Raw genomic sequence first — 115,343 nt, 5'->3', positions numbered from 1 at the left:
GGCGACCTTCGTCTCCGGCAATTATTTCCGCGTTTTCGGGCTTTCGCCGGCCGCTGGACGCCTCTTCTCCGATGCCGACGACCAGAAGGGCGCGCCCCTTTCTGCCGTCATGAGCTACGACACATGGCAGCAGGATTATGCAGGCAATCCGGGCGTGGCAGGAAGCGCGGTTTACATCAATACCAAGCCGGCCACCATCATTGGCGTAGCTCCGAAGGGTTTCTATGGCGACCGCATCGATACCAATCCGCCGAAGTATTTCCTTCCCATGAATGCGATGGATCCGGTCATCGGCGCGCCGTACTTTAACGATCCTGACACGGAGTGGGCCTACATCATCGGTCGGGTAAAGCCGGGAACATCTCTGGCCGCCCTTCAGGCCAAGACCAGCGCGCTGCTCAAGCAGCAGTTTGCGCCGCTCAAGACATTTACGGATCCGCGCGCCCAGAAGGTTCTTCCCCGCACCCACGTAGTGCTTACACCTGGAGGTGGAGGCATCCAGAACATGCAGGATGACTACAAGGACCACCTGAAGCTGCTGCAATGGATCGCCGCGCTCGTCCTTCTCGTTGCCTGCGCCAATATCGCCAATCTTCTGCTCGTTCGTGGCATGAGCCGCAGGGCTGAGCTGTCCATTCGCTCAGCACTCGGCGCGCAGCGCAGCCGCATTGTGCGCCAGCTGCTGACGGAAAGCGTGCTTCTCTCGAGCATGGGCGGCCTGCTCGGCCTCGCAATTTCCTATCTCGGAGCGCACGCGCTGCTGGCGCTCGCCTTCCCTAACCAGCACAACATGCCGGTCAGTGCAGCGCCTTCGCCTCTTATCATCGGTTTTGCCTTCGTGCTTTCGCTCGTTACCGGCGTTCTCTTTGGACTTGCTCCGGCGGTAATGGCAGCGCGCACGCAGCCCATTGAAGCCCTGCGCTCGAACGCGCGCACAACCGCCCACGGAGCATCCCTCCTCCAGCGCTCGCTCGTCGTCCTGCAGGCAGCGCTTTCGCTCGTGCTTCTCGTTGCCGCGGGTCTTTTCGTTCAGAGCCTCAACAAGGCCCAGAACGTCGACATGAAACTGGATGCAACCAACCGCTACATTGCCCACATCAATCCACAGGCCGCCGGCTACAAGAACACAGAGGTTGAACTCCTTTACCAGACCATCGTAGACCGCTTCCACGCCATTCCTGGCGTTCTCAAAGTCGGCCTCGCCACCTACACGCCAATGGAGGCGAACAACTGGGGATCTGGCGTAAAAATTCAGGGCGAACCGGACATCAATAAAGGCGCTTCTTGGGTGAAAGGCACTCCGGAGTATTTCGATTCTGTCGGCACTCATATCGTCATGGGCCGCGGCTTCACGCAGCAGGACAGGTTGAATGCAGCGCCCGTAGCCGTCGTCAACCAGGAATTCGTCAAGCGGTTCTTCGGCAAACGCAATCCCATCGGCCATCGCTTTGGTTTTTCCGGCCCCGGCAAGGCCGGCATGGATGGAGCGCATGAGATTGTCGGCGTGGTGGAGGATACCACCTACACCAGTGTCTACTGGAAAGACCACGCCATGTACTTTCTGCCCCTCACACAGCCGGCCGGCACCATCAACGACCCCGACTTCGCCCTCGAAAAAGACCAGTCCATGTATGCCGGAGCCATGGTCATCCAGACCGCCCATCCCATCGCCGGTCTTGAAAAGATCGCCGGCGACACCCTGGCGAGCATCAACCCCAACCTCACCATCGTAAAGTTCCAGACATTCCAGCAGCAGATTGACGACCGCTTCATCGAGGAGCGGCTGATCGCGCGCCTCACCTCGCTCTTCGGCCTGCTGGCGCTTCTGCTCGCCGCCATCGGCCTGTATGGCGTCACGGCCTATACCGTAGTCCGCCGCACGCCGGAGATCGGCATCCGCATGGCGCTGGGAGCGGCGCGCAGCCGCGTCATTGGAATGGTCATGCGTGGAGCCATGCTGCAGGCCGCAGCCGGTCTCGCCATCGGCATCCCGGTGGCAATCTTCTGTGTGCGGTACGTCAAGTCGCAGCTCTATGACATCACCCGCGTGAATGTGCCGGTCATGGCCATCGCTATTGGAGTGCTGCTGCTTGCGGCTGCCATTGCCGGCATCATTCCCGCGCGGCGTGCAGCCTCCATCGACCCCGTACAGGCCTTGCGCATTGAATGAGCTGCGCCTTCGTAATGGGGCGACAAGTTCCACTCAGTGGTCAAACGCTCAAACGGCGAAATCGTCATGAATGCCGCCGGCGGCGACTCCCGCAAAATCACCGTTACGCTGAGATTGACTCCTACACTGAATTGTCATCCTGAGCGGAGCGCCGAAGGCGCGCAGTCGAAGAACCTGCTTTTCTTTATCCCTGCATGAATCACGAATAAGGGTAGCCCCACATCGCTTTCGAGATGTGGGCGTCCTGGCTTATTCAACACGATGAAGCGTTCTTCTCCATCGTGTTTTATTGAAGAAATGAAGCATCTCATTCCCAACAGAGCTTAGTTGTTCTGACATGGAAGGCTTGAGCTCATCATTCTCCGGAGCTTCAAACGACCAATACACGAATAGAGGTCGGCCGATGATGTTGTCCCTGGGGACAAATCCCCAGAAACGACTATCGAGACTGCGGTCACGATTGTCTCCCATCACGAAGTAATGCCCTGCAGGAACCACCAGATCACCCTTTTGAATATGCTCAGGAAGAGAGACGGTCCACGTCGCAGTTACATCCGAGCGTTCAGCCGGAGACACTGAAGGAAAATCATCTACATAAGGATCGTAGGCGGCAATCGAAGGGTTTGCAGCATAAGGCTCATTTTGCGCAATGCCATTGAGATACACGATACCGTTACGGAGATGAATACGGTCGCCAGGAATGCCGATCACCCGTTTCACCATAAAAATATGGCTGCCATCCTCCTGCGAAACAGGCTTATAGAACACAACGATGTCGCCGCGATGGACGTCGCGGTAATGGATGAAAGGCATCCAGTGTGAATTTGGCGCGAGTATCTCCCGCTCGACTACTACATGATCGCCCACCTGCAGGGTACTTGCCATAGACGATGAAGGAATCACAAAGTTCTGAAAGATGAAAGTAAGGGCAAAAAGCCCCATAACCAGAACGCCACAGATCGACGCGAAACCTTCCAGGCGGGTCTCATCTGTTTTCGACATGCCCAACATCATACGAAAACATCGTTGACCTTTCTGCGAAAAAATGACCGCTCCGGAAACAATGCCTCGACATTGCTTCCGGAGTGAAGCCAGGATTTAAAACTGCACTACCCTACGAAGTACTCTGCGAAGACTTGTACAGCTGAAAGAACGTATCCCCGCGAAGCACCACAAACTCCGACCCCAGCGAACCCACCAGCGTATTCACATCCGTAGGAGTCATGTTCCAGGACTCGACTCCGCCGGCAACAAAGAGCGGGCTCGTCCCATTCCATGAGCCGCTCACGCTGGCCAGGGCCGACTGGCTGCTTGCGAGATCATTCAACCCCAGCAGAGTCGCCACCGGAACGCCATCGATCATGCTGATCTGGCTCGAAGATTCGTAGTTGTAGACGATTCCCAGCAGGCCGGGAACATACTTCTTGTAAAGGTCAATAATGGTCGAGCTGAACGGAACATCCGTGCTTCCATCGCGGTTATAAGCAAAGAGCACGTTCATCCCTGTCATTTGTATGTATTGGCCCGAGCGCTGCATAAAGCCCGGAAGCGTTGACGACGGCCACACCACCGGATAGGTATAGCCCGCACCCGAAGGCCCCGCCACCAGCAGGTCGTTGGCTGACTGTGTCTGCTGGAAGTAGTGCAGCATTGCCGGCGCAATGTCTGCGAGCAGCACACTGACGCTCCAGTTGAGCGGCGTCTGCCCGCGATTGGTATCGTCCCAGATCTGGCGCATGCGGTGCTGGTTGTACTGGATGTTGTCACCCTCGACCATGGTGAGCGTGAGATAGATCTTGTTTGCGATCTTCGGCGTTGGCTGGCTCTTCTTCGGAGCCTTGACGCTGGCGCTCACTCCGCTCAGAACACTCGCGTTGAAAAAGACGTCCGCGGCAGAAACCGCCGAGCTGTACTGCCCGCACAGCGTCACGCCCGTCATCTCATGCCCGCTTGGGAACCAGCCCATATACGGCGCATCCGGCTGCATCGTTTCAAGCACTTGCGTGAACAATGCCGCTTCGTCCGGAATCTCAGGATCGAGCCAGAAGACCGGAGCATTCACCGCCACAATGTAATCGCGGAAGTTCGGGTTCCCCACCTGCACGCTCGGAGCCGTATTCGTCGCCGTGACGAAGTACTCGTTCCACATTTCCGTCTGCAGCGTCAGCTGCTTCGTCCCTGCCGGCGGAACAAATTTGTAGATGAAGTACTCCGTGCCGTCGGCAAAGCGCCAGCCTGAGGCCAGCTGCGAGCTGTCCGCATCAAAGAGAAACGGCGCTTCCGCCGAGGACCCCGGCTGAAACGACGCAATCGTAGTGCCGTCGGCTATGACCGTCACCTGATCGACCGAAGGCCCCCAGCCGTCGCTGGTATACGCATCCTGATACTGCACATACACCGCTTCCCCGCCTAGAAAACTCGACAGGTCGGCCGTATAAACCGCCTTGTTCGAACCATCCGTCACCGGCTGCGATACCTTCAGCAGAGTCGTCCACTGCACATTGGGCACAGCCACCGAGCTCGTCGGCCCGATCGCTGTCAGCATTCTCTTCGTCAGATTGGGCCAGATATTCTGAAGCGCCCAGTTGTACGCATCAAGCTTGGTCGAAAACTTGCCCGTCAGGTCTTCGATCACCGGCAGATTGAGGCTCTTCGCCAGATCAGCCGTGGCCACTACGCCTCGCTTGAGCCCGGCCAGGTTCGTCGCGAGATTCAGAGTGTCTGGAACATTTGGGTCCCAGACCACCGCGCCTGCAATCTCTGAGCGATACTGGCTCACCAGCCCCATGGGATTCGTTGTCGTCTTGAAGGGAACGCCGATCGTTGTAAGCCATTCCTGGGTCGTCGGGTCCGTTCCCCAGTAGAAATACAGCCGGGGTAGCTTGCGGTTCACAATGCCCTGCAGCGTTACCAGCAGTGTCTGCTGGTCGCCTGTGAGAGACGTAAGATCAGCCGCAACCAGGGATGAAGGACAGGGGAAGGTCGGCAATGCGCGATTGCTCGGCCACGACAACTGGCTCGAAGCCGTTTGTGAGAAAAGCGAAAGATTCAAAGCGCTGGCGCCTGCGGCAGCGCTCGAGTAGGCGATAAACTTCCTGCGATCGATAAGCATGGCACTTCCTTTGCACGTGAGATGGGGGAGTCTGCAAAGTAAGCAAACTGGCTGGAGTGGTAACGATTCCACTCGCACCGAAACAATAGTCACCTGAAAGAAATCCTGTCAAGTCGCAGAAGTTATCTTTTCGTAAATTGCACTGCCAGTGGGCCTGGTCCTCTCGACCAAACTACAACCCATCCAGGACCTGGTCATCCTGAACGCTGCGAAGAACCTGCTTTTCGCATCGGCAACCACAATATCGGGACTGGAGAATAAACATCTATTCTCCGATACCTCCAGGGAACTCCAGAACGGAAGCCTGCGTATTCTTTTAAGGGAAGGTCTGTAACCCTATGATCAAATTTCTTCTCTGGTGCCTTCTGTTCATCTTCTGCTGGCCGCTGGCGCTCCTTGCTTTAATCGCATACCCATTTATCTGGCTGCTGCTGATCCCCTTCCGCATCCTGGGCATTGCCGTCCATGGCGCGCTCGATCTTGTCGCCGCCATTATCTTCCTCCCCGGCCGCCTGCTCCGCGCCATTTAGTTGGTGTAGTCACTTAAACGAATTGTCATCCCGACCGAAGCGTAGCGTAGTGGAGGGACCTGCAGTTTTCTCCCGGCCACACTAATTTCTCATCCGGCTTTAGCCCCGGGATCTACGAAAAATATCTAAACGCAGAAAAGCCCTCGCACATGCGAGGGCTTTTCTGAGCAGCAGTCTTCCGTTTTGTTACGCAGCTTTTCCCGTGGTCCGGCGGTTCTGCAACCCGCGCGCCTGCGTCATCGCCATGTCGGTCAAATAGACCGGAGCAGGCGTGGCAATCGCCACCAGCACCCAGGCCAGGGCTGAAACCAGAAGGCCGACCACCGCAGCTGCCTGCAGTGTTAGAACTACCGACATCTGGCGCAGATGCAGGTTCACCACTGCCCAGTTCCGCAGCGGTTCAATCCGGTGGATCACCGCGAGCGCCAGCAGAAAAGCAAGTGTTGAAACCGTAGCCAGACCGATCAGCGTCACATCCACCGTGCGGTGCAGGCGCTGCCGCGAGCGGCAGTGCTGGCACTCTTCGAGGTGATGCTCATAGTCGATACGCATCTCGGGGGAGATGCCGGAAATGTCATATCTCCAGCTCGAAAGAATGTCGCCAACGACTGGATCCGTGCAGGATGTCATAATGTCTCTTTTCCGCCTCTCTATCGTCTGCCTGGCGAAACGGCCCTTCCCCTCAGGTCCAATTGACCTTGCACACACATCATGAGGAAATGTGGTCGTAGTAACTCTCTTTTAGTATAAACGACTCTGGTTATAGAAAAATAGGCGCTGTTGCCGTCTTTTGTTCCGCCAGCACTAACCTGTTTCCTAACAAGCTCATACGGTCGCGTAGAGCGCGTTCTGCCGCGAGCCGCGCAAGCTCCGGCAGGTTGTTACTCTCTGAGAGATGCGCGAGAACAACATAAGACGCCTGCCCGTCGTAATGCGTTTCAAGGAAACTGGCGGCAGCATCATTTGACAGATGCCCCACCCGCGACATCACCCGCTGCTTCACCGACCACGGATAAGGACCGTCGCGCAACATCTCGAGATCGTGGTTCGACTCGATCATCAGCAGGTCGCACCCCCTGAGCTGCAGGCTCACATTCGCCGGCATATAGCCCAGGTCCGTCGCCACGCCAACCCGCACTCCCTCCGCCTGAAAGACAAACCCCACCGGATCGATGGCATCGTGCGGAATCGTAAAAGCATTGACCGTAATGTCGCCGATCGAGAACTGGCTGCCCGCGCGAAAGTACTCGACCGCAGGCAGAGCGCAGGGATCAGCCTCCTGCTTCTCCTCTGACTTCAGTTCCTCTTCCTCCGCCGCGCACTCGGCCAGTTCCTGCTCGCGATAGAAGGGATTCTCCGCATCCGCTTCAGGCATGGCGCCTTTCGATTCAGCCTCGGCCTTCTTCTTCTCCGCTTCCAGCTTGCGCTGCTCCAGCCATTCGGCATAAGTCAGCCGCTTGCGCGGAGTCATCCAGCGCATCCATGCGCGGTGTGTTGCTTCTGTGAAGTAAACCGGAATGCCCAGCTTCCGCGCGGCTACGGAAAGCCCCTGCACATGGTCCTGGTGCTCATGTGTGACGAGAATGGCGTCGAGCGTATGCGGATCTTGGTTGACTGACTTCATCCGCTTGAAGAGCTCGCGGCAGGAAAGCCCGGCATCCACAAGAATGCGTGTGCGCGAACTCGAGACAACGGCGCTGTTGCCCTTTGACCCGCTGGCGAGCACCGTCATCCGAACCATGCTCTTCAGAATACGCCCGATCCGTGTGGAAGAGGCGGCAGAAACTCAGTCCGGGAATCAGACTTGAACACACCTCCCATTCAGGAAAAAAACAGGGTTCCCATCAGAAAACCCTGTGTGCTCCGTGTCCTCTGTGGTGAGTAATCTTTGTGCGTTCCATAGCGTTCTTAGCGTCTTGGCGGTAGATTTTATTCGTACTTATAAAATCCGCGCCCGCTCTTCCTGCCTAGCCATCCCGCATCCACCATACGAATCAATAAAGGACAAGGCCGGTACCTCGGATCGCCCAATCCATCCTGCAGCACACGCATAATATCGAGGCACACATCGAGCCCGATAAAATCGGCCAGCGTCAGCGGCCCCATCGGATGCGCCATCCCCAGCTTGAAGACTTCGTCCACCGCCTCAGGAGTCGCCACGCCTTCCATCACCGCATACATAGCCTCGTTCAACAGCGGCATCAGCACGCGGTTCGAAACAAATCCGGGAGCATCGTTCACCTCCACCGGCGTCTTGCCCAGCTTTTCCGCAAGCGCCTTCACCATGTCATAGGTCGTCTGCGAAGTCTGGAGGCCGCGGATCACTTCCACCAGCTTCATCACCGGCACAGGATTGAAAAAGTGCATTCCAATGACCTGCTCCGGGCGTTTGGTCTGCGCAGCGAGTTTGGTAATAGAGATAGAAGAGGTATTCGAAGCCAGAATCACATGCTCGGGCAGAATGCGATCGAGATCGGCAAAAATCTGGCTCTTGATCTCAAATTTTTCCGTCGCCGCTTCCACCACAAAATCACATCCACTGAGAGATTCTCGGTCGAGCGTCCCCTGAATGCGCCCCAGCGCCGCTGCAGCTTCCTCGCTTGCTAGCTTCTGTTTCGCAACTTCACGGTCGAGATTTTTCCGGATCGTATCGAGGCCGCGGTCAAGAAAGCGCTGCTCCACTTCGCACAGCCGCACATCGAATCCGCTGCGCGCAAAAACATGCGCAATGCCGTTGCCCATCGTCCCCGCGCCGAGAACGCCTATGGTTTTAATTTCATTCATGCACTCCACTCTAAAAGCTGGTGAAGCGGTCAGCAATAAGACAGAGCTGACCGCTCCTAGCTGACCCTCACCACAATCGCCGTAATATTGTCCCCGCCGCCCCACGCATTCGCTTCATCCACCAGCCGTCGGCATACATCCTGCAGATCAGAAGCGCGGCCCTCTTCCAGAATCTCGGCAATGCGCTCCTCGGGAACTTCCTTCGTCAGCCCATCCGAGCACAGCAGAAACACATCCCCGGAATGCGCCGGCACTTCATCAATGTCCGCATTCACTGACTTGCGCGTCCCCACCGCGCGCGTAATCACATGGCGAAAGGGCGACACTTCCGCCTCCTGGGGTGTCATCTGCCCCAGCCGCACCTGCTCATCGACAAGCGAATGGTCCTGTGTCATGCGCTCGAGCCGTCCCGCGCTGAAGCGATAGCAGCGGCTGTCGCCCACATGCGTCACCCACACGCTCTCGCCGCGCACAAGTAACGACACCAGCGTCGTCCCCATCCCATGCAGAACCGGCTCACGCTCCGCGTGCGCGAAGATGCGCTTATTCGCCTGGGCCACCACTTGCTCAAGCAGCTTGCGCGCATCCTGCGATGCCTGCTCTTTGCTGATGTATTCAAGCGCCGCCGCCACCGCCGTCTGGCTTGCGACTTCACCCGCAGCCGCGCCGCCCATCCCGTCGCACACGACGAAGAATCCAGCATCGGCAGCAAGCCCGTAAGCATCTTCATTTGCCGATCGCACCCGGCCTACATCTGTCAGAGCTGCTGCTTCTACCTGCATGATCGCCGTTAACCACGATACACGATAAGAAAAGGCCGGCATCCCGCCGGCCTTCCTCTAGAAATTGTCATCCCGACCGCTCAACAATAGTTTGTCATCCTGAGCGGAGCGAAGCGAAACGTAGTGAAGCGGAGTCGAAGGACCTGCAGTTTCTCTCTACGACCGCGAAGCCGCGCTCGCCAGCTTCGACTCCGCTTCCTCGATCTTCTCGTTTGCCTCTTCGTACTTCTCGGCGTCCTCGCCGGCCTCGTTCCACATCGTGCGGCCGCGCTCCAGCTGCTCCTGCGCGCGTCCCGTATCGATCTCTTCCGGCTTCAACGCGCTCTCGGCAAGAATCGTCACGCGTTCGGGAAGCACTTCCACAAATCCCCAGTTCACGTTGTAGCGCTGCTCGCCCGCATGGCCGCCGTGGATGCGCACTTCGCCCGCGCCCAGCTCGGCCAGCAGCGGAGCATGCCCGAAGAGCACTTCGAGATAGCCATTGCGCGCCGGCAGCTCCACCGCATCCGCAGTCGAGTCCACCAGAATACGCTCCGGAGTCACAAACCGTACTTGAAGTTGGTTCGCCATCGTTGTCTTACGCCGTCGTCCCTAATATTTCAGCTCACGCTGTCGTCTTCATTTTTTCAGCCGCTTCGAGCACGTCCTCGATCGAGCCTTTGAGATAGAACGCCTGCTCCGGAATATCATCGTGCTTGCCGTCGAGCACTTCCTTGAAGCTGCGCACCGTGTCCTCAATCTTGACGTAGCGGCCCGGGATGCCCGTGAACTGCTCCGCCACATGGAAAGGCTGCGAGAGAAAGCGCTGAATCTTGCGCGCGCGCGTCACCGTGAGCTTGTCTTCTTCTGAAAGCTCATCGATGCCGAGAATCGCAATGATGTCCTGCAGGTCTTTGTAGCGCTGCAGAATGCGCTTCACGCCCTGGGCCACGTCATAATGCTCCTGCCCGACGATGCGCGGCGAAAGAATGCGCGAAGTCGAAGCCAGCGGATCGACCGCGGGATAAATACCCAGCTCCGACAGCGGACGCGAAAGCACCGTCGTTGCATCGAGGTGAGCAAACGTCGTCGCCGGAGCAGGATCTGTCAAATCGTCTGCCGGAACATACACAGCCTGCACTGAAGTGACCGAGCCCTTCTTGGTCGAAGTGATGCGCTCCTGCAGCTCGCCCATCTCCGTCGCCAGATTCGGCTGGTATCCCACTGCCGAAGGCATACGGCCCAGCAGCGTCGATACCTCAGAGCCCGCCTGCGTAAAGCGGAAGATATTGTCGATGAAGAGCAGCGTGTCTGCGCCTTCGTTGTCGCGGAAGTATTCCGCGACTGTGAGTCCGGTCAGCGCCACGCGCAGACGCGCGCCGGGCGGCTCTGTCATCTGTCCGTAGATCAATGCAGCCTTCGACTTCGAAAAGTCCTTCAGGTCGATCACGCCCGCTTCCTGGAACTCCACCCAGAGATCGTTCCCTTCACGCGTACGTTCGCCTACGCCGGCAAAGACCGAGAAGCCGCCGTGCTTCAGCGCGACATTGTTGATCAGCTCCTGGATGATGACCGTCTTGCCCACGCCGGCGCCGCCAAACAGGCCGATCTTGCCGCCCTTCAAGAAGGGCTGGATCAGGTCGATGACCTTCACGCCGGTTTCGAACATCTCTTCGCGCGTCGACTGCTCGTCAAAAGCCGGAGCAGGACGGTGAATCGGCAGAGTCACCTTGGCATTCACCGGCCCAAGCTCGTCCACCGGCTTGCCGATCACGTTCAGCACGCGGCCCAGCGTCTCACGACCGACAGGAACAGTAATCGGACCGCCAAGATCGATGGCCTTCATGCCGCGCACCATGCCTTCGGTCGCTTCCATGGCGACGCAGCGCACGCGGCCCTCGCCCAGGTGCTGCTGCACTTCCAGAACAACGTCGATGGGAACAGGCACAGTGAAGCCGTCGCTCACCACGCGCAGCGCCTGGTAAATCGGCGGCATCTTCGCTTCTTCAAACTGCACGTCCACCGCCGGCCCGGCGATCTTGATGACTTTGCCAATGTTTTCTGCCATAAAAATTCTTTCTCTCTTTAGAGCGCCGCAGCGCCGCTCACAATCTCAATCAGTTCCTTGGTAATGGCCGCCTGGCGCACGCGGTTCATCGCCAGCGTCAGCGAATCAATCAGGTCAGAAGCGTTGTTGGTCGCCGAATCCATCGCCGTCATGCGTGCGGCAAACTCAGCCGCCGTCGACTCGAGCATCGCGTGATAGAGCTGCGTCGCCACGTAGCGCGGCAGAATCGCGTCGAACAGTTCCCGCGGCTTCTGCTCGTAGATATAGTCGACTTCCGCCGTACCGAAGCGCTTCGCCTCATCTTCCGCCTGCTTCGCCGCGCCTTCTGCTTCTGTTTCATTCAGGCTCACGCCGGAAGCAATCGCCGCTTCGCCTGCGCGCTCACGCTCTTCCTGCGTCATCTCGTGCGCCAGCGCAATTTCCCTGCTGCCGATTTCGACAATCGGCAACACCCGCTCCACCACCACGCGCTGCTGGATCACCGACTTGAATTCGTTGTAGACGACATAAGCCGCATCGATCTTCTCGTGCGTGTACGCCGAGGTGATCTCACGCGCCAGCTCGCTCGCCCGCTCAAACGAAAGCTTGTGCAGAATGCCATGGAACCTGTCATCCAGAAGCTCCACCGGAGCCGTCCTTCTGCGCCGCTCGCGTTCCTCAGGATGCTCGTCGCCCTGCTTCTGAGCTTCCAGAAACTGTGCCGCAGGATATCGCCGGCGCAACACGTCGCGTCCCTTGCGTCCGACCGTCGCAATATCAATCTCCAGATCGCTGCGCTCAGCAATAAAGTGGTTCGCCGCTTTCACAATGTTGGCATTGAACGCCCCAGCAAATCCGCCTTCGCCGGAAATGACGATGAGCAGCACCTTCTTCTCCGGACGCGCCACCAGCAGCGGATGCCGCAGCTGCCCCGTTTCCGGATCGAATATCTCGGCGCGGCGCTTGAGCGATTCCAGCACCGTGGTCATCATCATCGCGTAAGGACGCGCCGCCAGCGCCCGCTCCTGCGCGCGCCGCAGCCGGGCCGCGGCCACCATCTTCATGGCCTTGGTGATCTGGCGCGTGTTCTTCACACTGCGAATGCGCCGCCGTAAATCGAGAACGTTTGCCATTCGTCTTTAAAGCTTGTCGTCCTGAGCGATGAAAATTAGTTTGTCATTCTGAGCGAAGCGAAGAACCTGCTTTTCGCCTCGGTTGCCGTTACTCTTTACATCTTTGAAGGGGCACGGCTGAAGCCGTGCCCTTTCAAAAACTCAACCCCGCCATACTACTTCGCAGCCGCCGCAACCTGCGCCGACTGGTGCTCCGCAAAGAAGTTCTGCTTGTACTCGTTAATCGCAGCCTTCAGCTTCCCACGCAGATCATCATCGAGCGCCTTCTTCTCACCAATCTCCTTCAACAGCCCCGTCTGCGCCGTATCCAGATACCTATGGAAGCCATCCTCAAACGCGCGAATGTTTTCTACCTTCACGTCATCGAGCAGGCCCTGCGTTCCTGCAAACAGAATCGCCACCTGGTGCTCGGCTGTCAGCGGCTGGAACTGCGGCTGCTTCAGCAGTTCGGTAAGACGCTGCCCGCGGTTGAGCTGCTGCTGTGTCACCTTATCGAGATCGCTGCCGAACTGTGAGAAGGCGGCCAGCTCGCGATACTGCGCCAGATCGAGCTTCAGCGTCGACCCTACCTGCTTGATCGCCTTCATCGCTGCCGAGAAGCCCACGCGCGAAACCGACAGGCCCACGTTCACCGCCGGACGCACGCCCGAGTTGAACAGGTCCGTCTCGAGAAAAATCTGCCCATCGGTAATCGAAATCACATTCGTCGGAATATACGCGGAAACGTCGCCCGCCTGCGTCTCAATCACCGGAAGCGCAGTCAGCGAGCCGCCGCCCTTCTCCTTGCTCAGCTTCGACGAGCGCTCGAGCAGGCGCGAGTGGAGATAGAACACATCACCTGGATACGCCTCGCGGCCGGGCGGACGCCTGAGCAGCAGAGAAATCTCGCGATAAGCCGCAGCATGCTTTGAGAGATCGTCATAGATCACCAGCGCATGCTTGCCCTTGTCACGGAAGTACTCGCCCATCGCCGTCGCGGCATAAGGCGCAAGATACAGCATCGGAGCAGGCTCGGAAGCCGTCGCCGCCACGATGATCGTGTAATCCATCGCGCCGTTTTCCGTCAGCGTCTGCACCACCTGTGCGACTGACGAGCGCTTCTGCCCGATCGCGCAGTAAATGCAGATCAGGTCGTTCTTCGCATTGTTGATGATCGTGTCGAGTGCAATCGCCGTCTTGCCCGTCTGGCGGTCGCCGATAATCAGCTCGCGCTGTCCGCGGCCAATCGGAATCATGCTGTCGATGGCCTTGAGGCCGGTCATCATCGGCTCGCGCACCGACTGGCGGTCTACTACGCCCGGAGCAAGTCGCTCTACAGGCAGCGTCTCGGTCGTGCTGCTCGGGCCCTTGTCGTCAATCGGCTGGCCCAGAGCATCCACCACGCGGCCAATCATCGCGTCGCCCACCGGCACGCTCAGAATCTTGCCCGTGCGCTTCACCTGGTCGCCTTCGCTGATCTCGGTGTAGTCGCCCATCAGCACGGCGCCCACCTGCTCTTCTTCGAGATTCAGCGCCAGTCCATACACGCCATGCGGAAACTCGATCATCTCGCCATACATCACCTTGTCGAGACCATGGATGCGCGCAATGCCATCGCCCAGCGAGATGACCGTGCCCACCTCATCCACGCGAATCTTCGCGTCGTAATTCTGAATTTGCTCTTTAAGAAGCTGCGTAATTTCGTCTGCTTTAATCTGAGCCATGCTTCACTTTCCCAACAATTCTTTTGCCGCTCTTCACTAAGAAAACCGAATGATTGTCATCCCGACCGATAATTTTCAGGTTGTCATCCTGAGCGGAGCGACCGAAGGGAGCGCAGTCGAAGGACCTGCTTTTCGCTCCGGTAGCCACTACCGCCGGGTGCCCCATCCAAGCCGTCTTTTGGCTTGAGTGGGAAACCACAAACCTCAACTCACCAACTGCTCTTTCAACTTCTCCAGCCGTCCGCGCACCGAACCGTCATACACCGTGCTGCCCACGCGCACAATCACGCCCCCCAGCAGCGATTTGTCTTCGTGATACTGTGCCTGGACCTGAGTTCCCGTCAGTGCCGCAACCTTCTGTTCGATGCCGTGCCGTTCGTCTGCTTCCAGAGGCCGCGCTGTAGTGACGTGAACCTCAGAAATACCGAGCCGCCGGTTCACTTCCCTGCGGTACTCATCCAGAATCTCCGTCAGCACATTCAACCGGTCATGCTGGATCAACACAGCAAAAAAATTCCGCACCTGTACGCTCATCTCCAGGCGTTCATTCAGCTTGTCCAGAATCCCGACCTTCTGCTCCACTGGAAACGACGGATCGAGAAAGACCTCGCGCAGATCATCGGCCTCCCACCAGGCGGCCACAAAGCTGTCCAGCTGTTTCTGGACATCGCCTGCATTCAGATGCGACTCGAACACCACATCCGCAAACGCCCGCGCATAAGGAGCAGCGACCGCAGCCATCAGTTCCGCCCTCCGTTGCCTTGCGTATCAGCCGCGAAATTCTGCACCAGAATCCGGTCTGCATCCGCACCCAGATGGATGCGCTGCAGCGCGCGTTCCACTGCCAGATCAGCGGCAAATTTCTTCAATTCGCGCTGTGCCGCCGCGCCCGCAGCCTCAATCTCCTGCTCGGCAGATTCGATAATGCGCTTGCGCTCTTCTTCAAGAGCCGCCTTGATGCGCTTCTCGTCTTCGAGCGTCTCCTGCTCCGCCTGCTTGCGGATCGCCTCAATCTCCGAATCCAGCTTTGCCAGCCGCGCTTCCACCGCGCTCAGGCGTTTATTGGCGTCTTCGGTGGCCGAACGTGCGTCGGTCAGTTCTTTCTGGATCGTTTCAGAGCGCTTACGGAAAATCTTGGGCAGAGCCTTGATCAAAAACGCTACGATGGCCAGAATGATGATGCCCGAATTGAAGTCCTCAAAAATCTTCGCTGCCGTCTCGGTATCGGTGTGCAGCACTTTGGCAATGGCCTGAACCGTCGAGGAATGCCGATACGCTTCTTCCTGGGCATTCGACTCCGGCGCATCCATTTTTTCGTACTTGGCGGCTCCGTGCAGCGGTTCGGCAGCTTTTTCCGCCTGGCTGAATGCCTGCGGAGCCATCCCCGCAATCAAAACGACTGCGACCAAAAGAACAGAAATCTTGAAACGAGGCTTCAACGGACACTCTCCACCGGAGCCACGCCTGCGGGAAGAATGGCTTGAAGAATTTGCGAGGCCAGCTGCTCGGTCGAGCCCTCAATCTGTTGGCGAGCATCAGCAGCCTGCTGGGCAATGGCAGCCTCAGCCGCGCGTACACGCTCCTGCGCCGTCAGCCGTGCAGAAGCCAGAGCATGGTCGCGCTCCGTATTCCACTGCTGGATGCGCTGCTCGCGATGCCGGAAGATATCGGCCCGAGCCGCTCGCAGTTTCGCTTCGTATTCCTGGGATTTGGCGTCGGCCGCAGCAATGGCAGCGTGGGCTTTTTCCACCGCGCCCTGCGTACGTTCCCGCCGCTCCGCCAGCGTTTTGGTCAGCGGACCGAAAACAAGAATCCGGTAGGCCACCACCAGAATCAAAAAAATGATCATCGTCGGCACAGAGCCGAGCGCCAGATCGCCGAGTTGGTGCAGTATCACGTCCATGCGTACATACGGCGCGCCGCAACCCTATCCACACCATCCCCAGCGCCTTTGCAACCTAGCTTCGGCGCGCTTTCGAGCAGCCAGTTAGCCCTGGGAAGTCTTTTTCTGGAAGGTGTTGCAGAACTAATAGGTGTAACAGAGTGAAAAAACGAGTGTCAACGCAGGGCAGACACTACTTTCTAGATGTACCATATCGCGGATTATTTGTAGAGTGGATATGGCTAGTGAATATTGCCTGGATGCTATAATTTGCCGGCACCACAAAGAGGACTCCAGTGGCTATTCCGAGTCGCACAACTGTCTCAATCGATGGAAATAAATTCAATGCTTACTCTGTAAGTTTTGGCGTCACAACAGACCATGAAGGCAAGGGAATGCCTCTCATGGGCACTGGATTTTGTTCAATCGATATCCACGTGGACGTCAACGACAATGTAAATATGCCGTTCTCGTCGTTGAAGGCTCTCTTCGATCTAGCAAATATTGCTACTACGGCAAAGATCAAGGACATTAAGATCGAATTCTGGCAGGACGATAGCAAAACGAATGCAGTATGCGTCTACTCCTTCCAGGGCTGGATCAGTCATTTCAATATCAGTAGCCAGGGAGAAGCAAATCATGTCCTCGCCCTGAGCCTACAGCCCGCCTTAGGCAAGAATCAGCTCTTTGATATAAATATGGGCAATTGAGAGAGGAACTGCATGCGCTCGCGTCCCTCCTGCCCCCCGCCGGTACTTTGCAGATGCATAGCAGCGCTGTTAGCAGTTCTCATTGTTGCCCCTGCCTTCTCGCAGGCAGGTGAACAAAAGGGCCCAACCAGCTGGGCCTCCATGCCCTACCTGAAGCCTTACCAGCTTCGGAAGCTTATAGCGAATTCACAGCTGGTTGCGAAAACGACAGTTCTTCAGCATTGGCCCCGGAGCATGGATAAAGAAAGCTCTCCCCCGACGGAACACCCAGCGCATACAAATCTAAAAATCGACAAAGTTTTCCGAGGAAGTTTCCATCCGGGACAGACCATCGACCTTTTCTGTATTTGTTCTTCTGAAACTGCTTCCACTGTTCTGACCCCTGGAGAAGAAATCATCATTTTTTCCAACCGTGACCAGAAATCAGGGCTATGGGTCTCCTCGGGTTTTGATTACTCAATATATTTTCTAAATTACAGCGAGTGGCTGGACCATCAGATTTCAGAAAGGACAACTAAACATTGATCCTGCCTTCTTTCGATGTTCTGGCCCGCTCATATCCCACAGACGAAAATCCTGATGCCGTTCGTCTAAAAATCGGCGGTGAACTTGCCACCCTGCCGCCGGGAACTAATACTTGCGCTATTCGATTGAGTAAAGCGCTCAATTATGCCGGTAAAACCCATGAAATCCCAGCGCGTGGTGGTTCTCTTAAGCTATATACCTTAAAAGGCGCCGACCGCCTGAACTATCTTTTGCGGGTCGCAGAGCTAAGCCGGTATTTGCGCCGACAATATGGCCCTCCGACAGTTTCTGTCAGCTACTCACCAACTGAAACCGAATCTATCACTCCATTCCTGGGAAAAAGAGGCATCATTTGTTGGCATGTGACCGGATGGGACGATGCAACCGGACACTACACTCTTTGGGATGGAAAGACGGGCTTATACGAAGGAGGCGAGGATTATTTCTCAACCCAATTCTTTCCAAGACAGGCTCAAGTAACACCCACACGCCGCGACCCCACAGGTATCAGAACCATTCGTGAAACTGGTGTCGACCTATGGCCCTGCTGATCCGAATGCACATCTTTAATGCAAAAAGTGCGCCCAAGTAAATGCCGCACACCCCGCCTACACAAGCTGCACCGGCCCCGGATACCGCGCCACAACCGTATCATCCGTAAGCAGCACGATTCCCTCCACCACAGCCTGTGCAATCATCAGCCGGTCAAACGGGTCTTTATGGATCGGCGGTAGAACAGTCACCACGTGCTCGCTGAATATCGGAAGCTCGCGATACCCGTTATCGATCAGGCTCCGGCGCAGCGCCCGCGCATCCACCTGAAAATCAGGCCGGTTCAGCCCGCTCTTGATGGCAATCTCCCACAAGCTGGCTGCGCTGAAGATCAGCTCATTCTCAGGATCGGCCATTAGCGCCCGGGCTTTTGCAGGCACGCGCTCTGCGCCTTCCGCAGCCCAAAGCAGCAGATGCGTGTCGAGCAGCAGCTTCACTCCCCGCCCTCGAACATCTTCTCAATCTCAGCCGCGCCCATCGTGTTGAAGTCATCCGGCACCTTGATCTGCCCAGCCATGAACCCGAACCGCTTTATCTCTGACGCCTCAGGAACGTCCAGCGCAGTCACCTTCACCATCGGCTTCCCTGCCTTGGCAATCACAAAGGATTCGCCTTGAGCCGCCTTTTCTATCAGCCGGGAAAGATGGGTCTTGGCATCGTGAATGTTATAGATTCGCATGATTAAGTTTAGTCTAATAAACTAAGTCTATCATGCCTTTCATTGAAAGTTAACCGAGCCGCGCCGAAGGCGCGTGTCTCTGGACGGGAAGTCCAAATATCCCTTGACTCGCCCCCTGAGGGGCGTAGACTTGTATTTACCACCTATGACCCGGTTCAGGGTCCAACGGGCTGGGCATCTGGGAATCTCCACCGCTCCCACTTGCCCGGCCCGTTCTTGCTTCTAAAGAAAAACCCTATTCAGACAAATAAGCAAGCGACCAGCGGGAGCGAAGTACAGTGCGTCTACTTACGCTCAGGCAAGGATGGCGCCGGAGGCGCGTCTGCTGCATGCAGTGCTGCTGCAAACTCACGATACCGCCCCAGCAGCGATGCCGGCCCCGTCACCGTCATGCGTACCAGATTGTCGCGGAACTCCCGCTCATGCAGCAGCGCCCCCGCTCCGAGCGCCGCCAGAACATCGCCCCTTGCCTGCGGAACTTCGAAGGTCTGCTCAATCACCGGATCGGACACCAGGGCGGCATCAATGCGCGCAAGCAGCGTATCCAGCCCAAGCCCCATCCTGGCGGAGATCGCAACTGCCCCGCTTGCGGCGAGCAAAGCTCGCTCCTCTTCCGGAAGCAGGTCCATCTTGTTCATGATTTCGATACGCGGCTTGTCGAGAACGCCAAGCTCGCCCAGGACCTTCTCCACTTCAGCCTTCTGCTCATCGCCCGTGGAACTCGAAGCATCCCGCACATGAAGCAGCACCTCTGCCTTCTGAACCTCTTCGAGCGTGGCGCGGAACGACGTGACGAGCGTATGCGGCAGGTTGCGGATGAATCCGACCGTGTCTGAGAGCAGAATTTTTCTTCGCGAAGGCAGCAGGATCGCCTTGAGCTTCGGGTCAAGGGTCGCGAACATGCGCGCAGATTCGAGCACTCCGGCTTTGGTCAGCGTGTTGAAGAGCGTGCTCTTGCCCGCGTTGGTGTAGCCCACCAGCGCCACCGTCGGCACCGGAACCGCCTCACGCCGCTGCCGCTGCTGTCCGCGGACGCGCCGTACTGCTTCGAGATCCTGCTTGAGCTGCACGATGCGCCGCTGAATCTTGCGCCGGTCGGTTTCGAGCTGCGTTTCGCCCGGGCCTCTGGTGCCGATGCCGCCGCCGAGTTGCGACATGGTCCGCCCTCGCCCGGCCAGTCTGGGGAGCATGTATTCCAGCTGCGCCAACTCCACCTGCAGCTGGCCTTCACGGGTTCGCGCATGCCGGGCAAAGATGTCGAGGATCAGCTGCGTCCGGTCAAGGACACGACACGGCAGTGCAGCTTCCAGGTTCCTCAGCTGCGTCGGACTCAGGTCATGGTCAAAGAGAATGACATTCGCGCGCGTCGAAGCAGCAACGCCGGCCAGCTCTTCCACCTTGCCGCTGCCGATCAGCATAGCTGGATCGGCCTTGGGCCGCCGCTGCACGACCTCGCCGGCAACTTCCGCGCCGGCGCTGGTCACCAGCTCACGGAACTCGCCCAGCAGGTCTTCCGTTCCGGAGACAGCATGAGTATGCGGCTCCGTATACGATTCTGCATCCGCCGCATTTGTTGAAAGCTTTTGCGCATCCCTTGCCAGGATGGCGGACGGCGGCAGTTGGGACTTTCGTTGAGTGAACTCTACCGCGACCAGCAGCGCGCGGTCGTCCACGCTTCCCGCAACTGTGCGATGAAGTTCACCCACGATTCCCAGTGTAAGCGCAATTAAGCGCTTTGCTGCTCGACTGCGGGAGCCCCGGCGCTCGAAACTGACGCCTGCGCAGAACTATGCGCCGATGGGCCTTTATGCTCAGTGTGCAGCACAGACCGCGAGCTCACCACTGTGGAAATGGCGTGCTTGAAGATCAGCTGTTCCTGGCTGTTGTTCTCAAGTAGAACCGAGTACTTATCGAAGGAGCGAATCCTGCCGGTAAGCTTCACGCCGCTTACCAGGTAGATTGTGATGGGGGTTTTATCTTTCCGGACCGTATTAAGAAATGTGTCCTGAATGTTCTGTGCCGGCTTGTTATCCATGTGCCGATCTCCTGTGCTGCATCTTGTTAGATTTTTTGTTTCTTTAAAACAAAAGTGAATGCCAATGCCCGAAGGCGATCTTTCTCTTAGCTGTCACAATACGAGGTTAGGAAAAATTGAGCAATATACGTAACTGCCGTGCCCGAACGCCGAGATCGTCCCTACCTCACAAGAGACGATCTATACCTTAGAAAGTCTTAGATGCAAGAACCACCGTAAAGATGTTTGCGGAGGGGCAGACGAACCTGCCATCCCGATAGTGCTACGCCCACTCCTTCCGTTACAGACAGCCGCAGGACAAATTTGTTGTCCACAAATGAATATTTTTCGCGAGGATCTGTTGGCCTCGGTAGCCACCGCAAGGGTGCCCCATGTTCGCGGAGCCGTAGGCGGAGTTAACGTGGGAGGTTCGCAGGACACGCCTTGTATGAAAAGTGACCCCTCTCCCGTGTTTTGTACGGGAAATGTTTGTTTTCAGTGGCTTAAGGCGATTTCTCAATACGGAGATCGTTTATTTTCAGCGAGTTGGGGTGGTGGTCATCCTGCGGAAGAACCCCGGGTTTTTCGTGGCTGTCTGTGCTCAGTGGTGTTTCTTGTGCGGCCGGGCGTGAACCACATGCCGTCTCTCCGCCCTCCTACTTTTTCTGACACGAGCTGGAGGAACAGGAGTTGGAGCTGGCGCAGGAGCGACAGGTGGAGCCTGAACTGCAGGAGCAGGAGGCGGTGGCGGAGGTGGAGGAGCGGGCGGCTCCACCTTGTGCACAAGCGAGCCCTCCAGCCGGTAAGTCAATGTATCGAGATTCGCAGCATGCGCCGACCCGGTCGCCGGATCGATGGCAATCGTGTCGCCGGTCGCCGTCTTGAAGGAGAAGACCGGGACTGTCCCGATCTTGTCGAAGGTCTGCGTGCCCACATGCACCGGCAGGTATCCCTGCAGGTCTCTCTGCCGGAAGGCCGTCTCATAGCGATGCTTCCTCAGGTTCCAGATAAAGACCCGCACCTGGTCGAAGTCATACGGCAGACCGTCCTTGTAGGGACTCAGCACTGCCACATACTCGCGCGCCTTCTGGTCAGGGAACTTTGATTCCGGATCATCGAGCACCGCCAGCTGATAGGCCCCCACCATCCGCTGGCTCTCGGCGTAGCCGGCAATGGCGTCGGGAATATCGATATCGAGACGCCGCGAGAGCATCCAGCCCACGCGGCCCTGGGTATCGCGCACCAGCCACCAGTCCTCCATGGGAGGACCCTCAGGCACCGGCGGAGGAGGCTTTTCTCCCGGCTTCAGTTTGGTTTTGGATTTTGCAACCGGCTTGGGAGCAGCAGGCGCAGCCTGCGGAGGAACGTCCTTGGGCACCGAGGCGCGCACGATCATCTGCAGCTTGTCACCCTCCGGGAGCAGGAAGAAACGGTCGCTCTGCCGCCCGGGCTTCACGTGCAGATAGAGATCGTCATGCAGCGTCGCCGTCGAAATGACTGGATCGTTCGCATGCTGCTTTTGAAGATCGGCAAACTGCTGCCAGGTGTTCTGATCGATGACGCCATGCTCCTCGATCCAGCCGACCTCGTTCTTGTCGGTCTTGACCTTGAGGAAACGGCGCGAGTGCTCGATCACTTCGAGCTTCTGCCCGTTCGTCACGTTGCCGACGCGGTTGGAAACAGCGGCAATGCGGTCGCGCAGAAATGTCTCTTTGGCGACCACGTACACATATTCTTTCTGAGGCTTGGGGCTGAACCGGCCGCAACCGGAAAGAGCCACGAACAATAGAACCAGCGGCAGTAAACGAGCCCACACAGGAGGAGTCTGGCAAGAGTGCATGTGCGATTGGAGGAAGCTGCTTCCCCTCTATTTACTTAGAAGGATAGCATCGAATCCGCTGCAAACTCTCCACAGGCCTATTGCGTGGCCACCACCGCGCTGACCGCAGTAGGGTCGGTTCCCGTGTTCTGGGTGGCAAAGGAATCAAGTTTCCCCGGAGTCGCCGTATCGATGCTGAAGACCTGCATGTCCGGATTGCCCCCGGAACAGGCAACAGCGACATATCCCCCGGTCTTGTCCAGCGTGAGGTCGACCGGAGCCGCGCCCGTTGCGTAAGGCGAGCCACTAAGCGCCGTCAGCGCGCCGTTGGCGGTCATGGCAAAGCCGCTGACCGTGCCGTCAGTGCGGTTGGTGACGTAGACATACCCGCTTGCAGTCACGATGACTTGCGATGGTCCAAGCCCTGTTTTGACCGGAGACGTGCTCAGCTCCGTCAGGGAGCCGTTGGCATTGATTGTCAGCACACGAAGAGCATTGATGCCGGTCTCAGTCACAAACAGATAAGTGCTGTTGGCGTCGCTCGCCAGCCCCAGGTCGGCGTCGACTGAGGACATCGGGGAGAGAATGCCGATTTTGGCGGCGTTGCCCGTAGCTGTATCAAAGCTGATGATGTCCACGCCCGTGGTCTGGAGTGAAACATACGCGTATTTCCCGTTTGGAGTTATATACAGGCGGTCTACGCTTCCCGTATCCAGTCCGAGCTGGCTTCCCACCTGGGTCAGGACTCCTGTAGTTTGATCGATGCTGAAGACCGTGAGAGAAGGAGTGACATCGGCCACCAGCAGCCATTGCCCCGTCGGATCCACTCGCATCGCCAGCGGACTTACATTTTGCAGCACTGGCTGCCCATTGTTCCCAAGCGCAAGCGAGCCATCGCTGCCGATGACATAGACGTAGATGCCTCCCGAAACACTGCCCGAGTAGACAAATGTGTCCTTGGGCGAGATCGCCAGCGAGTTGGGAGGCAGCGCCGCTGCATACGGAGAATTGCTGAGAGCTCCCAGCGCGCTGTTGGCAATCGTGTAGCCGGCAATGGAGCTGACACTGGTCGAAGAATTGGAAACGTACAGGTAATTCCCGCTGGTGGTCGTCCCCGTGGTGCCGGTGCTGCCAGTGGTGCCGCCACTGCCGCTGTTCTCATCGGGGAAAAATTTTCCGCCGCATGCGGCAAGGAGCAACAAGCCGGCAAGAGGCAGAAAGTAAAAATGCCGCGCCAGATATTTCAATTTCATGATTCTCGACAACTACTTAGACGACTCATAGACGTTTTGCGTCGAAGGCGCGTATCGCAGGTAGCCTGCCCTGAGCGAAACCGAAGGGCGCAGTCCCAGCTATACTGCGCTCACACTATGCGTCATTCATTCCGTCCTGTCTTGGTGATATCACTGCTTGCCGTGTTTTGTCGCGTTACCTTCTCTGAAGAACCGCACTTCTGCAAAGAATGCGTGCATGCCGATGAGGCCTTTCTTGCCTCCGATGTACTGCAGGGACGCGGCAGCGCCACCCGCGATGAACACATCGCCGCCACCTACGCCGCGGCGCTTTTCGAGAGCTTCGGCCTCGAACCGGGTGGAGACAATGGCAGCTTTCTTGAAAAAGCTCCTCTCCCCACTCCTCTTCCCGACCGCATCCAGAAATATCTTTCGCGCTACCAGTCCAGAACGCGCACCGAAACCTGGAACGTCGTCGGCATCCTGCGCGGCTCCGACACAAAGACGCAGCAAGGGGCCATTCTGCTCACGGCGCATCTCGACCATCTGGGCATCGGCCCGGACGTGAACGGCGACACCATTTACAACGGCGCCGATGACGACGCCTCCGGAACGACGGCAGTGATCGAGCTTGCGCGCGCCCTGACCCACGGCAAGCGCCCGAAACGGACAGTCCTCTTCGTTCTCTTCGGCTCGGAAGAGCTCGGCGGCTTCGGCAACCGCTACTTCCTCGATCACTCGCCGGTGCCGCTCGACCACATTGTCGCCAATCTTGAATTTGAAATGATCGGGCGCCCGGACCCGGCCGTGCCTGCGGGAAACTTCTGGCTCACCGGATTCGAGCGCAGCAACCTCGGGCCCGAGCTGGCAAAACACGGCGCGCATATCGTAGCTGACCCGCATCCGGACCAGAAGTTCTTCCAGCGCTCGGACAATTTCGCGCTGGCGAAACGAGGCGTCATTGCTCAGACCATCTCGAGCTATAACCTGCACAAGGACTACCACCGCCCCAGTGATGAAATCGGCAAACTCGACTTCCCCTACATGACGACCGTGATCTCATCCATGGTCAAGCCCGTCCTGTGGCTGGCAAATACAGACTGGAAGCCTTCGTGGAACCCGAATGGAAGACCGTAAATGAATCGGATAGGTTGTGCCTGCTATATAAAATTGTCATCCCGAATGGCAAATTTCAGATTGTCATATTGTCATTCTGAGCGAAGCGTGCGAAGCACGCGCAGTCGAAGAACCTGCAGTTTCGCTTCGGTTGCCACAAACATGGGTGCCCCATCCTGTCGCGTCCTTTGCGACAGGGTGGGAGACCACGAACATTGGCGGCTAAAAAACAAAGCCCATCTTCGCCAGACGATAGACCAGAATAACCCCCAAAAATATCTACTGAAGCTGAAACGTCCCGTGCAGCGGCGTCTCTGCTGACGAAGGCCCGGCTGCAATCCTGTACTCGCCGGGGAGCAACTGCCAGTCGTTCTTCTGCTCGTCATAGATGGAGAGGATCAGCGGATCGACCGTCACCGTTACTGTCTTCGACTCGCCCGGCTCGAGCGACACGCGCTGCCAGCCGACGAGCCGCTTGTAGGCCTCGCCCGCTGCATCAGGAAGCGCGGCATAGACCTGGGCAATCTCGGTGCCTGCGCGCTTGCCCGTATTCCTCACGGTGAAGGTCACGGTCTTCTGCGCGCTGTCGGTCTTCAGTCCGGAATAGGAATACGTTGTGTAGGACAGGCCATAGCCGAAGGGAAAGAGCGGCTGCTTGTGCTCGGCCTCGTACCACTTGTAGCCGACCTTCGCGCCTTCGTCATAAGTGACGCTGTACCTCGACTGCACGTGCGCCGGGCCGTTCACCGCGCCGGTTCCCTGCCCCTCGTCTTCCTTATTCAGAACAGGGATGGTCGCGTGCGGAAGGTCCTGCTCGCTCTTCGGGAAGGAGATGGCCAGCTTCGCGCTGGGGTTCACATCACCGACGAGGATATTGGCCAGCGCACGATGGCCGCTGCTGCCGGCAAACCACGCCTCCACAACGCCGCCGACTTTATCGATCCACGGCATTGTCACCACCGTGCCTGTCTCGAGCACAACGATCGTGTGTGGATTCGCCGCTGCCACGCGGTCGATCAGAGCATCCTGGTTGTCGGGCAGCGAAAGGTTCGGCACATCCATGCCTTCGGAGAGCCACTGGTAAGCAAAGACAATCGCGACGTCAGAGTTCTTCGCCAGCGCGGCAGCGGCGTCGAGGTCCTGTCCGGAGTTGTATTCGACCTTCGCATTCGGCAGCTTTGCCCGGAGCGCCTTCAGCGGCGAGGTCGGAAACCAGATGTGGTCCTGCCAGTGGGTTGCTCCCTTGCCCGGAGGCATGATGGCGTTGCCGCCCGGGGGATCGACCTGCGCCGAGCCGCCGCCTGAGATCATGCCCACATCGGCATGCCCGCCAATCAATGCCACGCTGCGCAGCTTTGCCGGATTGAGCGGCAGAATCGACTTCTCGTTCTTGAGCAGAACGATGCTTTGCTCTTCGACATGCTGCGCCGTCTCGAATCCAGCCTGAACGTCGACTACGCCCTTCTCGACCGGATCATCGACGATGCCCGAGGCGAACTCAGAGCGCAGAACGCGCCGCGCGTGGTCGTCGATCTCGGACATGGGCACGCGCCCGGCCTTCACTGCTTCCTTCAGCTTGGGGCCCATGAAATCGGCCATGGGCTGCTCGTTATCGAGACCGGCTGCCGATGCTTTTTCTGTACTGTGCGTGCCGCCCCAATCTGAAAGCACAAAGCCCTTGAAGTTCCACTCGTGCTTGAGCACATCGGTCAGCAGGTATTTGTTCTCGCAGGCGTAATCGCCATTGATGCGGTTATAGGAGCACATCACCGCTGCTGCATTGGAAATCTGCAGGCCGATTTTGAAGGCGAGCAGATCGCTCTCCTGCATGGCCTTTTTTGAAATCCTGGTGTCTACAATGTTGCGGCCCGTTTCCTGGTCGTTCATGGCGTAGTGCTTGATGTCGCCGACAACGTGCTGCGCCTGCTCGCACTTCATCAGGTTGCCGACCATCGTTCCGGCGAGCAGCGGGTCTTCGCCCATGTACTCAAAGGTGCGTCCGTTGCGCGGCTCGCGCGCCAGATCGACACCGCCGCCCAGCGTCATGTTGAAGCCCTGCGCCCGCAGCTCGCGCCCGATGACTGCGCCGTAATCACAGGCTGCGTCCGTGCTCCAGCTGGAGGCCGCTGCCAGGTTCGATGGCAGCGCTGTCGAGTAGCGGCCGTTCTCGCCGCTCGAGCGCACGCCGTAGGCCGCGTCGGAAATATAAATCGGCGGAATGCCCAGCCGTTCGATGCCGACGACGTAGCCGGCGCCGCCGTTCGAGAGATGGGTCAGCGGCATCTGCCAGTTCCCGGCGTGCGCCATGCCGTTGCCGTGGAGCAGGTCGATCTTCTCGTCGAGCGTCAGCTGCTTCAGCACCAGCTCGGCGCGCTCGTCCGGGGAGAGGCTCCTGTCCATCCAGGGACGATCAGCGGAATGGCCGGCAGCATGGTTGGAATGGTTCTGCGCAGCCACGATCAACGGCATGACTGCCGCAGCGGCCACCGGCAGGCACTTTTTTAACGTACGAATCAGCATGGGTTTTCCTTCAGGGAATCAATTCCGAAGCGATGCTATCGGGGCGAAAATACAGTCGTCAAGCTTAAACGTTTTAGTTCGCTATCAGACAGCTGACAATTCACAAATCAACAAAAGACAATCGTTTGCTCCAGCACCGCTACTTTCCAACCAGCATAATAGCGTCCAGCTCAAAGGAGAAATCCTGTAGAACTCGAAAAGATTCGCGCACTTCCGCCGGGGCTGCATTCCAGAGGGACCGGATCGCCTCTGCGCGCTCATCCGGCGTACCGATGCGCGCGATCCATGAAGTAAATTCGATGAGCACGCGCCATCTCATCCTGACTGACGAATCGAGCCCGGCAGTTTTCAGCAGTGCCAGCCATTCCTGCTCCGGGTAGTCACGCACGTGCGATGGATCGCGCAGCACTTCGATTGCCTGCAGATAGGTATCGAACAAAGGCTCGCGGCCTCCGGCGATGTCGATCAGACTGATCTGTCCGCCGGGCTTCAGCACGCGTCTGATTTCCTTCAACGCCTGCGAGATGTTCCGCCAGTGATGCGCGCTGTAGCGGCTGACCACCCAATCAAAGGAAGCATCCGCAAAAGGCAGGCTCTCGGCGGAGCCGCGCTGCGTCTGGATGTTCGCGAGCCCACGGCGCGCGGCCTCGGCCTTCACTACGGCCAGCATCTCTTCGGTGAGATCATAGGCGACGACTTCCGCAGCATGAGGAGCGGCAGCAAAACTTGTGTGCCCTGCTCCGCAGCCAAGATCGAGCACGCGCGCCTGCGGAGTTGCGGCGATCAGCCGGCCAAGGGCTTCGAGTTCCGCTCCTTGTGCGTGGACCGGGCTTTCGAGATACGCGACGGCAGCTGGTCCAAAGGCCTGCGAGATGGAATCGTTATGTTTCATTTGTTTTCAGCATAAGGAATGCCGGCGATTCTGGTAAACCTTGCCGGGCTCGGCTACCATGTTTGGCTAAGCTCGAAAACCGCGTCCGAAGGAGCGATGATGCAGGATCTCCGCCACGCCTTCCGCCAGCTGCACAAGAACCCCGGCTTCACTCTCACCGCTGTCCTGACGCTCGCTCTCGGCATTGGAGCGGCTACTGCTGTCTTCAGCGTGGCCTATGGCGTCCTGATCGATCCATTTCCTTACAAAGATGTGCACACGCTGGCTACGCCCAAGTTCTGCTCGCCGGATTCTCCGCGCTGCTACTGGGACAACTACACTCCGGAGCAGTTTCTCGAAATCGAGCGGAAGACGGACATCTTCAGCGGCATCACGGCTTCCACGGTCGGCAATGTGACGCTGACGGGCGGCGAGGAGCCACAGCAGGTTCGAGGCAACTACATTACGCCGAATACCTTTGATGTTCTTGGCGTGCAGCCCATCGTAGGGCGGGCGACTACGGAAGACGATGTCCAGCCCGGCCGTGGAGAAGTGGCGCTGCTGAGCTATCGCTACTGGCAGGCGCATTTTGGCGGAAGCCCGGCAGTGCTGGGCCGTGTGCTTACCTTCAATGGGCATCCGCGGACGATCGTTGGCGTGATGCCGCCTCGTTTTCTCTGGCGCGGCGCAGATGTTTACCTGCCTGTCCAGATAACGGGTGCCGAAGAGATTCAGGGAGTTCATCGTTTCACGCTGGTGGGACGCCTCAAGCCGGGAGCCACGGAAGCCCAGGCGACGGCTGAGCTGCAGCCCATTATTCAGGACTTCGCCCGGCAGGATCCGCATCGCTATCCGAAGAATTTCCGGATGGGCCTGATGCCTTTTGCTGAGATGTTTCAATCGGGCCTGGCCAGCACTCTCTATCTGTTGCTTGGCGCTGTCTTTGTCCTGCTGCTGATTGCCTGTGTCAACGTATCCAGCCTGCTGCTGGCGCGGGCGGTCAATCGCGAGCACGAGTTTATCGTCCGGGCCGCGGTGGGAGCCTCGCGTTTGCGTCTCATCCGCCAGGCGCTGACGGAGTCGCTGCTGCTTGCCGTTATCACCATGCCGGTTGCTCTCATTTTTGCTTTTGCCGGACTACAGGCTACGCTGCGCATTGTGCCGAAAGGCACCATTCCCGATGAGGCCGTGGTCACGATGAACTTTCCGGTGCTTCTGGCCTCGATCGGCATTGCTCTGTTGACCGTTCTTGTCTTTGGATTGTCGCCTGCGTGGCACAGCGCGAATCCGCGCCTTGCGGCTGCGCTCGGCAGCGTCCGTACATCGGGCAGCCGCGGGCAGCGCCGCCTGCTGCATGGTTTTGTTGTAGTGGAGATTGCGCTCTCTCTGGCTCTGCTGACGCTGGCGGGATTGATGACGCGGTCCCTGATTGCAGTCGAGAGCGTACCGATTCCCTTCCAGCCTGAACACACTTTGCTGATGCGTGTCCCGCTGAATAAGGACCACTATCCGAAGCCTGACGACAAGGCCCGTTTTTTCCGCGAGCTGCTGGAGCGCGTCAACCATGTGCCTGGAGTCAGCGGGGCCACGGTGGATACGGAGCTTCCCTTCCTCTGGGGCTATGACGTCGATATCCGGGTAGACGGCCAGCTTGCCAAGTCGAATGGAGACTACAGCAACCTGCATCTGACCGATCCGGAGTATCTGAAGGCTTCTACCCGGACCATGCTTGAAGGGCATTTCATCGATGCAAGGGAAATCTCCGGGCAGGCGCATGAAGCGGTGGTTACCGAGAATTTCGTGAAGCACTATTTTCCAGATGGGCACGCGCTTGGCCACACTGTCCACCTGGTGGACTTCACGCCTTTTGGCAAGGACAAGATAGCGGATGATGCGTTTACGATCGTCGGAGTCATGAGCAATCTTCCCGCCTATCAGGGATACACCAACGATCTGCCGCACATCTTTCTGCCTTACTCGGTAGCTCCTGTGATGGATACGCTCATCATCTCGACCGAACTGCCGGCGGACAACCTGGTTCAGCCGGTGCGGCAGGTTGTCTACTCCATGGATAAAAACCAGCCCATCTCCGACGAGATGAGCCTGCGGCAGCTTCTTGATATGTACGGTTACGCCGGGCCGCGGTTTGCTCTGGCCCTGTTCGGGACATTCGCCGGGGCAGCGCTGCTGCTCTCGCTGATTGGGGTCTATGGCGTCCTCTCCTTTGTCACCTCGCAGCGGACGCAGGAGATCGGCATCAGGATGGCGCTGGGGGCTGACCGCGCCAACGTGATGTGGATGGTGCTGCGGCAGGCCTGTTTGCTGGCGCTGTTTGGTGTCGTGGCCGGGCTGCCGCTGGTCTTCTTCGCCGGACGCTTCGCCAAAGGCGAGCTGTTCCATACCTCGCAGCATGATCCGATGACCATTATTCTTGCCGCCTCGATTCTGCCATTGCTGGCGGTGGCGGGAACGTGGCTGCCGGCGCGAAGGGCAGCGAGAGTCGATCCGGCGAAGGCCCTGCGGGCGGAGTGACTGTTTCAGGGCTCAGGAAAAATGCCAGCTTTGGGCAGGCGTTCTTTTCTGCCCTGTAAATGAAAGAGATATTCTGCTCGCATGAAAGCCCTTCTTTTGTTGTTCGCCTTTTGCCTGCTGTCGGGCTCCTCGTACGCGCAGGTTCCGAAATCCGGCCCCTGGGAGATGCAGAACAGCGGGACTACGGCGAGCCTGCGAGGCATCCATGCTGTGGGCGGAGGGGTGGCTTGGGCCAGCGGGACCAACGGCACGGTTCTGCGCACGGAAGACGGCGGGTATATGTGGCAGAGCTGCTCCATGCCGCCGGGGGCGGAGAAGCTCGACTTTCGCGGCATCTGGGCGTGGGATGAGAACACGGCCATTGTGATGTCGAGCGGTACCGGCGATCTGTCGCGGCTCTATAAGACGACGGACGGGTGCTCGCACTGGACCTTGGTTTATACGAATCAGGATAAGGATGGGTTCTGGGATACGGTCCAGTTCTCTGATCGCAAAAATGGCTACCTGCTGGGTGATCCGGTGAACGGCAAATTCGTCCTCCTGCGCACCGATGATGGCGGAGCTCATTGGAAACCGGTAGATTCGCCCGACCTTAGCACAGGCGGGAAGGCGCTTGGAGCGTTTGCTGCCAGCAATTCGTCGCTGGCGATGGTTGGGCCAGTTCTTGGACCCATTACTGTTCCCTGGATAGGTACGAGCGGCGCATTTGTGCTTGCAGGCGGAATCGACTGCGGTATGGAAACAGCGCATCGCAACCCCGAGGCCTGCCTGAAGCATTACGACTTCCAGCGCAGCAAGCTGCCTTTGGCAGATGGCAACACTTCTTCCGGAGTCTTTTCGCTGGCTGTATCCGATGACCACGCCGTAGCTGTGGGCGGCGATTACTCCAAGCCAATTGAATCCGCCGGAACTGCTGCCTGGACCGCTGACGGCGGCGCCCACTGGACGGCAGCCGCGAAGCCCCCGCATGGATACCGCTCCACCGTAGCCTGGGATGCGGATGCCAAGGTCTGGATTGCCGCCGGACCCAACGGCTCCGATATCAGCTACGACGACGGAAAGACCTGGCAGCCGCTCGATGGCGGCAACTGGAATGCTTTGAGCCTTCCCTGGATCGTCGGCCCGAAGGGGCGGATTGCAAAACTGGGGGGTCTTCCGGCTCGAAAATGAGCGGAATAACCCCTGCCTGCGTCTTTCCATCAGACCTGAAAAAGACTTGTCATTCAAAGATTTAGGCGTTTCGGGGATTTCGTGACGCCAAATGAAAGTCTTTTAAGTTCAGCCGCAACTGGTATCGTGGAAGAGGATGGCAGAGTTTGTTGTCAAGCTGGCCGATGAGCGCGGGCGCGTGCTCGAACAGGTGCAGTCCGCTGCCTCCGCCGAGGAGTTGCGCCAGCGCTTCTCGCAGGCCGGGTATTACGTCTATTCCGTCAAGCCGCGCGGCATTGCCGGCGGGCGCAAGAAGGCCAAGCTTGAAGCGTTCCTTATTTTCAACCAGCAGTTTCTGACGCTGGTCCGCGCCGGGCTTCCTATTCTGAGCTCGCTCGAAATGCTGGCAAAGAACCAGAAAAATCCTGCCTTTGCCGCACAGCTTGAAAACGTGGCGGCACGCGTGCGCACTGGCGAATCGATCTCGACGGCCTTCGATGCGCAGGGCGGGTTCCCGTTGATTTACACGACCACGCTGCTCGCTGGAGAACGCAGCGGCAACCTTGAGGAAGTGCTGGGGCGCTATCTCTCGTTTCAGCGCGTGTCGCTCACGTTCAGAAAGAAACTGCAGGCTTCGCTGATTTATCCTGCATTGCTCATCACGCTGGTATTTGGATTGTTCATCTTCCTCATCACTTTCGTGGTGCCGCAGTTTGCCAAGCTCTACGACCAGATCGGCACAAAGCTGCCTACGATTACGCTCTACCTGCTGGCCCTGGGCACGGGAGCGCAGAAGTATCTGATCTACGCTCTGCCCGCGGCTGCACTGATCGGCTATCTGCTCTTCCGCTGGAGCCGCACCGAATCGGGCGCCGACCGCATTGATGGCATACGCATCAAGCTGCCGATCTTCGGCAAAATCTGGCTTAAATATCAGGTGGCGCTCTTTTCGCGTACGCTTTCGACGCTGCTGACCGGCGGATTGCCGCTGGTGCCGTCCCTCGAAACAGCGGCGCGCTCAATCGCCAGCAAGCGCATTGCGAAGGCGGTCTTCTCTTCCGTCACCAGCGTGCGCGAAGGCAAGAGCCTCGCGCGCAGCCTTCAGGGGACCAAGGTTTTTCCTGAGCTTTCGACGGAGATGATCGAAGTCGGCGAATCGACGGGCGCGCTGCCGCAGATGCTCAACTCGGTCGCTGAGTTTTTTGAGGAAGACGTGCAAACCGCGCTGACCGCATCGCTCTCGCTGATTGAGCCGGCGATTCTGATGGTGATGGGCGTGGTGGTGGTGATTATTCTGATTGCGCTTTACCTGCCGATTATCTCGCTCAGCCAGGCGGGCGGGATCCAGTCACATTAAGCAGTAGAGGATTTTTCGATGGCACAAGCACCGGCATTCATTCCGCCCACATTCCCGCAGACGGAGCAGGACGAAACCGCGCGCGCGCAGGCGCTGTCCACGCGTTACCGCTCGGAGTTCGTTGACCTGAAAAACTTCCGCATCCAGCACGATCTGTTCCGCACCGTGCCGGTGGACATGATGTTCCGCTACAACTTTGTGCCGCTGGAGCAGCTGGAAGACAGGCTGGTGATTGCCGTAGCCGACCCGAGCCGCCTGATGGTGCTCGATGAAATTTCGAGCCTGCTGGGGCAGCGCATCACGACCCGCGTGGCTACGCTTTCGCAGATCACCGACCTGTTGAAGAAAACGGAGCAGTCACAGCGCGTGCTTGATGAAGCATCCGAGGGGCTGACGTTTGACGTTCTCTCGAGCGAAGACAACCAGGATGAAAACCTCACGATTGAGAAGCTGACCTCGGAAGAGGACATCAGCCCTATCATCCGCCTGGTGGACACGACGATCTTCACCGCGCTCGAGCGGCGCGCCTCCGATATCCACATTGAGACGTACGATGACGGCGTAATTGTGAAGTACCGTATTGACGGCGTGCTGCAGCAGGCCATGGCTCCGATTGCGCGTGAGCACCACTCGACAATTCTTTCGCGCATCAAGGTCATGAGCGAGCTCGATATTGCCGAACGCCGCGTGCCGCAGGACGGCCGCTTTCGCGTGCGCTACAAGGGCCGCCTGATCGACTTCCGCGTCTCGGTGATGCCGACGGTGCATGGCGAGAATGCGGTGCTTCGCGTGCTCGATAAGGAATCGATGAGCGAGAAGTTCAAGAAGCTCTCGCTTGATGTGGTTGGCTTCGCTGAAGAAGATTTGCGCCGCTTCCGCCGCTATATCAAGGAACCGTACGGCATGGTGCTGGTGACCGGGCCGACCGGTTCCGGTAAAACGACGACGCTCTATGCGGCGCTGAACGAGATCAAGAGCGAAGAAGACAAGATCATTACCATTGAGGACCCGGTCGAATATCAGATTCGCGGGGTCACGCAGATTCCGGTAAACGAAAAGAAAGGCCTCACGTTTGCGCGCGGACTGCGCTCGATTCTGCGCCACGACCCGGACAAGATTCTGGTCGGCGAAATCCGCGATCAGGAAACGGCGCAGATCGCCATCAACTCGGCGCTCACCGGACACCTTGTCTTCACTACCGTGCACGCGAACAACGTCTTCGATGTGCTGGGGCGCTTTCTCAACATGGGCGTTGAGCCTTATAACTTTATTTCCGCGCTGAACTGCATTCTGGCGCAGCGGCTGGTGCGCACCATCTGCGAATACTGCATTCACTCGGTGCGTTACGACGACGAGATACTGCGGAACAGTGGGCTTAACTCTGATGAATGGCGCGGGTTCGAATTCCGTGAAGGCGCGGGCTGCATTGAGTGTGGCGGCACGGGTTATCGCGGAAGAACGGCGATTCACGAGCTGCTCGATCTGACGGATCCGATTCGCGAGATGATTCTGGGCAAGAAGCCGAGCTCGGAAGTGCGCAAGCTGGCGGCGAAGGAAGGCATGCAGTTTCTGCGCGAGTCGGCGCTGGACCGCGTGCGCTGCGGCGCTACCACGCTGAAAGAAATCAACAAGGTTACATTTATTGAGGCGACACGCTGATGGCCTTCTCGTTTCTCATGCCGGATACAAACCGCCGTCCGCAGCTTGCGTGCGAGCTTTCGCCGGAAGGCGCGGCGGCCGCGCGGATGGAAACATCCGGCCAGCCTGTCACTTCTTTCGCACCGCTCTTTGAAGGCGTGCTGATTGCCGGGCTGAAGACGCCGAATATCATCGACAAGGCCGCTGTGGTCGCTGCGCTGAAGCATGCTCTCGACGCAGTGGAGCCTCGCGGGAAACAGCTTACGCTGGTTATTCCGGATGCCGCGGTGCGCGTGCTGCTGCTGGATTTCGACACGCTGCCGGCAAAGGCATCGGAAGCGCTTCCTGTTGTCCGTTTCCGATTGCGCAAGCTCGTTCCTTTTGAAGTGGATGCCGCAGCCGTAAGCTACCAGGTCATGCAGCAGACCTCCGAAGAATCGCAGGTATTGGTCACGGCGATGCCGGGCGATGTTCTGGCCGAGTATGAAGAGGTTGTGCGTCTTGCCGGATACGAGTCGGGGGCCGTGCTGCCCAGCACACTGGCTGCTCTGGCTGCGATCACGCAGTCGGAGCCGGCATTGGTGGTCAACCGCAACGGCAGCTCGGTGACTACAGCGATTACGCGCGGCGATGAATTGCTGCTGCACCGCAGTCTTGACCTGCCCGCTGATAAAGCCGCAAGCGAAGTTGACCTGCGGCAGGCTGTCTCTGTGTCTCTCGCGTATTTTGAAGACACGCTGGTTTCTGTGCCGGAATCGGTCTTCTATGCGGGGCCGGGCGGGGCGGAGGAGCTTGCGCGTGTGCTTGAGCAGGAGCAGTTTCGCGTGCGCGACCTTGTTTCCGCAGCAGTGGCTGCCGATGCAAATATTCCCAAAGGCCTGATGGCCGGAGTTTCAGGAGCGCTGATCAGCTAGATGCGCGTTACCGTCAATCTCGCTTCCCGTCCTTTTGTCGAGCTGCGCCCGATCTATGCGCGGCTCAGGCTGTGGATGGTTATTCTTGGAGTGCTCGCCATTCCGCTGTGGTGGCTGCTGCGTATCGAACAGCAGCGGGCGGTGGCGGCAACAGCCCATGTGCGCGCCATGCAGGATCGCGTTGCGCAGATGCAGCGCCAGCAGCAAAGCTACCAGGCATTGATGCGTCAGCCACAGAATGCCGCCGTTCTCGATCAGTCGGATTTTCTGAATGGCCTTTTCCGGCGCAAAGCCTTCTCGTGGACTTCGACGATGACCGATCTTGAAAATGTGCTGCCGGCCGGAGTGCAGGTGCAGAGCATCGATCCGCAAATGTCGCCGGATGGGCACGTGACGATTCGCATGCGCGTGAGCGGCGCGCGCGAACGCGCTCTCGAAGTGGTGAAGAACCTCGAGCGCTCAAAGTACTTTGCTACGCCGCGGCTTTCGAATGAAGCGCTGGCCACTACTCCAGGCAACAATAGTCAGCAGGCCACGCCGGTGAGTGCCTCGAACGATGTGAACTTCGACATCCTGGCGGATTACCGGCCGCCTTCGGATGAAAATGCACCTTCGAAACAGCCTGTCGAGCAGGCGAAGACGCGAACGCAGAAGGGAGCAGCCCGATGAACCTGCGCAAGCTCTTTACGCTGCTCAATCTGCATATTGCGGGCGTTGCCGTGCTGTTGGTATTGAACCTGGTTCTGTTGACACGCCTCTTTCTGGCATGGCACGCTGCGGGCTCTGACCAGTCGGCTGAGTACGATGCGCAGCACGCTACCTACATGCAGCTGCAAACGCAGATGGCTCACCTTCAAGGATTGCCGCAGAAGGTCGATCTTTCACGCAAGGATGCCAATGCTTTCTTCGACGAGCGCATCGCGCCGAATTACTCGGCAATGTATGGCGAACTGGGGGCGCTGGCATCGAAGAACAATGTCCGCCTGACGCGAGCGCAATATACTTATGCGCCGGTCATTAATAATCTGGTCGAAGCGCGCATCGACGCCAGCCTGAGCGGCGAATATACGCAGCTGATGCGCTTTATCAATGGCATTGAGCGGGACAAGAATCACGTTTTCTTCATCATCAATGCGATCGCCTTCAATGGGCAGCAGGGCGGCATGGTCAATGTCCGGCTGAAGATGACGACTTATCTGCGCTCCTCCGGAGGGCTTCCTGCCTCGACGGATGAGCAGGCTCCGGCGAGTACCCAGGCAGCATCGCTTGAGCCGGAAACAGGGGCGGTGCGCTGATGGCGTTGAAGATCGGCTCGGAAGACAGGAAGAAGGTCGCTATCGCCGGAACGCTGGGCCTGGTAGTGGTGTTCCTGCTGGTTCGTTTTCTTACGGACTACTTCAGCGGGGGCTCCACGCCATCGTCGTCCGCGCCGGCACCGGCTCCCGCGGCGGCGAGGCAGTCGGCTCCGGCAAATGAGGCACATCCGGCGCAAAAGATTCGCGCCATCAACGCCAGCCTGGATCCGGCGCTGCACCCGGAGTGGATGGCGCAGGCAGAATCGCGCGAATACAACGGTAGCGGCCGCAATATTTTCTCGCAGTTCTCGGCTCCTCCGCAGATTGAGAAAGTGAAGGCGCCGATTCGCCCCAACGCCGCCGCTGCTGTGGCACAAGTGCCGCAGGGACCGCCTCCGCCTCCGCCGATTGACCTCAAGTTTTTTGGCTACGAGGCGCACAAGGACGGGACGCGCAAGGCCTTCCTGCTGCATGGCGACGATGTGTTTATCGCTTCGGAAGGCGATGTGGTCGATCACCGCTATCGGGTGATCAAGATCAATCCGTTTTCAGTCGAAGTGGAAGACATTCCATATCACAACGCGCAGCCATTGCAGCTTGTACAGAACTAGAGATGCATCGCCAGGCACAATCCGTCAGGCATGAACCGCACCGCAGCGGAGAAGCAGGCTATATTCTGCTTGCTGTTCTCTTCCTGGTGGCCCTCATCCTGATTGCGCTTGCGGTGGCCGCGCCGCGCATTGCTGCTTCCATACAGCGCGACAAGGAAGAAGAGCTGATTCACCGAGGGCTGCAATACCGCCAGGCGATCAAGCTCTACTACAAGAAATTCGGGCGCTACCCTGCTTCCATCGATCAGCTTGAGAACACGAACAACATCCGCTTCCTGAGAAAGCACTATGTCGATCCCATCACGGGGAAGGACGACTGGAAGCTAGTCCGCTTTGGCCAGGCGCACGTAAAACCGATGGGGCTCTTCGGGCAGCCTATCTCGAATGCGGGCACTGCGGGCAGCAGTGTGCTTGGGGGAAGCGCGGGACAGGGAACGCAGACAGGCGCGCCGCCGACCGGCAGCGCATTCGGATCGAGCGGGGCGCTGCAATCGACCAGCGGTTCCACGTTCGGCAGCAGCAGCAATAGTGGCAGCAGCGATTCGGGGTCTTCCGGAACATCCGGCAGTGGTAGCACAAGCAGCAGCGGGTTCGGCAGTAGCAGCAGCAGTTCTGGATTTGGCAGCAGCAACAGCAACAATACCAACCAGACTTTTGGCGGAGCGCCCATGGTCGGCGTGGCCAGCAAGAGCGAGAAGGCCTCGCTCAAAATCTACAAGCAGCAGACCCATTACAACGAGTGGGAATTCGTCTACGATCCGCTCGAAGACCTGCAGGCGGGCTCCCTCTTTGGTGGCGCAGCCAACGTTAATGGAACAAATGGAACGGGATCGAATTCCACCACAACACCGGGCACATCGAGCCCATCCAGTTCATTCGGATCAAGCCCCGGCACATCTACCCCGCCCGTTCCCACTCCTCCTTCGTCTCCGCAGCAATAGGCAGAATGCCCTGTGTTGTCCCAATGGACGTACACCTGTCATAATGAATCATGCCTCGAAGCTCAGCCTTGGCCAATCCGGAAAAGCGGCGCGCGCGCAGTTCGCGGCTCGGCTTCCGTGTAGATGCTCAGACCAAGAAGCTTGTAGAAAGAGCAGCGGCTTTAGAGCGCAGGAGTCTTACGGACTTCTGCCTGACAGCATTGACCGAGGCCACGCAAGCCACCATCTCACGCCACGAAACCCTCGTGCTTTCCGAACATGACCGTCGTGTATTTTTTGATGCTCTGGTCCATCCTCCAAAACCAAAGGCCCGCTTGCGACGCGCCTTTCGCCTGGCACAGGAGCGGACCATCTCTTAAATGGCCCTCTACAAGGTGGAGCCTCTGGGGAAACACCATGACCGGCCAGGGTTTACCTGTGGAGTCGAAAGTCTTGACACATATCTGAAAACACAGGCATCGCAGGACATGCGCCGCAAGGCAAACGCCGTCTTTGTCCTGGCACCGCAAGAATTCCCATACAGAATTGCCGGCTACTTTACGCTCTGTGCCTATGGGCTCGCACCCGGGGTAGTTCCGGAGGCAGCGCAAAAACATCTTCCCCGTTACCCGGTTGTCAGTGCAACATTGATCGGGCGGCTCGCCGTCGACAGAAACTTTCAGGGGCAGAAGCTTGGCTCACTCCTGCTGGCAGAAGCATTGCGCAAGGCTTATGAGAATGCATCTATAGTTGGTTCATCCATGGTTGTCGTTGATGCGCTTGATGACCGCGCAGCGCAGTTTTATCAGGCACATGGATTCATCCGGCTTCCCGAGTCCATGCGGCTCATCCTGCCGATGAGCACTATTTCTGAGCTGATCTGAAGCCACACATAAAAAATGGCCTCGCATTTGCGAGGCCATTTCATCAAACTCAGAAGTCTTCTTTACACGCTGAAGGACGAGCCGCAGCCGCAGGTGCTCTTGGTGTTCGGGTTTTCGAACTTGAAGCCGGCGGCTTCGAGTGTCTCGACATAGTCGACGATGCAGCCGTTCAGATACATCAGCGAAGTCGCATCGACGAAGACCTTCAGGCCGTCGAAGCTGAAGACCTTGTCCATCATGCCCGACTGGTTCTCAAAGGACATGGAGTACTGAAATCCGGAACAACCGCCGCCGACAACGCCGATGCGCAGTCCGGATGGAAGCGGATCCTGCGTCGCCATAATTTCGCGGACTTTCCCCACCGCCGTATCTGTAAGCGTAAGCGGCGCTTTCCTTACTTCTGCTGTCTCTGGCGTAAGGGTTGTTGTTGCCATGTGTTTCTCCCTTGGAAAATTGAGCTTCCTATAAGTGTATCGCCCCTGTTCGGGCGGCACAACTCATCAATTAAGTTTGATGTAAGACATCGGCCAGGCGATGCAGGGAAAATGCATCGCCTGCAGCCGCTCTAGTTGGCTGAAATCTGGTTTGAAATCCGGTCGTACTCGGACTGCGTCAGCACGCCTTTGTCCACCAGGTCGTGCGGTGCGGCGTAAGGCCGCCCGTGAATGATGCGCCGTGCCCGCGCATCTGATATTCCGGGAAGCGCCGTCAAATCGCCTTCGGAGGCCGAATTGATGTCGATCCTGTTTATGCGGCCTTTCCCGTCCTTCAGTCCATCTTTCACTCCGGAGGCGACGGCATTGACGTCGCGTTCTGCATTGGCAGCAGCCTGCCTGGCGGTTGCCGCAGCCTGCTGCGCTGTCTGTTTTGCCTGCTGGGCGGTCTTCTCTGCCTGCTGCCGCAGTTCTTCGTCAGAGGGTCTTCTGTCACATCCGGAAAGCAGCGCGATCCCGATTGCCAATGCGCCCAACCCTTGGAAACTCCAGCCTGCTGATTTCATTGTCCTTGCTCCTCCAAACACATCTGCATGGAATCGCCTGAAAGAAAAGAGGTTGCCAAAGAAGCTTCATCCTGGCCAAAAGTCTTCTGTCCAATGCATTGATTTTGGGGCTATCATAGTTGCCGAAACGGCCTCACTTACCCCCGGGCCATCGAAAACTGACCCGCTCGTACCTGGGACCGGCTCAAACCCGAACCCTGTGAGGTGCGCCTCATGCTTTTACTGTGGATCGTATGGGCCGTTGTCACAACCCTCCTTCTGGTACTTCTTGCCTACCGTGGAACCCTGACCCGCTATGAGGAAGACCAGCTCTTTCTCGACCCGGCATCAGACCACCAGCAGCAGGAGCAGACCGCCATTGTCCAGAAGGTCAACCGCATTCAGCCGCTCGTCCGCATCGTGACGGGCGCAACCTGTGCTTTATCCGCAACTATTATCGGCGTATACGTTTGGGACGCAATTAAACAATTCCAGTAAGGAGTTGGTTCCGTTGCTGACTGGAGCGCCGCAAGGCGCTCCGGCTCCTTGCGCACGCCTAGTGTGTGCCTTCCACGCTTCCCCGCGCGGTCACATCCACTGATACTTCCTTGTCTACTTTCAGCATCAGCTTGCTGGGATCCTTCATGCCCCAGGCCACATAGGGAATGATGAAGTGCGTTGTGGCGGTCGCGTCCTTGCCGTTGATCTGTATGGTCATCTGGAGAGTAAGCGGATGGTCTGCGCCGTGGATATTGAATGTTCCCTCAACGGTTACATTCTGCTCTGATCCGGATTGGATCGCTCCCGACACTCGGACCGGATGAAAGAACGCCTCGGGGTATTTTTTGCTTTCGAGGACATCCTCCTGCATCTTGTCGTCCCGCGCCTTGTTCCCGCTTTCGCCGGTCACGACATCAACGAGAAACTCGCCCTGCGCTGTTCCCGTCTGCGGATCGAGAGCCATGGTTCCGCTCTTCAGGTGGAATGTGCCGTGCACCGTGTGCAGCACGTCGTGCAGTGTCCAGTGAATCTCGGTCTTTTGTGGATCGAGATGGACGGTGATCTGATGAGTCGCCTGTGCCTGCGCGAGCTGTGTGAGAAACAGGAGAAGCGTGGAAAGCGCCATCCGGCAAAAGAATCGAGCCATAGGGGTCCTCACAGTTCGGAGGTACATGGGCCTGGGAACATTATTCGGGCAACCATATCGGCGCCGTGAGTCATGAAGAAACGAAGCATAGTCGCATTTTCCAGATGCAGGTCGATGAGACCGCGAAACAGCGTAGGAGAGCCCGCCAGAGCACGCATGGCGTGGTTACGCACGGTGGAAGAGGCATTCATCCACAACAGAAGCCGCGTCATGCGCCGGGGCATGGAAAGAATTTTCCGGTGTCCGGCAGCATAGTCCTCCAGGCTGCCCTTTGCTATGGAGTCGCTCAAAAGCACTGCCTGGCGAAAACTCAGGGCCAGGCCTTCACCCGTGATAGCGTCTACCGATCCTGAAGCATCGCCGATAAGAGCAACATCCTCTTTTACGACCTGCTTCAAGCTGCGTGTCGTAGTCAATGCTCCGCGTTCGTCTCCCTTGGCCAGGTCATGCGAGAGCTTTTCCCGGAGAAATGGAACAGCATCGACCACATGCCGCACATGCGTGGTGCTGTTGCGCGTCACTACTGCGACACAAATCTCATCGTCTGAAACGGGCGTGATATAGACCTGCCCCATGGTGACCAGGTGCACTTCAACATACGGGCTCCACGGAGCCACACGGTAATGCCTGCGGAAACCATAGCGGCGTGTTATCGTTTTGCCTCGGTCAAGGCCGGCCCATGTCCGCATTCTGGAGGACTGCCCATCCGCGCCCACCAGATAGCGGTATGCACACTTCTCCTGATTTAGAACAACGCTTCGGCCAAGACCGACATGCGTTCCCCAGCGAAAACGGACGCCAACTTCCTGCGCTCTTTCGACCATGCGGGTATGCAGGATAGTTCTGGGAATGCCCATGCCTGTGCCGCGCGAAAATTCCGCGGCAACAGAAACCGGCTCTCTATCAGTCCAGTTGGCAAAGCGGATTCCGCGAAAAACCGCGCCATCCTGGAGGCTGCAATTTACGCCGAGTGCGGCCAGATCGCGCCGGGCATCGGGCATAAGGCCTTCGCCGCAGGCTTTATCAATTGGGGGACGGAGCGCGTCGGCGACCAGAACATCGGCGCCACGCATCCTAAGGGCAATGGCGGCGGCCAGACCTGCAGGGCCGCCGCCTACTACCAGAACATCACAGGAGCTGCTGCTCAAAAGACACTACCATTCCAGAAGCAAAATTTCTGAACAAAAGCCCGGCCCCATCGCCGCCAGAATACTGCGCGTTCCCGGAGCGGGCCGCCTGTTTTTCATGACTTCATCGAGTACAACTAAAACTGATGCCGAGGAGAGATTCCCCACGCGGCGCAGCGCCTCCCAGGAAACATCGAGCTGGCCATTGGTGAGGCCAAGCGCGTCCGCGGTTGCTTCGAGCACCTTTGGACCGCCCGTGTGCATGATCCATGAGCCGATGTCGCTGCGCGTCAGGCCATGTTCCGCGAGAAATGTGTCCACATCGCGTCCGAGGTTCTCGCGGACGACCACCGGCACATCCGGCGAGAGCACGATGTTGAAGCCTTTCTCGGAGACCTTCCAGCCCATCACATCCTGCGTTTCGGGATAGAAGACCTGACGGCTGGCCACGATTTTGGGCCCGGGAAGGTTAACCTTTTCTCCCGCAACCAGCACAGCTGCTGCGCCGTCGCCGAATAATCCGGAGGAGATGAGGTTGGCTACCGACACGTCGTCTCTTTGCCATGTGAGCGAACAGAGTTCGACGGAGAGCAGCACGGCTACCTGATCCGGATAGGCACGGACATAATCAGCGGCGCGCGCCAGCCCCGCGGCGCCGGCTACGCAGCCCAGGCCGAAGATTGGATTGCGCTTGATGTTCCTTGAAAGCCCCATACGGTTTACCAGCCTTGCATCGATGGACGGACTGGCGATGCCGGTGACAGAAACGAAAAAGATAGCGTTGATCTGCTCTCGCTTGAGGCCGGCCAGTTTCAGAACGCAGTCAATGGCGTGCTCGCCTAACTCCTCTGCTGTTTCGATCCATACATCGTTTGTCTTGCCCCATGTATCGAGGCCTCTGTATTCTTCAAGCCTCCGCGAAAAATACCGCCCATCTACTCCAGTACGAAGGTGCAGGCGTTCGAGCACCCGCGCTTTTTCTGGATCGCCGCCCCAGTACGCCTGGAGCGCGGTTACTACTTGCTGTTGAGTGAAATAGTGCTGAGGATATGCCGTTGCGGTGCTCAGGATTCGCATTAGGAGTGGGCCTCATTGCCTTTTCAGAATAGATACGAGGAGCCATGGAAGTTTCCTCGTAAATGTATCGATTCTGTCATTTTGTAGAGCAGAGTTCGACATAAATCCTTAAATCTTTACTGCCCGGGCCGCGAGCTGCAGGGCATCCTGCCAGAAACGGCGGGAGGAATGTACGGTTTCCATGACGCCCGTTAGGGCGGCTATGAAGTGATCTAGGCTGGTTTCACTGGCATTCAGAGGCGGAGCGGCTTTGAGCACCATGAAATGATTTCCACAGATCTGCGTCAGGATGCCGTGCTCGCGATAGAGGCGCATGACCACCATCTGGCCGAACATTGCCGGGTGTATCCGCCGGAATGCTTCATAGGACAGCCTCAGGCTGAGGGAATGAGGCTGTCCGAATACGATTCCGTTGAAGAAACCCAGGCCGCGCACGTCAGCCACCATCTCGTAGCCGGCCAGGGCTTCCCTCAGCCGGTTGCGGAAAGCTTCCCCTGAGTGCAGGGCCCGCTCTCCCAGTTTTTCTTCCTCAAGAACCTCGATTGTGCTCAGGCCGGCGCGCATCGCCAGCGCGTTTTCGCTATAGGTCGAGGTGTGAACAATGGCTTTTCGCAGCGATGAGTACACGCTGTCATAGATACTGTCGGTCATCAGCACAGCGCCCACCGGGATGAGCCCGCCGCTCAGCGCTTTGGCGAGGATCACCATGTCTGGATCGAGCTCATAGTGGTGCGCGGCAAGAAATTTTCCGGCGCGGTAGAGGCCCGTCTGCACCTCATCCAGCACAAAGAGCGTGCCATGCCGCCTGCACAGTGCCTGCGCCTGTTCCAGATAGCCGTCGGGCGGCAGGACAATGCCGGCTTCTCCCTGGATCGGCTCAACGATGAACGCGGCATATTTGTGTGTGGCGAGCGCTTTCTCGATCGGCTTGAGGTCGCCAAAATCTACGAAATCCACGCCCGGCAGCGGAGGACCAAAGCCCTCGGACCAGAATCGGTGGTCCATTAAGGAAAGAGCTCCGCATGTGAGTCCATGGAAGGCGTTCCGGGCAGCGAGCAGGCCTTCTCTGCCCGTAGCCGCGCGGGAAAACTTGATGGCGGTCTCGACTCCCTCACTGCCTGAGCTGCAAAAGAAGACTTTGCTTAACCGTCCGCCTGCCCGCGAGCAGAGTTTTTCCGCAAGTTCTCCGGCGCTTGCCGGAATATGGCTCTGCAGCATCGAAGGACCGCTGCCTTCGAGTTCCCTGCGGACGGCCTCTACAATTCGCGGATGGTTGTGCCCTGCGTTATAGACACAGTAGCCGGAAAGGAAATCCAGAATGACTCGTCCGTCGCGTGTGTGCAGCTCTTCGCCGCGGCAAACGTCGTACTCGGCATTCATTCCCAGCAGGTTCAGCAGGCGAACCCATTGCGGATTCACGTGCGTCTCATACGCGGTCTGCGTAATCGTTTCCACAACCTCTCTCCTTGTTCCAGGTATTGCAAAGAAACTGCGTCGCCAGCTATGGTCCTGGCTTTATTTGTGCTTGTGCATGGGAATAACAGCTATGGAAAGCTGACTGTGAGACATGCTCCTAATAAATTTGTTAGCACATCTTTTTCCGGACCTGAGTGGTCTGAATTCCCGCAGAGGCCGCATCGACGGCGCGGCGAGCCTGCTGCCAACCTAAGCGCAAGATGATATGTTGCAATTTAGGAGTGAAAGTCACGAGCGCCATCCCGGGCAAACCTCTGGTCAGGTACTGGATTCTCGCAGCAGCCATTGGCCTCGTGGTGATTGCGCTTCTTTTACCTCCGCTGATTAATCTGAACCGCTATCAGCGGCGGATAGCAGACGCCATCAGCCGCGGACTCGGCCGCCCGGTTCATCTTTCATCGGTCACGCTGCGCCTGCTGCCTCGTCCCGGCCTTGAAATCAGTAATTTTGTCGTGGAAGAAGATCCGGCATTCGGCTCGGAGCCGGCTTTGCGCGCGCCGAGCGTCGATGCCTCCATCCGCCTTACTTCACTCTGGCGCGGACGGCTTGAAGTGGGACGCATCAGCTTCGACCAGCCCAGCGTCAATCTCGTTCGCAATGCTGACGGGCATTGGAATGTCGGGACGATCCTGCTGCAGGCTTCGCATATTCCCAATGCTCCGACGGCGCAACGCCATGCCGGCCAGGCTCCCCGCTTTCCATACATTGAGGCCAACAATGCGCGCGTCAATTTCAAGATCGGAGCAGAAAAGAAGCCCTTCTCCTTCCTGAATGCCGATTTCGCCATGTGGCTCGCCCAGCCGGATGAATGGCGCATTCGCATGGAAGCACAGCCCGTCCGCACGGACCTCGATCTTGGCCTGTCTGACACGGGAACGATGCGTGTCGAGGGCTCGCTCAAACGTGCCTCGGATATAGGCGCAATGCCCGTCAACTTGCATATGGAATGGCAGAACGCGCCGCTGGGCCAGGTCAGCCGGCTTATTCTGGGCGTGGAGTCAGGATGGCGCGGCAATATCGAAGTAGCTGGCGACATCAGGGGCAGCGTCTTTGCACCGCAGTTCAAGACGCGCATACACATCGCTGGAATGCACCGCCAGGAGTTTGCCCCCCTTGAGCCCTTCAATATAGATGCAACCTGCCAGGGTGGCTATCGCCAGCCGGCGCACTCGGTCGACGGCCTGACCTGCTTCTGGCCCGTCAATGACGGGCATCTGCTGCTGACAGGAAACATTCCGGATATCGAACATCCGGAGCCTGCGCTTCATCTTCATATCCAGAATGTGCCCGCTACACTTGGGCTTTCCGCCCTGCGGCTGGTGCGCAATGGATTTGCCGGCGCGACCCAGGTTTCGGGGACCATGCAGGGCGACCTGGATTATGCACAGCGGCTTACCGGTGAAGTGAACGTCAACCGCCTCGCTCTCCGCGTTCCGAATACAGATAATCCCCTGCTGGTGCCTGCGCTGCGCCTTGTCACCGAGCAGCCTGCGCCACCCTCGCGCCGAGTGAGGAGAGAGGAGCCTTCGGCGGCGCTCCTTAAGTCTCTGCGCCTGGAGAACGCTACGATAGATCTTGGAGGAGCGGCGCCTGTCACCGTATCCGGCCGCTTTACCCCATCAGCCTTCTCTTTTCATGTCAGTGGAGGCGCATCCATTGAACGCCTGCAGCCGGTTGCTGCAGGACTTGGGCTTCTGCCCGGCGTGATTTCCACGCTCGCCGCAAAAGGCAAAGCTGATATGGACCTGACTGTCCACGGCCCATGGCTGCCCCAGGTGAACGGTCTCGATATTCCCATATCCACTGCTACAACAGAAGGGACTCTGCACCTCGAAGACACGGAATATCGTGCCGGCTTTCTTTCGGGACCGGTTGCCATCAGCTCCGCCCAAGCCGTCTTCTCTCCGGCAAACGTCACATGGGAGCCCGTTGCCGCTGTCTTTCAGAAAATACCCATCACGCTTTCGGCAACGATTCCACTCCACTGCGTCGCGCCAAACTGTGTGCGTGAATTTTCGCTTGCCGCCGATGAAGTGGATGCAGCCTCGCTGCAATCTGCCCTGCTGGGAGCAGGCGAGCACAATGAGCTGCTGCAGCAACTGCTCGCGCGCCTTGACCGCAATAAACCACTGTGGCCGGCGCTCATCGGAACAGTGCGCGTCTCTACATTTACGCTTGGCTCGCTTGCTTTCCACGACGCCAGCAGCCAGGTGCACATTGAAGGGCGGACGATTCAGTTCACTTCCATCGACGGCCATGTTCTGAATGGCGTTCTCCATGCCTCCGGAGCCATGGATGCGTCGGGCAGCACGCCGCGCTACAGCTTCGACACGCAATTGACGCATGCAAGCGCAGCAGCGGCTTCCGGTCTCTGGCATGCGGAGCGCGCTGCAGGCACGATAAGCCTGAATGCGCATCTTGAAATGTCGGGGTATTCGGCGGATGCTCTTGCCCAATCGGCACAGGGCACATTTCACTGGGACTGGACACAGGGCGCGCTCGCCGATGCTCCGGATCAACTGGCGCGTTTCGACCACTGGAGCGCCAGCGGAGCGATCAAAAACTCACAGCTTGTTCTGGATCAGTCGCAGGTAACCAAGGGAGCGGTCAAAAACGGTGTTTCCGGCACGATCTCCTTCGACCGGAAACTGAATCTGAATATTTCGGACCAGATAGAACAGGCGCATGCTGTACAACATGCGCCCTGAATTGGCTGGCGGACCTTCGTTTCGCGAAGGGATGACAGAGGCTCGGCATCCGCGAAGAGCGGATGCGTATCGCTGGATGCGCAGTCCTAGCGCTTCACCCCTGCCTCAACCAGCTTCTTCTCTTTGCTCTTCAGGAAATTCTCTGCGGACCACGTAACCCGGTCGCGCGCATACGCGGCATCGTGCCACCCGCGAATCTCGACGCGCTTGCCTTCCAGGTCCTTGTAGATGGAGAAGAAGTGCGTGATCTCCTTGAGCATGTGCGGATAGATTTCGGAATAGTTCCAGACATCTTTGTAGCGGGGATTGTTCTTGCCCACGGCAAGAACCTTTTCGTCCAGAACTCCCTGGTCCATCATCTCCAGCAGGCCGATGGGACGCACCTGCATGACACAACCGGGGAAGCTCGGCGCATCGACCAGCACGAGCACGTCCAGCGGATCGCCGTCATCGCTCAGCGTTGAAGGAATAAAGCCGTAATCGCCCGGGTAATGCACCGGCGAATACAGGTTGCGGTCGAGCCGGAAGACATGCAGCTGTTTGTCGTACTCGTACTTGTTAATGCCCTCGAAGGGGATCTCGATGACGCTGTTGATCACCTCGGGCGTCTTGTCGCCAATCGGTAGTTCCAGATAGTTAACCATTCAACTCCAGTGTAGCAATGTGATGTAAATCTCTCACCAATACTTGCCGGCAATGCAGGAAATACTACGCCGAACCGGGGATCCCCGACACGCGCGTTGTTCGTGTGTTGGAGCATGAAGGCGCGGTATCGCTGGACGTGCAGTCCTTTATAATTGGACCTGATGAAAGCCCATGTTTATGTGACGCTCAAGCAAACGGTGCTCGACCCGCAGGGCCAGACCATTCAGAATGCACTCAGAAAGATGCAATACAAAGGTGTAAAAGACGTACGCCAGGGAAAATATTTTGTTCTCGATCTGGACAGCGCGCTCGACACCGCCGCTGCCAGGGCAGAGATTGAGCGCATCGCAAAAGACGTGCTCACCAATCCAGTGATCGAAGAGTTCACCTACCGTCTGGAAGACGCAAAGTAAACCAGCCCGGGAACTTCGTTATCCCAAAGCCACAGTTACCCGATGGTGACTGAAGTTCTCAGGAACAATTCTTATTTTATGCCCTACAATCTGGAGCATGTGCGGCATTGTCGGCTATGTCGGCTCGAAGGAAGTTGTTCCTGTCATTATTGAAGGTCTGCGCCGGCTGGAATACCGCGGTTATGACTCTGCCGGCATCGCGGTCGGCGGCAGCGGCAACGGACTCCAGCTGCGCCGCGCTCCCGGCAAGCTGCGCAAGCTTGAGGAAGTTCTGCATGACCGCCCCGTCCAGGGAACATTTGGCATAGGCCATACGCGCTGGGCCACGCATGGCCGTCCGACCGAGGAAAACGCCCATCCGCATCGCGACTGCACCGGACGCATCGTTGTCGTCCACAACGGCATTGTTGAAAACTACCTTGCGCTGAAGCACGAGCTGATTGCCGAAGGCCACAAATTTGTAACTGAAACGGATACAGAAATCATTGCTCATCTTATCGAGCAGGAACAGGCTTCCGCAGCGCGCACCGGCAAGAACATGCTCCTGGAAGAAGCAGTGCGCCGCGCTGTGCGCCGGCTCACCGGAGCCTTTGCCATTGTCATCATTTCCGCCGACGAGCCCAACAAGATCGTCGCCGCGCGCTTTGGCCCTCCCGCCGTCATCGGGCTCGGAGAGGGCGAGTATTTTGTTGCTTCCGATGTTCCGGGCATTCTGCACCACACGCGCAACCTCTACTTTCTTGCCGATGGCGACATGGCTGTCCTCACTCCGGAGGGTGTTCGCCTCACAGACTTTGAAGGCAACGCCATCGAGCGCCCGGTGCAGCGCATTCAGTGGGATCCGATCCAGGCGGAAAAGGGCGGCTACAAGCACTTCATGCTCAAGGAAATCTTTGAGCAGCCGCGCGCCATCCGTGATACGACTCTCGGCCGCATTTCGCTTGATACAGGAAAAGTCTTCCTCGCCGAGATGAAGATCAAGGACGAGGAATTCCGGCAGGTTTCCAGAATCAATATTGCCGCCTGCGGCACCAGTTGGCACGCCGCTACTGCGGGCAAGTTCATGATCGAACGCCTGGCGCGCGTTCCGGTTGAGGTGGATTACGCAAGCGAATACCGCTATCGTGACCCCATTGCCGACCCCAATGCGCTTGGCCTGCTGATTACGCAATCCGGCGAAACAGCAGATACGCTCGCTGCGCAGCGCGAGATGATCGCCAAAGGATCGAAGACCATCGCCATCTGCAATGTTGTCGGCGCCATGATCACGCGCGAGGCGCACGGCGTTATTTATACTCACGCAGGCCCGGAGATTGGCGTTGCATCCACCAAGGCATTTACCGCGCAGCTCGTCGCGCTCTTCCTCTTTGCTGTGCATCTTGCGCAGGCGCGCCAGGTGATCTCGGAAGACGAAAGCCGGGCTTTATTGGAAGAACTGACGCTGCTTCCGGGTAAGGTGGAAGACATTCTGCGCACGGTAGACAGTGAATGCGAGCAGCTTGCCCGTGCTTATTCCACCGCTTCCGATTTTCTTTTCCTTGGACGGGGCATTCACTACCCGATCGCGCTTGAGGGCGCGCTCAAGCTCAAGGAAATCTCCTATATTCACGCTGAAGGCTATCCAGCGGGCGAGATGAAGCACGGCCCTAACGCGCTGATCGATGAGAAACTTCCTGTTGTCGTTCTGGCAACGCAGGACCGAGACAATCGCGACTCCCGCCAGCGCTATGAAAAAACCTTGTCGAATATTCAGGAAGTCACTGCGCGTTCAGGCAAGGTGATCGCGGTTGCAGTGAAAGACGACGAAGAGATCACGCATGTCGCCGACCACGTTCTCTACGTGCCGCACGCGCCTGAGCTGCTTCTGTCAGTGCTCGATGTGATTCCACTGCAACTGCTGGCCTATCACATCGCAGTGCGACGCGGCTGCGATGTCGACCAGCCGCGAAATCTGGCTAAATCCGTCACTGTGGAATAGCGCCTGCCACAATAGGAATCATGCTCAAACCATACAACGCTATTGCTGTATTTCTGCTCGGCATTTCTTTTCTGCGGCCCTGCCAGGCTCAATCCCTGGATAATGCACTGCAGCTGCGGAACGCTGAAGAGAGGCTGACCTTCCAGACTGGGGGACCATGGTCTCCTCGAACGAACTTGAACGCAGATGTTGTGATGGTGTACGGAATCGGCCCTCGCTTTCCAGTAAATCTGGCGACATGGAAAGAGCATGGCTACAAGGTTGATTTAATGACAGGAGTCGCATGGGGAAAATACCAGGACTATCTCAATGGACAATTCGACGGCAGGAACCACTGGGACCAGGCGCAGACAGACAGTAGCGGGAAAAGAGTGCTTCACGGAGGAAATGAATCCATTCCCTACATTTCTCCGGGAGAAAACTATGGGAAGTTTCTTACGGTCGGCATAAAGCAGGCATTGGATGCCGGCGCAGAAGCCGTATATCTGGAAGAACCGGAGTTCTGGGCAAAGAGCGGCTGGGAAGACAACTTCAAACGCGAGTGGAAGTCCTACTATAACGAAGACTGGCAAGCCCCGGATTCCTCGCCTGACGCTCAGTATCGTGCTTCCAGGCTGAAGTATTTTCTATACCGTCGCGCCCTGGCACAGGTATTTGACTTTGTTAAGCAGTATGGAAAGGAGCACGGACGCAGTATTCCGTGCTATGTAGCGACGCACTCACTTATTAACTATGCTAACTGGAGAATTGTAAGTCCGGAATCATCGCTGATTAATGTAGGAGTAGATGGATATATCGCCCAGGTCTGGACCGGCACGGCGCGAACTGCTAATTATTACCAGGGTGAACGCAAGGAGCGCACTTTCGAGACTGCATTCCTTGAGTATGGAGCCATGCAGAACCTGGTGCGCGCATCAGGCCGCCGCATATGGTATCTGAACGATCCTATTGAGGACGATCCAAACCATGACTGGGATGACTACCGATCGAATTGGGAGAACACCCTGACAGCATCGCTTCTACAGCCAGAAGTCTGGCGTTATGAAATCATGCCATGGCCGGACCGCGTCTTTGGAAGCAAGCATCCGGTAAAAACAATACCTGCGCATAAATCGGTGCAGCAATTGGAGCAGGCGCCTGTCGGAACCGGCCTGGGCGGTTTTGATAAAACTCCCGATGCGCCTATGGCTGGAATACCTAAGGCCTACGAAACAGAACTGCAAAGCGTTATCACTGCGCTTGGCGATATGAAGCAAGCCGATGTCCGCTGGATGATCGCTGGCACGCGAAACGTAGGCGTCCTCGTCTCTGACACGATGATGTTTGAACGCGCGGATCCCCAACCTTCGGATGCGGCCTTCGGATCTTTCTATGGATTAGCCATGCCATTGGTAAAGCGCGGGGTGCCGGTGGAACCAGTTCAAATTGAAAGTGCCACGGCTCCGGACTTCCTGAGCCGGTATAAATTGTTGTTCCTTACTTATGAAGGCCAGAAGCCGCCAACGCCGGAATTTCATACTTCTCTGGCAAAGTGGGTACGCGATGGGGGCGCACTGGTCGTCGTGGATAACGATGACGATCCTTACAACGCCGTTCGCGAGTGGTGGAACAAAGCCCCGAACTCATTTGCAACTCCACGCCAGCATCTTTTCAGTCTGCTTGGTATTCCTGAGAATGCTGAAGGCCAGTTCCGCGTGGGCCGTGGGGTCGTTTTATCGAAGCGGGTATCGCCGGCAGCTCTGACTTACCAGAAAGATGGCGATGAACAGCTTCGCAAATTTGCAAGGGATGCGGCGGCAGCGATCAACCTGCCGTGGAAGGAGACGAACGCGCTCATACTGCGGAGAGGCCCGTACCTGATCGCAGCCGGACTCGATGAATCTGTGCCCAATGCAAAGCCTCCAGTCCTTCGCGGACACTTTGTCAACCTCTTTGACGAAAACCTTCCAGTGCTTACAAGCGTGAGTATTTCTCCCGGGGCCCGGTTCCTGCTTGTCGATCTGGATACAGCAGATAAAAATCTTCCGCCAAAAGTAGTTGCTGCTGCCTGCCGGGTTCGGCAGGAGCAGGAAAGCGCAGGTTATCTCAGCTTCCTCGCTGATGGAGTTGCAGACACAAACGCAGTTGTCCGGGTTCAGATGCATGGAAAGCCGTCACAGATTCTGATTGACGGGGTTCTTCAGCAATCCAAAGATTATGAAATAGACAAGGATACCGTGCTGATTCATTTCAAGAATTCGACAACGCCTGTACGAGTTGAAATAAAGGTCAACCCTTCTTAGGGCGAATTATTTTTTAGTGTGATCGCTACGAATTGTCATCCCGACCGGACCATGCCCCTGAACGCAGTGAAGAGACATGGGTAGCGGAGGGACCTGCAGTTTCCTTCCCCGCTACATAATTCTTAATACGACATAGGGTATGGTTTTTCGCAAAACAAATGGGTATAACGATTAGCCTGGCCCACTGTCCTCAACCTATATGTTCCCAGGCATAAACATCATAGCCGCTGCTCTCTACACTTCCCTTCCCGGTTTTCCATTCGAGATGCAGGGCGCCTTTGGCGCTCTGCAGTGTGAAAGGTAGAGAGCCATCGCCATAAACCCGCACTTGAATCCGGTGTGTTTCAGGGGCGCCTGCAAACTGGCCTGCATCTGCCCACGGCATAATGCTTCCGCTCTTCACATAAACAGGTATCTGCTCTGTAGTTGCAGGCACCGATACATCAACGTTGCCCTGGATTGCTTCTCCTGTCCAGAAGTTGTGCCAGCTTCCTTCAGGCAGCACAACCTTCCGGTCCGCTTCTCCGGCAAATAAAGGCGCAACCATCATGCGGTCGCCAATCATGTATTGATCGTCGACACTGTAAAGACGCTTATCCTGAGGCGCGTCCAGCACCAGGGCACGAAAGGGCGGTGTGCCGTCTTCCGCGTAGCGTTGAAAGGCCGCTGTCAGATAGGGTACGAGCTGCATTCTCCAACCGATAATCTCGCGGCAGCGCGCCTCCAGCTCCTGCCAGTGATCGAGTAATTGGCCGGCATTGTTTTTCTTGCGATCCAGCTGCTGCCATGGAGGATTCTTGATGTACCAGCCATCGACCATCGCCAGCGGAGAGAACACGACGCTTTGCAGGCGGCGGATCAGGTCTTCTTCGCTTACAGCATCCCTGACCTCAGGGCACCACAGCAGACCGCTGAATCCCGAATTCACCAGTGCGCGGATATATTCCTTGTGATCGTAGAGGTCGCTGTAGAGAACAAATGGATAAGGAGCGGCCAGCGCGCCGCTGGAACGTACCAGGCCATACGTTGGCTGACGGCGTTTGCGAAATTGTTCCCAGAGCGCCATCTGATAGCGCAGACCAAAAACACTGTGCATCTGCTCGCCATCCACACCAGACGGAAAATGACTGAATTCCGGAAATGACCAGCCGCCGGTGAAATCAGAGTTGTCGCACTCATCGAGTTTGAAACTGCTGATTCCCATGTCGATCAGAGTCGTTCCATGGAAATCGCCAAAGACTTTGCGGGCCGGCTCTCCAGCGAAGTCTGGAACTAAACCGCCCCAGACTCCATAGTCGCCTGAATGCGCCTGGAGCGCCGGAAACAATGGCGAGGCCGGGAAAGTAAAAGCGTGTTCCCAGAGGTTCACGCGATAGTGCAGGTCCTTAGCTGTATTCACAAACGCAGCTGGATCGGGAAAGCGGTTCTTATCCCAGGCAAAAGTGCACGAATAAGCATGAGACTGCCATCCCGGCTCGAGGCCGATGACATCGCAAGGAATCTTGCGTTCGCGGAATTCCTGCGCGAAGGCAAGAGCAGCATCCTGGGTGGCATGCGCATCCACGCGATACCAGAAGCCCAGTCCCCACTCTGGTGGCACATACCCGCCGCCTGAAAAGACGTTGTAGCGCCGTACCGCGTCGATCATGGAAGGACCGGCGAACAAGTAAACATCTACGCCTGGCGTTCGCGGCACCTCTACGACAACCCGGCTTATTTCATTGTCCTTAACGGTATGCGTATAGTTCGGATCGAGGTTATTCGCCGTTGACTCTATGGCATGACCGGGTTTGGGATGCACATCGCCAAAATAGAAAGTTGCATAGCGGGCTGTGTCGATCAGGATGCCGATTCCTTCTGTTGTCACATAAAACGGAACCGGAGCATGTGAATCACCCGTGTCCATTCTAGGGTCGGCATTGACACGGGTAACCTTTCTCTTGCCGCGCTGCGAGAATGAGTGGAATTGCAGGCCGAGACCGAAGATTTGCTCTTCAGGCCTCAATGGCAGCTCTACAATACAGCCGCGCGCTGTGCGTTTGCCTTCAATCGCGGGCAGCGGAACACCATCTACGCGAGGCAGCTTTGCGAACGCCTCAGTCTGCGGAGGAACAAGACGGCTCGACACGGGAGTAAACCGTTCCGGTATGCCGATGGTCGCACGCCATACACCAGGATGGACCAGTTTCCAGGCATGCGCAAGCAAAGGCGCCGAATCAGCAGATTCGGCGCTTAAGAAGCGCGAAAGTCCCGCGGCAGTTCCGCTCGCCGCGAGCGCTTTCGCGAGCGTGCGGCGAGTCATCTTTATTTCAGGGCTCAAACTTATCTCCCGGCTGGAAAGGCCAATGTACCATTTGTGCTGAAATAAGTGTGCGCTCCTGGATTCAGCGAGTCAGGCAAAGCTCATCATATTTCCATCACAACAGCGGCCGAACGCGCAGGGATATGCAGAGAGCCGGCTGTCTGCGCTCCATCGGGCTGCTCCGGTGTGGCAACAATAAGGCTGCCTGCATTCGGCAGATTCACCTTAGCAGTAACCGCTTTGCTGGTTTCCTGGTTGACAACCACCACGGCGCGCTTGCCGCCTGCAGCAACAAAAACCGAATGGCGAAATGATCCATCGGCAGTTACATCCGCGCCGAGCGTATCGCGATACTCGCCATCCCAGAGATATGCCTTGTACTTGGTTCGCAGCGCGTCAATCTTTTTCCCATAAGCCAGCGTGAGTGGAATATCCCTCAAATGCCCCTTGTAATAAAAAGGCTCGTATTGGATAACATACCGGTACAGGAGAATCATATTCAGCTGCTCTCGATCATCGAAGCCGCTGACTCCAGCCAGCAGGAGACAATTGCGATCGAGATACTGACAGATCGGAGTCCCGGCCACGCCTGTCTCAGAAACAGGAAAATACTGCATCAGCCAGTCCTGCGGCCCTTCACCCGAGAAGAGAAAATCAGGACTGACCTTATCGGCAACAGCGCGTAGTTGTGCGGACAGAGGCAGATCGCCCGCATAAACATAACCTGGCGGAACATATCCGTGACCCGGCGCGAAGTTGTATAGAGCCTGTCCGTGATGACACACTTCGTCCCATAGCCAGCCTTCGGCGCCCAGCGCCAGCACTTTCTGGAACTCCTTTGTCGCAATCTCTCGATAAGCAGGATCGAGAAAATCCATGATTGCCCGCCGCCGATTATTGATCCCTGCCAATTGTGTAGGGGTAACGTAGCTGTAGCCGCCGTGCTGGTACGGAACGCCAAACGGATCGACGGTCTCGTGTTTGTACAGCTCGTTCTTATACGCAGCGGTGGTCAGGTCGGCCCAGTTCAATTTGCCAAACAGAATGACCTTCACGCCTTTTGCCTGAACCTTGGCAATCGCGTCATGGAATTCCTGCCACGTCCCCAGCTTCGGCTCAATGTCCGATGAAGGATCGTCGCGGTCCTGCCCGCCAAGGTTCCAGCCGACAAGCTGTACTGCCCGCACGCCATGGTCGGCATATTCCTTGCCATACTCCACGAACTTTGCATAAGGAATGGAATAGTCTTCTTCCGGCGTGTTCATTCGCAGCATGGTCCAGGAATGGACTTCCTTCGCCCAGTCGGGAAGATGCGGTTGTTTGTACCAGGTGACCCGCCACTCCTTATATAGATCGACGCCCGCGTGCCAGTCTCCCTGATAACCACGCATAGTGACAGGAGCCAGCTTCGTCACTGAATCGGGGTGGGCAAAAACAAAGTGACACGTCCGAAAGTGCAGATGCACCGGGAAGCCGGAGATCTCCTCGGTCTTCGGAACTGTGCTGCCATACAGCAAACCAGGATGCTGTTCAAAGGTGTATTCCAGGTGATAAGGCAGCGTCGGATCGGACATCTCGACATAAAGCCCTTCATGCTTAGCCTGGATCAGGCAGAACAGGCTGCGGTTCGAGCCGAAGGTCTTGGTGGGAAAATCAACTCCCCAATAACCTTTTTCACTCCTGAAGTCCGGATAGATTTCATCGGAGCCAAGATTGCCGTACCACATCGTTCGAGCTGCGACGGGCGCATCATTGGCAGGCGGATTGAAGTCGCCGAAGTACGGATAGTCGATCGTCTCCACCATCAGATGAGAATGATTTTCGATGGTCGCATTAAAGGTCAGCTTGCCGTTCATCAGGCTTACTGTTGCTTTGATCGTGATCGGCAGCACGCCGCCATGTTCGCTGACCAGGTTTTCCCATCGCAGTGCAACTTCATGGTCTGAAATCTTCCTGACCTCGACGGCTTTCTGCTTCTGGCCGAGAACAAAATTGTCGCGGCGTCCGGGCAATGGCGCAAGCAGCCGGAACGACGCGCCAAGCGCCGGCCTGCGCTCAAGCGTCCAGTTCGCCGGCTTGTACACCATCCGCGTCAGGGCTCCGGAAGCGCGGTCGAACGCAACCAGCAGTTCGCTGTCCTGCAGCACCACTTCTCCGGCTGCAATAGCGGCTTGCTCCGCGCTCATTTCCACGTCTGCCGTCAAAACACCTATGGTCGCAAGGCCGAATAATTTATTGAATGTGCGTCTGTCCATATCCCTTTTTCTTTCGAGGAAAAGGGCGGGAGGTGCCTGCGGCATTTCCCGCCCTTGTAATTAGAAAACCAAAGGAGCCTCAGAAAAACAGTTTCAGAGCAAGCTGCCCAACGCGAGGTCCGTTCCGCGTTCCCGTGATTGCACTGAAGGCTGTTGCGTTAGTGAAATTCAACTGCCCGGGATTTCCGAGCTGCAGGTTGTTGAAGGTGTTGAAAGCCTCCGCGCGGAACTCCAGCGAAGTATTCTTTTCCAGAGCGAACGTCTTGAACAACGACGAATCCAGGTTATAGAACCCCGGCCCGCGCACCTGATACGGCCTGCCGCCGAGAGGCGCAAAACCCGTCTCGTCCTGTGTCGCCTGCGGCGGCTGTGCAAATGCGTTCGGGTTGAGCCACTGTGTCTGGTTGTGAGGACCGGTGTACGGATCCTGTCCCGCAATCATGTTGGCATTGCAGCCAAAATCCGAAGTCGTCCCGACCGGGCACCCGATGTTGATAGGCTGTCCGCTCTGGTAAGTAAAGATGTAATTGAGCTGCCAGCCGCCGATCACCGCATTGACCCAACGGTTCGCGCCGCCTGCAAGCTTCTCTCCTCGTCCGAACGGAAGCGCGTATTCTCCCGATGCGTGGATGAGGTGAGTGGCGTCACCTGTGCACAGCGAGTAATCCGGACTGATGCCGAAGCCGGGCAGCCACTCCGCCCGATAGCCTCCACCGAGTCCCGATTTTCCGTTATCGTTCGACAGGCATTTTCCGTACGTGTAGTTAGCCAGCAGGACAAGGTTGTTCTTGAACTGATGCTGGTACGTTGTCTGCATGGACTGATAGTTGCTGACCGCCCTGCTCTCCAGGAACTGTGACCCGCGTGCGAGATTCGGGACAGGGGCATAACTCTGCGGATTCACGCCCGGCGGAAGCATGACCGTGGGAGAGTTGTGGCTGCCGAAAGTATCGAGACGCCGACCCATCGTGTTTACATAGCCCACCTGGATCGAATCCCGCGAAGTGAACTGGTCCTGGATTGTAAGGTTGACGGTTTGTATCAGCGGCGACAGGTAGTTGTACTGTTTGCCGAAGAGATAGAGGTTTGTGGGATTCACCAGTGCCGGATCGGAAAGATTGACCTGCCCGAAGGTGTTCTCCATCGTCGCTGTCGTCGTCCCATCCGGAAGCAGCTCGGGGACCTGGGAAGTCGTGCTGGCCGCGCCGATTGTGTATTGGAACGGGTAGTTGGTTCCCAGCGTATTGCCGTAGCCTACGCTGTCAAAGGCTCCATAAGCTATGCCGTAGCCTCCGCGAACAACCAGGCTGGGAAGAATGCGGTAAGCAAATCCAAGGCGTGGAGCAAAGTTGGTCTTCTGCCCTTTGTTTACTTGAGAACCGGAGACGCACTGCATCTGGATATTGGCGCCCGCCAGCAAGGCATTGAACGCCGCCGAACGAGGCACCTGGCAGCCTTTCTCGGGCACATAGTAAATGCCGCCGGGCCCGTTGCCTCCATTCAGAATGAGATTGCCCTGCCTTCCGTTCGATTCCCCGTAGGGTGAAAAGTAATCCCAGCGCAGGCCCAGGTTCAGCGTAAGGTCAGGCGTCAGCCGCCAGTTGTCCTGCACATAGGCGGAATAGTAATTGGCAAAATAATAGGTCTTGGCAAAGTTCGTTCCGTAGTAATTGCTCATGCTGCCGAGGTTGTCGATGCCGTTCGGGACCGTAGCCGCAATCGGCGTCAGCAGCAGGTCCGATAGGCCATTGATGCTGCTGTTCGCATTGGGAATATCAGAATACTGGCCGTTGTAAGTAAGAACGCCCCTGCTGCTGGAAGGCTGCAGGATGTTTCCTCTGATGTGGTTGAGGCCGAACCCCACGTTGAATTCGTGGTTCCTGTACATCTTCATCAGGTTGTCCTGGAACTGCAATCCAGTATCTGCGCTGATAGTCGGCCGGAAACCGTGCCCGCCAAAGCTGCTGATTCCGCTCATTAAGAAAGCAGGAAGGCCGCCGTTGCCCGCGAATTGCGGAACTCCCTCGATCCCATACTGCGCCGGCACGCCTGACGTGTTCGCGTCCGGCTGGGTCAGGTTCGTTGTTTCGTGTGAATATCCTACGGTCGCCTGGTTCTGCATCTCCGGAGAAAACACGTGGCTGTAGTGGAGCGAAACTACATAATGCGGATTGTTGTTTGCCTGAGCGCCCGCATTTTCTCCAATCGGGCCGGTGTACGGCTGCACCGCCGCACTGGTTGCCTTGCTCCAGCTGAAGACGCCCCACAGAAGATCATTCGCGCTGAAGTTCTCATCAGCCCGGATATCGTACTGGTCCGTGGAGGATGGGCTTACCGGGCTTGCGTAGTAATTGTTATGAATCCCTGGAGTTGTTGGAGCGGGAAAAGTGTTCAGCAGCTTGACCACATTGGGGTCCAGCCTGTTTTGCGGAATGACGTTCAGCTGCGAGGTAAGCGTGCTGAAGTCTTTGATTCCGGCAACGCTCCCGCCCGTATAGAACGGATCGCGCACATAAACCGTGCTGGAGGTAGTGTTCGTAAAGCCCGAGATGGAATCGGTCGCTCCGGGCGCCACGCTCCGTGTTGTCGCCGGGTCAAGCACAGTGCCATGCGCAAACGTGCGTCCCAGTGCGTCCTTGCTCTTGCCGCTGTTGCCGGTGATCATGTCCTGCAGGTTGGTGAATCCGCTGCTCTGCATCAACGCGGTGGGAATGCTTTCCGTGAATGAGGTCTGCTGCGTAATTCCAGTGTGCTGATAGTCGAAGAAGAAGAAGGTCTTGTTTCGGCCGTCATAGAAATGCGGAATGTACACCGGGCCGCCGATCGTTCCGCCGAACTGGTTCTGTCGGTATTCAGGCTTCCTGACATTGTGCTGATCGTTGAAGTAGCCGTTGGCGTTCAGCGCCTCATTGCGCCAGTACTCCCACACGTTTCCTCTGAGCTGATTGGTGCCGGACTTGATCTCGGCGTTAATCACCGAGCCGGCAAACTGCCCGAATTGTGCGTTGTTGTTGCCGTCCTGCAGCTTGAATTCCTGCATGGCATCGGGAACCGGCGCGACGTTCACTCCGCCAAACACTTCGTTGTTGTTATCCGCGCCGTTCAGCCGGATATCTACCTGGCCAGGCTCGGCAGCGTTGGCAAATATCGTGGAGCTGCCCGGCGCACCCAGCGAGTAGCTTCCAGCGGAGAGCTGCGCCAGCGAAAGCCAGTTGCGGCCATTCAGAGGCAGGTCGTTGATCTGTTCTGTAGGAACCGTCTGACCCAGCGTGGCATCCTGCGCCTGCAGCAGCGGCACAGCCGAAGTCACCGTCACCTGCTGCTGCACCGTCCCCGGCGCCAATGGAATGTCAGCCGTCACCGTGTTCTGGATGTGCACCTGGATGCCGGTCACGACATATGTCTGAAATCCGGGCGCATCCGCCTTCAATGTATAGGTGCCAACAGGAACGGATGAAAAAACATAGGTTCCGGTCGAAATCGATTGCGTGCTCTGGGTCACCTGTGTCGCTTCATTCGTCAATGTGACTTGAGTCCCCTTTACCACTGCCCCGCTGGGATCTCTGACCGTTCCAACGACTCCGCCCACTGTGAGCTGGGCCCGGAGCTGAGCCGATCCAAGCAGCACAAGCAACACAGCGCACAGAATTGCCGCCAGATTCCGGATTCTCGCATGTCCGTTCATTCCTGTTTCCCGATGTCTCCATCGATGGAAATAAAATGTTTTTTCGTCTGCTGGGGCTTGAAAACTGCTCATATTGACCTCTCTCAGCCAAAAATCTTGCTATCAATCATCGGCCTAATAAATATCACAACATATTTTTAATATGTTACATATCGAGACAAACGTATAAACTCTCGACCAATAGAATGTCAAGCTGGGAATTCAGCGAGCGATAGATGGAGTGCGAAAATGCAGGCGCAAGCGCCAGCCGAACTTACATCTTCAATGTAGATGGATGGAGATTAGCGACAACAACCGGCGAAGGCAGTGATCCTGCCGGCATGGAGAATGCCGCGGATCATGGATTTGGACTGCCTGGGAATGCTCATAGCTGGTTTAAGAAAAAACCTTACTTATCGGTTATAAGGAATTTCTCAGTGATGTCAAGCGTCGGTTGCCAGGTACGGCAGGAAGCCGAAGGGATGAGAAAACTCCTCTGCGAAAACTCTGCGTTCTCTGCGTCCTCTGTGGTGAACTTTTTCTTTTCCCTCTACCTGTCAGCCTGTCAAGCCCCCAAAAAGCAACAAATCTCCGCAACTCACAGAAAAACAAGCAAATAAATCCTCCAAAAAGTTGGCGTACGATTACCGCCCAAAATGCTATCCTGAAAGTAGAGGAAGAAAAGCCCGCCCGGTCTAGGCGGGTTTTTTATGGCCCTGAAATCAGGACTTTGCATGGAACCTGCCTGTTTTCAATACTTTGACCGATTAAAAAACAGAGCCTGTGTGTTTTCAAAGACTTAACACCTCGGGGAGGGGGAGGTGGGCACCCCATCGAGAGCGGGATTGTTTCTTGATGCGGGCTTTTTCATTCTGCACGCTGCACCTTGCGAGGGTAATACCCAAAATAGATTATCCTGCTAAGTCATTGAAAATAGGAAAACCTGTTACGCCAGAGAATGAATCTTGACCAGAGCTGGATCGCCAGGCAGGACACGAAGCGGGTTTCGCAAAGCCCTGCCGAATGCAGGAAAGCTGACCTCCATCATGTCTCCATTCTCAAGCGACAGACCCTCCCCAAAACTGAAAGCGTCAGCGCCGAAGAAGTGAATATGGACATCCCCCGGACGGCGATGCATGTCGTACTTGAAATGGTGATGTTCAAGATTGGCGAGAGAGTGGCACATGTTTGCTTCGCCGCTGTAAATCTTTGCCTGCCAGATGTTATCTCCCTGCCGCTCAATACCGACTGTGCCGGTCAGGTCCGAGAAGACCTCCGGACCTCCCGCCACGAGCTCCGGGCCAAGCGAACAGTTGCGCAGCTTGGACGGAGCCAGATACAGGTAGTTCTTCCTCTCCATCACATGGTCTGAAAACTCATTGCCCGCCATGAATCCCACCCGGTATGGCTGTCCGTCATCGGCAATGAGATATGCTCCGGCGATCTCCGGCTCCTCTCCCCCATCATTCGCATAGGAGGGCACAACGAGTTCTTCCATGTGTGCCTTGAGAATGAAGCCATTCCCCTTGTAAAACCACTCCGGCTGCACTCCGATGCTTCCCAACGGGGGACGGCCCCCCTCCTTCCCCAGCTGATACATGCGCATGCTGTCGGTTACAGTGGAATCGGCCTGCACATGCATGGCAGCCCTGTTCTCCGCGCTCACTTTGTGGGTCAGGCCAGTGCCGCTGACAATAGCTCGGGCTGGATCTGCGGGGTGGTCGAATGGAGGAAGCAACCGCCACTCTGCAGTTCCCTGATAGATCGGGTCATATTCCAGAGCACGGTCACTCGTGGCCTGCTGCGTCAGTTCGGCCAGGGTTCTTCCCTGCCGGATCGCATCCGAAGCAAGATCGTAGGTAGAGACATACCCTTCGAGCAGGTGAAGTTTGGAGCCCTCGACCATCGCAACCGCTCTGCGCTCGCCATGGAGCAGCTGGACAAGATGCACAGGACTCCCCATCAGCTATGCCTTCTTGCCGGGAGCGGACAATTCTCCTGCAGGCGACTGCGACATGGCCTGACTCCACCTGGCCAGGTAGGACTCATCCATGAGCAGGAACTGCTCGAGGCTTCGCATGAGCTCTTCAAGCTTGTTGTGTAGGTGTTTCCGCATGGCTGCGTCTGCAATCTCCTCCGATCCCTCGGCAAGGGATCGAGCCAGCAGCTCATGCCAGTGACCAGGAAGCTTCCGTCCGCCGTAAAGCTGGTGATCGTAAAACCAGTTGAAGACCAGAAGCTGGTTCTTTTCAATCTGCTGCGCCAGAAATGGAAGATTCGTGCACTCAGCAATACGAATATGGAAACGCATGTGTGCATTGCGCCACGGATAAAGCGCTTTCGGGCTCGGATCCTCAGCACTCGTAATCGATTCGTGCATAAGGTCCAGTTCCTTGCCCATTTCAATCAGTTCCTGGCGCTCTTTGTTGCTTGCCATGCGGGCATAGAGCCGGGCAGCCTGCGTTTCCAGTCCTTCGCGCACCGCCCAGAATCCACGGATGTCCTGGGGTGTCGGTGTCCGTACTTTGGTGCCCACACGAGGTGTGTTCTCAATCAGATATTCGTTTTCCAGGCGGCTCATCGCCTCATTGATCGGCACCAGGCTCACGCCAAACTCGCTGGCAAGGTCCCGGCGGGAAAGGACCATCCCGAAGGTATATTCACCGGTCAGGATGCGCTCACGAACCCGGCGATATGCCTTCTCTGACAACTCGTCATGCTTATCGTCACGTTCAGGAGCCATCATGTTGACACCTTAACATAGAATTGCTAAGGTTGTGACATTTTTATTGCTATTTGTAATATGTTAATTATCGAAAATATAACTTCAATAGAGATAGAGACTTCACCGCAGCAGCCCGCAATGCGGCCGCGTCCATTCGTGCATGCGGGGAAGCTGTGATCGCACCTTCTCATACTGCACTGGGGCTTGGAATCGTCATGTTGAGTGGAACTCTTACAGCAAGTTTTCCCTTCCCTATGAAGTTCTCTCGATCATGGCATTGGGAAAACACATGGCTCGTCTATGCAACCCTGGCGCTGACGGTTCTGCCCCTGATGCTCGCTATCTGGGCAATGCCGCACCTCTTCACCTTTTACGCTTCCCTTCCCATACGCAGCCTGGCTCTTCCGGTTCTCTTTGGATTTGGTTGGGGAATCGCCCAGGTTACATTCGGCCTCGCGATTGCGCGCGTTGGAATGGCAATGGCTTTTGCGATTGTGATTGGACTGAGCGCTTTACTCGGCAGCCTCATTCCCCTGGCAGCCTTCCATCCAAAAGCGCTTATGGGCCATCCCGGCGTCATTCTGCTGGTGAGCGCTGTGCTGCTGATCGCCGGCTTGGCTTTTTATGCATCCGCCGGCCGCGAGCGTGACCGGCAAACTTTATCTGTCACCTCGTCCAGGCAGACATTTCTGCAAGGCCTTCTGCTCTGTATTTTTACGGGATGTTTCGGATCCATGATCAACATGGGCTTTGTATTCGGCGGAAAGATTGCAGACAGCGCCATGCGCAGCGGTATCTCCGCAGAGCGCTCCACTTTCTGCGTGTGGGCGGTTGTCCTGGCGGCAGGCTATCTTCCCAATCTTGCCTATTCTCTCTATCTTCTGCGAAACAACCGCAGCGCTGGCGCATTTACTCGGAGCTTTGCACGCGAAGCGCTGCTGGCATTCGTCGCTGCGCTGCTATGGCTCTCGGGAATGCTTGGATATGGCGTCGGCTCAAGCGTGATGGGTACATATGGAAATTCAATTGGATTTGCAGCCTGCATGACGGTTCTCTTGTTGTGGTCAAGTGCGCTTGGGATTTTCACGGGAGAATGGCGCGGCGCGCCGGCTCGTGCCCGGTCGCGCATGCACCTTGGCCTGGCAATCATTACCACATCAATGCTGACCCTGGGTTTCGGCAGCTTGCTCTACTAATACATACTTTAATGAGGAAGAATGCGCATAAAAAAGATTTGGGCTGATCTGTATCGGGTTCCTGTTCATCGGGAAATGCATGATGCCATTCGGCACTTCAGCAAAATGGATATCATTTTCGCCCACGTGGAAACTGACGAAGGCGTATCTGGCTGTGGCTTCACGTACAGCATTATTCCGCATGGAGCGCACGAAATATGTTCGATCATCAATCTCAGCATCGATGATCTGCTTCGCGGCATGGATCCGCGCGACCACGAGCTGACCTGGTCTCAGATGTGGCGAAAAATGGATTGGGTCGGCCGAGGCGGTATCGCCGTTCTGGCAGTAGCTGCCGTTGACATTGCCATCTGGGATTTGAAATCCAAGCTGGCCAATATGCCCTTACATCGATTGCTGGGCGGAGCTCGTGAGCGTATCCCTGTTTACAACACCGACGGTGGATGGCTCAATCACAGAATTGAACAACTTGTGGAAGAAACAAAACAGATTGTAGATGCTGGATTTCGAGGAACGAAGATTAAAGTTGGAAAAGAAGATGCCTCAGAAGATACAGAACGCATCGCGGCAGTGCGTGAGGTGCTTGGTCCTCATCGAACCCTGATGGTTGATGCCAACGAGCGCTTCACCAGCGCCGAAGCCGTCAGACGAGCCCGGATGTGGGAACCCTATAACTTGTTCTGGTTCGAGGAACCGCTGCCCGCCGAAGATATACTTGGCCATGCCAGCCTCAGGCAGCACACGGCGATTCCCATCGCTGTCGGCGAATCCTTGTTCAATCGCTTCCAATTCAGAGACTACATTGCAACCGGAGGCGCTTCGATCCTGCAGCCTGATGCCTGTCGCTGCGGAGGCATCACCGAATGGCTTAAGATTGCGCACATGGCAGACTGTCACAACATGCAGATCAGCCCACACTTTGTTATGGAATTGCACCTTCCTCTCGTTGCGGCGATTCCCAACAGCCTGTTTGTTGAATACATTCCTTCACTGGATCGCGTGCTGACCCGGCCATTCGAGCTGATCGATGGCTACTTCACGCCCAGCGAAGAACCAGGACTGGGGATTCCTTTCGATTGGGAGCAGTTGCAGGAGTTTAAAGTGCATGATGCGAATTGATAGCCATCAGCATTACTGGAAAGTAGACCGTGGGGATTATCACTGGATGACTCCGCAGGTACCAGTCCTTTACCGCGACTATCTCCCGAAGGACTTACGCCCTCTGCTCTCAGAGCATGGCATACACAAGACTGTCGTCGTACAGGCAGCGCAAACAACTGCGGAAACAGACTTCCTGCTTGATCTCGCCATGGCCGACGATTCGATTGCAGGCGTAGTTGGCTGGCTGGATATGGAAAGTCCGGACTTTCCTCAGCAATTCGAACAGTACAGGAAGCACGCAAAGCTTATCGGCATTCGCCCTATGCTGCAGGACCTTCCGGATGACGGATGGATTATGCGGCCGCAGGTGCTGGCATCGCTGCGGATCATCGCGGACGCTGATTTTCCATTTGAATTTCTCACCTATCCGCGGCATCTGCCATTCGTGCTTCAGGCGCTCGAAATAGTTCCCGGCCTGCGTGCAGTTGTCGACCATATTTCTAAACCTGAGATTCGCACCGGCAAGCTGGAGCCGTGGAAGAGTCTGATCGCTGAAGTCTCGCAGCACGAAAATGTCTATTGCAAGATTTCTGGAATGATCACCGAAGCTGACCACAAACACTGGTCTGCCGAAGATCTGCGCCCCTATGTCGAACATGTAATGAAGTGTTTCGGCGTCGGTCGAGTCATGTTCGGCAGCGACTGGCCGGTGTGCCTGCTGGCAGGGAGCTATCATGAGGTCATTACTACAGCGAAGGATCTGCTTTTGTTGAATGAGGATGCCGAGCGAAAGATCTTCGGAGCCAACGCTGCGCGCTTCTACAAGCTCAATACCGAGGCCAGATGATCCGGAACAGAATAGGCATTGCGTTCATCGGCGCCGGCACTGTCGCAGAAATGCATGGCCGCGGAATAGCTGCTACTGCAAATGCCACGCTTGTTGGCGTGTATGACATTGATCAGAAAAAAGCACGGGCCATCACTGCTAAATTCGGCGGTCGCGTTTTTTCGAGTCTGCAGCAGCTTTTAAACGAACCTGATGTGGATGCAGTCCATGTATTGACGCCTGTCGATCAGCATGTATCCAATGCCGTCGAAAGCTTGAAGGCAGACAAGCATGTTCTCCTGGAAAAGCCGGTGGCCGAGACGCTGGAGGATATCGCACTCCTCAAAACTGCCGCACAAGAGGCGAATCGCGTATGCATGCCTGCGCACAACTATATATATGTTCCATCCATACGGCGTGCGAAGCGGCTACTCGAAGCAGGCAAATTTGGTGAGATTGCCAGTCTCTGGATTCTTTACAACATTTTTCATTCCGAGGAAATTTCGGCAACATACGGTGGAGTTTTACGTGCGGTTTGTAACCATCACGCCTATTCGCTTCTCTATTTGTTGGGGCGTCCTCGCCGAGTGATGGCGATGACTTCGCGGGTAGGCTACAAAAAACTCTCCTGCGAAAATCAGGCCATGATCGTATGCGAGATGGAAAGCGGCGCAATAGCGAATCTGTGGAGCAGCTTTGCCGCGAATGACCCTACCAGTGATCCGTGGACTGTGCTTTACAAGATTCTGGGGAACAATGGCGGTGTCAGCTACTCCTGGAATGAAGCACAATTCAAAGATGACGGCGGCCCAGCGTGGGGTATGCCCTGCTACGAAGAAGGTTTTATTGGGGAAATCGATTATTTTGTGAACCGCTGCATTCTCGCCGGTGAACAACCGCTTTCCACCCTGGATGACGCCGCGGATGCGCTGCAGATTTTGATAGCCGCTGAGCGCTCTGTCTCCAAGCCCGAAACTCTTGAGAATGTCTTCTCCGGCTGATCGTCCGGAAACTGGAGATACTTTGCGTCCTTTTATTAAGGTTCTAACGGTCGGATTCCTGATCCTGTTCTTTGGAAGCATCGAGCTTCGCGCCGAAGTCCAGGTATTGCACGTTAATCCAGACCAGACTGACACGGCTATTGAGACAGTTCATGGTCCGCACATCGCAATGTATGAACCGCAAGTAGCTTCCCGTCATCAGCTTTTTCTCTTTCTCGTTGGAACCGGAGTCAAAGCAGAGAGCAGCCTGGAGATCGATAGTGTTTTTGCCGGATGGGGCTATCACACCATCAGTCTGGATTATGAAAACAATGTTCTCGCTGCCTCCTGTGCGCACAGCCCGGACAGCTCAACGTTCGGCCGTTATCGCGAAGCAATTGTCACCGGAGCGCCGGTCAGCGAGAAGATTAAGGTCGATCCCGCTAACTCCATCCTGAATAGATTCCAGAAACTGCTCATCTATCTTGCGAAAAACGATCCGGATGGCGGATGGGAAGAATTTGTGAGCAACGGCCAGCCAGTCTGGAGTCGCATCATTGTGGCCGGCCATTCCCAGGGATCGGGACACGCTGCTTATATTGGAAAATTGTTTTCTGTGGAGCGAGTGCTGATGTTTTCCGGACCGCAGGATTATATGGATGACCTCAACGAACCAGCTCCATGGCAGGCGCGCAAGAGCGCAACGCCTTCATCTCGATTCTTCGCATTCCTTAACGTAAAAGATCCCTTCAATGTGAATCATCAGATCGCAAACTGCGCGATGCTGATGGAGATGTCAAAGCCCGGTACATTCATGGTCAAACCCGGCGAGGCTATTCAAGGTAATCATCACATCCTGATGAACGATTTCCCTTCTAAATATCACGGTTCCACGCTGCTCCCTCAGTACGAGAATGTGTGGAAATACATGGTCACGGAGAGTATCCAATAACCAAATTAGCGCACAGGCAATCATAGTTGCGATGCAAGCACTGCTACATCCAACGGTCCCAAAGATATCTGCGACACATTTTTTCGATCGCTAACCAGGTCATCCATGGGATGTGGCAACGCAATGTTCTTGTGTTCAGCTTCTGTCAGGTTCAGAAGAAAGTAGAACGTGGTTTGCGCATCGCTCCTGCTGGTCACTTCAACACCATATGGAGCATTAATCAGCGGAGTAAGTCCGCTTGCCTTACCCGTTATTCGTGCCAGGGCTTCGTAAAACTCATCTTCCATGCAATCGACTCCCACATAAAATACCCATCCCCGCCCATGACGGTTGCGGGTAACCACGGGCTTGCCGTCCATATGACCGCTGTGAACAACTGCTATCGGCTCGGCTCCGTGCAGCACGAGCGATTCGATTATGGTCCGCGGCCTGAAAACCGCGCTATCACCCGTGAAGCTGATGCCGAGCTCGCTTTCCAGCTTTCTGTCGAACGCTCCGTGTTCTGGATTGTATTCAATGAGATCGAGCATTGCTTCGGACTTTACGCCCGCAATGTCAGAGAACGGCCCGGGAGCTAGCGTCCTTCTCATGCTGTTGTCCATATTTTGGGTGGCGGCACGGTAGTTCAGCACCAGAGTTCCTCCGCCGGCCACAAAGGCGAGTAGCTTTTCAACTGTGTGGTCGTCGACAAGTCGCAGGTTGGAGGCGACGATCAGTTTGTACTGCGAATAATCCGCTGATACAGGGACCACGTCGATATTCCGCTGGAGCACTTTCAGGCCGTTGTAGTGGCATTGCGCCTCGCCGCTGTAGCGTGGGTTCCTGTCTCCAATACCGCCCAGTCCCTGCGCCCATTCATTCGGGAAGTCATATAGCAGCGCAATATCTGCGTGTGTAACGGCTCCCGCAATGCGTGGGCCAAGACGCGAAAGCTCTTTGCATATCTGCTGCAGTGTCTGTTTTGCGGGATTGATGGCGCCGTCGAATCCCTTAATAAAAGATGGCCGGTGCTGCTCACCGCCTGCCAACGGCCGCCGCCACTCGAAATAAAGATGACCACGGCTTCCGTGCGCAAAGTCCATATAGGCTTGCAGGCGCAATCCGTCGTGCAGTGCATTTGGCGGAACATACGCATTTTGTTCTGCGCATAGAAACCGCTGATGCGGCCCGGCACACCGGCAGAAATCACTGAGAAAACCCGAGGTGTACTGACGATGAGGTTGACTCAATCCAGGAGCACTGACGTAGTTATCCCATGCTGTAGCATCCAGAAACTCCGCAGCGGCAAAGACATCCACAGACCAGGTAGGAGCAGGCCAGTTCGTAAAGATAAACTGATTCTCTGTTTTACTGCGAAGAATCTCTGCCTGACTACGAAGATGATGAAGAAAAGAGTCTGAGAAGAATTCGCGATATGCCAGGCTGATCGCAGGTTGCCAGCCACCCTCGGCGGAGTTTCTCGGAAGGCGGACCTGCGACCAGTCGGAATATTCGTTGCTCCAGAATGCTCCGTTCCAAGCGCGATTCAATTCCTTCAGCGATCCATAGCGTTTTTGCAGCCAGGACTGAAATGCATGTTCCGAAACTGGATCATAGCTTTGGAATGGAAAGCCCGGCTCATTATCGAGCTGCCACCCGATGATCCCAGGATGATTGCCATAGTGGTCTGCGAGTGCAGTAACGATACGAGCTGATGCCGCCAGATAATTCTGACTGCTGGTGCAATAACCCTTGCGCCCTCCGTAAGTATACAGACCATTGTCATTGCCGCTTAGCACATCAGGATGCAATTGATAGAGCCATGGTGGAACTGACGCTGTCGGCGTGCCGAGAATTACATCTATCTCATAATGATTTGCCACTGCAATGGCGTGATCCATCCATTCGAATGAAAACTTGCCTTCCTCCGGTTCAAACAGTGCCCATGCAAATTCTCCCATGCGCACAGCATTGATCCCGAGTTCGTGCATCTCCCGGAAATCAGTCTCCCACTCAGAAGCCGGCCACCACTCCGGATAATAAGCGGCGCCAAGAAGGTAGTGATCCCATGCACTTCTTTGCGTGTTCTTTTGTGACGTGGCCTGTGCCTCTGCTCGAATACCCATATAGCTGGCCGAGAGATCCATTCCAGCCAGTCCGGTTACCTTAAGAAATGTTCTTCTATCCACCTTGTACTTTTCCTGCTGAGAGATGTATATATCCGACTTTTATCGTATGGTTCTCGATAACTATGTTGCCGCACACTCAGAACACATACTTAGCAGACAACTGAAAGAACCTGGAATCCGGCACGTTGGCCTGCAGAGCCAGCGGCGCCGTTATTTGCCCTCCAGTTGCGCTAATTCCCGTAGAGTTTGGGTTAGCCAGCGATGGATGGTTGAAGAGATTAAAGACATCAGCACGAAATTGCAGGTATTGCTCGCGCCATATCGCAAAATCCTTCGAAATTCCCATGTTGATGCGTTCATAGCCAGGTCCGGCGATCGTGTTGGATTTACCGCCAAGGTACTGTATGGCTGCCTCTTCATCTGTAATGGGGGCGCTGGGAAAGGCTCCCACTCCATTCGCCGGATTGGGAGTTGCACTGCCATTGAGAGGATTGGCAAAAGAGCATGGGTTATACCAGTTGGCCTTGCTGTGTGTATGCTGTGCGCAGGTTGTTTGCGGGTTCGTGGGATTCGTAGTTCCACCTGCCTTAAAAGGATCCGCTATCTTAATCGCGTGAGCACTGCCGCCGCTTGCAACACTGATGGTCGAAGTGCCCACCGTGAAAGGAATGCCCGTCTGGGCGATAAAAGTCAGATTGGCTTTCCAGCCTGCTGCAATTTCATTCGCCCATCTTGGAGCGGTATTCATAAATGCGCGACCGGGGCCAAAGGGAAGATCGTAAGAACCGTTGAATGTGAATCGATGACGTACATCGTAGTTAGAATTCGTAACTTCATCACTGATCGGAATAATGTTCCACATGCGGTAAGATGCGCCGCCGCCAAGCGGATCAATTGAGTTGTCTAACGTATGTGACCAGGTATAGCTTGCAAGGTAGCTCAGACCGCTCGCATAACGCTTCTCGAGCTTAGCCTGCAGCGAGTTGTAATTGCTTATCGCTCCATAACGCAGCCAGGGATTGCCTGTCCCCAGCGAAGGAAATGCCGATACGATCGCTGAGTTTTTCCCGTTGGCCTGGAGTTCCCCGGGAGGGTTTGTTGTAATAAGCGTCTGGAGGTGGCGCGACACACTACCGACGTAAGATATGGTTGCCGCCAGGTTGTTTGAGAACGAATGCTGCAGGCTCAGGTTGTAATTCAGCACGTATGGAGTTTTTATCTCTGTATCTCTGCCATTGATAACCGTGCTGTTGATAAAGCCCTTGATTCCGTTTGGCCCATTGATCTGATTACTCATTCCGCTTTCCAATGTATTTCCAGGGTCCTGATACTGACCGGTATTCGGATAGTTCTGCGCCGCGCCGGGCTGTCCGGAGCCAACAACACTGTTCATGGTCGTTGGACCTAGAGATGGGCAGTACCCGGTAATACCTGACTGGTTCTTGGCGTTGCCATTCACGCAGGTTGTTGCGCTGAGACCGGAATGGATCATGAACGGATAGTTTCCACCGATATTTGGATTGGATCCAAGGCTGGCCATCGCACCGTAAAAAATGCCGAAACCCGAACGCAAAACTGTAGTTGAATTGATTTGATAGGCAAACCCAACCCTGGGACCAAAGTTATATTTTTGTCCAGTGGACAATCGTGGATTCGAATCGTACTGCACAGTTACGTTGTTCGCTGCCAGTAAGCTCGTGAACGACGGAGCGAACAAATTTGAGGTATTGCGCCACTTTGCCGGAAGAACATAAACCGCTGATCCTGTGCCGATTCCAAGACTTAAGGGCACAAAATTCGCGAATCCCCCAGCCATTTCTCCTGTGGGCTGAAAATAGTCATAGCGAAGCCCATAAGTAAGCGTCAGGTTCGGTGTCGCCTTCCAGGTATCCTCAACATATGCGGAGTTATACCAGTTCTGCAAATTGTTAATTGGTTCATTTGTAATACCGCTGCTATTCATCTGGTCATTGAGAAAATCAGCGACCCCATATCCCGTATTACTGACACCCGTGACGCCAGTATAGGCTCCGGAATAGCTGTAACTGCCGCGAGAATTCGGCGGCTGCAGAAAGTAAATGCGGAAATTCTGTACACTAGCCCCAGCTTTTAGCGTGTGATTACCAAAAGCTATGGTTACGTTATCCAGAACCTGATAGATGTTCTGCAATTCGATCGAAGGATCGTTACCGTGAGAACCAAACGCCGTAATACCACCGACGCTTACATTGGGCAGGCCGCCATTTTTAAAATATCCGGGACCGAATGGCATACCACCTAGTCCCAACATGGCCGCTACATTCGTGTTGTAGTTCGGCTGCAGGTTTTGATAGTCACCCCAGTTATATGCAAATCGAAATTCGTTAATCAGTGCCGGGCTGAAAATATGTGTCTCGCTGAGCATGAAATTCTGTGTCAGATAGCTCTGTCTGGTTCCCTGGTAGCTTCCAATCCCGTCAAGGATCAGGCCAAGCGGCGCAGTATAGGTGTTATATATGTAGTTATAGCTATAGCGCGCATAAGCCTGGTCCTGGCTTCTGATATTCCAATCCAGACGCTGGTCCCATTGCACCGTATTGCTCGTTGTAGGCAGATTTTCAATCAGATTATTGAATGTTTTTCCATATGCTGATGCATCTGTATTGTTGGATGAATTCCATCCGTTCGCATTGGGCAATGGATACATGTTCAGAATCTTGACCGCGGCAGCATTCAGAGTAGTGGGATTGAAAACATTCTGGCCCGGAGCGAAACCGCCAACCTGGTAGTTACCATATCGCTGGAGATAGGCAGCGTTATTTCCAGCCGGCGGCTGATTGCAGGTATAGCTGCCGGTATTTGCGTTAGGCTGAAACAAGACAACCGCGCACGATCCTCCTGAGGTATTTGAAGGCGTCAGCAGTTCAGAAAAATCTCCTTGACGCATGCGCGGCGTAGGAACGTTGTACGGTCCACCGACACTGGACAGAGCAATGCGTGTACCCTGAATATCGCCGAACCAGAACAGTTTGTTTTTGATGATGGGTAAGCCTAGCGTGCCGCCAAACTGATTGAAGTGGTATGGCGGGTTAGGCAGCAATGGGTTTGCATTCCACTGCCTGGCATTGAGAGCTGTATTCCTGACATATTCCCACACATCCCCATGCACCTGGTTGGTGCCAGACTTAATGGCAACATTAAGTACCGATCCTGCGGAGTGTCCATATTGGGCGCTGTAGTCCGCTGTCTCCAGCTTGAACTCCGATAGAGCATCAGGAGGAGGTGAAACTCCATACATCGATCCGTTCATGTAATCGACTATGTTGACATTGTTATCCACTCCGTCCAGAACATAGTTGTTCTGTTCGGCGCGCTGGCCGTTGGCTTCATAGTCGCCATGTCCACCACCGCGCGTGCCGTAGGAAGGAACTACTCCAGTGGAAAGCTGCGCCATATACACCCAATTTCGCTCAGCCAGCGGGGTGTTATTGATTGTCTGGGAATCCATGACCTGACCTATGCTGCCCTCCTGGTTCTGGAGCAGCGGAGGAGCAGAGGTCACGGTAACAGTCTCTGTCACCCTGCCGGGCGTGAGCGTCAGCGGAACATTCAGTCTCTGGTCAAGATTTAGCTGCAGGTTCTCCTGCACTATCGTTTGGAATCCAGGCGAACTCGCCTTCAGACTGTAATGCCCGATCTTGATCGGAGAGAAGACGTAGACACCACTGCTGTTCGCCCGGGTATGCAGCACTAAACCAACATCAGTATTAGTCAACGTCACCTGGGCATCGGCGACGATCCGTCCTGCGCTATCCTGTACTACTCCCGTAATGGTTCCTTGATCCATCTGAGCAAATAGGTTCGCGCTGCTCGCCATGGCAACACACAAGCAAGTCAGGGAAGCTTTCATCAATGCCAGAACAAAACTTCTTCTTCTATATCTCTTTACAAGATTTTCTGGATCGAGGCTCTCTGGTTTTATATAAGTCACGACTATGCCTCCATAGAATTCTCCCTGGTGAGAGAACGGTTTGAGAGCGATGGTTACTTTTTGAGGGAACGTAGATGAAAAAAGCCCACTCGCAGAAAGTGGGCGACAAGCCGGAACTGGAACGCTGCTTAAGCGCGGATAGAACCGAATGGGCGAATCGGCACCACTCTACAGTTGTTGCAGCAACAACAGGTAGCGACCGTACATAAGCGACTCTGGCACATTCTTCCGTCGATATTCTCATACGATCTTTTGCCCGTCAATCAAATCCCGCACTTCTGCTGCAGTGCCGCGGTTGAATTGCGACGAAGATGACGAAGCCCAATTTTTCCTTTGGAGCGGAACTATAGAATTTACTTCTATCGTTTGTCAAGAGACCGATCTCTCAAAATGAAGAACTAGGCACCTGTGCCTCTAGCAGGCATGAATATCAGGCATTCATGACTAACTGATTCTCATATATTTGCGCGCATGATCTTCTTCTATTAAGAGACCGGTCTTAATATAAAGAGGGGGCTCCGCGGCTCTCAGACTTGCATTGAGATTCAGCTCATTGCACAGAGAACATCAGGGCTCAGCGCGAAGGAGCACAGGTCGACTCGCGAAGAATAAAACGAGTCTTGTATTCAAAGTTCGTTTTAGCTTTGTCGGACTGAATTTCCTCGAGAAGCGCCTTAAAGGCAAGGTTGGCTATTTCTTTTGGCGAGAATTGAATAGTGGTGAGAGAAGGCTGGGTGAAGCGGCATATGGTCAGGTCATCAAACCCAATCAGGGATATATCTTTTCCTGCCTGGTAACCTTTCATAGCCAGAGTTTTCAAGGCGCCAATAGCTGCAACATCATTACAACAAAGAACTGCGGTCGGAGGCTTGGGTAAACTCAACAGGGTTGCCATTCCAGAGGAGCCGCCATCCCAGGTATGATCGCATTCCGCTACCAGTTCTCTGTCAAGAGCAATTCCTGCGCTCTTCATTGCCTTCCGCAGAGCTTCATAGCGCATGCGCATGCTGCTCCAGCTCAACTGCCCACTCAAGTATCCGATCCGCTTATGTCCGAAATCCGCCAGATGTTTGACCGCATCGCGGATTCCCGGAAGGTAGTTGATACGAATATTGCGGATTCCCTTCAGGCCATGATCTGCGCCTGCATAAATCATCGGTACATCTACAGAAGTATTCTGAAGATATTGCTCCATCCCGAAAGTCAAGGCGGCGATGCCCTCTACCTGGCGTTCCTGCATACGAGCAGCGCATACTGCGACATGATCCGGTTGGATTTCAGTATCGGCAAAGCTGACCAGAACCTCATATCCATGTTCCACCGCAGCACGTTCAAAGTAGAGAATGATTTCAGAGAAAAACGGATTGCCGCCGCTCAGTTCTGAAACAATCAGGCCGACGGTATGGCTTCTGCCCCGTGCCAAGGCCCGCGCCTGAAAATTGGGTCTATAGCCCACTTCCTCAATCACTGCCTGAACACGACGGACGAGCTTTGGATCAACCGTCTCAATATTGTTGATCACTCTCGATACTGTCGAGTGAGACACGCGCGCGCGCCGGGCAATTTCTCTGATGTTCAAGCGATCTCCTCGGAAACCGTCCAGGATACAGTTGCAGAATATCGGTTTCTTCTCATGCCTTGGTGATCATGATTAAAAGATGAAGTATAGCGAATCTTTGCCATAGCAACCTTAACTACTTTTTTCCAGGACGAAACGTGTGAGCATAAAAGCCTCCAACTAGAACAAGCACAATACCTCCCCATAAGCCAGGGCGATATTGAGCAAGCACAATTGCAGGGGTATGGGAGAATTCGACGATCGCTGTAATGAGAATGATGATCCCATAGGCCAGCAATAACACGCCGATAAAGAACCATACGGACAGCATCTGCCCATCATCTCTCATCATTCGCTCACCAGAATAGCCACTGCAGAATGACAAAGAAGATTGCCGCCCCGACGCCCCAGAACACTGGTTTCTTATAAAGCGGCAAATTATCACTATCTGAGAATTGAGTATGCCCATAGACCAGACCTGTCAATTGTTCTGCCGGTTTCGGTGCTGTAAACAGGCTGACAGTAAGAGTCACAATCACACATATCATCCACGACCACAAGGCGCGATAGAGATTTTCCGCCATGTCTTTTGCATTAGGCGACAGTGCAATGACGCGGAGATATGCAGGGTTGGCCTTCACGACTGCATACATGGCGACGGAAGACACCGTTCCAGCAAGGAGCCCCCAGAAGCCTGCCTTCGGGGTAGCACGCTTCCATAACATACCGAGAATCACAGTGCCGAAAAGCGGAGCAATGAAGAAACTCACCAGTGCCTGCATGTAATCCATAATGCTTTTGAACTGAGTTACAAAATACGCGGTCGCTATGCTGAGAAAAACACCGAGAATAGTGCACCAGCGCCCAACTCGAACATAGTGGGCATCGGATTCTGACTTACGAATGTAAGGCTGATAAATATCGTAGGTCCACACGGTTGCAAATGCGCTTACATTACCGGCCATTCCGGACATAAAACCGGCGATCAGCGCAGTGATTCCCAGTCCAAGAAGTCCAGGCGTGCAATAACGTGCCAGCATGAGCGGAAGCACTTCGTTATAACTGTGCAGGCCGGGATGCACTGCACTTTCAGGCACCAGCCGGTAGGGCAGAACAGCCAGTGCTAAAAGTCCAGGAAGAATAACGATCAACGGAACAATCATCTTGAAATACGATGCGATGATCGGAGCTAGTTGCGCAGACCTGAGGTCCTTTGCTGCCATTGCGCGCTGCACTACGAGGAAGTCCGTCGTCCAATAGCCAAACGCAATCACTCCGCCGAGACCAAATACGATGCCTGTCCAGTGCACGCCCATGGGATTGCCGGAAAACGAGCCCAGCGTGCTCCAGAGGTGAACGTAATCGCTGCTATGAACTCTCTCTTGAATTCTTGCAACCAGACCGGACCAGCCGCCTGTTTCGATCATCCCCAGAATTGGAATGACCAGCGCGCCCAGCCAGATAAGAAAGAACTGCAGCACTTCATTGAAGATCGCCGAGAAGAGGCCCCCTGACGAAACATATACTGCCACAGTCAGTGAAGAGAGCCAGATACTGAAATGGATGTTCCACCCAAGGACTACCTTCATCACCAGGGCCATGGCGTACATGTTGATGCCCGACATCAGAACCGTCATGCATGCGAACGAGATGCCGCTCAAGGCGCGTGTAGCCTCGCCGTAACGCAGCTTAAGATATCCAGGGACTGAATGCGTCTTTGAGATGTAGTAGAAAGGCATCATCACCAGTCCAAGAAACACCATTGAGGGGAAGGCTGCAATCCAGTAGAAGTGAGCTGCCAGAATACCGTACTGATAGGTAGCTGCAGCCCAGCCCATCAGCTCAAGCGCGCCCAGGTTCGCCGAAAGAAAGCTTAGCCCTGCCACCCATGCGGACATCTCTCTGCCTGCCAGAAAGAAATCATTTGATGTTTTCGCGTAGCGCTTCAGGTAAAAACCAATTCCCAACACCATTGCGAAATAGAGAATGATGATGAGAAGGTCGGGAAACGAGAGGGAGATGAGCTTGTTGGAACTCTGCAGCCAGGTTACAGCAATTACCATGCTTGCCAGGGGCATCTACGATTCCTTCACTAAGACGGAACGGATAAGAAACTGACCATCGCTGTTTTAACAGCTGCCTCAGCTTCGGACACAACCGGGATTTACTTCATACCTCAAATATTCTTTCCATAGGGATCCACTTCTCTCCCGGACGCGCCTGCGGCAGCGGCTTCTGATATTTCCACATCAACTGCTCCCATTCCTGCATCTTTGCGTCTTTGGCATCCGCCGCAGCCTTAGCCTCTAAGGAAAACTCATCCGTTGTCTTGAGAACCATCACCAACTGAGTACCATGCAGATAGATTTCCTGGCTCAAGATTCCGTGCCTTCGAATATTTTCGACGACTTCAGGCCAGATGTTTTCAGCTTTGTGGTACCACTTATATTCCTCAATGAGGCTGGGATCGTCATGTAAATCCAGCGTGAGACAGTATGTCTTCATTCGGTTTCAACCCTTCGCGCTACTCCGACAACACCATTTCCTCGCACTCGCGGAAATACTGGATGCTATCGAAAACCAGCGCATCCAGTTTTTTCCTGTCTGGCTTACCATGCATTGCAGGATATGGATCTCCTCCAGGCCCAAGCGGCTCAAAGGTCACAAATCTTTCTATCTGGTTATGACCGATGAGATATAAAGCACGAATGATCGTGCACACATCAAGCGAGCCTTCTCCCAGCGCACAGCGATTGCTGTCAGCAAAATGCAGGTTCACCAGCTTGTTATCAGCATCGAGTATAGCCTCGCCAATATGGCTTTCACTGAATTGCATGTGATACACGTCGCCATTGATATGTCCTACCCCCGGGTGACTTACCTCACTGAGGTATCGCTTTGCTTCCGCCACTGAATGCACAAGACTCGTTTCATCGGCTCTTATTGGCTCAATCGCTGCTTTCACTCCATATTCCAGAAACAGGTCGGCGCACTGAGCCAGGGTTTCAGCAGATCGCTCAAACTCCACACTGTCGTAAGCTTTCGCGCGGCCGACGGCGCCGGGAACAACCAGAAGATACGATCCGCCAACAGCCGCGGTAAAAGGCACTTCGCGCTTGATATATTCAATCGCAGCTTGACGGTAAACAGCGCGGTTGCTCGAGAGATCATTGTCTGTAGAAAACATCCCACATACACCGGATACCTGCAGGCCATGATCACGAAGAATCGTGACTTCGTCGAGGTTGTAACCAAGATCCGGACCATAATGATTGCCGTGCAATTCGATGAACGGCACCCCTGCTTTCTCAAGTCTTTTTGCTGAATCTGCCAATGACTCGCGCCCGAAGCCCCAGTTGCTCCAGGAAAGGTTGAGCCTGGTCTTGAAACGCTCCGGAGATTTCTTTTTCAGCTCGCGAAATTGCTCTTGAATCCTGCTGTCCTTCTCTTCAAAACGCTGCTGGCGCATTTTCCCATTCCTTATTCTCAGTGAGCATGGTCTCCAACTTCCGGCATGTGGGCATGAACATCAGGCCCGAAGTAGCGAAGCGTCACCAGAGGGTCCGTCTGCGAATGATTTTCAAACGTTACTCCTCCCATTGCCGCCTCATGGGAGATGAAAACCTCATCCTGAGTCATCTGACCGAAGCGGATCATAGAAGGGCAATCGATCGGCAGTTTACCGATAGTCCCGTGCCCTTGCGTCACAATAAGCCCATAGGCTCCGGCATCACGAATCGTGCAGCGTGCTCCCGGCATGACGGTGAGTTCTCTGGCGCTGAAATGTTGCTCGCCCTTGATCGTTCCATAAACGATCCACTTATCGACATAGCCCTCTGATACTGAATCCTCCACAGGTATGGGCTCGATGTAGTGGTGTTTCTTGAAATCAGGATCGGTGTTTGCAGGCCAGTCGATGAGATCAGTCAGAAAATCGATATCATGATGTTTTTCCTGAGGAACATCCTGCACCAGCAGATCCCTGCCGACACGGCGGCCATCCACCATGGACTGAAACATAGATAACACGTCGCTGCCCCACTGCGGCTCGTACGTCAGCAGCGAGCCGGGGGCGTGCAGAATTCTCGGAGGAACGAGCCAGCCTGTTCCCGGCTTGAGCCGGTACGCTTTCGATAGATCGAGTATCCCGTTGTCTCCTTGATCCCAGCCTTCCAGGCACCGGTGGACGTGATTTTTTTTAGTTCCGGGTTCAAGCCCAAAATATGTGTGGGGGAAATTACCCGAGGTGGCATTCAACTGAGGTGGAAAATAATAGCCTTCTGGTTTACCTTCGCGTCCAACCTGCCTTGCCTGCTCTTCGCTTTGATGAAGATGGTGTGGAATCGGGCCAAGATTATCAAAGAATTTGCTGTAGACCGGCCAGCGATGGTACTTCTCCCACATTGAGTGCCCAATAAGTCGAGGCCCCTCGGCTTCGATTGCCTCCTTGAGAGTAAAGCGCTCTTTTTCTGAAACTACATAGCTCAGGCCTTCGTCGGGTGTGCGGTTTTCGTTCATCGCAGGCGTTGTCGAGGCTATCCAGCGCTCGTCGATGCCGCCACGGTGCGTGCCATAAGCATAAAGATCACGTGGATCCAGCTTCAGCCTCCGTCCAGGCACAAGATAGATTCTGGGAACCCACGTCGGCGCAAGCCTCAGAATTCCCTCTCCGGCCTCCAAGATCTGGCGTGCCAGTTGATTCACCGAGGTCTGAACATTCATCCTTTTTCCCCTCTAGCTCGAATTTTGCAGCGACGCTTCATAGAACAAAAGTGACCGGTCTCTCTAATGAGAGACAAGAACGTTATATTGATCTCAAATTGATGCGTCAAGTATCGAAACAAATTTTAGGTCAAAACTGGAGATCGGTTTCTTGACAGAGCTCGGAAATGAAATTTATAGTAGCGCACCAGTAGCTTCTTTTACATCTGAATGCTTCACAGAAATGCAACACGAAAGTGATGTGTGTAGAAGTCTTTGGCATGGACCACAATGAAGTTATCTGGAGATGCAGCTGGGTCGGATTGACTTCCCTCAAATGCTTGAGTAGTGGCAAGGTCAAAAAGGGAGGCCGTCGAAGCGGGTCTACCGTATCTGAACTATCTCAGGAGTCATGATGGACAGACGCACTTTTAATAAATTAGCTGGAGCTGCTGTCGTCGGCGCATTATCGGGCAACGTCGAACTAGTCGCAGAACCTGAGACCAATACGCCTGACGCTGCTGCACAAATGCACCCCTCCGAAGAGATCGTTTTAGAAGATGCAACGTTTATGGTTGCTTTCGATAGAACATCAGGCGCGTTGACTCGTTTGAAGAGGAAGTCTTCCGGATGGATGATCCAGCGGCGGCCTGAACTCGGTGTTTCCTTTCGTCTGCACGCCCCGCTCCCAAACCAGCGCGATAACTTCGTTCTCGGCCAAAAGCAACATGCAACCAAAGTAGAGAAGCTTTCCGACCATAAGGTTCGCCTGGAGTGGAAGGACCTGACCAGCGAACATGGCGGCCAGTTGCCGCTGACGTTCGAAGCCACGGTAACACTCGAAAACGGCGCCCTAACCTTCGACAGTATGCTGATCAACGACTCGTCACTTGTAGTAGAAACCATTGACTATCCCTATTTCGGCGATCTCAGCGCGCCCACTCCGCAGACACAGATGCGCACTGAACATATGTGGTACGGCAATCTCGTTGGCGATGAGATTCACCCGCACTTCAATAACGCATCGGGTTATTGGGGAGTGAGGTTTCCAAGAAAGGCTGTCGACTCCAAGCGGAGCCTCTTCTGCCTGATCCAGACTCCGCAGGAGGGCCTTTATGTAGGCATGCACGATCCCTCACTGCCTTACCTGTTGCAGTTCACCTTTGAGCAGCATCCTGCAGTTCTGCAATCCATCAACAGTATCGTTCCGCAGCAGGATGAGATTTCCGGCCTTCCGGTTCATCTGGAATTTCATACCTGCCACTTTGTCTTTGCCCCGCCACGCTCCACAAAGAAACTCGCCCCTGTTGTTCTGCGCAGCTACAGCGGTGACTGGCACGCCGGTATTGATGTTTACAAGCAATGGCGCGCCACGTGGTTCACGGCACCCCATCTTCCTGACTGGGTCAAAGATGTGCACTCATGGTTGCAATTACAGGTCAACGGGGCTGAGCAGGATTACACGATTCCCTATCGCAATATCGCCCCCTATGCCGAAGAATGCGCGAAGAATGGAGTGACCGCCATCCAGCTTGTGGGCTGGAACCGCGGCGGGCAGGATGGAGGTGATCCCTCGCAAGACACGGACCCCGGTCTGGGTACATGGCAGGAATTGCGTGATGCCGTAGCCCGCTCGCAGGCCATGGGTGTCAAGATGATCCTCTTCGGCAAGATATACTGGGCCGACCTGACCACCGAATGGTACAGGAAGGAGCTCTATAAGTACGCAGCTACGGATCCTTTCGGCATCCCCTATCAGGCAGGCGGCTACAGTTACACCACTCCCACACAGCTGGCCGGCATCAATAACCGTCGCCGGGCCATCATGGATGTGCAGAGTCAGGGTTTCCGAGACATTGCCACCAAAGAGTTTCAAAAGATTCTCGATCTCGGAGCGGCCGGCTGGCTCTTCGATGAAGTATGTCACCATGGTCCGGTTGAGTTTTCTTTCAGCCCGGATCACGGCTATCATCCGCCACGCTACATCTATGGTGGCGATATGCCACTCGCGCAACAGTTTCGTGAAGCAGCGGATAAAGTAAGCCGTGATTTCATTTTTGCGGGCGAAGGCCCTCAGGACTGGCTGCTGCAATATTATCCGGTCTCTTATTTCCGGATTAATGGCGGTTCACGCGCAGTCTGCCGCTATATTGATCCGCAGGCTCCTCTGGTAGTCGCCGCAACTGGGCTAGACGACCGTGAGATGCTCAACCTCATCCTCTTGAACCGCTACATCATCAGCTACGAACCTTATAACTTCAAAGGCCACGTGAATGACTTCCCGCTTACACTTGCCTACGGACAGAAGATTGATGCGCTGCGGAAGAAATACAAAGCTTACCTTTGGGATGCTGAATTCCGTGATACGCTGGGAGCCGATGTCAGCTCAGATGGATCGCACCGCTATTCGGTATTTGTCTCATCATCCGGCAAACGCGCAGTTGTGATTGTGAATCAAGAGTCTCAGAAAACAATTACGGCAAAACTCGATCTGCCGAATGCAGGAAGTCTCATCATGGCTACGCCTGAGCAGCCTGACGCACGCCCCACCTCGGCAACATTACAAATCCCTGGACGGTCCGCAGCCGTTCTGATCGAACAATGAGTGTCTTGTTGTAAATAACTTTGTCTCGGAGATCGAAGGTCTGGGCGCGCGGTTCTGAGGAGACCTGCATGGCCACGTCTTCGTCAAACTATCTACAGTGAACAAGAGAATACAGAACCTACACCGGCGTGATTTCCTGAAGGGATGCACTGTAACAGCTATTGCAAGCGCCATTCCTTCTTTTGGCATGATCAGAACGGGTGACGTCGAGGTTGCTCGTGCATCCGGCAATACCGGAAAGCGGGCAGTCGATCTGGTGAATCCCATGATCGGCACTGATTGGCATGGGCATATGTTTCCCGGAGCAGTAGCTCCATTTGGGTTGGTGCAATTGAGTCCTGATTCAAGCGGGGTACCGAACCGCAGAAGGGGCACGGATAAGGACTACTATGGATGGGATCATTGCCCCGGCTATCACTATCCGGACAACGTGATCGCGGGCTTCAGCCATACCCATGTCCAGGGAACCGGAGGTGTTGATCTCGGCGACATTCTAGTGATGCCTGTGGTGGAGGGACGGAACTGGAGTTGGGATACTGGTATTCCAACAGATCAGGCTGAGACGCAAATTGACGCCATTGGAGAAAGTTCAGGGTGGATTTTCAGCGAATCAGAAATGGGGTACCGCTCTTTTTTCTCTCATCAGCGCGAAACAGCTCGCCCGGGATATTACAGCGTGCATCTGGAAACACCGGATGTACATGCAGAGTTGGCAGCAACAACGCGCTGCGGAATGCACCGGTATAGTTATCCCGCATTGCCTCCACATACCCAGCGTGGCGTAATCGTAGACCTGGCCCACAGCCTTGGCAGCAAGATCTACCACACGGAATTAAACATAGAAAGTAATTCGCGGATCAGTGGCAGTCGATCGACGCACGGGTGGGCGCATGACAGGGATATCTATTTTGTCATGGAGTTCTCACACCCGGCTGCTTCCGTGCAGGTTAAAGTTGACGGCAAAATCAGCTCAGCCTCAACGGGAGACCGACTCTCGGGAGAGCAGATACAGGCCATCTTCAGCCATGAGCCAGGATCAGGGGCTCTGATTCTTCGTGTTGGAATATCCGGCACCAGCATTGATGGAGCCAGAAAAAATCTGGCTGCCGAAATTTCCCTCTGGGATTTTGATGCAACCGCCCGTCAAACTGAGAACCTCTGGAGTAAGGCTCTAGATGTACTCGATGCGGAGTTACCGGATGAGAAGACGAGCCAAACGTTTTATACTGCCGCGTATCATGGCCTCGTCGCTCCCGCGACTTTTAACGATGTGGATGGGGCTTACCGGGGACAGGACCACCAGAATCACCCGAGTCCGGGCTTCACGAAATACACAACGCTCTCCATATGGGACATCTATCGCGGCGAATTTCCCTTCATCACGTTGATGCAACCGCATCGAACCAACGACATCATCCGCACACTTATAGCCGACTATCAACAACTGAATCAGCATTCGCTTCCCTTCTGGACACTCTGGGGAAATGAAACATGGAGCATGGATGGTTTTCACGCAGCGGGCATGATCGTGGGAGCATATGTGCGAGGGTTCCGGGACTTTGATGTCCAGGCAGCATACGCGGCAATTCGAGATACGGCTCTGATGGGCGCGACGGTCAAAAACCATCGGGAATCCCAGGAGCAGTTTCGTCATTATGGTTACGTGCCTGTAGACCCAAAGAGTGCATCTGTATCGTTTACTTTGGATTACGCCTACGATTACTGGTGCGCGGGAGCAATGGCTGAGCTACTAGGCAAGCAGGACGATGCCGCCATGTTCTACAAACTGGGTCAGAATTATAAGAATCTTTTTGACCCTGAAAGTGGCTTCATGCGAGGCAAGATGGAAGATGGCAAATGGAGAGAGCCGTTCCGTCCCGACCAGGAATACCTGGACTATGTTGAAACCGATGCATGGCAGGCTACCTTTAACGTTATGCAGGACGTGCGGGGTCTGATCGATCTCTACGGAGGAGATAAGCAGTTTATCGCCAAACTGGATGCTCTGTTTACTGCTCCCTCCTATGTAGTAGATGCGCGGCCGGATATCAGCGGAATGGTAGGTCAGGATGCCCAGGGCAATGAGCCAAGCAACCACATTCCTTATCTCTACACATTCGCGGGCGCTGCGTGGAAGACACAGTACTGGGTCCGCAAGGTTGCGGCGCTCTATAACAATACTCCGGCCGGTATTCCGGGCAACGATGATTGCGGACAGTTATCGAGCTGGTTTAACTTTGCCGCACTCGGCTTTTATCCAGTCAATGCAGCTACAGGCGTATATGTCATCGGCAGCCCATTGGTGAATCATGTAAGAATCCATAACTCAGCTCATGGAACAACCTTCTCCATTCTTGCCGAGAATAATTCTCCGGAAAACATGTATATCCAAAGCGCGGAACTGAACGGCAAAGCATTGAATCGTTCCTGGATTACCCATGCTAATATTGTCGGCGGCGGCGAACTGCGCTTTCGCATGGGCAGCAAGCCCAACAAGGAGTGGGCCTCCGATCCGGCCGATCGCCCTCCTTCAGGATTGGTCAAAAGCTGAACTGCTCCAAATAGATTATGACGAAGCATTAAAGCCGATCTGAACTTCCTTGCCTGTTTCGTTCTGGATCTGTGCGGGGCCTGTGAAAAGATTGCCTGTAATCACCGCACGCTCTACTCCTTTGCCCAGCAGGAGGTGCGGTTTGTTCTCGCGGAACTCGCAGCCCTGGATCAGAACGCTGCCGGCAGCAGCTTGAATGGCAGCACGCGATCCTTCTTTGCTCCACTGCACAAAGGTGCAATCGCTGAAGCCGACTGTGCCCCGGCCATCGATTTTTGCAATTTGATTGCACGGTCCCCAGAAGGCGCTGTTGCTGATGCGAAGAACTCCCTTATTGGTGGAACGCACCTCTACCATGGTCGGGTCTTCTCCGTGGAAAGAAGTAAACTCCCCGTTCGCGATGAGCAGGCCGTATGGAGCAGCCTGCTCCACCAGAACAGCGCGGTTGCAATCATCGGCACCAATGCCGAGAAAGTTTCCGTTGCATCCGCCCGTCGACGTTTCTACAAACTTGTAACCGACACGATAGCCAAAACAAAATGTGTTCAGCACGTATTCCCAGTCGGAACGGCCGAAGATAAATGCTTCGCCGTTGCGTGTCTGCCACTGATAGACCGGACTGTGCGAACTCCACCAGGGATTGAAGTGGACATTTTCAATCCGCCCTATATCGTAAATCGCGTCCACCCAGATGCCTCGGCGCAAAGGCTGCCCAGTGACATTGCGTATATTGTGTCGTTCGTTCTTGCTGGCGTCGATGCCCTGATACGGGTTGAGCAGTTCAACATCAAAGATAGCCGGGTTCTTGCCCCTCATGGCGATAGCCCAGGGATACGGAATTGGCTCGGCATCTGTTCTCTGTTCCGGATAATAGATGGAAAGCCCGCAGACTGAACTGTTGGTGTTTAGCGTAAGGAACGGTGTTCCATCTTCGTTCCCGCGGCCTGCATCAACAAAAAACGCAGTGCCGTCATCTCCCGGCTTTGGCTGGCCCTTGTCGCGGATGCCATTGTGCGAAGGTACGCAACTGAAGGAGCCGCGCAGCGTCACACCTTCCGGCAGCGTGAGCGTTCCGCGAAAGAGATACCGTCCCGGCGAAGCATAGACAGTCCCTCCACCGGCCTTATGCGCCGCATCCAGCGCGCGCTGGAATGCAGCGGTGTCATCGGTCGAGGCGTCGCCGTGCGCACCGTGATTTCTTACATCGATGTAGAATCCTGCAGCTTTGTTCTGTTCCGCTGAAGCTGGATCAGTGAATCCTATCAAAGAGCCCAAACCAACGGCAGTTCCAAAAGAGAGGAGACGGCGGCGCGTAGGCTCTGCATCATTCAGCATGTTCATTTGTTCTCCAATTTAATTCGCATTGTTCGACATCGACGGCGGCGCATCATCAGGTGCACTGCCCCACTGCAGGTTGGGCTTGTCGGCCATCTCCAGAACCAGCGTTCCCCCATTGGCAATGTCCGCATGCTGGAACCACGCCTTATTGAGCGGCTTACCGTTCAGTTCTGCAGAGTGGATGTATTTGTTTTGCGCGGAGGTATTGCGCGCAATGATGGTAAAGAGCTTTCCATTGCCGAGGCGGATCGCGCTCCTGGTGAAGATCGGACTTCCGATCTCATATACAGGGCTACCGGGGCATGCCGGGTAAAAACCAAGTGCGCTGAGAACATACCAGGATGATGCGGCTCCCCCATCATCATCTCCGGGAATGCCAAGTGGGCCATCGCCGTACCAGACTTCCATCAACTGGCGCACGCGTTTCTGCGTCTTCCAGGGCTGGCCGGAAAAAATGTAGAGGTAAGGAATGTGGAAGCTGGGCTCGTTGCCCTGCGCGTAGAGGCCGACGAGTCCGGTGGCATCCGGGAACTGGCCAAGGAACTGATACTTTGATGTTCCGTATTGCTCAACGAACAAGCGGTCGAGCTTGGCATTAAATGCTTCGCGGCCGCCCATGATTCGAATCAATCCAGCAACATCATGCTGCACGTTAAAGGTATAGAGCCACGAATCTACTTCAGTGAAATAATCGCGGCCACCCTGCCCTCCTCCAAGTTTCGGGTCGAAATCCGCAACCCACTGGCCATCGGCGCTTTTAGGAGCCATAAAGCCGATCCTGGGATCAAAGACATTCTCAAAATTATGCGCAAGCTTGGTGAAATACGCGGCGTCTGCTGTTTTGCCTAGCGCCTTTGCCAGTTGCGCTATGCACCAGTCATCGTAAGCATTTTCGAGAGTTACAGATGTGGCCTGCCTTCGCTCGCCTGTAACTTCGGGCACGTTTTCATGCTCTCCTTTGGCCAGCGCAGGAAAAAATCCTTTCTCGAAATAAACCTTATCAATGCTGGTGAGCGGCCCACGCTGCCATGGAATCATCGTCGCCTCAGTAGCATTCTTCCTCATCGCTGCGTAAGCGAGATTCTGGTCGAAGTCCCGATAGCCCTTCGCATATGCATCAGCAATCAACGATGCCGCATGGTGCCCAATCATCACTGCCTGATCGCCCGCCACAGAGGGGAAAGAAGGCAGCCAGCCGCTCTGCTCATACATGCGGAGATAGGAGCGGATCATGTTTTCCTGCTGTTTCGCATCGAGCAGCATCTGCAACGGATGCAGTGAGCGATAGGTGTCCCACAAGCCATCATCGATATAGAAGTCGTGCCCCTCAGCCTCATGCACCTTGTGATCGTAGCCACTGAAGTACTTGCCATCTTCTGTGATGTCGGTCATGCGGCCTAGCGACCGGTAGAGCGCGGTGTAGAAGATCGTTCTCTGCTTCTCGGTACCGCCCGTAACATCGACTGCGCCCAATGCCTGGTCCCAGATCGCTCGCGCTTTAGTCTTTACCTGATCGAAGCCCCAGGTAGGGATCTCACGCTGCAGATTCCGCCGCGCCTGCTCTGCGCTGATATAAGAGATTCCAACGCGGACTTCTATCTGCTCGCCGGATTTTGTCGCAGTGTCAGTTACAAAACCAAGATCATCTCCGGAACGCCTTGACGCCTGTGAAAGCTCGCCGTTTGCCTGCCATGTGGAGTAATTCGAAAACGGCTTGGAAAACTCCACATAAAAATACTCGCGAGTCTCTCCTGGCGTTCCTGATAGCTCACCGACCGGACCAACTACTCTCTCGCTTCCTTCGATAGCATTGTTCCCCGCAACGGTCAGTTCAGCGTGAATTTTCGTACTCAAGACTAGATGAGCATGGGCACTTGCAGGGAATGTAAATCGGTAATAAGCGGCCTGTTTGCTGGTAGTCAGTTCCGCTTTTATATTCCAGGTCTGGAGATCGGCTTCGTAGTAATACGGAGTTGCCGTTTCAAAATCGTGGTCGAAATCCGAAGCATAGTCTTTCGGGCGCATACTGGTATTGCCGGTGGAGGCCATCAGCATCGCAGGCCCTACCGGAAAGCCGTAAATCTTGTCGGCAAGGTAGCGGTCAGTAATTCCAGGCGTAGTGACCGGAGCAACCCGCATCATGCCGTGCGGATATTGAACATAGGGAACAGTGGGCTGCAACAATTGCCCAATGCTGCCGATATTTGGTGAAACATAATCTACCGGTGTTTTGGCCTGTTGCCCTTCCAGTGAAAAAGCACATAAGAGCGCCATCAGCACGCATGTGTGCTTGTACTTCAAGCTGTTTGCCATTCCTCTACTCTCTATATTTGATCTGCTTTCGGTGAGGTTTCAGTTTAGACGAATGCATGCAGACCTACTCTAAAGCTCGCCTGCATGCTTATGAAAATCTAGAAAGCCAGCCGCGCGCCAATCTGCAGATTACGCGGCTGTCCGCTGCTGGTGATCTGACCAAACGTGCCATCAGTAATCGAACCATCGGGCGTACCGAGATTGCGGTTATTGAAAGCGTCGAATGCTTCAAAGCGCAGTTCAAAACTTACGCGCTCGCCAAACTGCTGTTTGCGATTCAGGCTCATGTCCCAGTTACCCAGGGCAGGACCACGAAGCCGCGGCTCGTTGCGGTTTCCGTTGCCTGTGGTGTACGGCGCCGGAATCGCATAAGCTGAGGTATCAAACCATTTATCCGGATTCTGACCACGCTGAAGCTGCGGATCATGCAGCCTGTCTGCGACGGCGCCAATACCGGGAAGGTTGGTGTTATTAGGCACAGTAATGATTACCGGAAGTCCGGAGCCGTATGTAGTGACGCCGGCCCATTGCCAGTTTCCAATGATGTTGCCAATCACTCCTTTGCCAAGCATCTGATGACCATGCCCGAAGGGAAGCTGATAGATGTAGTTGAAGATCACGTAGTGCGTGCGGTCATATTCTGAAACTGCACGCGAAAGCCCCAGGTTTGTGGGGTCAATGATCGCCCCGCCACGACCGGCATACCGCTCGGGAATATCATTGATGTTCTTGCTGTATGTATAGGAGGCCTGCAGAAGAAACCCATGCGCGTCATCGCGGTGCTGCAACTGCGCGGTGAAAGCGTCGTAATAAGAATCTCCCACCGGATCGTGATACCAGCTCACGCCCGTATATTGCGGGAAGGGCCGCAGCAGCTGGCTATAAGCAACTGTCGGAGCGCCCAGTTGTCCCTGCAGCTCTCCGGCAAACGGGTTCGACACTTGTTGCGTGAGTTTGGAGCCAAGGCTCAGATCGCCGATTGGCGCGGAGTTTCGATCGAGGTTATACCAGATGTGCTCGCCACGCGATCCGGCATAAGCAGCGGTAAGCACTGTTCCGGTTGAGAGTGCCCGCTGGACGCTCAGGTTCCAATCCTGATGATTGGGGAGGGTGCCAGGACGATAAGGCGCACCGATGCCCTGTCCCACCAGCGAGCTTGGCGGTGCGGGATAAGGAAGATATCCGGCCGCAAATGGATTCGAGAGCGTCGCTCCCGCAGGAGGAGTATTCGGAGCAGGCGAAGGAGCCCCGGTGTATACGTTCGTGCTTACCTGCCATCCTGTGCCAGCAACGTTGCCATCGCTGTTGGTCACCCAGAAGAGGCCGTATCCGCCGCGAATCGCGGTCTTGTCCCCAAGCTTGTAGGCGAAGCCAAGACGCGGAGCAAAGTTTGTCCAGTCCGTGTCGTTTTCCGAGCGTGAATTCCCATTCACGCCTGCGAACTCGACTACGCCTGGAAGTGCGGTCACCGGATCCGGGGCTGTCGGATTGAACCAGGTCAGTTTGTTATAACGGTCAGTCCATCCCGTCAGCACATCGTAGCGAAGCCCAAGGTTCAGAGTGAGGTTGTTGGTCACCTTGTAGTCATCATTCACATAGGCATCGATATTCTTTTGTGACGATGTTGCTGATGCATCTCTGGTCGTATAACCGCCATCAGGAGCGCTCAGCAGGAAGGACGCGAATCCAAATCCGGCATCCGAGGTTGCGCTGGCCGGGTCTGGTCCCTGTGTATAGGCGCGTCCGAAGGTGAAGTATCCCGCCGGATTGAGCGGACGGAACTGGTTGAAGTAAACGAACCGGAACTCAAAACCCGCCTTGACCGTGTGCGGACCAGTTGTCCATGTCAGGTGAGCCTGCCCCTGATTGCTGCCTTCGGTATCCGAGTCCACGGCAGAGTTGGCAAGGCCGAGGCTGTTCTCATCCCCGATCTGGAACTGCGGAAAAATCTTGCTCTCCGTTTGCTCTACAAACGACTGCGGAAAGCCAAGGTTGGCAACGTCAAATCCCTGGCTCGGAACCAGCGTTCCATAAAAGCTGTGCACGAAGTTTCCGCGGAATTCCATCAGCAGGTTGGGCTTTATGGTCCAGGTATCACTGATCGTTCCTGTCCATGCCGTGTTTGTTGCTCCGCCTGGATTTCCATTTGTATCTGTCTGCGGAAACGCAATGTTGACCAGCGGAGTAATCCCCGTATAAGCGTGACGCCCCACTGAGACGAAGGCTTTATGGCTGTTGCCGAAATTCTGATCGACACGCGCCAGGAATGTATTCTGCGAGGTCTTCCGGGTTCTGGTAATTGCGAAATTGTTGTAGATTCCCTCGACGCCAGTCGTATTCGGCAGCGGATAATAATTAAGCACATTCTGCACAATCGGATTGTTCATGCGATCGGCAGGAATGATGTTGCCGGGAAACGGGCTGCGCGTCCATGTGTTTGTCGTGCCCGCAACCAGCGTTGTCGTATTCGGGTCATAGATGGTGATCTGGTTACCATTCTGATCGACCAGCCCTGAGAAATCCCCCGTCCGCATTGCCGGTGTAGGAACGCTGCCGGTAATAAGGGACGGCGTGCTCTGCGGGTCCCATTCAAGATTCAGGAAGAAGAATGTCCTGTTCCTGGCGTTATAGATTTTGGGAATCGAGAGAGGACCACCGAGGCTGAATCCGAAGTTATTTTCGTGGTATGTGCTGCGCTCCTGCCCTACGTGGTTCGGATACCATCCATTTGCATTGAAATCCGTGTTACGGACATACTCGTAGGCACTGCCGTGATAAGTATTAGTACCTGATTCAGAAGCAGCGGTCACAACGCCGCCTCCTGACATCCCATATTCAGCAGAATAGTTGTTGGTGATCAGCTTCAATTCGCCCACTGATTCGAGCGGCGGCGTGTAGGCCAGATCGCCTGATGAACTGTTTACCTGTGTGGCTCCATCGAGCATGACATTGCTGGTGTTTGCCATGCCGCCGTTGATCTCGGCCTGAATACCGGCATTGGAATACACCGGCAGCACGCCCGGCTGCAGAGAAAGCAGGTTATAAGGATTGCGGCCGAGTTGTGGCAGCTCAATAATCTGCTGACGGGAGGCCGTGCCACCCAGTTCGGAATTTTCTGTCTCAAGCTGAATTGCGTTGGCCTTCACTGTGAGGCTCTGCGAGACAGCGCCAACTTTCAAGATCAGATTCACGCTTGTTGAGAGGTTCACCGTAATGTGAATGCCGGAAATCGTCGTCAGAGCAAATCCCGGCGCTTCTGCTGTGACGTTATAAGTGCCCGGAGCCAGGTATGGAATCGTGTAATAGCCGTTGCTATCGGAAACTGTGGAGCTGGCTGTATTTGTGGCTACATCTGTAGCGCTGATCCTTGCTCCGGATATCACTGCCCCGGAAGTGTCTTTGACCGCCCCGGTAATGGTGCCCTGCTCTGCCTGTCCAAATGCCTTTGGCTGGAATAGAAAAGCGCCTGTGATCCAGGCGCAAAAGATGAGAATGATGGAAAACAGAGTAAGTCTGGTTTGCGTCGGCCGTCTCTCTGAATCTGAATTTACGGGTAGAGATGCGTATTGCCTTTCTCTCATGTCGCCCCCTATCTATAGTTTTGGCTGGGCGAGGCATGGGCCTTGCTCAAGCAGCCACAACACTAGGAGGCGCTCAAGGGGTTTTGGCAAGGTTAGGAGGCCGGCTAACGGTTGGGAGCAGAGCCTCTAAATCTTTGATTCGATTCTTAACGGCCCTTGTAACAGTTTCGTATAAGTAAATAAGCCAGCGAAAATGCTACCGTCGCAGCATAAATTGCCCGCTCAGTGTAGCTTCAGACGAGCCACCTGCCCAGACAGTGTAGTTCCCCGGCTCGATCGCCCATTTCTTTTCCGCATTCCACACTGCGAGCTGCTCTTGCGGAATACGAAAAGTGATATTCTTTGTTTCCTGCGGCTTCAGGTGGATTCGCTGAAAGCCCTTCAGGGAGCGGAAAGGTGTCTCTACGCTGCTCACGTCTTCCCGCAGATAAAGCTGCGCCACCTCATCGCCTTCGCGTTCACCCGTATTCGTCACATCGACTGACACCTTCACATCGTCATGGCTTCCGCCTGGAGGCGCCTGCGCTGCCAGATGGTCATAACGAAAGGTGGTATAGCTCAACCCGAAGCCGAAACTGAAAAGCGGCTTTCCTTTATTGTCGACATACTTATACATGCGTGAGGGATCGCTATTGTAGAAGACTGGCAGCTGCCCTACATCTTCGGGAAAAGTAATAGTGAGGCGTCCGGCAGGATTATTGTCGCCGAAGAGCGTTTCGGCAATTGCCTTGCCTCCGAACTCGCCCGGATACCATGCCTCAAGAATCGCAGGCACATGTTCCTTCGCCCATCCAATCGTCAGCGGCCTGCCATTTTCGAGCACCAGCACTACGGGCTTACCTGTGGCGACAACTGCTTCCAGCAGTTGCTCCTGGTTGCCGGGAAGATCCAGATTCGAACGGTCAAAGCCCTCGCCCGAAATGCCCTGCCATTCTCCAAGACTTAGAATGATTACATTGGCTTCGTTTGCTTTGGCGGCTGCTGCGGCAATGTCCTTACCATCATCGAAGGTGACGCTTGCCCGAGGGACCATAGCCCGAATGCCATCCAGCATGCTGATGTGTTCGCCGTTCTCTTCCTTTTCATAGTCACCATAGCGGGCCACATTAGCATTGGGACCAATCAAAGCGATCCGCTGAACCGATTTCGACAATGGAAGCAGATGCCCTTCGTTCTTCAACAAGGTCATCGACTCCCGCGCTGATTCCAGTGAAAGCGCCAGATGCGCCGACGAGCGGTAGACCTGCCGATTGAGTTGTGGGTTTATATAAGGATGATCGAAGAGCCCCAGCTCAAACTTCACGCGCAGCACAGATCGCACGGCACGATCCAGGTCCGCCTGCAATAGCGACCCATCGTGCACGCAATCGATCAGAGCTTTTTGGAAAACATCGTGATCGAAGTCATAGAACTGCATATCAACACCCGAGCGAACCGCCATGCAGACAGCATCTCTGGGTGTGGCCGCAACATGATGAACCTTATATAAGCGCTGAATCGCTCCGAGATCGGAGAGTACAAAGCCTTGAAAGCCCCATTCGCTGCGAAGGATATCTTTCAACAGGAAAGGGTCAGCCGTCACTGGAATCCCATCGATTTCGTGATATGCCGCCATTGTGGCCATCGCATGGCCATCGCGAAAAGCAGGCTCAAACGATTTCAACATTACGGTGCGCAGTTCACGCTCGCCAATGTGAACCGGCGACGTGTTTGTGCCGCCTTCGGGTGAGCCGTGTCCGGCAAAGTGCTTGGGTTCTGCGATAACGGTATGGTCTGTATTCAGGCCCTCGCCCTGGACTCCGCGCACATAGGCAAGCCCCATTTGCCCGGTCAGATACGGATCCTCGCCGAAGTCCTCCTCCACGCGGCCCCATCGCGGTTCGCGCGCCAGGTCGAGAACCGGGCCAAGGATCATGTCGACACCAATAGAGCGTGCCTCTGCCGCAATGGCCGCTCCGGTTTCCTGCGCAATTTTCGGATTCCAGGTGGCGGCAAGATTGAGCGGCGTAGGAAAGACAGTCCCTGTGTTGAAGCCGTGCAGTCCCTCCTCAATAAACATTGCCGGAATACCCAGCCGGTTATGTTCGATCACCCATTTTTGAATCGCATTTGCCTGGTCTGGGGTGGGATAGAGATCGTGAATTCCGCCAACGCCGAGATTGCCCCACAACGTCTGTGCCTTCTCCGGGAGAAAGACCGCATCCGCTGTCGCATGCGTATCGTCGGTGTGCTTATCGACGATTTCTTTTGCGCCGGCATAAAGATCAAGCTGCCGTACCTTCTCTTCCAATGTCATGCGCCGCAGAAGATCATGGACGCGTTGCTCAACAGGAGCATTTGTCTGCCGGTATACGGCTTGCTGACCACTCTGTGCATAAGCCGCGCAGCAAAACCCTATAAGTAAAACAAGGCAATACTGTTTCGGCGTGCTTTTCTTCCTTCCGGCGCTCACCCGCATAGACACGCCGCTGTCTCCCCACTTTTGGATCTTCAGTTTTCACCCCGCATTTCAGATGGATGCTCAGATAAAACCTAATTAAGTTCAGCGCCAAACCGCAACGTTAGGAGCGTTTCTAACGTGAACAGATCATATTGATAAAAAGCGATTTACTCACAAATTGGTGCGTAACGGTAGATACATCTTTGAGAGGAAGCGGCTGACTGGCTGGAGAGCAGGTCACCCCATAAATTAGGTGTTAAAATTGCCTTTCTCCGAATGCCACTATGCCGCAGACTCATCAGAATGACGCCCGCACAATGCACCTGGCGAAAATTACGGAAACCGCGGAAGACATTGTCCTCATTCAGCAGCATGTGAAGGAAGTCACCGAAGGAGCAGCTTTCCGGGGTAGCCAGCGCAGTGGACAGTTCCTTAAATATGTTGTCGATCAGGCCATTGCCGGTCATTTTGAAGCTCTGAAAGAGCGTGTCATCGGAGTAGAACTTTTCGGGCGCGTTCCAACTTACGATACTGGTGATGATGCCATTGTCCGCGTCACGGCCAGCGACGTGCGAAAGCGCCTGCTCCAGCACTATGGACGGTACGGAGCAACTTCAGAGTTCCGCATCAGCCTTCCGCCAGGATCATATATCCCTGAAATTTCCCGCGATCTGCCGCGCAAGATCACTCTGGCGCACCATGCTCTTGGACCGGAAATAGTCGAAGCTGTTCCTGAAACACCGGCTGTCATTCCATCTCCTGTTGCCACTACGATAAAGACTTCTCAGCAGCACAAATCTCATCGGTGGATCGCAGCATGCCTGCTGGTGACTTTTTTGAATGCTGCGTTATGGTGCTTCTTCTGGTTTCGTTTCAGCCATAAGGCTAACCCTGCAGCTTCTATCCCTCCCTGGTCGATACTGTTGAATTCGCCACACCCCTTGCAGATCATAACCAGCGATCCAGATATCGCTGAGATTCAGGGTTATACTGGGCAGCCGATCACTGTTTCTGACTATGCCAACCATAACTACATCCCTGATCCCGGCAAATTAACACCGGAGATGAAAGAGTTATCCAGCATTCTGCTGCGCGGCAATAAAGCCGCTCTGGTTGATGCTCCCATTGCTGTGAGCATTGCCGGGCTGGCGCAAACGAGCGCCAAGAAAATTGATGTGCATCCGGCTCGCAGCGTACAGCTTGCGAACCTGCAGACGGATGATGACTTCGTTCTTCTGGGAAGCCCTCGATCCAATCCCTGGAGCGCTTTCTTCAGCGACCAGCTCAGTTTCCGTTTTGTTTATGACAAAGCTTCCGGGCAGGAGATCATTCGTAATCTCAATCCCGGCCCGAACGAGCAGGCTGAATATATTCCCACTGCTCTGGGATGGGCAACGGGACAGTCTTATGCCATCATCGCTTTGATCCGTAACCCCGATCAGAATGGCCAAGTGCTGCTGCTGGCAGGAGCTAATGCCGAAGGCACTGAGGCGGCGGGAAAACTCGTCACCGACTTGCCGCGCCTCTCTGCTGCACTGAAAACATGCGGAACTACTCCTTCCGGTCCACTTCAGCATTTTGAGCTACTGTTGCGGCTGAACATGATGGCCGGTTCTCCCACTAAGGTCGATATAGAGGGTTGTCACGCTTTGTCAGGCAGTTCTCTTCATTAAGAAGCTCTGATCTATACTGGGCGCAAGCAAAAAATTCTGAAGAAGCGAGTACCGACTTGGCCAGACAGCTTTTTACCGCGCGCCTTCAACAGAAACTCCTGCTCTCAGACCCGGCACAGTGTTTTCATCTTGAATTCACGATTGATGAGCTCGATCAGTTCGACTTTACGCCGGGGCAGTTTATCTCCTGCGTCGCAGTCGACAAGAATGGCAAGACGCAGACACGGGCTTACTCCATTGCATCGGCTCCGCGCACCAACGAGCTTGATCTTTGCGTTAATCGCGTTGAAGGCGGATTCTTCTCGAACCTGCTGTGCGATCTTGAGCCCGGACAGACCGTCCAGTTCCATGGCCCTCACGGACTGTTCACGTTGCGCCAGCCTCTGACCGACTCCATCTTTATCGCTACAGGAACAGGCATCGCACCAATGCGCGGCTTTATCGAGTGGCTCTTCCCGCAAAATAGCGAAGACCGCAGCCAGGGACGTCCTATCTGGCTTGTCTACGGCACGCGCTATCCGACAGAGATTTACTATCAGAAATATTTTGAGAAAATTGCCGCGGAGCGCCATAACTTCCACTACCTGTCCTCGTTGAGCCGCCCCAAGGAAGAGTGGGAAGGCTTGCGCGGCTATGTGCAGGAGCATGTCGGCAAGATTGTGCTGGAGCGCGCAAGCCAGAATCATTCCGGCACGGTTGTGACGGTGGCTGAGCCAGGCGGATTCGACATCCATGCCTATATCTGCGGATTGAACGACATGGTTTCAGCCAACCGCGACAAGCTCGTGGAACTAGGCTGGCAGAAAAAACAGGTGATCTTCGAGCGGTACGACTAAGCCCGAATTATCTACTCAGCTCCAGTAACTGCGGTCCAGCGTCCGGTACTGGATCGCCTCAGCGATATGCGGCACGGTAATGGATGCTGCGCCCTCAAGATCCGCAATTGTCCGGGCTACTTTTAGAATCCGGTCGTGGGCTCGCGCCGTCAGGCCTTGTTGCTGCATGGCGCGTTCGAGCAGGCGTTCCGCATCCGGCCCCAGCTCGCAGTGAGCGCGAATCTGCCGTGTGGTCATTTGCGCATTGGAGTAAATTTTTTCCTTGGCTTTGGAGAAACGCTCTCGTTGAATCTCGCGAGCCTTCAACACCCGTCCGCGGATTGCCGCCGAACTCTCGCTCGCTGCGCCTGCCCGCAGTTCACGATATTGCACTGCAGGGACTTCGATATGAATGTCGATGCGATCGAGCAGCGGCCCCGAGACTTTTGAAACATAGCGCTGGATCATCGGCGGCGTACAGGAGCACTCGCGCGACTTGTCATTGAAGTATCCGCAAGGGCAGGGATTCATCGCCGCAGCCAGCATGAACGCTGAAGGAAACGTCAACGACATCGAAGCGCGCGCAATCACTACCTGTCGGTCTTCGAGCGGCTGCCGCATCACTTCGAGAACATTGCGGGGAAATTCCGGAAGCTCATCCAGAAAAAGCACGCCGTTATGCGAAAGCGACACCTCGCCGGGACGCGGCACTGCTCCGCCTCCAATCAACCCAGCATCTGAAATCGTGTGATGCGGCGCGCGAAAAGGCCTTTGTGTCACCAGTCCGGCATCGGCATCCAGCACGCCAGCGACTGAGTGTATTTTCGTCGTCTCCAGCGCCTCTTCAAATGTCAGCGGAGCAAGGATCGAAGGCAACCGCTTCGCCAGCATCGTCTTGCCCGAGCCTGGAGGTCCGATCATGAGGATGTTATGCCCGCCCGCTGCCGAGACTTCGAGTGCACGCTTCGCCGTCTGCTGCCCGCGAACATCAGCGTAGTCCAGATGAAAATGCTGCACCTCGTCCAACATTTCTGCTGCCTGCATCCGGAATGGCTGTACATGAATGCCGCCATTGGCGGCGGCATTCAGCAGTTCGCGCGCCTGGTTCAGCGTCTCTATGGGATAGACGTCCACGCCCTCCACCACGGCCGCCTCGCGCGCGTTCGCCTTCGGAAGTATCAGATTGCGGATACCGCGACCGCGCGCTGCCACGGCAATGGGCAGAATTCCCGGTACCGCGCGCAGTGCGCCATCCAGACCCAGTTCGCCGATCAGAAGAAACTGCCCCAGGTCGCGAAGCTGCAACGCCCCATATGCGCCGAGAATGCCGATGGCCATGGGAAGATCGAAGCCCGAGCCTTCCTTCTTGATATCCGCGGGAGCAAGATTGATCGTGATGTGCGTCGAAGGCACATCGAAGCCGGAATTTTTGATCGCGGCACGCACGCGGTCGCGGCTTTCGCGCACCGCGGCGTCAGGTAAGCCTACTGTGTGAAAGTGGTCTTCATTCGTCTTGATTCCCGAATAGTCGACTTCAACGTCAATAATATTCGCGTCGATGCCATATACAGCGGCGCTTAAGGCCTTAAAAAGCATAATGTTTTGCGGATAGTTGGCTGGAGTATAGCATTCAGTCAGTCGAGTCATTCAGGCAAAGCTGCGCATCTTCATACTGATGGCCAAACTTTTGGCATGTTGCCAAAAGCGCTTCGACGCTGACACTATTCACCTCCCTGAAGGAGTTCCATGCACCTCGTCCAAAAATTGCTATGCCTCACCCTCAGCTCCTGCTTTGTTCTTTCTATATTTGCGCAGACAAACTCGCAGCAGAAACCACAAGATGCCGATGCCGGAATCGTCGGCGAAAACATTGAGGAAGCAGACCAGCCGGTTGCGAAACCAGCTTCTAAAGCCGATGCGGACACAGCATGGCAGATGATTGAAACGGGGCTCGGCGATCCGAAAGAGCAGACGCATATTGATGCTCTGAATGCCCTGGGTACGCTGGGAGGCAATAAACACGCGGAAACTCTGCTGCTCGATGCATTCAAGGACAAAAATGTTGACGTGCGCGTCGCTGCGATTGCTGCCTGCGGCGCCATGGGCGATCCCAACATGCTCCCGGCATTGCGTCAGGCACTGGATGACCCTGCGCCGGAAGCCGCCTTTGCCGCCGCTGTTTCGCTCTGGAAACTGCACGACCAGGCCGGCGTCAACGTCCTTTATGAGGTCCTGGCAGGAGAACGCAAGACACAAGGTTCTTTCCTCCAGACCGGGCAACGGCAAGCAAGCAAGGATCTCCATGATCCCACAACACTGGCTAAAATCGGAGCGCAACAGGGCGCATATGCTCTGCTTGGACCTTTTGGAATTGGCCTCGATGCCGCGCGGCTCATGACGAAATCGAACCACGCGAACTCTGCGCGCGTGCTCACAGCAACTTTGCTTTCCGAGGACCATTCGCAACAAACCAAGCAGGAGTTCATTGCCGCGCTCGGCGACAAAGACTATTTCGTCCGGGCAGCATCTGCGCGTGCGCTCGGCAGCTTCAGCGGTAAAGACGTAACGGATGCTTTAACTTCAGCCTGGGGCGATAGCAAACCTGCAGTTCGTTTCATGGCTGCGGCAGCATACATTCGCATCACTCAGACTCCTGTGAAGCGTCCTTCACGGCGGCGTTGACCAACAGCTAAAATAGACCTTTGTGAAGACAAGCCTGTTCGATCTTTTTAAAGTGGGTGTGGGTCCATCCAGCTCGCACACCATGGGCCCGATGCGCGCCGCCCGCCGCTTTGCTCTCTCGCTTAATGAATCCGGCATGTTGCACTCTGTATCTCGTGTACATGCTGAGCTGTTCGGCTCGCTCGCGCTTACAGGCATGGGCCACGGCACTGACCGCGCTGTGCTTCTGGGCCTTTCCGGTGAAGAGCCGTCGACCATTGATCCCGAAACCATTGAGCCGAAACTCCAGCGCATTCGCGAAAGTAATCGCATCTCGTTTGCCGGAGAGAAACTCATCCCCTTTCACGAAACATCCGACCTCATCTTTCACCGCGACCAGATGTATCCCGAAGGAGCACAGACGCAGCATCCGAATGGCATGCATTTCTCCGCTTTTTCGGCGGATGGTTCTGTGCTGGCAAGCGAAGTTTTCTTCTCGATTGGCGGCGGCTTCATCGTCTCTGATGCAGAAGGCGCAGGCAGTACCCCGGTCATGACTACTGCGCCGCTTCCCCATCCGTTTAAAAGCGCGGCAGAGCTGCTCGCAATGGCGGCGGAGAAGCGGCTCTCGATCTGTGACCTGATGCTGGAAAATGAATCGTTCATGCGTTCGCGCGAAGAAGTGCGCTTCGGCATTCTTCACATCTGGAGCGTGATGCAGAGCTGCATCGATCGGGGGATGACTACAGAGGGCATCCTTCCCGGAGGATTGAATGTCCGCCGTCGCGCTCCTCGCCTTGCTGCACGTCTGCGCGAAAAAGGTTCGGTCGATCCGCTGGCGCCGCTTGACTGGGTTACCGTCTACGCCATGGCCGTTAACGAAGAAAATGCTGCTGGATGCCGCGTCGTTACCGCTCCCACCAATGGCGCCGCGGGCGTGGTCCCCGCGGTAGCGCGCTATTATCGTGACTTCATTCCAGGCGCAGACGAAGAGGGCACCCTCCGCTACTTTCTCGCCTCCGCAGCCATCGGCATTCTCTATAAGGAAAACGCTTCGATCAGTGGAGCTGAAGTTGGATGCCAGGGCGAAGTTGGTGTGGCCTGCTCCATGGCCGCTGGCGGACTTATGGCCGCGATGAACGGCACCAATGGCCAGATTGAGCATGCGGCGGAAATCGCGATGGAGCACAATCTTGGGATGACCTGCGACCCTATCGGCGGTCTGGTGCAGATTCCCTGCATCGAGCGCAATGCAATGGGGGCGGTCAAGGCGGTCCATGCCTGCCGCATCGCGCTCAATGATGCAGAGCAGCACAAGGTTTCACTCGATCAGGTAATCAAGACGATGTATCTCACCGGGCTCGACATGCAGTCTCGGTATAAGGAAACTTCGCTGGCTGGATTGGCCCTGAATGTGATTGAGTGTTGAATGGGTAGTTCAGAGCCGTCCATAACAAACTACGGACTCGTACTCTATCCGAACATGCTCGTCTTTCTGTTGTTCGCGGAATAGTTTCGCAATCGCCGCGCGCATCGCCCCATGGCGAGGATGGTCGGGCTTTGGCATATAAGACGAAGAGATGATGCGCCCTTCCAATCCTTCCAGCGTCAACAGCTGCGCGTTCGCAAACGACGCCTCGCTCATGGCAGACGGAGCAAAGAACTCTTCAACCTTTTCAGGCGATAGATGCTTTCCCTGTACCGCAGCGTAGTCCGTGCCGAACTCACGCAGAATCTGTTCATATCCTTCGTGGAAGTCATCTCCACCAATGCGGCGGTGGTTATAGATCACTGCACACCATCCCTGCGGACGCAGAGTGCGAACGAACTCGGCACGCGTCCGTTCGAGATCAAACCAGTGCATCGCTTGTCCGACTGTGATCAGATCGGCGGAATGTGCGGGCAGGCCTGTTGCTTCCGCCGTGCCGGACACGCAGCGGAGCTTTGGAAATTGCTCCGTCAGAGTCGAGCAGGCCGCGCGCATCTCATCATTTGGCTCAACTGCAATCACTCTGTATCCGCGCGCAAGAAAGATTTCTGCCAGCAGTCCTGTTCCAGCGGCAACATCAGCAAGCGATGAACCTTCCGTCAAACCGCATTCCGACTGCAGCAAATCTACAATCGCTTCCGGATACCGCGGCCGGAACTGCCGGTAGCTTTCAACACGCCCGGTAAAACGCTCCGTCGTCTCTGTTGGCATTCCTCTGTGCTCTCCTTGCCATGAAAGGTTTCTTCTTTGCGAAAGCTTGGCGATCTTAGCGTCTTGGCGGTAGATTTTGCTTTATCGTTCCACCGCCAGGGCTACAGAATTTCCTCCGCCCAGGCAAAGAGCCGCTACTCCACGATGCACATCGCGCCGGATCATTTCATAGATCAATGTCACCAGGACGCGCGCACCGCTGGCGCCGATCGGATGCCCGATTGCCACCGCGCCGCCATTCACATTCACCTTCTCAAACGGAATGCCCAGCTCGCGAGTCACGGCAATGGCCTGCACAGCGAAGGCCTCATTCAATTCGAACAGATCTACGCTATCGGCGGTCCATCCGGCCTTTGCTAGTAGCTTCTGCACTCCCGTCACAGGCGCCATCATCACCCATTGCGGATCAACCCCGCTGGTAGCCTGCGCGCGAATGTGCGCCATCGGCTCGAGAGTCAGTTCTTTCGTCTTTGCCGCAGACATGACTACCAAGGCCGCCGCAGCGTCATTCACACCTGGAGCATTTCCGGCTGTCACAGTACCGTCCTTCTTGAAGGCGGGCTTTAATGCGCGCAATGCCTCGATGCTTGCATCTTCGCGGATTGATTCATCGCGCTCAAAAAGCGTTGCCGGCTGGCCTTTCTTCTTTGCCGGCACTTCGACTGGCACTACCTGCGAGCTGAAGCGACATTCCTTCCACGCAACTGCAGCCTTTCTATGGGACTGGAACGCGTACTCATCCTGCTCCTCGCGTGTGATCTTGTATTTTTCGGCGACGTTCTCCGCTGTCTGTCCCATGTGGTAGTTGTTGTAGGCATCCCACAACCCGTCATTCACCATGGAATCAACCGCTGTGGCATTGCCCATGCGGAAGCCGCCGCGCGCCTGCGGCAGCAGATACGGCGCATTCGTCATCGACTCCATGCCGCCCGCAACAACAATGTCAGAGTTGCCGGTCTGGATCGCCTGCGCCGCGAGAGCCACTGCCTTCAATCCCGATCCGCATACTTTATTAATTGTTAATGCGCCGACAGAAGAAGCCAGCCCGCCGCCCAACGCCGCCTGCCTCGCCGGATTCTGTCCGAGGCCGGCGGAAACAACATTGCCCATGATGCACTCGTCCACCTGCGCCGGATCGAGCTTCGCGCGCTTCACTGCTTCCCGCACGGCAATCGCACCCAGTTGTATTGCGGAAAAATCAGACAGCGTCCCCTGAAACTTCCCTACCGGGGTACGGACACCGGAAACAATCACTACGTCTTCCATTGCAAAACTCCTGTTCTGATTAGACGACAAACGAATGAAGATAGCAGCCGGAGGTGAAACAATCAAACCATGCCGGACGCAGCCACAACAGGAACCAGACAGCAGCGAGGCATCGCGCCATATTGGCATACAGCGCTTCTAATCATTACCGTGCTGGGCTTTTCTCTTGCCGGCAGTATCCGCACGGCGCACCATGCACCCAGCCAGCGCCGCGTTCTGCAATATCTCATCACCCTGGCATGGGAGTGGCTTCTCGCCGCATTCGTCTTCTGGGGCATTCGCATGCGCTGTGTTCCGCTGCGGCAACTGCTGGGCCAACGCCGCTCTGGGTGGCGCGACTGGAGAGACGACATTCTGCTCGCTACGGCATTCTGGATTGCAGCATCCATGGTGCTCGCTGCCATTGGAACAATATTGAAGCTTGGGCATTTATCCACGCCGGAGAAAACGCTGGTGCAACTTGCTCCGGCAAACGCTTTTGAATTTACGCTTTGGATTCTCCTCAGTATCTCTGCCGGTATTTGCGAAGAACTCACGTTTCGCGGATATCTGGTGCAGCAGTTTGCCGGCATCGGCAACCGTCTCTGGTTCGGCGTGCTCGCTTCATCGCTGCTCTTCGGGCTTGCTCATGGATATGAAGGAGCAAGCGGCATCATTGCTATTACAGTGTATGGCGCAATGTTTTGTGTGCTCGCCATTCGTCGACGCAGCCTGCGTCCAGGAATGATTGCTCATGCATGGCATGACATTTTTTCCGGCGCGGCATTGATGCTTCTTCGTCACTCTCACCTGCTCTGACCTCATGCACTTTCGTCATCCCTCGACTCGGAACGACACATGAATTGATTTCTCCATCATTTTTTTCTTGACACTCGTTTTCCAGAACTCTATACATTCGTTAACTGCGGCAAAAGTTATGCTGCAGTACTTGAATAGGGAGAATAGACACTATGGCAACCAAAAAGGCAGCCAAGAAGGCAACCAAGAAGGCAACCAAGAAAGCTGCGAAGAAGAAGTAACTTCGCAACAGGCAACACATAAGGGGGACGCCAAAAGCGTCCCCCTTAGTGTTTCTGCAACAATAACCAAATGACACGACGCCGCTGGATCGCCGATACATGGGATGAAGGCACTGCATCGCTCACCGGCGAGCAGGCCTCGCATCTCATCCGCGTGCTGCGCGCGCAAGCCGGCATGGAGTACGACATTGTTGCCGGCGACCGCGTCTGGCATGCAGTTGTGGCTGGAATCACCGGCGACGCTGTTCGCTTCAATCTGGTTGCGGAAGTCGAAGCCGATCCTGCGCTGCCCATCACGCTGCTGCTTTCCATCTTCAAGTTCGATCGCCTGGAATGGGCCATCGAGAAAGCGACGGAGCTTGGTATCGAACGAATCGTTCCCATCATCGCGCGACGGAGCGAGAAGCATCTGGTGCAGTCCGCGGAAAAACGTGTCGAGCGATGGAGACGTATTGCGCGTGAAGCAGCCCAGCAATCGCGCCGCTCCGATGTTCCCATGATCGACGGCGTCCTGCCGCTCAAGACTGCTGCCCGTCAGTCGAATGATGCAGTGCGTTTGTTACTGGCAGAGCAGGAACGCTCCACCACGCTGCGCCGCGCTGTCGAAGAAGCTCTACAGAATTCCGGTGATGAAATGCCGCCCATCCGCATGGCTGTCGGCCCGGAGGGTGGATGGACTGCGGAAGAAGAGGCGCTGTTTGATGCTGAAGGCTGGAAGCCGGTGAGTTTAGGCCCACGCATTCTGCGCGCGGAAACCGCGGCGATGACGGCAACGGCGGTGGTGGCAGCGTTGCTGGAGTGAAGACGAGGGAATTAGGGAAGTAGCGAATAGGGAGATAGAAAATAATGCAACTACTTCCCTGCTCCCTACTTCCCTGTCTTTAACTGAACATTTCCTTCACTTTGGAAAACAGACTGCGCGAAGTCGGCGTGTTTTCTACCGCAAGCGATTCAGAAAGCTGCCGTAGCAGTTCTTTCTGAACTTTCGAAAGCTTCTTTGGAGTCTGCACGACGATCTGCACGATCAGGTCACCGCGCCCGTGCTCATTGAGATACGGAACGCCCTTGCCGCGAATACGGAATTCTTTACCGCTCTGTGTTCCTTCAGGAATTTTGAGATTCGCATCGCCTTCAAACGTGGGGATCACAATCTCGTCACCCAGTGCCGCCTGCGGAAATGAAACCGGAACTACGCAGTGCAGATCATTGCCGTCGCGCTCAAAGAACGCATGCGGTTTGATTCCGAGCACGATATAGAGATCGCCTGAAGGTCCGCCGAAACGTCCGGCATCGCCTTCCCCTTGATAACGGATCCGCGTGCCTTCTTCGACGCCTGCCGGAATCATGACCTGGATTGTGCGCTGGCGTTCCACGCGTGCTTCGCCGCGGCAGGTGCGGCATGGATCGGAGATCACGCTGCCTGTCCCGCCGCAGGCAGTACAGGTACGCGCAATCGAGAAGAAGCCCTGCTGGAAGCGCACCTGTCCGCGCCCCTGGCATTGCTGGCAGATCGATGGCCCCTGTCCGCTGGCGGTTCCTGTGCCATGGCAGTCATTGCAGGACTCCATGCGGCGGACCGTTACCTGCACTTCCTTGCCGAAGACCGCGTCCTCAAATTCAATGATGTGATCAACACGAACATCGCGGCCTCGCTGTGCGCGCGAACCGCGCCGGGTGCCGCCGCCCATGTTGAACATCTCGCCGAAGAAATCGCCGAAGATGTCTCCAAGGTCCTGCATGCCGGCAAAGGGATCGCCGTTTGATGCACCCACTCCACTGACGCCAGCATGACCATAGCGATCATAGGCAGCTCGCTTCTGAGCATCGGTCAGAACCTGATAGGCCTCGCTGCATTCCTTGAACTTTTCTTCCGCTTCCTGGTTTCCCGGATTGCGGTCAGGGTGATACTGCATCGCAAGCTTGCGATAGGCCGCCTTCAACTCCTGATCGGAGGCGGTCCGCGCTACACCCAGAACTTCGTAATAATCGGCTTTGGTCACGTTTTCTGTACGGCTCATGCTTCTTTCTGCTGCGGATTGCTGACCACGCGGACCAGGGCGGGCCGCAGCAGCCGCTCCTTAATGCGGTATCCACGGCGGACTTCCTCAAACACCTGGTGATCCGGCAAATCCGGCCTTTCTACCATATCCAATGCTTCATGCACGCGCGGATCAAATTCTGCGCCTACTGCTTCCACTGGCTGCACGTTCAATGAGCGCAGCGCCTCTTCCATCTGCTTGACGATTAGCTCGACACCTGTGCGGAGTTGTTCAGCTGAACCTGTCGATTTCAGCGCCAGCTGGAAATTATCGAGCACCGGCAAAAACTGTTCCACCGCACCGGCCACGGCAAAGTCGCGGAACTCATTACGCTCCCGCGTCTCGCGCTTCCTGGCATTTTCAAACTCCGCCTGGAGGCGCGCCAACCGGTCCACCACCATATCGCGCTCTGCCTTCAGGCGGTCGTACTCTTCCTGTGGCACATTGGATGTCTCTATCGGCACAATCGGTTCAGCCTGCGCTTCATCCGACAGCTTCTGTTCGTCAGTAATTCCCTGCTCTTCCACCATTTTTCTGCTCATACCAAACCTTTTCCGGACGCAGCCGCGCCATCATTTAGGAACCGTTGCTGAATATTCAGATGCTATTGCGGGGGTTGGAAAATCCTGTCTGAAAGCTGTGCGATGTAGGAAACGGCATTCATCGTCTCCTGATACCGCATGCGCGTTGGCCCAATCACAGCCACTGCACCAAAACTGCTTCCTTCAATCCTTGCTGGCGCACCAATCAGCACCAGATCCTGCATTCCAGGAATCGTTTCTTCAAGGCCGATTACGACACGCACTGTCTGCTGCCGGGCATCGACATAGGCATTCAGCAGGTCTACCATCTGCTGCTTGGCTTCAAGCGCGCGCAGCATCTGCCGCAGCCGCTCACGGTCCATCTCGCTGACCAGCAGGTTAGCTACGCCTTCCACAAAAATCGTCTGCCCGCCGCCTTCCGCATCGAACGCGCCTTTGCGGTAAAGCTCGTTTATCGAGCGCGTCAAGCGATCATATTCGTTACGCTCCTGCTCCATGCGGCGCGCAAGCTCTCCGCGAATGCGCTCGATGGGCCAGCCATGAAAATTCTCATTCAGAAAGCGCGCCGAAACTTCAAGCTCTGCATGGCCCAGATCACGATCCAGAGTGAGCACGCGATCCATCACCAGTCCGGCCTTGGTGACGACTACAGCCAGAACGCGTCCCGCGGCCAGGCGGCTGAAGTGAATATGATCGAGAGCATGCACGTCGGAAGCCGACGCCAGCGCTACGCCTACGCCGCTGGAGACCAGCGCCAGCACATGCGAAGTGCGTTCCAGAAACTGCTGACTGCTGTTGATTCCAGCAAAGCTGTCGTCGATCTGCTCGCGGCGCTCCTGCGCCAGCGGAATCAACTGCGCGGGACCGTTCAACTGGCCCACATAGAAACGGAATGCTTTTGCTGTCGGAATGCGTCCCGCCGAAGTATGCGGCTGATCAAGAAGCCCTGCTTCACTAAGCGAAGCCATCACATTGCGGATCGTCGCCGAGCTCATGCCATCCTTATCGGCAAACTGGCGCGCAACAGCCTGCGAAGCCACCGGCTCTCCGGTAGCGATATAGGTCTCGACAATGGCCGTCAGCACCAGCCGCTCACGTGGGCTGATCCGCACTTCGGAAGACATGGTTCCACTGCACCATCCCTCGGGGATGGTCTCCTCCTTCATAATTTTAAAGCATTGTACCCGGAAACTATGAACAGTCCCGTTCAGACTGGCATAATTGGGAGCCGCAGGGCACGGCTAATCTCTGAGTTACGACCAGTTTAGGCAATCTTGTACGCGTAGGCGTCGTCCACGAACCGATCACCCCAAATCTGTCCTCCAAGTCTCATTCCGGTCACGCTGTGCGGTAATCTTGACCAGAAAGTCCTTATGCCCGCGAGAGATAAGCCCCTTCAGCTGTATCCACGCGGATCTTCTCGCCCTCATTAATGAAAGGAGGCACCTGCACTACCAGTCCGGTTTCTGTCTTGGCCGGCTTGGTCACTGATGAGGCAGTAGCTGACTTCAGCCCTGGCTCTGTCTCAACAATGGTGAGCTCAACTGTCTGCGGAAGCTCAATGCCTACCGGCACACCGTCAAAGAACGAGACGGTGATCTGCAGGTTGGGCGTCAGGTATTCCACTGCATCGCCCAGCGTGTCGTGCTTCAGGTGCGTCTGCTCGAAGTTCTCGGTGTTCATGAAGTAGTAATCGTCGCCATCGTTGTAGAGAAACTCCATCGGAATCTCATCCACCACCACGCGGTCGATTGCGTCAGCCGAACGGAAGCGGTGCTCAAACATTGCACCTGAGCGCAGGTTGCGCAGCTTGGCCTGGATAAAGGCGCGCAGGTTGCCCGGGGTGCGATGCTCTACCGAGAACACCGCATGCAATTCATTGTTGTGCTTGATGATCATGCCCGGACGCATTTGTGTGGCGGGAATCGCCATAAAAGAAAACTCCTTGCTCTTCTGGTTCTGGGATTTTACAGATGCAGGCGCGGTGGCCGTGCGGAAACTCTCCGAATACAGATTGTAGCTTTTTCTGTAAGTTGGAGCTACCCGCAGCCCGATCAGATACTCGGCACCGGGAAAGGAGAATCGCGCACCATGGCGTAGGTCATCAAGCAACGCAGGGTTATACCATTTACAGTATTGACAGTGACAAAAATGACGAAGGTCGACCTGGTAGGCGTGGGACTGAACGCCACTGACACGCTTATTCCCCTCTCGCACTATCCCGCGCCTGGAACGAAAGCTTCCTTCCGCTCCACCACGATTCTCCCCGGCGGACAAGTCGCCTCCACCGTCGTCGCCTGCCAGTACTGGGGCCTGCACACGCGCTATGTCGGCAAGCTCGGCGACGATGAAGCCGCGGCGCTCCACCGGAAAGAATTTGCGCATGCCGGAGTAGAGGCACAGATCATTACTGTGCCCGAAGCTGCGAGCCTGCAATCCCTGATTCTCCTGGACAGCAATGGCGAGCGCACCGTTCTCAACCGCCGCGACCAGCGCCTTGCGCTTGAGCCCGGCGACCTTAAACGCGAATGGATTGTCAATGCGCGCGCGCTCCACGTCGATGGGTACGACACAGCCGCTGCCACTCTCGCTGCACGGTGGGCGCGTGAAGCCGGAGTCCCTGTCATCGCCGATCTCGACGAACTCTATCCGGAAGTCGAAGAGCTCATCAAAAATATTGACTATCTCATCGTGAGCCGCGACTTCCCCACTCGCCTGACTGAAGAGAAAGACCTCGAAAAAGCCTTGCGTAAGATGCACAACCGATATGGCTGTCGCCTCACTGCCGCAACGCTCGGTGAAAACGGCGTACTCGCCTGGGACGGCGGGCAGTTCCACTACACCCCGGCTTACAACGTTCCGGTAGTCGACACTACAGGCGCAGGCGACATCTTCCACGCCGGATTCATCTATGCGCTTCTGCAAGGCTGGCCGCTCGACCGCCAGCTGGACTTCGCCTGCGCTGCGGCCGCACTGAACTGCACCGCCATTGGAGCGCGCGGCGGAATTGACTCCGTCAAAGCCATCGAAAACTTGATCGCGACAGGCACGCACCATTCCTCCGCCTATCAGCCACACGAATTGTCCTCCTGAGCGATTGATATTTCAGGCTGTCATTCGGAGCGAAGCGAAGAACTGTTTTTTGCCGGCTACTCCAAAAAGCTTTCATTGAACTCTAGGAACCGGTATAGCCACAACTATGGGTGCCTCATCCTTTTGGCGGCTGTTGCCGAAAAAATGAGAGCATGAACCCGTCCGCGTTTTACACACAACCCACAAATTCCCCACCCGCCACAACCTGCTAAGGTGAAATTTGAGATGGGCCGCATCCGCATCCTCTCTGACCAGGTTGCCAACCAGATCGCCGCAGGCGAAGTGGTCGACCGTCCCGCGTCCGTGGTCAAAGAGCTCCTGGAAAATGCACTCGACGCCGGAGCCACACGCATTCGTGTTGAAGTCGAAGCCGGCGGACGCAAGCTCATCCGCATCGCCGACAACGGACACGGCATGGGCCGCGATGATGCTCTTCTCGCCTTCGAGCGTCACGCTACATCGAAAATCCGATCGAGCGATGACCTGCTTTCGATTGCGACATTAGGATTTCGTGGCGAAGCTCTGCCGTCCATCGCCTCCATCTCGCGCCTGGAGATGGAAACGCGCACTACAGAAGAGCCATCCGGTACGCGCATTGAGATCGTCGGCGGCAAGGTTATGCGAGTTGAAGACACAGGCGTGCCACAGGGAACGACCTTCACCATCCGCGACCTCTTCTTCAACACTCCGGCGCGGCGCAAGTTCCTTAAGTCAGAGACAACCGAGCTTTCGCATGTAACCGCACTGGTGACACATTATGCGCTCGCCCATCCTGACAAGCATTTCGAGCTGCACTCTGCCACACACACTCTCTTGATTGCGCCGCCTGTGAGCAAACCCGAAGAGCGCATTTTCCAGATCTTCGGGAAGGAAACGCTCGATCAGCTTCTCTCGACTGCCGCCGAGCGTTCTTTTGACCGCGCTGGTGTGCCTGAGCCGCCGCCATGGAAGCGCGACGAAGATTACCAGCCACCGGATCCGGGACATCTGCGTCTCAGCGGCTTTATCTCGAAGCCCGAGCTGCAGAAGCTCAATCGCAATTCCATCTATATCTTTGTCAATCGCCGTCTTATCCGCGACAGACTCATCCTGCACGCTATCAGCGAGGCCTACCGCAACATCATTCCGCCGACCTCGTTTCCTGTGGTTCTGCTTTTCATGGAGATGCCAGCACACGAAGTCGACGTAAACGTGCATCCTGCGAAGACCGAGGTGCGCTTCCGCCAGCAATCTCTGGTGCATGACTTTGTGCGTGACAGCATCCGCAATACACTCGTTTACTCACGGCCCGCTGCCGGATTTCTTGCCGCTCTCAACTCCAATCCGCATGCCACGCCGTCACTGCTGCCCAGCATCACACCATTGCCCGGAGAGCCTGAGCCGGTGCAGTCTGACCCACCTCCAGGCACAGAAGAAGCAACAACCTTTACTCTCACGCCGCCCGAATTGCCTCCAGTGGAGGTCCATCTTCCTTTCGCAGAGCCAAACGGAGCTGCGCCTGTACCGCAGCACTCCTGCGAGACAGCGGTTGCTCCCGAGAATAACGAAGTTCCAAGTCTCAACTCACTTGCCTCGCTCAAACCCTTGGGTCAGCTGCGCGAGTCGTTCATTCTCGCCGTCAACGACGAAGGTCTCTGGATCGTCGATCAGCATGTTGCTCACGAGCGCGTTCTGTTTGAAAAGATTCTGCGTGAACGCGAGGTAGAGCGCGTGCAGCGTCAGCGGCTGCTGATGCCGTTTCTCATCGAGCTACAGCCGCATCAGATGGTTCTGTTTGCGCGCATTGCTGAAGAGCTGGAGCGCAACGGGTTTGAAGCTGAGCCCTTCGGTCCACGCACTGTCGCCGTGAAGGCTGCGCCTGCAGGGCTCGAAGGCAAGGAGCTGGAGCGCACGCTGATTGAAGTGCTGGAGCAATCCGAGCGCGAGTCGCAGTCGCAGAATCTTGAAACGCTGCGCACCCGCATCGCCGCCTCCATTGCCTGCCATTCGGCGATCAAGATCAACATGCCGCTCGATCCCCAGCGCATGGAGTGGCTGCTTGCCGAACTCGCCAAAACCGACCACCCCACCAGCTGTCCGCATGGCCGCCCTATCGTATTGCGGTATTCTTGGAAGGACATCCAGCGGGCGTTTCACCGAATTTAGGGCCTCAGACCCCGCTTCACCAAGAAGGATTCTTTGACAACAGAGCAGCTACAGGCAGCGCGCGCCGAAAAGTGGCGCCAGAAGGCAAACCCCGTCCTCACCCTTGAGGACGCAACAGCGTGGATTGAATCCACCGGCATCTGCCTCTTTCTTCCTCGCCGGGCACAGTTCCCAACGCCTGCGCCATCGTTTACCGAGGCTGCTTTGGGTGAGACCAATCCAACTCCGTCCCCGGCAGTCATTCACGACGCATTCTCGCTTGCTGTCCGGCTCTTTGGCTCCGGCGGAGCAGTCCCGCTCAACCTGCTTGGTGGGGTTTCTGAACAGCCCGACTTCCTCGTCTCGCCGGAAGCTCTGCCTTATGTCTTCTCTCTCCGTGGAGACCGCAACTGGAAGCGCGGCCCGGGTGGCAAGACTTCGCAGCTGGCCATTGACGTCTGGAAGCTGCTGGAGCGCGAAGGCGCGTTTACCGCAACCGAACTGCAGGAGAAGCTGGGGCGGGGCGTCAGCGAGGCTGCCGTGCACCGCGCTCTCACTGACCTGTGGAGCGCGCTCTATGTCATTCCCATTTACACAGAAGGCGAGGCCGCAACCTGGGCGCTCTTTGCAGAGCATCACCAGAAGACAGCGCATATCGGAAGCGGGATGGCGCAGGCTACTGCTCTTTCTGCTTTGATCTCGCTCTATCTCGATACGGTCATCGCTGCCACTGCGGAAGATGTTGAGACATTTCTTTCTCCGCTGGCTCCGCGGTCGCGAATCCGCGAAGTGGCGCGCGGCCTGGTGGCGATGCGCCAGCTGAGCACGCTTTCTCTTGGCTCGCAGTCCCTGCTCTTCATTACTGGAGGCCTGCCGGAATTTCCTGCAATCGAGCCTGCTCCTGAAGTTGTGGCAGAACCATTGCCGGCTCCGGCCGCAGAGGAGCGCCCGCAGCAACCGAGACAGCCGCGCAAGCCTTTTGCTCCGAGGCCTCCGCGCGAGGAACGCCGGAGCGAAGGCCGGCCTCGCCGTGAAACTGACCGTGGCGGATTCCGCCCGCCTCGCCGCCAGGGCGAAGAGCGCGAGTGGAAGCCGCGTCCGGAGCGCGGTGAATCGGGCATAGAGAGAAAGAAGCCGTTCGCAGCACGTGAGGACCGTCCGTTTCAGAAGAGGCGGCCATTCGGCGATCGAGACAACCAGCAGAAACGCTTCGGCGGGCCATCATTCCGGGGAAAACAGCGGCCCTTCGAGAAGAGAGAAGACCGACCGGAGCGCAGTGAATTTTCTCGACCCGAGCGTAGTGAGAGACGAACCGGTGACGACCGCGAGAGAAGACCCTTCTCCAGGCAGCAGGGTGGTGAATTCAGACCGAGATCCGGTCCGAAGAAATTCCCCTCAAGATCCGGCGAGGAGCGCAGAGAGTTTTCTCGACCCGAGCGCCGAGAAAGACGAA

91 protein-coding genes (1 of these 91 running past the window's edge) are annotated in these 115,343 nt (G+C 55.8%); 39 read left to right on the top strand and 52 right to left on the bottom strand.

The window, feature by feature from the left end:
• Both AC5S16_RS12005 and AC5S16_RS12000 read left to right on the top strand, forming a co-directional pair.
• Positions 1-2,170, top strand: partial view of an ABC transporter permease gene (locus AC5S16_RS12005; protein WP_493930313.1) — the 3' portion only. It extends 383 nt beyond the left edge of the window; the window shows 2,170 of its 2,553 coding nt (coding positions 384-2,553); its start codon lies beyond the left edge, outside the window; it ends in the stop codon at positions 2,168-2,170.
• Between the two features lie 36 nt (positions 2,171-2,206).
• The gene (locus AC5S16_RS12000) at positions 2,207-2,368 is read left to right on the top strand and encodes a hypothetical protein (RefSeq protein WP_493930312.1); all 162 of its coding nucleotides are present in this window, start codon (positions 2,207-2,209) and stop codon (positions 2,366-2,368) included.
• Between the two features lie 51 nt (positions 2,369-2,419).
• On the opposite strand, the gene lepB is transcribed toward AC5S16_RS12000, so the two are convergent.
• Together lepB and AC5S16_RS11990 are read right to left on the bottom strand one after the other, a co-directional pair.
• Positions 2,420-3,172: a signal peptidase I gene (gene lepB / locus AC5S16_RS11995; protein ID WP_493930311.1), complete on the bottom strand. Its 753-nt coding sequence runs from the start codon at positions 3,170-3,172 to the stop codon at positions 2,420-2,422.
• Between the two features lie 112 nt (positions 3,173-3,284).
• Complete coding sequence (locus AC5S16_RS11990) at positions 3,285-5,282, bottom strand: GxGYxYP domain-containing protein (RefSeq protein ID WP_493930310.1); 1,998 nt, start codon at positions 5,280-5,282, stop codon at positions 3,285-3,287.
• A 338-nt stretch (positions 5,283-5,620) separates the two neighbouring features.
• Between AC5S16_RS11990 and AC5S16_RS11985 the strand changes: the two genes are divergently transcribed.
• A complete protein-coding gene (locus AC5S16_RS11985) occupies positions 5,621-5,812 on the top strand; it encodes a hypothetical protein (RefSeq protein ID WP_493930309.1) in 192 nt (63 codons plus the stop codon).
• A gap of 186 nt (positions 5,813-5,998) precedes the next feature.
• Here AC5S16_RS11985 and AC5S16_RS11980 read toward each other — a convergent pair whose 3' ends face one another.
• The 11 genes from AC5S16_RS11980 to AC5S16_RS11930 form a co-directional block, all read right to left on the bottom strand.
• Complete coding sequence (locus AC5S16_RS11980) at positions 5,999-6,442, bottom strand: hypothetical protein (protein ID WP_493930308.1); 444 nt, start codon at positions 6,440-6,442, stop codon at positions 5,999-6,001.
• Between the two features lie 130 nt (positions 6,443-6,572).
• A complete protein-coding gene (locus AC5S16_RS11975; protein ID WP_493930307.1) occupies positions 6,573-7,553 on the bottom strand; it encodes an MBL fold metallo-hydrolase in 981 nt (326 codons plus the stop codon).
• Positions 7,554-7,741: 188 nt separating this feature from the next.
• Positions 7,742-8,596, bottom strand: a complete 855-nt coding sequence (locus AC5S16_RS11970; protein WP_493930306.1) for a 3-hydroxybutyryl-CoA dehydrogenase — start codon at positions 8,594-8,596, stop codon at positions 7,742-7,744.
• Between the two features lie 56 nt (positions 8,597-8,652).
• Positions 8,653-9,420: a Stp1/IreP family PP2C-type Ser/Thr phosphatase gene (locus AC5S16_RS11965; RefSeq protein WP_493930305.1), complete on the bottom strand. Its 768-nt coding sequence runs from the start codon at positions 9,418-9,420 to the stop codon at positions 8,653-8,655.
• A 114-nt stretch (positions 9,421-9,534) separates the two neighbouring features.
• Positions 9,535-9,948, bottom strand: coding sequence for an ATP synthase F1 subunit epsilon (atpC, locus tag AC5S16_RS11960; RefSeq protein ID WP_493930304.1), 414 nt, complete (start codon positions 9,946-9,948; stop codon positions 9,535-9,537).
• 34 nt (positions 9,949-9,982) lie between these two features.
• Positions 9,983-11,425, bottom strand: a complete 1,443-nt coding sequence (gene atpD / locus AC5S16_RS11955; RefSeq protein ID WP_493930303.1) for a F0F1 ATP synthase subunit beta — start codon at positions 11,423-11,425, stop codon at positions 9,983-9,985.
• 17 nt (positions 11,426-11,442) lie between these two features.
• Entirely contained in the window at positions 11,443-12,537 is a 1,095-nt protein-coding gene (locus AC5S16_RS11950; protein ID WP_493930302.1) for a F0F1 ATP synthase subunit gamma, read from the bottom strand.
• A gap of 155 nt (positions 12,538-12,692) precedes the next feature.
• Complete coding sequence (gene atpA, locus AC5S16_RS11945; RefSeq protein ID WP_493930301.1) at positions 12,693-14,240, bottom strand: F0F1 ATP synthase subunit alpha; 1,548 nt, start codon at positions 14,238-14,240, stop codon at positions 12,693-12,695.
• Between the two features lie 204 nt (positions 14,241-14,444).
• Positions 14,445-14,981, bottom strand: coding sequence for an ATP synthase F1 subunit delta (gene atpH, locus AC5S16_RS11940; protein WP_493930300.1), 537 nt, complete (start codon positions 14,979-14,981; stop codon positions 14,445-14,447).
• Positions 14,981-15,679 (bottom strand): F0F1 ATP synthase subunit B, encoded by a 699-nt coding sequence (locus tag AC5S16_RS11935; RefSeq protein WP_493930299.1) that lies wholly within the window; start codon positions 15,677-15,679, stop codon positions 14,981-14,983. Before AC5S16_RS11935 ends, atpH begins: the two co-directional genes overlap by 1 nt.
• Positions 15,676-16,143, bottom strand: coding sequence for a F0F1 ATP synthase subunit B family protein (locus AC5S16_RS11930; protein ID WP_493930298.1), 468 nt, complete (start codon positions 16,141-16,143; stop codon positions 15,676-15,678). Before AC5S16_RS11930 ends, AC5S16_RS11935 begins: the two co-directional genes overlap by 4 nt.
• Before the next feature lie 275 nt (positions 16,144-16,418).
• Between AC5S16_RS11930 and AC5S16_RS11925 the strand changes: the two genes are divergently transcribed.
• From AC5S16_RS11925 to AC5S16_RS11915, 3 genes are all read left to right on the top strand, one after another.
• Positions 16,419-16,832 carry a hypothetical protein gene (locus AC5S16_RS11925; protein WP_493930297.1) on the top strand — a complete coding sequence of 138 codons (414 nt, stop codon included), beginning with the start codon at positions 16,419-16,421 and terminating at the stop codon, positions 16,830-16,832.
• A gap of 234 nt (positions 16,833-17,066) precedes the next feature.
• Positions 17,067-17,357, top strand: a complete 291-nt coding sequence (locus AC5S16_RS11920; RefSeq protein ID WP_493930296.1) for a hypothetical protein — start codon at positions 17,067-17,069, stop codon at positions 17,355-17,357.
• Positions 17,354-17,908, top strand: coding sequence for a T6SS effector amidase Tae4 family protein (locus tag AC5S16_RS11915; protein WP_493930295.1), 555 nt, complete (start codon positions 17,354-17,356; stop codon positions 17,906-17,908). The genes AC5S16_RS11920 and AC5S16_RS11915 overlap by 4 nt, the downstream gene beginning before the upstream one ends.
• Before the next feature lie 57 nt (positions 17,909-17,965).
• Here the strand turns inward: AC5S16_RS11915 and AC5S16_RS11910 are convergent, their stop codons facing one another.
• The 6 genes from AC5S16_RS11910 to AC5S16_RS11885 form a co-directional block, all read right to left on the bottom strand.
• Positions 17,966-18,346 carry a type II toxin-antitoxin system VapC family toxin gene (locus AC5S16_RS11910; RefSeq protein ID WP_493930294.1) on the bottom strand — a complete coding sequence of 127 codons (381 nt, stop codon included), beginning with the start codon at positions 18,344-18,346 and terminating at the stop codon, positions 17,966-17,968.
• Positions 18,343-18,588 (bottom strand): type II toxin-antitoxin system Phd/YefM family antitoxin, encoded by a 246-nt coding sequence (locus AC5S16_RS11905; protein ID WP_493930293.1) that lies wholly within the window; start codon positions 18,586-18,588, stop codon positions 18,343-18,345. The genes AC5S16_RS11910 and AC5S16_RS11905 overlap by 4 nt, the downstream gene beginning before the upstream one ends.
• A gap of 284 nt (positions 18,589-18,872) precedes the next feature.
• The gene (gene hflX / locus AC5S16_RS11900) at positions 18,873-20,294 is read right to left on the bottom strand and encodes a GTPase HflX (RefSeq protein WP_493930292.1); all 1,422 of its coding nucleotides are present in this window, start codon (positions 20,292-20,294) and stop codon (positions 18,873-18,875) included.
• A gap of 20 nt (positions 20,295-20,314) precedes the next feature.
• A complete protein-coding gene (gene hfq / locus AC5S16_RS11895) occupies positions 20,315-20,623 on the bottom strand; it encodes an RNA chaperone Hfq (protein WP_493930291.1) in 309 nt (102 codons plus the stop codon).
• Positions 20,624-21,203: 580 nt separating this feature from the next.
• Positions 21,204-22,418 (bottom strand): SH3 domain-containing protein, encoded by a 1,215-nt coding sequence (locus tag AC5S16_RS11890; RefSeq protein ID WP_493930290.1) that lies wholly within the window; start codon positions 22,416-22,418, stop codon positions 21,204-21,206.
• A 101-nt stretch (positions 22,419-22,519) separates the two neighbouring features.
• Positions 22,520-23,674, bottom strand: a complete 1,155-nt coding sequence (locus AC5S16_RS11885) for a lactonase family protein (protein ID WP_493930289.1) — start codon at positions 23,672-23,674, stop codon at positions 22,520-22,522.
• Between the two features lie 162 nt (positions 23,675-23,836).
• Here AC5S16_RS11885 and AC5S16_RS11880 point away from each other — a divergent pair, with 162 nt between their 5' ends.
• Positions 23,837-24,790, top strand: a complete 954-nt coding sequence (locus tag AC5S16_RS11880; RefSeq protein ID WP_493930288.1) for a M20/M25/M40 family metallo-hydrolase — start codon at positions 23,837-23,839, stop codon at positions 24,788-24,790.
• A 258-nt stretch (positions 24,791-25,048) separates the two neighbouring features.
• Here AC5S16_RS11880 and AC5S16_RS11875 read toward each other — a convergent pair whose 3' ends face one another.
• Both AC5S16_RS11875 and AC5S16_RS11870 read right to left on the bottom strand, forming a co-directional pair.
• Positions 25,049-27,289 carry a beta-glucosidase gene (locus tag AC5S16_RS11875; RefSeq protein WP_493930287.1) on the bottom strand — a complete coding sequence of 747 codons (2,241 nt, stop codon included), beginning with the start codon at positions 27,287-27,289 and terminating at the stop codon, positions 25,049-25,051.
• Positions 27,290-27,428: 139 nt separating this feature from the next.
• Complete coding sequence (locus tag AC5S16_RS11870; protein ID WP_493930286.1) at positions 27,429-28,181, bottom strand: class I SAM-dependent methyltransferase; 753 nt, start codon at positions 28,179-28,181, stop codon at positions 27,429-27,431.
• An 18-nt stretch (positions 28,182-28,199) separates the two neighbouring features.
• On the opposite strand from AC5S16_RS11870, the gene AC5S16_RS11865 reads away from it, so the two are divergent.
• The 11 genes from AC5S16_RS11865 (at position 28,200) to AC5S16_RS11815 (ending at position 39,460) form a co-directional block, all read left to right on the top strand.
• Positions 28,200-30,692 (top strand): ABC transporter permease, encoded by a 2,493-nt coding sequence (locus tag AC5S16_RS11865; protein ID WP_493930285.1) that lies wholly within the window; start codon positions 28,200-28,202, stop codon positions 30,690-30,692.
• Between the two features lie 81 nt (positions 30,693-30,773).
• Entirely contained in the window at positions 30,774-31,862 is a 1,089-nt protein-coding gene (locus tag AC5S16_RS11860) for a hypothetical protein (RefSeq protein ID WP_493930284.1), read from the top strand.
• Between the two features lie 136 nt (positions 31,863-31,998).
• A complete protein-coding gene (locus tag AC5S16_RS11855; protein WP_493930283.1) occupies positions 31,999-33,198 on the top strand; it encodes a type II secretion system F family protein in 1,200 nt (399 codons plus the stop codon).
• 18 nt (positions 33,199-33,216) lie between these two features.
• Positions 33,217-34,857 carry a GspE/PulE family protein gene (locus tag AC5S16_RS11850; RefSeq protein WP_493930282.1) on the top strand — a complete coding sequence of 547 codons (1,641 nt, stop codon included), beginning with the start codon at positions 33,217-33,219 and terminating at the stop codon, positions 34,855-34,857.
• Positions 34,857-35,750, top strand: a complete 894-nt coding sequence (locus tag AC5S16_RS11845) for a hypothetical protein (RefSeq protein WP_493930281.1) — start codon at positions 34,857-34,859, stop codon at positions 35,748-35,750. The genes AC5S16_RS11850 and AC5S16_RS11845 overlap by 1 nt, the downstream gene beginning before the upstream one ends.
• Positions 35,751-36,419 carry a fimbrial assembly protein gene (locus AC5S16_RS11840; RefSeq protein WP_493930280.1) on the top strand — a complete coding sequence of 223 codons (669 nt, stop codon included), beginning with the start codon at positions 35,751-35,753 and terminating at the stop codon, positions 36,417-36,419. It begins immediately after the preceding gene.
• A complete protein-coding gene (locus AC5S16_RS11835) occupies positions 36,416-37,045 on the top strand; it encodes a hypothetical protein (RefSeq protein ID WP_493930279.1) in 630 nt (209 codons plus the stop codon). Before AC5S16_RS11840 ends, AC5S16_RS11835 begins: the two co-directional genes overlap by 4 nt.
• Positions 37,045-37,656 (top strand): hypothetical protein, encoded by a 612-nt coding sequence (locus AC5S16_RS11830; RefSeq protein ID WP_493930278.1) that lies wholly within the window; start codon positions 37,045-37,047, stop codon positions 37,654-37,656. The genes AC5S16_RS11835 and AC5S16_RS11830 overlap by 1 nt, the downstream gene beginning before the upstream one ends.
• 2 nt (positions 37,657-37,658) lie before the next feature.
• Complete coding sequence (locus tag AC5S16_RS11825; protein ID WP_493930277.1) at positions 37,659-38,597, top strand: type II secretion system protein; 939 nt, start codon at positions 37,659-37,661, stop codon at positions 38,595-38,597.
• A gap of 50 nt (positions 38,598-38,647) precedes the next feature.
• The gene (locus AC5S16_RS11820; RefSeq protein WP_493930276.1) at positions 38,648-38,956 is read left to right on the top strand and encodes a type II toxin-antitoxin system TacA family antitoxin; all 309 of its coding nucleotides are present in this window, start codon (positions 38,648-38,650) and stop codon (positions 38,954-38,956) included.
• Positions 38,957-39,460: a GNAT family N-acetyltransferase gene (locus tag AC5S16_RS11815; RefSeq protein ID WP_493930275.1), complete on the top strand. Its 504-nt coding sequence runs from the start codon at positions 38,957-38,959 to the stop codon at positions 39,458-39,460.
• Positions 39,461-39,522: 62 nt separating this feature from the next.
• On the opposite strand, the gene AC5S16_RS11810 is transcribed toward AC5S16_RS11815, so the two are convergent.
• Together AC5S16_RS11810 and AC5S16_RS11805 are read right to left on the bottom strand one after the other, a co-directional pair.
• A complete protein-coding gene (locus tag AC5S16_RS11810; RefSeq protein WP_493930274.1) occupies positions 39,523-39,894 on the bottom strand; it encodes a HesB/IscA family protein in 372 nt (123 codons plus the stop codon).
• Positions 39,895-40,025: 131 nt separating this feature from the next.
• Positions 40,026-40,460, bottom strand: a complete 435-nt coding sequence (locus tag AC5S16_RS11805; RefSeq protein WP_493930273.1) for a ComEA family DNA-binding protein — start codon at positions 40,458-40,460, stop codon at positions 40,026-40,028.
• 213 nt (positions 40,461-40,673) lie between these two features.
• On the opposite strand from AC5S16_RS11805, the gene AC5S16_RS11800 reads away from it, so the two are divergent.
• Positions 40,674-40,937, top strand: coding sequence for a hypothetical protein (locus AC5S16_RS11800; protein WP_493930272.1), 264 nt, complete (start codon positions 40,674-40,676; stop codon positions 40,935-40,937).
• 58 nt (positions 40,938-40,995) lie between these two features.
• Here AC5S16_RS11800 and AC5S16_RS11795 read toward each other — a convergent pair whose 3' ends face one another.
• The 4 genes from AC5S16_RS11795 to AC5S16_RS11780 form a co-directional block, all read right to left on the bottom strand.
• Positions 40,996-41,586: a YceI family protein gene (locus AC5S16_RS11795; protein ID WP_493930271.1), complete on the bottom strand. Its 591-nt coding sequence runs from the start codon at positions 41,584-41,586 to the stop codon at positions 40,996-40,998.
• An 8-nt stretch (positions 41,587-41,594) separates the two neighbouring features.
• Positions 41,595-42,734 carry an NAD(P)/FAD-dependent oxidoreductase gene (locus tag AC5S16_RS11790; RefSeq protein ID WP_493930270.1) on the bottom strand — a complete coding sequence of 380 codons (1,140 nt, stop codon included), beginning with the start codon at positions 42,732-42,734 and terminating at the stop codon, positions 41,595-41,597.
• 6 nt (positions 42,735-42,740) lie between these two features.
• The gene (locus tag AC5S16_RS11785) at positions 42,741-43,790 is read right to left on the bottom strand and encodes a type III polyketide synthase (protein ID WP_493930269.1); all 1,050 of its coding nucleotides are present in this window, start codon (positions 43,788-43,790) and stop codon (positions 42,741-42,743) included.
• Between the two features lie 108 nt (positions 43,791-43,898).
• Positions 43,899-45,245 carry an aspartate aminotransferase family protein gene (locus AC5S16_RS11780; RefSeq protein WP_493930268.1) on the bottom strand — a complete coding sequence of 449 codons (1,347 nt, stop codon included), beginning with the start codon at positions 45,243-45,245 and terminating at the stop codon, positions 43,899-43,901.
• Positions 45,246-45,487: 242 nt separating this feature from the next.
• Here AC5S16_RS11780 and AC5S16_RS11775 point away from each other — a divergent pair, with 242 nt between their 5' ends.
• Positions 45,488-47,974, top strand: a complete 2,487-nt coding sequence (locus tag AC5S16_RS11775) for an AsmA family protein (protein WP_493930267.1) — start codon at positions 45,488-45,490, stop codon at positions 47,972-47,974.
• Between the two features lie 86 nt (positions 47,975-48,060).
• On the opposite strand, the gene AC5S16_RS11770 is transcribed toward AC5S16_RS11775, so the two are convergent.
• Positions 48,061-48,618: an inorganic diphosphatase gene (locus AC5S16_RS11770; protein WP_493930266.1), complete on the bottom strand. Its 558-nt coding sequence runs from the start codon at positions 48,616-48,618 to the stop codon at positions 48,061-48,063.
• Positions 48,619-48,780: 162 nt separating this feature from the next.
• Between AC5S16_RS11770 and purS the strand changes: the two genes are divergently transcribed.
• The 3 genes from purS (at position 48,781) to AC5S16_RS11755 (ending at position 53,292) form a co-directional block, all read left to right on the top strand.
• The gene (gene purS / locus AC5S16_RS11765; protein ID WP_493930593.1) at positions 48,781-49,032 is read left to right on the top strand and encodes a phosphoribosylformylglycinamidine synthase subunit PurS; all 252 of its coding nucleotides are present in this window, start codon (positions 48,781-48,783) and stop codon (positions 49,030-49,032) included.
• A 97-nt stretch (positions 49,033-49,129) separates the two neighbouring features.
• Entirely contained in the window at positions 49,130-51,010 is a 1,881-nt protein-coding gene (gene glmS, locus AC5S16_RS11760; RefSeq protein ID WP_493930265.1) for a glutamine--fructose-6-phosphate transaminase (isomerizing), read from the top strand.
• A gap of 20 nt (positions 51,011-51,030) precedes the next feature.
• Positions 51,031-53,292, top strand: a complete 2,262-nt coding sequence (locus tag AC5S16_RS11755; RefSeq protein ID WP_493930264.1) for a hypothetical protein — start codon at positions 51,031-51,033, stop codon at positions 53,290-53,292.
• Positions 53,293-53,482: 190 nt separating this feature from the next.
• Here AC5S16_RS11755 and AC5S16_RS11750 read toward each other — a convergent pair whose 3' ends face one another.
• The 5 genes from AC5S16_RS11750 to AC5S16_RS11730 all read right to left on the bottom strand — a co-directional run bounded on the left by AC5S16_RS11750 (position 53,483) and on the right by AC5S16_RS11730 (position 64,259).
• The gene (locus AC5S16_RS11750) at positions 53,483-55,594 is read right to left on the bottom strand and encodes a TIM-barrel domain-containing protein (protein WP_493930263.1); all 2,112 of its coding nucleotides are present in this window, start codon (positions 55,592-55,594) and stop codon (positions 53,483-53,485) included.
• A gap of 104 nt (positions 55,595-55,698) precedes the next feature.
• Positions 55,699-57,849, bottom strand: a complete 2,151-nt coding sequence (locus tag AC5S16_RS11745; RefSeq protein ID WP_493930262.1) for a DUF6259 domain-containing protein — start codon at positions 57,847-57,849, stop codon at positions 55,699-55,701.
• A 79-nt stretch (positions 57,850-57,928) separates the two neighbouring features.
• The gene (locus AC5S16_RS11740) at positions 57,929-61,534 is read right to left on the bottom strand and encodes a carboxypeptidase-like regulatory domain-containing protein (protein ID WP_493930261.1); all 3,606 of its coding nucleotides are present in this window, start codon (positions 61,532-61,534) and stop codon (positions 57,929-57,931) included.
• 925 nt (positions 61,535-62,459) lie between these two features.
• Entirely contained in the window at positions 62,460-63,476 is a 1,017-nt protein-coding gene (gene araD1 / locus AC5S16_RS11735) for an AraD1 family protein (RefSeq protein ID WP_493930260.1), read from the bottom strand.
• A 3-nt stretch (positions 63,477-63,479) separates the two neighbouring features.
• Positions 63,480-64,259, bottom strand: coding sequence for a GntR family transcriptional regulator (locus AC5S16_RS11730; RefSeq protein ID WP_493930259.1), 780 nt, complete (start codon positions 64,257-64,259; stop codon positions 63,480-63,482).
• Between the two features lie 152 nt (positions 64,260-64,411).
• On the opposite strand from AC5S16_RS11730, the gene AC5S16_RS11725 reads away from it, so the two are divergent.
• The 5 genes from AC5S16_RS11725 to AC5S16_RS11705 are packed head-to-tail and all read left to right on the top strand — an operon-like array spanning position 64,412 to position 69,293.
• Entirely contained in the window at positions 64,412-65,434 is a 1,023-nt protein-coding gene (locus AC5S16_RS11725; protein WP_493930258.1) for an L-rhamnose/proton symporter RhaT, read from the top strand.
• A gap of 21 nt (positions 65,435-65,455) precedes the next feature.
• The gene (locus tag AC5S16_RS11720; protein ID WP_493930257.1) at positions 65,456-66,553 is read left to right on the top strand and encodes a mandelate racemase/muconate lactonizing enzyme family protein; all 1,098 of its coding nucleotides are present in this window, start codon (positions 65,456-65,458) and stop codon (positions 66,551-66,553) included.
• On the top strand, positions 66,540-67,382 hold the full coding sequence (locus tag AC5S16_RS11715) for an amidohydrolase family protein (RefSeq protein ID WP_493930256.1): 843 nt from the start codon (positions 66,540-66,542) through the stop codon (positions 67,380-67,382). The genes AC5S16_RS11720 and AC5S16_RS11715 overlap by 14 nt, the downstream gene beginning before the upstream one ends.
• A complete protein-coding gene (locus AC5S16_RS11710; protein ID WP_493930255.1) occupies positions 67,379-68,362 on the top strand; it encodes a Gfo/Idh/MocA family protein in 984 nt (327 codons plus the stop codon). Before AC5S16_RS11715 ends, AC5S16_RS11710 begins: the two co-directional genes overlap by 4 nt.
• Before the next feature lie 22 nt (positions 68,363-68,384).
• On the top strand, positions 68,385-69,293 hold the full coding sequence (locus AC5S16_RS11705) for a BPSS1187 family protein (RefSeq protein WP_493930254.1): 909 nt from the start codon (positions 68,385-68,387) through the stop codon (positions 69,291-69,293).
• Positions 69,294-69,313: 20 nt separating this feature from the next.
• On the opposite strand, the gene AC5S16_RS11700 is transcribed toward AC5S16_RS11705, so the two are convergent.
• From AC5S16_RS11700 to AC5S16_RS11665, 8 genes are all read right to left on the bottom strand, one after another.
• Positions 69,314-71,461: a beta-galactosidase gene (locus AC5S16_RS11700; RefSeq protein WP_493930253.1), complete on the bottom strand. Its 2,148-nt coding sequence runs from the start codon at positions 71,459-71,461 to the stop codon at positions 69,314-69,316.
• Positions 71,462-71,537: 76 nt separating this feature from the next.
• Positions 71,538-75,257: a TonB-dependent receptor gene (locus AC5S16_RS11695; protein ID WP_493930252.1), complete on the bottom strand. Its 3,720-nt coding sequence runs from the start codon at positions 75,255-75,257 to the stop codon at positions 71,538-71,540.
• A 688-nt stretch (positions 75,258-75,945) separates the two neighbouring features.
• Positions 75,946-76,950, bottom strand: coding sequence for a LacI family DNA-binding transcriptional regulator (locus AC5S16_RS11690; protein ID WP_493930251.1), 1,005 nt, complete (start codon positions 76,948-76,950; stop codon positions 75,946-75,948).
• Positions 76,951-77,065: 115 nt separating this feature from the next.
• A complete protein-coding gene (locus tag AC5S16_RS11685) occupies positions 77,066-77,281 on the bottom strand; it encodes a hypothetical protein (RefSeq protein WP_493930250.1) in 216 nt (71 codons plus the stop codon).
• Between the two features lie 4 nt (positions 77,282-77,285).
• Positions 77,286-79,007: a sodium:solute symporter family protein gene (locus AC5S16_RS11680; protein WP_493930249.1), complete on the bottom strand. Its 1,722-nt coding sequence runs from the start codon at positions 79,005-79,007 to the stop codon at positions 77,286-77,288.
• A gap of 91 nt (positions 79,008-79,098) precedes the next feature.
• Positions 79,099-79,434, bottom strand: a complete 336-nt coding sequence (locus AC5S16_RS11675; RefSeq protein ID WP_493930248.1) for an L-rhamnose mutarotase — start codon at positions 79,432-79,434, stop codon at positions 79,099-79,101.
• Positions 79,435-79,453: 19 nt separating this feature from the next.
• Complete coding sequence (locus AC5S16_RS11670; protein ID WP_493930247.1) at positions 79,454-80,263, bottom strand: sugar phosphate isomerase/epimerase family protein; 810 nt, start codon at positions 80,261-80,263, stop codon at positions 79,454-79,456.
• Between the two features lie 152 nt (positions 80,264-80,415).
• Positions 80,416-81,651 carry a hypothetical protein gene (locus AC5S16_RS11665; protein WP_493930246.1) on the bottom strand — a complete coding sequence of 412 codons (1,236 nt, stop codon included), beginning with the start codon at positions 81,649-81,651 and terminating at the stop codon, positions 80,416-80,418.
• 391 nt (positions 81,652-82,042) lie between these two features.
• Between AC5S16_RS11665 and AC5S16_RS11660 the strand changes: the two genes are divergently transcribed.
• The gene (locus AC5S16_RS11660) at positions 82,043-84,235 is read left to right on the top strand and encodes a DUF6259 domain-containing protein (protein ID WP_493930245.1); all 2,193 of its coding nucleotides are present in this window, start codon (positions 82,043-82,045) and stop codon (positions 84,233-84,235) included.
• A 187-nt stretch (positions 84,236-84,422) separates the two neighbouring features.
• Complete coding sequence (locus AC5S16_RS11655) at positions 84,423-86,786, top strand: GH92 family glycosyl hydrolase (protein ID WP_493930244.1); 2,364 nt, start codon at positions 84,423-84,425, stop codon at positions 86,784-86,786.
• Positions 86,787-86,801: 15 nt separating this feature from the next.
• Here AC5S16_RS11655 and AC5S16_RS11650 read toward each other — a convergent pair whose 3' ends face one another.
• The 4 genes from AC5S16_RS11650 to AC5S16_RS11635 all read right to left on the bottom strand — a co-directional run bounded on the left by AC5S16_RS11650 (position 86,802) and on the right by AC5S16_RS11635 (position 96,314).
• Positions 86,802-88,127 (bottom strand): glycosyl hydrolase family 28-related protein, encoded by a 1,326-nt coding sequence (locus tag AC5S16_RS11650; RefSeq protein ID WP_493930243.1) that lies wholly within the window; start codon positions 88,125-88,127, stop codon positions 86,802-86,804.
• A gap of 12 nt (positions 88,128-88,139) precedes the next feature.
• Positions 88,140-90,437 carry a GH92 family glycosyl hydrolase gene (locus tag AC5S16_RS11645; protein WP_493930242.1) on the bottom strand — a complete coding sequence of 766 codons (2,298 nt, stop codon included), beginning with the start codon at positions 90,435-90,437 and terminating at the stop codon, positions 88,140-88,142.
• Between the two features lie 98 nt (positions 90,438-90,535).
• A complete protein-coding gene (locus AC5S16_RS11640; protein WP_493930241.1) occupies positions 90,536-94,018 on the bottom strand; it encodes an outer membrane beta-barrel protein in 3,483 nt (1,160 codons plus the stop codon).
• A 196-nt stretch (positions 94,019-94,214) separates the two neighbouring features.
• Positions 94,215-96,314 carry a glycoside hydrolase family 3 N-terminal domain-containing protein gene (locus AC5S16_RS11635; RefSeq protein ID WP_493930240.1) on the bottom strand — a complete coding sequence of 700 codons (2,100 nt, stop codon included), beginning with the start codon at positions 96,312-96,314 and terminating at the stop codon, positions 94,215-94,217.
• Between the two features lie 428 nt (positions 96,315-96,742).
• On the opposite strand from AC5S16_RS11635, the gene AC5S16_RS11630 reads away from it, so the two are divergent.
• Both AC5S16_RS11630 and AC5S16_RS11625 read left to right on the top strand, forming a co-directional pair.
• Positions 96,743-98,131 carry a hypothetical protein gene (locus AC5S16_RS11630; protein ID WP_493930239.1) on the top strand — a complete coding sequence of 463 codons (1,389 nt, stop codon included), beginning with the start codon at positions 96,743-96,745 and terminating at the stop codon, positions 98,129-98,131.
• 56 nt (positions 98,132-98,187) lie between these two features.
• A complete protein-coding gene (locus AC5S16_RS11625; RefSeq protein ID WP_493930238.1) occupies positions 98,188-98,967 on the top strand; it encodes a ferredoxin--NADP reductase in 780 nt (259 codons plus the stop codon).
• 15 nt (positions 98,968-98,982) lie between these two features.
• Here AC5S16_RS11625 and AC5S16_RS11620 read toward each other — a convergent pair whose 3' ends face one another.
• Positions 98,983-100,542, bottom strand: a complete 1,560-nt coding sequence (locus AC5S16_RS11620; protein ID WP_493930592.1) for a YifB family Mg chelatase-like AAA ATPase — start codon at positions 100,540-100,542, stop codon at positions 98,983-98,985.
• Between the two features lie 150 nt (positions 100,543-100,692).
• Here AC5S16_RS11620 and AC5S16_RS11615 point away from each other — a divergent pair, with 150 nt between their 5' ends.
• Together AC5S16_RS11615 and AC5S16_RS11610 are read left to right on the top strand one after the other, a co-directional pair.
• The gene (locus AC5S16_RS11615) at positions 100,693-101,628 is read left to right on the top strand and encodes a HEAT repeat domain-containing protein (protein ID WP_493930237.1); all 936 of its coding nucleotides are present in this window, start codon (positions 100,693-100,695) and stop codon (positions 101,626-101,628) included.
• 22 nt (positions 101,629-101,650) lie between these two features.
• Entirely contained in the window at positions 101,651-103,036 is a 1,386-nt protein-coding gene (locus AC5S16_RS11610) for an L-serine ammonia-lyase (RefSeq protein WP_493930236.1), read from the top strand.
• A 9-nt stretch (positions 103,037-103,045) separates the two neighbouring features.
• Here the strand turns inward: AC5S16_RS11610 and AC5S16_RS11605 are convergent, their stop codons facing one another.
• Complete coding sequence (locus AC5S16_RS11605) at positions 103,046-103,807, bottom strand: class I SAM-dependent methyltransferase (RefSeq protein ID WP_493930235.1); 762 nt, start codon at positions 103,805-103,807, stop codon at positions 103,046-103,048.
• Positions 103,808-103,888: 81 nt separating this feature from the next.
• Positions 103,889-105,073, bottom strand: coding sequence for an acetyl-CoA C-acetyltransferase (locus AC5S16_RS11600; protein WP_493930234.1), 1,185 nt, complete (start codon positions 105,071-105,073; stop codon positions 103,889-103,891).
• A 69-nt stretch (positions 105,074-105,142) separates the two neighbouring features.
• Between AC5S16_RS11600 and AC5S16_RS11595 the strand changes: the two genes are divergently transcribed.
• Together AC5S16_RS11595 and AC5S16_RS11590 are read left to right on the top strand one after the other, a co-directional pair.
• Positions 105,143-105,871: a CPBP family glutamic-type intramembrane protease gene (locus tag AC5S16_RS11595; protein WP_493930233.1), complete on the top strand. Its 729-nt coding sequence runs from the start codon at positions 105,143-105,145 to the stop codon at positions 105,869-105,871.
• Positions 105,872-106,162: 291 nt separating this feature from the next.
• Positions 106,163-106,894 (top strand): 16S rRNA (uracil(1498)-N(3))-methyltransferase, encoded by a 732-nt coding sequence (locus tag AC5S16_RS11590; protein WP_493930232.1) that lies wholly within the window; start codon positions 106,163-106,165, stop codon positions 106,892-106,894.
• Between the two features lie 79 nt (positions 106,895-106,973).
• Here the strand turns inward: AC5S16_RS11590 and dnaJ are convergent, their stop codons facing one another.
• From dnaJ to efp, 4 genes are all read right to left on the bottom strand, one after another.
• On the bottom strand, positions 106,974-108,110 hold the full coding sequence (gene dnaJ / locus AC5S16_RS11585; RefSeq protein ID WP_493930231.1) for a molecular chaperone DnaJ: 1,137 nt from the start codon (positions 108,108-108,110) through the stop codon (positions 106,974-106,976).
• Positions 108,107-108,673 carry a nucleotide exchange factor GrpE gene (locus AC5S16_RS11580; RefSeq protein WP_493930230.1) on the bottom strand — a complete coding sequence of 189 codons (567 nt, stop codon included), beginning with the start codon at positions 108,671-108,673 and terminating at the stop codon, positions 108,107-108,109. The genes dnaJ and AC5S16_RS11580 overlap by 4 nt, the downstream gene beginning before the upstream one ends.
• A 62-nt stretch (positions 108,674-108,735) precedes the next feature.
• Positions 108,736-109,797, bottom strand: a complete 1,062-nt coding sequence (hrcA, locus tag AC5S16_RS11575) for a heat-inducible transcriptional repressor HrcA (RefSeq protein WP_493930229.1) — start codon at positions 109,795-109,797, stop codon at positions 108,736-108,738.
• 247 nt (positions 109,798-110,044) lie between these two features.
• Positions 110,045-110,605, bottom strand: a complete 561-nt coding sequence (gene efp, locus AC5S16_RS11570) for an elongation factor P (protein ID WP_493930228.1) — start codon at positions 110,603-110,605, stop codon at positions 110,045-110,047.
• 219 nt (positions 110,606-110,824) lie between these two features.
• Between efp and AC5S16_RS11565 the strand changes: the two genes are divergently transcribed.
• The 3 genes from AC5S16_RS11565 to AC5S16_RS11555 form a co-directional block, all read left to right on the top strand.
• Complete coding sequence (locus AC5S16_RS11565; protein ID WP_493930227.1) at positions 110,825-111,766, top strand: carbohydrate kinase family protein; 942 nt, start codon at positions 110,825-110,827, stop codon at positions 111,764-111,766.
• 225 nt (positions 111,767-111,991) lie between these two features.
• Positions 111,992-113,911: a DNA mismatch repair endonuclease MutL gene (gene mutL / locus AC5S16_RS11560; protein WP_493930226.1), complete on the top strand. Its 1,920-nt coding sequence runs from the start codon at positions 111,992-111,994 to the stop codon at positions 113,909-113,911.
• A gap of 33 nt (positions 113,912-113,944) precedes the next feature.
• Positions 113,945-115,343: hypothetical protein (locus AC5S16_RS11555; RefSeq protein ID WP_493930225.1), on the top strand; the 1,399-nt coding region annotated here is incomplete at its 3' end.

Source organism: Acidobacterium sp. FHG110202_01 (genome assembly GCF_059115305.1).
The sequence above is the reverse complement of the archived record's forward strand: the minus strand, read 5'-3'. Positions and strand labels throughout refer to the sequence as shown.

Coding starts and splice junctions, on each gene's coding strand:
- AC5S16_RS11590 (WP_493930232.1), top strand. CDS start 106,163: ATGACACGACGCCGCTGGATCGCCGATACATGGGATGAAGGCACTGCA.
- AC5S16_RS11635 (WP_493930240.1), bottom strand. CDS start 96,314: ATGACATTGGAAGAGAAGGTACGGCAGCTTGATCTTTATGCCGGCGCA.
- AC5S16_RS11770 (WP_493930266.1), bottom strand. CDS start 48,618: ATGGTTAACTATCTGGAACTACCGATTGGCGACAAGACGCCCGAGGTG.
- AC5S16_RS11630 (WP_493930239.1), top strand. CDS start 96,743: ATGCCGCAGACTCATCAGAATGACGCCCGCACAATGCACCTGGCGAAA.
- AC5S16_RS11800 (WP_493930272.1), top strand. CDS start 40,674: ATGCTTTTACTGTGGATCGTATGGGCCGTTGTCACAACCCTCCTTCTG.
- AC5S16_RS11930 (WP_493930298.1), bottom strand. CDS start 16,143: ATGGACGTGATACTGCACCAACTCGGCGATCTGGCGCTCGGCTCTGTG.
- atpH (WP_493930300.1), bottom strand. CDS start 14,981: ATGGCTGCGGTCGCTGCTCCTTATGCGCGGGCGTTTGCGGATGTGGTG.
- AC5S16_RS11820 (WP_493930276.1), top strand. CDS start 38,648: ATGCCTCGAAGCTCAGCCTTGGCCAATCCGGAAAAGCGGCGCGCGCGC.
- AC5S16_RS11805 (WP_493930273.1), bottom strand. CDS start 40,460: ATGAAATCAGCAGGCTGGAGTTTCCAAGGGTTGGGCGCATTGGCAATC.
- AC5S16_RS11830 (WP_493930278.1), top strand. CDS start 37,045: ATGGCGTTGAAGATCGGCTCGGAAGACAGGAAGAAGGTCGCTATCGCC.
- AC5S16_RS11595 (WP_493930233.1), top strand. CDS start 105,143: ATGCCGGACGCAGCCACAACAGGAACCAGACAGCAGCGAGGCATCGCG.
- AC5S16_RS11840 (WP_493930280.1), top strand. CDS start 35,751: ATGCGCGTTACCGTCAATCTCGCTTCCCGTCCTTTTGTCGAGCTGCGC.
- atpC (WP_493930304.1), bottom strand. CDS start 9,948: ATGGCGAACCAACTTCAAGTACGGTTTGTGACTCCGGAGCGTATTCTG.
- purS (WP_493930593.1), top strand. CDS start 48,781: ATGAAAGCCCATGTTTATGTGACGCTCAAGCAAACGGTGCTCGACCCG.
- AC5S16_RS11980 (WP_493930308.1), bottom strand. CDS start 6,442: ATGACATCCTGCACGGATCCAGTCGTTGGCGACATTCTTTCGAGCTGG.
- AC5S16_RS11730 (WP_493930259.1), bottom strand. CDS start 64,259: ATGATGGCTCCTGAACGTGACGATAAGCATGACGAGTTGTCAGAGAAG.
- AC5S16_RS11750 (WP_493930263.1), bottom strand. CDS start 55,594: ATGACTCGCCGCACGCTCGCGAAAGCGCTCGCGGCGAGCGGAACTGCC.
- AC5S16_RS11650 (WP_493930243.1), bottom strand. CDS start 88,127: ATGAACATGCTGAATGATGCAGAGCCTACGCGCCGCCGTCTCCTCTCT.
- AC5S16_RS11640 (WP_493930241.1), bottom strand. CDS start 94,018: ATGAGAGAAAGGCAATACGCATCTCTACCCGTAAATTCAGATTCAGAG.
- AC5S16_RS11620 (WP_493930592.1), bottom strand. CDS start 100,542: ATGCTTTTTAAGGCCTTAAGCGCCGCTGTATATGGCATCGACGCGAAT.
- AC5S16_RS11975 (WP_493930307.1), bottom strand. CDS start 7,553: ATGGTTCGGATGACGGTGCTCGCCAGCGGGTCAAAGGGCAACAGCGCC.
- atpD (WP_493930303.1), bottom strand. CDS start 11,425: ATGGCAGAAAACATTGGCAAAGTCATCAAGATCGCCGGGCCGGCGGTG.
- AC5S16_RS11965 (WP_493930305.1), bottom strand. CDS start 9,420: ATGCCGGCCTTTTCTTATCGTGTATCGTGGTTAACGGCGATCATGCAG.
- AC5S16_RS11885 (WP_493930289.1), bottom strand. CDS start 23,674: ATGAAATTGAAATATCTGGCGCGGCATTTTTACTTTCTGCCTCTTGCC.
- AC5S16_RS11950 (WP_493930302.1), bottom strand. CDS start 12,537: ATGGCAAACGTTCTCGATTTACGGCGGCGCATTCGCAGTGTGAAGAAC.
- AC5S16_RS11755 (WP_493930264.1), top strand. CDS start 51,031: ATGCTCAAACCATACAACGCTATTGCTGTATTTCTGCTCGGCATTTCT.
- AC5S16_RS11645 (WP_493930242.1), bottom strand. CDS start 90,437: ATGGCAAACAGCTTGAAGTACAAGCACACATGCGTGCTGATGGCGCTC.
- AC5S16_RS11695 (WP_493930252.1), bottom strand. CDS start 75,257: ATGGCGAGCAGCGCGAACCTATTTGCTCAGATGGATCAAGGAACCATT.
- AC5S16_RS11675 (WP_493930248.1), bottom strand. CDS start 79,434: ATGAAGACATACTGTCTCACGCTGGATTTACATGACGATCCCAGCCTC.
- AC5S16_RS11920 (WP_493930296.1), top strand. CDS start 17,067: ATGGATAAAGAAAGCTCTCCCCCGACGGAACACCCAGCGCATACAAAT.
- AC5S16_RS11605 (WP_493930235.1), bottom strand. CDS start 103,807: ATGCCAACAGAGACGACGGAGCGTTTTACCGGGCGTGTTGAAAGCTAC.
- AC5S16_RS11710 (WP_493930255.1), top strand. CDS start 67,379: ATGATCCGGAACAGAATAGGCATTGCGTTCATCGGCGCCGGCACTGTC.
- AC5S16_RS11615 (WP_493930237.1), top strand. CDS start 100,693: ATGCACCTCGTCCAAAAATTGCTATGCCTCACCCTCAGCTCCTGCTTT.
- AC5S16_RS11835 (WP_493930279.1), top strand. CDS start 36,416: ATGAACCTGCGCAAGCTCTTTACGCTGCTCAATCTGCATATTGCGGGC.
- atpA (WP_493930301.1), bottom strand. CDS start 14,240: ATGGCTCAGATTAAAGCAGACGAAATTACGCAGCTTCTTAAAGAGCAA.
- AC5S16_RS11875 (WP_493930287.1), bottom strand. CDS start 27,289: ATGCTGATTCGTACGTTAAAAAAGTGCCTGCCGGTGGCCGCTGCGGCA.
- AC5S16_RS11990 (WP_493930310.1), bottom strand. CDS start 5,282: ATGCTTATCGATCGCAGGAAGTTTATCGCCTACTCGAGCGCTGCCGCA.
- mutL (WP_493930226.1), top strand. CDS start 111,992: ATGGGCCGCATCCGCATCCTCTCTGACCAGGTTGCCAACCAGATCGCC.
- AC5S16_RS11905 (WP_493930293.1), bottom strand. CDS start 18,588: ATGCGAATCTATAACATTCACGATGCCAAGACCCATCTTTCCCGGCTG.
- AC5S16_RS11870 (WP_493930286.1), bottom strand. CDS start 28,181: ATGAAACATAACGATTCCATCTCGCAGGCCTTTGGACCAGCTGCCGTC.
- efp (WP_493930228.1), bottom strand. CDS start 110,605: ATGGCGATTCCCGCCACACAAATGCGTCCGGGCATGATCATCAAGCAC.
- AC5S16_RS11740 (WP_493930261.1), bottom strand. CDS start 61,534: ATGAACGGACATGCGAGAATCCGGAATCTGGCGGCAATTCTGTGCGCT.
- AC5S16_RS11685 (WP_493930250.1), bottom strand. CDS start 77,281: ATGATGAGAGATGATGGGCAGATGCTGTCCGTATGGTTCTTTATCGGC.
- AC5S16_RS11795 (WP_493930271.1), bottom strand. CDS start 41,586: ATGGCTCGATTCTTTTGCCGGATGGCGCTTTCCACGCTTCTCCTGTTT.
- AC5S16_RS11565 (WP_493930227.1), top strand. CDS start 110,825: ATGACGAAGGTCGACCTGGTAGGCGTGGGACTGAACGCCACTGACACG.
- glmS (WP_493930265.1), top strand. CDS start 49,130: ATGTGCGGCATTGTCGGCTATGTCGGCTCGAAGGAAGTTGTTCCTGTC.
- AC5S16_RS11850 (WP_493930282.1), top strand. CDS start 33,217: ATGGCACAAGCACCGGCATTCATTCCGCCCACATTCCCGCAGACGGAG.
- AC5S16_RS11985 (WP_493930309.1), top strand. CDS start 5,621: ATGATCAAATTTCTTCTCTGGTGCCTTCTGTTCATCTTCTGCTGGCCG.
- AC5S16_RS11855 (WP_493930283.1), top strand. CDS start 31,999: ATGGCAGAGTTTGTTGTCAAGCTGGCCGATGAGCGCGGGCGCGTGCTC.
- AC5S16_RS11680 (WP_493930249.1), bottom strand. CDS start 79,007: ATGCCCCTGGCAAGCATGGTAATTGCTGTAACCTGGCTGCAGAGTTCC.
- AC5S16_RS11860 (WP_493930284.1), top strand. CDS start 30,774: ATGAAAGCCCTTCTTTTGTTGTTCGCCTTTTGCCTGCTGTCGGGCTCC.
- AC5S16_RS11970 (WP_493930306.1), bottom strand. CDS start 8,596: ATGAATGAAATTAAAACCATAGGCGTTCTCGGCGCGGGGACGATGGGC.
- hrcA (WP_493930229.1), bottom strand. CDS start 109,797: ATGTCTTCCGAAGTGCGGATCAGCCCACGTGAGCGGCTGGTGCTGACG.
- AC5S16_RS11720 (WP_493930257.1), top strand. CDS start 65,456: ATGCGCATAAAAAAGATTTGGGCTGATCTGTATCGGGTTCCTGTTCAT.
- araD1 (WP_493930260.1), bottom strand. CDS start 63,476: ATGGGGAGTCCTGTGCATCTTGTCCAGCTGCTCCATGGCGAGCGCAGA.
- AC5S16_RS11745 (WP_493930262.1), bottom strand. CDS start 57,849: ATGGACAGACGCACATTCAATAAATTATTCGGCCTTGCGACCATAGGT.
- AC5S16_RS11815 (WP_493930275.1), top strand. CDS start 38,957: ATGGCCCTCTACAAGGTGGAGCCTCTGGGGAAACACCATGACCGGCCA.
- AC5S16_RS11825 (WP_493930277.1), top strand. CDS start 37,659: ATGCATCGCCAGGCACAATCCGTCAGGCATGAACCGCACCGCAGCGGA.
- AC5S16_RS11810 (WP_493930274.1), bottom strand. CDS start 39,894: ATGGCAACAACAACCCTTACGCCAGAGACAGCAGAAGTAAGGAAAGCG.
- AC5S16_RS11600 (WP_493930234.1), bottom strand. CDS start 105,073: ATGGAAGACGTAGTGATTGTTTCCGGTGTCCGTACCCCGGTAGGGAAG.
- AC5S16_RS11715 (WP_493930256.1), top strand. CDS start 66,540: ATGATGCGAATTGATAGCCATCAGCATTACTGGAAAGTAGACCGTGGG.
- AC5S16_RS11865 (WP_493930285.1), top strand. CDS start 28,200: ATGCCGGCGATTCTGGTAAACCTTGCCGGGCTCGGCTACCATGTTTGG.
- AC5S16_RS11655 (WP_493930244.1), top strand. CDS start 84,423: ATGATCAGAACGGGTGACGTCGAGGTTGCTCGTGCATCCGGCAATACC.
- lepB (WP_493930311.1), bottom strand. CDS start 3,172: ATGTCGAAAACAGATGAGACCCGCCTGGAAGGTTTCGCGTCGATCTGT.
- AC5S16_RS11845 (WP_493930281.1), top strand. CDS start 34,857: ATGGCCTTCTCGTTTCTCATGCCGGATACAAACCGCCGTCCGCAGCTT.
- hfq (WP_493930291.1), bottom strand. CDS start 20,623: ATGGATAACAAGCCGGCACAGAACATTCAGGACACATTTCTTAATACG.
- AC5S16_RS11660 (WP_493930245.1), top strand. CDS start 82,043: ATGATGGACAGACGCACTTTTAATAAATTAGCTGGAGCTGCTGTCGTC.
- AC5S16_RS11580 (WP_493930230.1), bottom strand. CDS start 108,673: ATGAGCAGAAAAATGGTGGAAGAGCAGGGAATTACTGACGAACAGAAG.
- AC5S16_RS11785 (WP_493930269.1), bottom strand. CDS start 43,790: ATGCGAATCCTGAGCACCGCAACGGCATATCCTCAGCACTATTTCACT.
- dnaJ (WP_493930231.1), bottom strand. CDS start 108,110: ATGAGCCGTACAGAAAACGTGACCAAAGCCGATTATTACGAAGTTCTG.
- AC5S16_RS11665 (WP_493930246.1), bottom strand. CDS start 81,651: ATGAATGTTCAGACCTCGGTGAATCAACTGGCACGCCAGATCTTGGAG.